Genomic DNA, 81,262 nt, shown 5'->3' on the forward strand with positions numbered 1-81,262 from the left:
GGGACGGTTGGTTTACGTTCTTCAGGATCATACTAAGCGTGCTGGGCGAAATCCCGAGCTGCTGGGCGATCTCTTTTTGGGCCAGGTTGATTTTTCTCACGTTCTTGATGTAATGAGCGATACTGTTCTTCAAAGGGTACATCGCTCCCAGGCTGAAATGCTCGTCGAGGTCTTTCTTGATCTCCTCGTACAGGGCCGGCGCTATGTGAGGATCGTCGAGATAGCGGGAAAAAAAGAAGGAAAAAGCGGCTTGGGCAATATCGTCCCGGTTCATTTGCACACCGTGGGTGCGCGAAGAAGAAGCCAGGTAATCGATCAAATTGAGAAATGTTGTAGGTAAACGAAACGTCGTTTCTTGCCATTTCTGTTCCATATCAGCACCCCATCATCACGAGTCATGTAGGATATCAGTTTTATTGTATTCTCACGGAGGAGTGGACATGCGATTTCAACTGACAAAAGAACAAGCGGAAGAAATCAGGCGTGAAGCCGATTCCGTCCAAAAAGGCAACAAATGAGAAAAATCCCTTGCTTTGCAAGGGATTTCGACTGCAGAGATGACTGTGACGGTTTATTTGGCCGAACCGTAAAATTCGGCAAACACATCCGAAAACGCCTCGGCCGCAAGCAAGCTCTCTTCCAGCGTATTGTTTACGCCACCGAATTCCATTAACAAGCTGCCCGGTGAGATGGATTGGTTGTATTCACCATTCCCCTGTTTGGCGCTTTTGGTAAGCACGCCGCGGGACAAGCCGGGATATTTCTGGTTCAGCCGTTGGTGCAGGGCCTCGGCCAATTTTTTGTTTTCGGCGTAATTCGGATGAGCGGTCCCGATGACGAATAGGATTCGCGCATACGATTTACCGTTTATCGTAACGGTTGTGTCTTTACGCGGAACATCGGCATCGCGATGAATGTCGAAAAAATAATTCAGGGAAGGATGCACTTCTATCGCTTTGCTGATGGCTTTACGAGATTCCGCGTAAGAAAGGGCGTAGCTTAGGTTCTGTTTCTTTAACATTTCGGCAAAATCGTCGTTTCCGACTAAAGTGGCGATGCCCCTCTCCTGCAAGCCCTTTCCGATCTGCTTGCCTACCAACGTAATGTTCACGGCAGGATCGTCGATAGATGTTCCTTGCTGATTGCGCGCGACATTTTTCCAGGATTCGCGGTTGTGAGTATGGTAGACGTATACTTTTTTGTCCGTTCCTTGTTCATCCATTTGATCCAGGTTCGTTGTTACGACCCAACTGGCGACGTACGCGGTATTGCCGCCCGGGAGCGATACTTGATGCCAATCTCCCTGGGTTCCGACGATTGGAAACGAGTCACCCGGCTTGGCTTTGCCGACGATGTCATGCTCAAGCCCCGGACCGCTGCGCAAATTGGTATTGTCTATGATGTTGACGGCAGGCGCGGGTATTTCGGTCTGCTCTGCTTGAACCGGCAGTTCCATTTGCTCGGCTTGAGCGGGTGTATCGGTTCGTTCGATTTGAGCGGGTGTATCGGTCTGCACGACCCAACTGGCGACATAAGCGGTGACACCGCTTGGAAGTGTGATGTTGTACCATTCTCCTTCCAAGGCGGCAATCGGAAATGAATCGCCCGGTTTGGCTTTGCCGACGATGTCATACTCAAGCCCTGGACCGCGCCGCAGATTCGTGTTGTCGACGATCTTGACAAAGGATCCGGCCAAAATCGGCCCCCTTGAATCAACCCGAACGCTTTCGCTGCCGACGTTGTTCTTCGTCATTTCAAATGCAGCAGCTCCATAAGCAGGATCGGACATTGCAATTAAAAGCATAGCGACGACGCTTCCGCCCAGGAATGTTTTACGAAGCAACAAGGTTTACTCTCTCCTTACTCTCACTCTTTGTAAATGGATATTTTTAGCAATATTCGACATCGTTTGAGAAAGTCCTCCTCTATTTTCCAAATGTTTTCTTTTTCTACAAACCAATAAGCGTATTCGAAAAATCTCGAATACGCTTATTGGTTCAAGTGACGACCCTATTATTTTTAACATCTTGCGTCGGAAGTCTCATGGTAAGATGCCTCAACTTCAACTCGCGTTAGCGAGTAAGTGGGGGAGCATTCACGACAGTACTTTATAAATGACATACCCTATCACCAAAAGTAAAATTAAAATTCCAGTTCCTTTCCATCCCAAACCGCCAACTAAATCAGCTAAATTTCCGGATTCAGCACGATTGAATCCATCACCAAACGCACCAGTAGGGTTATTTTTTATTTCTTCTTGTCTTAAACGTTCTCGTTTTTCTTCAGGTGTTTCTTTTCGAGCATCCATGTAACCACCTCCTGATAAAAACTTCACTACGTGCGACTTGTTTTCTCATATGATGAATAAATTACATTTCGACAAATATTCCCAAATACCTTGTTACGCTGCCATCATTCGCAATGGAAACAAGACGAGGCTGCCTGGCTCAGGCAGCCCCTCCCTTAGATCAACAGATTAAACAAATACGGATCCTCGGTTATCTCCACGTATTTCACACTGTACTGATTCATCCGGTCGACCAGCGGTTGGTAGTCCTCCCGTTTTTTCAGCTCGATCCCCACCAGAGCAGGGCCGTTTTCCTTGTTGTTCTTCTTGGTGTATTCGAAGCGGGTGATGTCATCGTCCGGCCCCAATACCCGTTCGATAAACTCCCGCAAGGCGCCGGCCCGCTGCGGGAAACTGATGATAAAGTAATGCTTCAAGCCTTCGTATACAAGCGATCTTTCCTTGATCTCCTGCATCCGGTCAATGTCGTTATTTCCCCCGCTGACGATGCAGACGACGTTCTTCCCGGCGATCTCGTCGCGGTAAAAATCAAGGGCGGCAAGCGGCAGCGCACCAGCCGGTTCAGCGACGATCGCATGTTCGTTGTAGAGTTCGAGAATGCTGGTGCACACTTTCCCTTCCGGCACCAGCGCCACTTCGTCCAGTACCTCTTTACATATTTCCAGGGTGAGGTGCCCCACTTGCTTGACAGCAGCGCCATCGACGAATTTTTCGATATCCCCGAGGGTCACGGTGTCATCCTTCTCCAGGGAATGGCGCATGGCAGGAGCACCGGCGGGTTCGACGCCGATGATTTTCGCCGCGGGATTGATCCCTTTTACATAAGTCCCCACGCCGGAAGCAAGCCCGCCGCCGCCTACACTGACGAAGACGTAGTCAACCGTATCCTCGATGTCATTCATGATCTCCAGGCCAACCGTTCCCTGTCCGGCAATCACCTTCGCATCGTCGAATGGGTGGATAAACGTCTTGTCCTCTTCCGTGCAGTACCTCATCGCTTCGTAGTAAGAATCGTCAAACGTATCGCCGGTGAGGATGACTTCCACAAACGAGCCGCCGAACAGCTTCACTTGGGAGACCTTCTGCCGCGGTGTCGTCGTCGGCATAAAGATCTTCCCTTCTATCCCCAGCTGCTGACAGGAATAGGCTACCCCCTGGGCATGGTTGCCGGCACTGGCGCAGACGACGCCTTTTTGCCTTTCCTCCTCCGACAGGCTCTGAATCAGGTAGTAAGCGCCTCTAATCTTAAACGACCGGACGACTTGCAGGTCCTCCCGCTTCAGGTATACATTGCAGTTGTAACGGTTCGACAGACGCTGGTTCTTCTGCAGCGGCGTCTTGTTAACGACCTCTTTTAAGGCGTGATTCGCCAGAATGATATCTTCCATCCTTACATGATTCATCTCGTTTTCCTCCGATTACAAATTGAGCCAAAAAGAAAACTCCCGCCCGGCAATCTGAGATGATTGCTGAGGCGAGAGTATCGCGGTACCACTCAACTTTCCTGCTTTCCTCGCGAAAAACAGGCTTGGTAAGTCTTGGCCAAGACTCTAGTCTGATAACGGCGACTTCTCCGTTGTTTTTTACTGGGGCGCGCGCTGCCCGTTCGAAAACAAAGCTCTAAGGTGATATTCAAAGCGGGAGTAACGGCCGTCCTTTCAGCACGCGGGACAGCTCTCTGGCGCCAGAGCCCTCTTTTACTTGTCCTTATCTTCGCTTGCAATAATTTCGAAGTGTTTTTCTCATCAAAGTTTTCGGGTTGGATAATACGATTATAGGTACCTCTTCGGATCGTTGTCAACCCCCGGTGTCCTGCCGCTCCCGCCGCACCTGATGGCCGGTCGAATCCAGCAGCCCGAGCGATACCGGTATGCCGAGGATGGCAAACCCGATCAGCATGGTAAACAGCAGGCGATAATCGACCAGCAGGCTGACCAGGACCGAGGCGATCATCCCGCCGATGTAGCGAAAGGTCAAAAAAATACCGGAAGCGCTCCCGGCCAGCTCCTTGGCGACGGCCTGCAGGGAAGCCGTTTGCATCGCGGCAGTCCCGATGCCGGAACCAACCCCGCCCAGGATGAACACGAGACACAGGTACAGGAGGGAGTGATAGGGATAGATTCCCAGGTAAGACGCGGCGGCCAAACCCGATATGACAAAGGAAAGCAGCACCGTCTTATCCTTGCCGATCCGATCGGACATATATCCCCCCAGCCAGGAACAAAGCGACATGCACAAGGAAAAGGCGAACATCAGCCAGCCAATGGTTTTGATCGGCAGGTGCAGATCCCGCTGCAGCAGGATGGGCATGACCAGAATCGTGCTGTACATGATCGCGTTTGCCAGCAGGATCGACACATTCGCACTGGTAAACATCCGCTTTTTAAATAGCGCAAACTGAATCAGCGGCTCCTTGCACCTCCCCTCCTGCAGCACAAACAGGAGAATGACCAGCAGCAGAAGACCTACCGTCCAGACGTTGGCGTACTCGGCGTGTGTCGAAAGCAGGATAAGCGTCACCAGGCCAAGCGCCAGCAAGACCGAACCGGGCACATCAACAGCGGACGCCGGACGTGACTCACTTTTGGGCAGTACGAGCCAAGAAAGGACGAACGAGAGAGAAGCGAAGGGAATGTTAATCCAGAAAATGGATGTCCATCCCCATAGACTGATTAAAAACGCGCCGATTAACGGACCGATCGCGGCGCCCAGGCCCATCGACAGGCCAAACAGGCCAAAGGTTCTCCCCATCTGCTCCTTCGGGATGGCAAAGCGCAGGATTGCACTGGCATTCGGCGAAGCCAGTGCCCCGCCCAGTGCCTGCAGCGCGCGAAATACGCTCAGCCCAAGCAGTCCGCCCGCCGCGATGCAGCCGACAGAAGCGATGAGAAACAACAGCATCCCCAGCAAAAATGTTTGCCGGTTGCCGTACAGATCCCCTAATTTGCCGGCGATCGGCTGAAAGGTGGTCATGACGATCAAGTAGATCGTCACGACCCAGGAGGTATGGATCAGATCACTATTCAAAGATTCGGCGATGCTGGGCAGCCCCACCGCGATCATCGTAGAATTGACCGGCACCAGAAACGTCCCGGTCAAAATGGCAAACAGCAGCAGCCCTTGCCTACTTTTTGCCAAAACTGACCACTCCGTCCGTCCCGTTCACTGTCACGACATCCCCGTCTTTTAGCGTAGACGTGGCGATTTTGGTGCCGACAACCGCAGGGAGCCGGTATTCTCTCGCCACTGTACCGCCGTGGGACAAGATCCCTCCCGCGTCTGTCACAACAGCGCCGACGACAGAAAACAAGACGGTCCAAGCCGGTGTGGTGGTTTTGCAGACCAAGACGTCCCCTTTTTGCACCTTTGCAAATTCCGCGGGATCGCGAACCACTTTCACTACGCCGGTATAAACTCCCTGGGAAGCGGCATAACCGGTAAATTGCCGCGTTTCCTCGTCTACTTCTGGCAGCTTTCCGCCGAATATCCGCTCAAGCAGAGGATCATCCCCTGCAGCAGCGGGAGGGGTCCCATAGTATGGCGGCACCTGCTTTTGCTTATTTTCCCAATGCTCCCGCCTGCGACGCTCCACCAAGTCTCTGACGCTTGTAGGATGCTCCAGTACGTCCAAAAGTTCATCTGCGAACAGGAAGAAAATGTCTTCTTTATGACCGATGGCGCCGGATTCGGCCAACAATTCGCCGACACGCAGCAGGACCAGGCGCGATTTGGCCGGAAGCATGGCATCGATGTAGAAGTGGTGATCTTCATCCAGTCCGGCACAATCAAGCGCCCAACTGTGCAGCTGCACGAATCTCTCTTTGGCTTCCCCCTCGGGCAATCCAGCCAACAGCCGGGTCAGTTTCTCTTCCCGCTCGCTGACGATCCGGGCAAACTCACCGGCAAAATCGTATTCTTTCTCCACGTATCTGGCAATGACGGAGAGGACATGTACCGGATTTTCGATCCAAGTCTCATCCGCAAATTCATGGGAATTGGCCGTTCGGTACCCGTACTCTTGGAGAAAGGCCTCCACCTGCAGCAGCAAATCTCTTCCGTCCTGATGCTCTGACAGCCGTGGTTCGATCTCCTCTGCCGCCGTGCCGGCAAACAGCTCCGTGAGCCAGCTCGAATGTTTCACCTGTCTCGCCAGATTCCACAGCTCTCTATCGGTTTCCAACGTCTTGTTCATCACGCCGGCCAAGTAGCCGTAGACGACCGTAGGGTCGGGGTCGCCGGTTGCCTCCGTATATGCCCGCTCCAAAGACATCGTCAGGGAAGCTCTGGGCATCACCAGCTCAAAGTGGAGCTGCCAGGCCCTTATGTAAAACTCGTACAGTTCTGTAACAATTTGTAATGCCTCGTCCAGGGTGAGCGGCTGGCTCCGATAAAAGTCCATACGGCGGTAAAAAGGGAGGAACACTGCTTCTACCGTGTCGAACAATCTCTTTTTCAAGATTGGGAAAAGCGGTCCGACCCTGGCTTGATGTTCCTGCAAACGCTGTTCCATCTTTCCCGCATAGGGAATCGTGTGTTGATAAATCCGTCCATCCGACAGCTTTACGTGAAATTGGCTGACAGGAGATTTCAGGTTCTCGAATGCCAGTTTGGTCCCTTCCGTCATCGCGGGAATCTGAAAGGAGGCAAACAAAGGGCTGACGGCATGCCCTAAATGGACGTCGTCTTGTACCCAAAAGCCCTGCCGCTTATCCTCCTCGCTCAAAAAAATCTCCTGCTGAAATCCTGTTCGGCTAATCATATCGGCTCCTCCTCAGGTTGTGATCGGTCTTGCCTGCAGGATGTAGATCCATTGGTCTTTTACGGCGAATTCAATATCAACCGGGTATTGGCAGAACGCTTCAAGCTTCTTGGCCAGCTTTGCCAAAGCAAGGATGTCGGCATCAAAGAGACAATAGCGGCTTTGCTCGGCAACGCTCGTCTCGACCTCCTCCGTCCCCTGGCATCGGGACACGATTTTCATCTCTTTTTGTCCCAATTCTTTGCGCAGGTGCAGATCCCATTTGTTTACGTAAAACGTATCTGGCGTCACCAAGCCCGAGACCACCGCTTCCCCCAAGCCGTAACTCGCGTTGATGACGATTTGCTCCCTGTCGCGATTCAGCGGATTCATGCTGAAGATGACACCGGACACGTCGGCCGGAATCATTTGCTGGACGAGGACTGCCATGGAGGGAACTTCGGTGAAGATGTTTTGATGCTGAACATACTGTATGACTTGAGGAGAGAACAGCGAGGACCAGCAGCGCTTGATGCTCTCTTCCAGCTGAGCCGTACCGCGGACGTTCAAGATGGTGTCGTATTGTCCGGCAAAGGATGACTCCGGCAGATCTTCTGCGGATGAGGAGGAGCGGACGGCAACGGGGATAGGCCGCTGGCTTGCAGACGTTTGCAGGGATTGATAGGCGGCGGCAATCTCAACTGCCACATCGGCCGGCATGGCGGCTTGCAGAATCTCTTGGCCAATCTCATCCTCCCTGGTGATCCAGGCCAAATCTTGCCCTTGCCTAAATCGCTCCAGCGCTTGGGAAGTGATGACGAATCCATCGGGGATGCGGATGCCCGCTTGCATCAATCGGCCGAGGTGCCATGCCTTTGAACCGACGAGCTGAATCGCTGACTGGCCCGCCTGTTTGAGAGGAACAGTGTACAACAATCGCACTCCTAACCTTTACAATTTTTTTACATGAAGCGAATCATAATTACACAATATGTCGCATTCACACTTTCATGCATAGAGAAAAACCAAGGACGCGCCATTCCTGACGCGTCCCTTTGTTACCCTAAATTTTACCATTTAACTCATGAGCGCTTCGCTCGTAATTTTTTTCATGTATGATCTGCGGGTGACGAAAAAGTAAGCAGACTGCATGACGATATAGATGGCGACGACCAGCAGGGCATACGGCCAAATGTTGCCGCCCAGCAGGTTGCTGAGCGATTTCATCGCGAACAGCGTATGGACGATGCCGACGACACAGGGAATAAAGAAGATCGCGGCAATTTGCGTCGAGACGATCCGGCGGATTTCGGGCAGGGACATGCCGATCCGCACCAGCGCCCGAAACTGCGCCTGGTCATCCTGCAGCTCGGTAAACAATTTAAAGAAGATGATGCTCCCGGAAGCGATGAAAAACAGAAAGCTGACGAATACGCCGATGAAGAGCGTGAGTGAATTGAATTGATTCATCTCCAGATAGTCTTCTACACGGGAACGGAAATTCATGCTTTGGTCGCGCGGGACTGCCTGCTCGATTTTCTTGACGGTCTCGCCCGTCGATTCCCAATGTTTCAACTCATACCCGTAGGCGACCACTTTCTCGCTGTCAGGCACCCTCGCCATAATCTCCCGGTACTGCTCATCGCTGAGCACCAAGAGAAACGAGGTTGCTTCCAACGGAATGACAACAGCTCCGCTCACCTCTTTGTCCACCACGAGATTCAATTCCACATTGGCAGCGGTAGTCGAGACAGGCTGATTTTTTTGGAAAAAACCTCCAGACATCTCGTGATACGGATAGACAAAAACAGCATGCCCTCTGTCTACCTGTACCTGAGTTGTCCCCTTTACGCGTCCTGCCAATTGATTGTAATCCGTTGCCGAGACGACCAGCACGTCCTGCTGCCAGTCAGTCTTCAGCATCATGCTGACGGGAACCCCAGCCAGTTTTGCCTCGTATTCAATCTCCACCCCGTCTTGCTGCAGGATCTCATTCAGTTTCTGCGGATCTATCACCTGGTGCTGATGCAGTCCCTTTTCGACAAAGCCAATCGTCTGCGGAACGTGCGCCATGATCTGGTCGCGTTGGCTCTGATTGAAGACGTACAGAGTAGCGGAAGCGGTCAGAACGACCGCGCACAGGATCGAGACCATGAAGAGAATGCGGGCATTGTCTTTGATCTTGAAGACAAGCTGCGAGATCGTGAGCAGGTTGGTTCCCCGGTAGTACAACGGTTTGTTGCGGCCAAGCGCGCGGAGGATGACGACACTGCTCTGCGTAAACAAAAAATAGGTCCCGGCGATGACGAGAAACAGAATCGGCAGCATGACCAGGATGGCATTATTCCCGTCCATTCGGACCGCCAGGTAATACCCGCCGCCGATGCATACAGCGGAAAGCAGGACCAGCCATTTAGAGGCGAGCGGCAGCGATTTCGGCTTTTTTGACTCTTTCAGCAAGTCGACAATCTCTGTACGGCCGACCTGGAACAAGGTCATCAACGTGATCGCCTGGAACAGCAGGAAAAAACCGCCCGCCGTCCACAACAACGCTTTCGGCGGAATGAAAAAGCGAATGGGACTGTCTACGTTCATCAGAACAGCAAGTGCCATAAAAAACAGCTTGCTAAACAGGATGCCAAAAACGATCCCGGTGGCAATCGACAGCAAACTGATCAGCAGATTCTCGTAGTACACCATCCGCTTGATCTGGCCGTTGGTCAGCCCGAAGAGCGCAAGCAGGCCAAACTCTTTCTTCCGCGACTTGAGAAACGCAGAGATCGAGTACAGGACGAAGAAAAACGAAAAGATGAGGATGATGTATTCGCAGGCTGTCATCCCGATACGAACCTTGTCTCCTCCGCGGATATGGCCATTGATCACATCCGGGTGAAAGATAAAGGCTGCATAGATGAAAAATAGGGTTACAGAGAAGACGCTGCTCAAAAAGAAGGCGCTGTACTGGTGCCAATTTCCTCTTATATTCTTAAGCGCGAGTTGGTGAAACTTCATCAAAGTTCCCTCCCAACACGCTCAACGCATCCAGGATTTGCTGAAAAAAAGCCTGGCGGTTCGTACCGCGGCGGATTTCCGAGAAAAACTTCCCGTCCTTGATAAAAATAATGCGCCGGCAGTAACTCGCGGCGAACGGATCGTGGGTCACCATCATGATCGTCGCATTCATCTGCTCATTGAGCTCGCGCAGCGACTCCATCACGTCTTTGGCTGCCTTCGAGTCGAGGTTCCCTGTCAGCTCATCAGCCAGCAATATGGAGGGACGGTGAATGATCGCCCTGGCGATCGCCGCCCGCTGCTTTTGACCGCCCGAGACTTCATACGTCCGCTTGTCCAGGATGTGCTCGATGCCGAGCAGCCGGGCACACTCCAATAGGCGTGACTCCATTTCCCGCACGTCCATTTTCTCCAGTACGAGCGGCAGCAGGATGTTTTCTTTGATCGACAAGGTATCGAGCAGATTGAAATCCTGAAAGATGAAGCCCAGCTCGCGCCTGCGAAACAATGCCAGTTGCTTGTTTTTCAGCTTCGTCGGATTTGTCCCGTTGATCTCGATGTGGCCTGAAGTCGGTTTGTCAATCGTGGCGAGAATATTCAGCAGGGTGGTTTTTCCGCTGCCGGACGGGCCCATGACACCGACAAATTCTCCGGGGTCGATCTCCAGATTGATATCCTCCAATGCCTTATATGAGACATTCCCCTTCGAACTGTAAATCTTGGTTACGGATTGAGCCAGCAATACGCTCATGACTGATTCCTCCCATTTTTGATGGTAGCCTCAGTATAAGTCTGGAGGAGAGTCCCGAGACATCGATCTACCTTTCAATACGGCGCCTGTACCTTACAATTTTGTCACTTGTCTTCAAGGAATGGCATTCGGTGCAGGGAATCCGCTGTGAAATGGATCGTGGCAGTCGTCCCCTCCCCCGGTACGGACTGCAGCTCAAGCCGGTGCCCGAGGCGGCTGCAGATCTGTTTGGCCAGATACAAGCCCATCCCTGTCGACTCCGGATAAAGCCGGCCGTTGTCACCGGTGAAAAATGGATCGAACACCCTTGGCTGATCTTGTTCCGCGATGCCGATCCCCTCGTCCGTCACCCGCAGCCTGCAGCCTTGGACTGTTTGCTCTACCACGATCAAAAGTTGCTTGTTTCCCGGTTTGTCCCGAGAGTATTTCAGCGCATTGGTGACCAGTTGATTGAGGACAAAGCCCAGCCACTTCTCGTCGGTTGCGACGGTCTGCTCGTCGCCGGTAACTTTTGGGTAGATGGACCAGCGGATGCAGGCCTTTTTGTACCGGTTGACGACCCGGCGCACCAGCTGGAGCAGGTCGAGCTGCTTGACGTGCAGATCAAGCTCAAACTTGTCCAGGCGGGCTGTATGCAGCATCATCTCAAGTCCGTAGGTGATTCGTTCGTTTTCCTCCCGAATGCTCTGCAGCAATTCCTGCAGCGGAGGCGCCGGCTGCAGCTCTTTCGACTGTTGAATCAGCAGATCGATGACGGACACCGGCGTTTTCATCTGGTGGACCCACTGATTGGTAAAGTCGTGATGAAAATCTTGCTGCTTTCGGTATTGCGTCAGTTTGCTCATGAAGTCCATGTGCTGATCCTGCAAAATCTGCAGCAAAACCTGCTGCTCATGCGTAATTCCCCGCTGAATGCGGGTGATCGTCTCCAGGTCCGGCTTAGGATCGGACAGCACGCTGTTCACGCTGCGGTAGAAGGCTTTTTGTCTGAAGTAGTCCCAGAAAAGCCCTGTCAAGAGCCCGGCCAGCGCAAGTATGAGCATGTACAGCAGACTGTCCCAGCCGGTATAGTAGCGATGCCGCAGCATATCGAGGAAGATGACCAGCAAGACGAGGGCAAACGATATGGAAAACGATACGAGAAACAAACTCCTGTCACGCAAAAAATGTCTGAAAGTAAACCCGTGTTTGGCGTCCGATTCCCTCATCTCGCTCCACCTTGCTCCGACCAGGTGACATTCAACCGGTACCCTTGGCCGCGGATGGTCTCGATCGCTTTTGTGATGCCGATTTCCTCCAGCTTCTTGCGAACGCGGGTCACATTGACGGTCAAGGTATTGTCATCGACAAACTGTACATCATCCCAAAGCGCCTCCAAAAGTTCCTCCCTGGAGACGATCTGCCCGACTCTCGTACACAGGATATCGATCAACAGCGATTCGTTTTTACTTAATTCCGTCTGCCTGCCATTCCACTGCAGCAAGTGCTTGGAGCGGTCAAACGTAAGGCCCATGACATCCACTTCTTCCCGAGTGGCTGCAGGTGCAGCGTACTCTCCGTACGCCCGGCGAAGGGCGCTTTTGATCTTGGCCATCAGCAGATCCAGGTTGAACGGCTTGGTCATATAATCGTCTCCGCCGTTTTCGATTGCCATCACCTGGTCCATCTCTCCTACCCTTGCCGATAAGAAAAGAATCGGGACGTTGGAAATCGTGCGAATCTGCCGACACCAGTAAAACCCGTCAAACTGGGGCAGGTTGATGTCGAGCAGCACCAGATCCGGCTTGTGGGCGGCAAATTCCTGCTTGATATCGTGGAACTGTTCAGCCCTGATCACTTGGTATCCGTATTTCCTGACGTAATTCATGAGGATGGCGGCTATTTTGTCATCATCCTCGACAATGAGAATGCGGTACATAACATTTCCTCCATATGACAAATCCTGTTCTATGATTATAGCAAATCCCTCTGCAATGAGATGACGTAAAAAAATCCTGCACCAGACATGCAGGATGGGTCGATTCGCTATTTCGCTATATAAAGAGACTTTCCATGATCGTCAAGTTCCCTGCTGTTGCATCCAAATGGGCGTATACCCCTAATGGCAGCGCGAGATTTCTTTCTCCGTGGCCGACCTGCAGATTGTAGATCGTCGGCTTTCGGAAAGGAGCGATGATATTGTGGAACAAATTGACCACAGAAAAACTGTCGGATTCCTTCGGCTCACACTCTTCCCAGGTGCCGAGGACGATGCCCTCCGCCTCCGCAAACTTTCCGGCCAGCGCAAGCTGTGTCAGCATGCGGTCGACTCGATAGGGCTCTTCGCCGACATCTTCGATGAACAGGATTTTCCCTCTTGTATCGATTTCATAAGGTGTCCCGAGTGCAGCTGTTATCAGAGAAAGGTTTCCTCCGACGATCTGCCCCTGACACGTCCCCGGCACCAGGGTAACGGTCTGTGCTTCCGGATGGACGATCTGGCCCAGCGGTGCCGCCTGGGTCAGCGCCCGCAGCCAAAACTCCCGGGAATGATCGTCCAGTTTGCAGCGGGTCATCGGTCCGTGGAGTGTGGCCAGCCCCGCTATCTTCTGAAAGGCGATATGCAGTGCCGTGATGTCGCTGTAGCCCACAAACAATTTGGGATGCTCGGCGATTACCTGATAATCGAGCAGGTCCAGGATCTGCGGCGTGCCATACCCTCCCCGCAAGCAGATTATACCGTCCACGTCCGGATCGGTAAACATCCTCATCAGTTCTCTTGCCCGGTTTTCCGGCGTTCCCGCCAAATAGCCGCCATACGTTTGATAACAGCACTCTCCCATTATTACTTTGAAGCCGTACCCCTCCAGCCGTTTTTTCGCCGCTTCAACCTTGGGAAGCTGATCGGGACTGGAAGGAGCCGGCACGCCGATCGTGTCTCCCGGTTGCAAGACTTTCCCTTTGCGCATGTTATCCCCTGCCTTTCTTCGCTCGAATCTCCCCTGCTCAATTCGCAAGATTAGGAATACAAAGACCTATTCATTATACCATCGGAACGATCCACTTGCTAAAAAAACCGATCATCCCGCCCGGGACCATCGGTTAAGCATTATTGCAGTTTATTGTCTATCGTACCTTCCTTGTACATGTCGCTCACCAGCTGATGGGTTTCGGCAAGCCCCTGTGAGACATTGCCGGAACGGGCGTGATCCGCCGGTTGATAGGTCGTATCAGCCAATTGCTCGCTTTGCTCGGCTGAAAGTGCGTGCTTGTTTTCCACTATCCTGCATCCTCCTCGCTTCTATCGTCGAGGTTATTCTGCTCTACTCCTGCCGCTGCTATGCAAAAACCACCAACGCCAGGTTGGTGGTCAAAGCATCTCGTTTAATTTCCTTTCTCTACGGCAATGCGGTCTTCGCTTACGTCCACCTTGATCTTTGCGATGTCTTCCTCTTCCATGATCAAGTCGGCGATCCCGTCTTCGACGTATTCTTGAATTACGCGGCGCAAGGGGCGGGCACCAAATGCCGGGTTGTAACCCAGTTCCGCCAATCTGCGCTTGGCCGCATCTGTTACCTGCAGCTCGATTCCCTGCTCTTTTACGCTTTGGATCACTTCGTCCAGCATCAAATCGACGATTTTCAGCAGGTCGGCCTCGGTCAAATGGTGGAACGGAATAATGCCGTCAAAGCGGTTTAGAAACTCCGGCTTGAAGTATGCGCCCAGCGACTCGCTGACCGGACGGGCTTCCGGCGCCTGGCCGTTGAAGCCGAGGGGATTTTTCTTCTCCGCCATACCGGCATTGCTGGTCATGATGATGACCGTATCCTGGAAGCTGACCGTCCGTCCCTGGCTGTCGGTCAGGCGACCGTCATCCAGGATTTGCAGAAAGATATGCTGCACATCCGGGTGGGCCTTTTCGATCTCATCGACGAGCACGATGCTGTACGGATTCCGGCGTACCCGCTCGGTCAGCTGGCCGGCTTCTTCATGGCCGACGTAGCCGGGCGGGGAGCCGATCAGTTTGGAGACAGAGTGTTTTTCCATATATTCACTCATGTCCAGCCGGATCATCGCCTCACGTGTCCCGAACAGCTCCTCTGCCAGGCATTTGGACAGCTCCGTCTTCCCGACGCCGGTCGGTCCGACGAACAGGAACGAGGCAATCGGCCGATTCTTCGGCTTCAATCCGGCACGGCTGCGGCGGATCGCTTTCGCCACTTTTTCCACCGCTTCGGGCTGTCCGATAATACGCTCAGACATGCGCTCCGGCAGATGCTTCATCTTTTGCTGTTCCGCCTGCTGCAATTTGCGCACGGGAATCCCGGTTTTGGTTTCGATGATTTCCTGGATGTCCTCTACGTGCACTTCAGGCTGGGCTGCCTCTTCGACCGCCTGCCATTGAGCCTGAAGGGCCAACTCCTCGTCCCGCCATTTTGCCGCACTTTCATAATCCTCGCGCTTCGTCGCTTTTTCCTTCTCCGCTGCCGCCTGTTCCCATTTTCTGCGGATCTCGTCTGCCTGGGAAACCTTGCTCCGTAGGTTAACCTTGGAGCCTGCTTCGTCGAGCAAATCGATTGCCTTATCCGGCAGGAAGCGGTCTGGAATATACCGGTGCGACAGTCCCACGCAGGCGCGGAGCACCTCGTCGGAATAGCGAACGTTGTGGAACGCCTCGTATTTGGAACGGATGCCCTGCAGGATCTCGAAAGCTTCTTCCAGGCTGGGCTCTTTGACGATGACGGGTTGGAAACGGCGCTCCAGGGCGGCGTCTTTTTCGATCAGCCGGTATTCCTTCAGCGTCGTTGCCCCGATCACCTGCAGCTCGCCGCGGGCGAGAGCGGGTTTTAAGATGTTGCCGGCATCGATTGAGCCTTGGGCAGAGCCCGCTCCGACAAGCAGGTGAATCTCGTCGATGAAGAGAATCACGTTTTTGCGCTCCTGCAGCTCGGCGATGACCTGCTTGATTTTTTCCTCAAACTGGCCGCGGATGCCGGTGCCGGCGACCAGGGAGGAGACGTCCAGCGAGAAGACTACCTTGTTCATCAGCTTGGCAGGTACCTTCCCTTCAGCAATTCGCAGCGCCAGGCCCTCTGCAATCGCTGTTTTCCCGACGCCTGGTTCACCGATCAGGACGGGGTTGTTTTTATTGCGGCGGTTTAAGATTTCGATGACCCTGTCTACTTCTTCGTCACGACCGATGACCGGGTCGATCAAGCCGGAGCGGGCGGCGTGACTAAGATCGCGCCCTGCCTCTTCAAGAATGCCGGCCGATTGGCGGACGCCGGACATTTCACTCTGGTCCGGCTTTCCGCTTGAGGCAAATGGAAAGTCAGGGAAGAACATGTCGCTCATGGAGGAAATGCCTCCAAGCGGGCCAAATCCAAATGGCACGCTCATGTCGGAACCAAGTTTTTGATAGCACTCTTCACAGAGATGTAGTTTTTGTTTTTGTTGGTTGATTTGCAGGTTTAGTTGTATATTCGCATTTTTCTTCTTGCACTGTTGGCATAACATGGATGCTATACCTCCTGTCGAATGTAAAGTGTTTGATCAAATTTGACTTTGACTATCTTTGATTATAATTTGACCTTCTTTGACTTTCAACAGGAAATAAATGGGTGGTGGGGAAGGACTGGGGGTTGTTCAACGTAGAATTTGGTCGACAAGCGTGTGCCGTTTTTTTCCGTTCCGACTGGGGAGGCGTTGCCAAGGCCTCGTTCGCTCCATTTTTTTCGGTTTCTCGGAGCTTCTTCTTAGATAGGATGAAAAAAACCGCGAGCTGTGTCGCGGGAGAAAAAAGATGTCTTATTCTTTCTCGGGAGAGTTGACCTTCTCGAACGCCTTGAGGAACGTTTCTACCGGGTGGGCGCCGGATAGTGCCAGTTGGTTGTCGATGACGAAGAATGGGACGCCTGAGATTTGGAGTTGGCGGGCGTATTGGAGGTCTTGCTCAATCTCTGCTTGCTTCGCGCCGCTTTGGATCAACGCTTTTAGCTCATTTCCGTCCATTCCCTGCTGCTCTGCTATTTTTGCCAACACATCCAGATCCCCGATATCGAGGCCAGCTTCAAAATACGCCTGGTAGATGGCATCGACGACTGCGCCGGTCTTCTCGTCGGGCGCAAGCTTGATCAGTTGATGTGAAGCCAGCGTATTCGGCTTCTTGTCCACGCGGTCAAAGTGGAATGTCAGCCCGGAAGCGGCACCTGCGGCCGTCACGTGCTCGAGCATCCGGTCGAGAGCCTGCGGGGTTCCAGTCAGAGCCAACATCGCCTCGCGGAAAGGATGTCCTGCCTCTGGCGTGTTCGGATCCAGCATGTACGAACGGTAGCGAATGGATGCCGGTTTCCCGTTCCACTGCTGCAGGGCGTCAAACAGGTGCTTCTTGCCGATCCGGCACCACGGACAGATGGTGTCTTGAAAGATATCGATGATCATAAAAGAATTACTCCCCTCGCCTGTTGGCAAATCTCAGTCTAGTGTACAGCAAAATCATCCAAATCGTAAGTTGATCACTTCATGTAAGTGCATCTATTTTACCAGCGCCTTGCCTATGGGTTTAAACAATTTTTCTACGACTTGTGACGGTCCAGGCATGTTCGGATACAGGACCAACAAGACGGCAAGCGCCCACCCGATGACCGTCAGGACGGCAAAAGCCTGCTTCTCCCTTTTTATCCGGTGCTTGAGCTTCGGCCACTCAATGAGAAACAGGACAAGTGCGACGGCTGTAATTCCCAGGACCGAAGCTGCCTTCACTCTTTTTTCACCTCTTTTTTCGGCATATCCGCTTGCTCGGTTACGAGTCCCGGCCGGCGTACCCACACTTTCACCCGGATGTTTACCTTGACCTTGGGGAACACCTCGTCCCAGCGATCCTTCACCTCGTCCCACTCCTTGGGATACTTTCGGTGAAAAGCCTCCCCGAAGCCGAAGATATCTGCCTTCATTTTCTTCTGAACCTGAGCAAGCACCATCTTCACGCGATTCTTGATGTCTTCCTCCATATGCTTCGCCAATAGTCTGGTAACTTTAGGGTTGCTCGTATCCAGATTGGTCGTGTTCTGCACGATGTCGTCTTCTGTTTCAAGCTTGACGGTAATGCTCCACTCGTCATCTTTTATTTTCGGAATGATTTCCGCTGTGCTTCGCAGCAGCTGCATCGAGACAAACCCCTTTGCTTCTTTTGGGGCGATCGTTATCGTGGTCGACTTGATTTCATTCCGCAGCCAGAGGACACCTCTTGTCAGCTTGTCGTCCAAAAATCCGACCAGCTTGTCTTTTTTAAAGATGGCCGAGCCTTTTTCATATGCGATCGTCTTCTTTTCATCTTCGCCCTCTTCCGGCGAAAGCATGATGATTCTCGGGGCTGCCGCCGCCCGGGTATTACCTGCCAGCATTTGGGCCAAATCCTTTATCGTCACCTTCATGCCGATCTGAAACTTCGCCAGCTCTCTCAGCACATCCGCAATGTTCTTTTCAAGCGGCGGGTTCAGACTTAAAATCTCCCTGCTAGTCTCCTTGCTGATAAACACAAAAGCCCGCTCGCGGGTTTGCGGGTGCCGCAGCAGGAAGTCGATATACGGACGAATGCCTTCCTTCGCCAGCTTCTCATCAATAATAAAGACATCGTTATGCCCCCAGAAGATCTTGCGAGGAATTTGTTCCTGCAGCTTCGCCATCGCCTCGGCGATGGTCACCCCGACAGCAGATCTGACCAATGTCTGCGGAGCCGTACCGCTTCCTCCGCCTCCCCCCATTCCGCTTGGTCCGGCCCCTGCCGCTTTGGGTATATACACTTGAACCGACAGTTCGATGGTCTTGCCCGTTTTTTTGTCTACTCCTGCAGCTGTAACGATGGCCAAATCGTTCACTTCTCTTCGATCCCAGCAACCTGTCAGCAGCAATACCATTTGGCAAAAAAGCAAGAACCGCAGGAGCTTCATCCTTGGGTTGCCTCCTTGCGCCGCCGAGTTTTCTCCCGAATCAATGCGACTGCCAGCAAAAGCAAGGGGATAGCGATTTGGAACGTCAGGGCAAGAAACGGCAGCGACGTGCTGATCAGGGATGTCAGCTGCTGCAGGGTTGGCCCCGACCAGACACTGAAAACAACCAGCAAGAAGCCGAGCGGAAGCACGAGCGGACGATAGTCCGGGAGCTCCAGCCACTGCCCGGCGGCAAGCGCAAGCACGTAATAAAACACAGTGATTTTGACAAACGCGCCTGTTACCCAAATCGCCATCACCACTGCCTCCACATGCTCAAAAAAATCGGCGAGACTGATATAGCGGGCTGCCACAATGAATGGGTAAACAAGACCCGGCGTGATATCGCCAAACAGGAAGAGTATGGCAATATTTTCGATTACCAAAAAAAGTAAAACAACGAAAACAGAAATCGTTCCCCACATGAAGCCGTTGACGCGGTCCGTCAGATAGGGAAGCATAAACGAAATGACGACGAACTCACTAAACCAGGTCAGCAGGACAACCGAACCCTTGAGAGACGGTCCGATCCCATGCTCCATGATCGGCAGCATATGAGCCGGTTTCAGGTCGGGGATGAGCAGCAGTACGATCGATATCTGCAAGATGAGCCCCAGCGGAACAAAGATCTGGCCGCACCTGCCCAGCACTTCCAAACCACCGGCAACAGCATATGCGCCTGCCAGGACAATACTGGCGGCTACTACGATCATCGGGGTTAACGTGTAAAACGTGCCGACGACAAATTCCGTGTATTCCCTGACAATAAGACCGCCCGTATACAAAAAATAGAGCACGTAGCAGAAGCCGAGGATTTTTCCCGGAATCCGCCCCAGGATCGTTTCGCTGTATTCGATCAGCGTCTGTTTCGGGTAAAGCTTGTTTAGCCGGCAGACGATATACACAGTCAAAAAGCCGATCAAGGAGCCCCACATAGGCGAAATCCACATATCTCTGCCCGCTTGCTTCGCGGACAGCGACGGCAGCAGCAGAAGCGCCGTGACCAGGATGGTCGGCAGCATCAAGAGACCCATTTGGAATGCAGAAATCCTGCCCTTTTCAATTGTCATCGTTCATCACCTTTGCCAGGTCCCGGTTTCTGTCCGGCAGACTGCCTTTGCTTGTTGAACTTTCCGGATAAGTGGGGGCGATTATCCAGCTTCCACCACGGGGCCCGTACGAATGCGTCCTTGATTTCCAAAAGTTTAAACGGTGCCAGCGGCGTCAAGTAGGGAACGCCAAAGGAACGCAGCTTGCATAGGTGAACGACGATGGCGACAACCGCCAGCATAATTCCGAGCAAACCAAGCGTTCCTGCCATCAGCATGATCGGGAAGCGCAGCATCCTCAGGGCGATCCCGGCGTTGTAGCGAGGAAGCATGAATGAAGCGACCCCTGTGAGCGCCACGACCATCACCATGGGAGAAGAAACCAGTCCGGCCGCAGTGGCTGCCTGACCGATCACGAGACCGCCGACAATGCTGACGGCGGGACCTACCTGCTTCGGCAGCCTGATCCCTGCCTCTCGCAGCGCTTCAAAAATGAATTCCATGATAAACGCCTCGACAAGCGCCGGAAACGGAATCTCTTCCCGGGACTTGGCGATGCTGAGCAGCAGGGAGGTCGGAATCATCTCCTGATGATAAGTGAGGATGGCCACGTAAACAGAAGGGGCCAGCATGGCAACGCCGAGAAAGAAGAAGCGAAGCCAGCGAATCGCCGTGCTGACGAGGTAATCCTGATAGTAATCTTCCGGCGACTGCAGCAGCGAAAAAAAGGAGACGGGAACGATCAGGGAAAAAGGCGTGCCATCTATCAAGATGGCCACACGTCCCTCCAGCAGATTGGCGGCGACAACGTCAGGCCGCTCTGTCACGATCATTTGGGGGAAGGGCGTATAGGCATTGTCCTCGATCAGCTCTTCGATATAGCGGCTTTCCAATACGCCGTCGACGTCGATCCGGTTTATCCGGGTGACAACCTCCTTCACCAGGGTCTTGTCTGCGATCCCATCCATATAGGCGATGATGATCTGGGTCTGGGTATAGCGCCCGGTTTTCTGCGATTTCATTTTCAACGCCGGCGTCCTGAGCTTTCGCCTCAGCAAAGAGGTATTCACCTCCAGCGTTTCCGTAAACCCCTCGCGCGGTCCGCGGACGACCTGCTCGGCATCCGGCGATTCTACCCCGCGTCCTTCCCACTTGGCCAATCCGAGCGAAATGGCCCGGCTTTCCTGATCAATCAGGAGGACCGGATTTCCGGCCGTAATTTGAGCAATCGCCTCGCCGATCTGCTTTATTTCTTTGCTGTTGGACACCGTGATTTTCCGCTTGATCAGCGCAAAGAGAGAACAGCCCTGCCGCTCGACTCGTTCAGGATCTAGGGTCTTAGCGGTGAGCGGAACAAGGACGTGCTGATCGATCAGTTCTGTATTGGACAATCCTTTGATATAGATCAGGCAAGCTTTTTTCTGTCCAAAAATCGTAAATTTATGAAAGATGACGTCCGCACTGTCGGAGAAAATCGAGGTTAAGTCTTGCAAATTGGCGTTTAATTGAGCGGACAGTGGTTTTTGCTGTCCGCCCGGCAGCGGCGGCTTTTGATTGGATTTTTTCTGCTGACGGGACCGTAAGAGCTGTTTGAGAGAACCTTTGAAAAAATCCATGGCTTATCCCCTTGCATCAGGATCTGGATGGGCAGTGATTGCAAAAGAAGCTTATTTATCCATTTTTGCTAAAACATTGGAGAACTATACTTGGGTCGCCACAGCTTCTCTACAGATATCCTCTTGAAGTGTATGGTGAATTGTCGTACACTTACACCATAGTGTATGGCGAGTATCCATACACCTCACACTTGAGAGGTGGGCCTATGCATGGACACTTTTTGGAATCCTGAGCATTTTCGGATTGATCCGTCACGTCCGCTCTACGAACAATTTGTGGAGCAGATTCGGGCAGATATCGCTCGCGGGTTGCTGGTGCCTGGCACACGGCTTCCCTCTGTGCGCGAATTGGCCGCCGCGATTCGCGTAAATCCCACCACGATCATGCGAACCTATCAGGAATTGGAGCGAAGCAAGCTGATCGTCACCTTTCGCGGACAAGGTACTTTTGTGACGGAAAATACAGACGTTATTGAAGCATGCAAACGAGCTTTGGCAAAAGACGCGGTGCAAAAACTGCGGGAAGTGGCCGAATCGATCGGACTCACGTTGGATGAGCTGCTCGATCTGGCCAAACGTGAGGAGGAATGAGGAGATGGACATGGGAGCGAAAGGAAAAGATCAGGCGATCGACTGCCGCCAAGTCTCCCTGCGGCGAGGTAAAAAGGAAATTTTGCGAGAGGTGACGTTCACTGTTGGCCACGGTCAAATCGCCGGGCTGCTGGGCCCTAACGGTGCCGGAAAATCCACGCTGCTGCGGATATTGACGGGGCTATTGGAACCGTCCGCGGGAGAAGTCCAATTGTTCGGCAAACCTGCCGGTATTTCCTTGCTTCGCCAGATCGCGTTTTTACCGGACAGGGAAAGCCTGCCCCACTGGCTGTCAGCTGCCGACTGGCTGTTCTTCGCGGAAGGGATCTACCCGGACTGGGACCCGCAGCAGGCCGCGTATTTGACCGATCGCCTCGCGATCAAGCTGGGTACGCGCATCTCCGACCTGTCGCGGGGAGAAGAAGCCAGACTGCAGCTGCTTACCTGCCTGGCCCGGAAGGCTCCGCTCGTCATCCTGGATGAACCCTTTACCGGTGTGGACCTGATTTCGCGGGAGCAAATCGCTTCCACGATCATTTCCGACCTGGCCGATGGAGAACGCACCTTCTTGATCGCCACCCATGACATCCGGGAAATGGAGAACCTGTTTGACCGGCTCATCCTGATCGGCGAAGGGCAAATCCAGGCCGTAGACGATGTAGAGGAACTGAGAACGGCCGGAAAATCGGTCGAATCACGATACAGGGAAGTGTTCTCATGAGGTATGTGACAAAGCTTGGATTGCTGGAATTCAGCTATTTTGACTCCTGGCTGCCCATATCGTCCGCAAGCAGGAAAAAGGTTGCCTCTGTACTGCTTCTGCTGCTTTTGGCGAGCCTGTACATGGTCCGCCGGGTGGAGGATGTGGAGAGGTACTTTGGGTCCCATGCGCCCCGAAAGACAAAGCTTGTCGTCTATCCGTTCATGATTGTCTTTGCCTTCATGGGATATAAAATGGGAACGATACCGGAACAGCTGGTGACACGCCAGATTCAGGTATTTACGGCTGTGTATTTTTTTGTCGCTACTTTTTCCTTTCGGCTCATGTATGCCGATCCACGAAAAGACTGGGGCCAGTGGTGGCTGTCCTTTCCCCGTTCGCGCCTAACTCTGCTGGGAAGCCGGTTGTTCGCTTTCTTGTCGGCCGTGCTGGCCTACTTCGCCGCAGGAATGCTGTGCCTATGGGCAGGAGTTGCCATTCGCTCCTGGTCACAGCCCATTCCGACGGGTGTGCTGCCGGGCATTCTCAGTGTAACCGCCCACGCCGCTCTGCTCACGATGACGGCAGTCGTCATCCATGTCACGATTCAGCAAATCGCAAGTATCACCAACAAGCATCCGGCGGCGTATATCATCGTTTTACCCATATTCGTCAGTCACTTGTTCGGGTTGCAACTGCTGCAAGAATGGCTGCTTCCCGGCCAAATGAGCGCTGAAATGCTGGCAAGCGGCCTTTTGCCAGACTTCTGGAGTCATTATGTCACCCTGCTGGCTGCTGGACTGCCGCTGGCTGCACTCTGTTTTTGGCTGGGCGCGAGATATCTCAACAGCCAAGCGACTTCCCGGTCTGCCAATCTGTTTTCGAACAAATAGAAAGGCTGACTTTTTTCGACCTGGCACTACCCTGGCAAAAAGAAGGCCATGCTAGGATAGGGAAACTCTTTTTTAGCGAGGGAGGATATTGACGATGTTCACCCATCTCCATTCGGTTCCGGTATTCGTGACCGATCAGGCGCGGGCTCTTAGGTTTTTCAATGAGCTGTTGGGGTTTGAAATCACGATGGATGCGGGAGACGAACGTTTTCGCTGGCTGACGGTAGCGCCAAAAAAGGACAGCGAAACCAGTCTGCAGCTCTTTCAGGTATCACCCGGCGGTAGGTATGGCAGCCCCGACTGGGCGGACCGGGTCGGGAAGCATACCGGATACGTTTTCTACTGCGAGGACATCCAGAAAACGTATGAAGAACTCTCGGAAAAAGGCGTCCGGTTCACTGTCGCACCCCAAAGGCAGGACTGGGGCGGTGTGGAAGGAACGTTTGTCGATCCGGACGGAAACGGCTTTGAACTGGTGGAACAGCCGAAAATTCGCGTCATGAAATAAGTCGGGGCGACCCCGCAAGCCTGCGCTTCGGCTTTGGGGTCGCCCTCGCTTCTCTTTTACCCTACTCGCCTTCGGGCTGGCCGTACCTGGCGGCAAAGAAATCAAGGATCGCGGCGGCAAGGTCGTGCTTGTCGGCGCGAATGCTGATCTCCTCCGCGCGAAACCAGGCGCTTCCCTCTCCGTGTTGTTGGAACGCCATGCCATTCGTTTCGTAACCGGGAAAGGGATTCTCCTTGGCATAAGCCATAACGTTAGGGGTCAACAGGGTCTGTTTCTGAAAAGTCATCGGCTCTCCGGGAAACGCCTGCTCTTCCGCCCACTCCCGGAGCGAAGGAAAATAGGTGGCAACACTGGAAATGGCGCAGCCCTGACAGCCACCGGAGGTATCGTAATAGCTCAGTGTCTGATGTTCATCGACCGGATCCTGGAGGCGGATGCCGATCGACCCGTTTGCCCCGATGGAGGCGGCAACCACCTTCCAGTCTTTCGGCCCCAGCAGCAAAATTCCATGTTCTCCGTCACCCTGATTGATCCAATATGCCGCCAGTTCTTGCTGCAAACCGGCTGGAATCTCAAACCGGACAGGCGGCAGCGGTGATTTGGGCGTGATCGAGACCGGTTCAGGCCAGTCGACAGCGTAGTCTGCCGCGATGCCGTACAGGGGGAGTTTTACCACTGGCTCCCCTTCCTTCATCTGGAATGAGACAGTTCCCTGTTGGACCTGCCGAGCATTATCCTGGGCTTCTAATGCTTTTTTCGAATAGTGCCAGCTGCGGCCTCCATCTTCGGTAAAGTAAGGCAGATACAAGGAGCTCCCTTCTTTTACAAACTCCAGCATGACCACGCCTTCAGCCTTGTCCTGACCGAAAAAAACGGGCGGATAAACGTTGCTGTAGTGATCCTGCAGGATAGGCGGGACATCAAGCATCTGCTGCTTCCATGTCTTGCCGCCATCCGCAGTATGGAACAAAAGGGTTCCGTCTTGTCCGTGATACACGGAAGATATCCAGCCCTCAGAGACAGTTCTGAATGTCATGCCGGTCGGATAACTCTCTACTTGACTCGTGATATCCCCGATTCGGTGCCAGCTTTTCCCTCCGTCTGTCGTCTGGTACAATTCCTTCACCATTTGCCCCAGCCCGGGGGAAGAGGTTAACAGAATATAGCCATTGTTTTTATCGACAAAATGAACGAATTGTCTGCCATCGGTTGCCGTCGCTTTAGGTAAAACGCTCTTCTTCCAATTTTTCCCTCCCTCATCAGTATAAAACACGGCTACTTCCTGATTTTGTCCATGTCCTGTACCTGCCGAAATCCAGACTGGCACGGGAGTCTCCGCAGCCTTGCTTTTCCCGTCGGTGTCCCCGGGAGCAGATTGGGCGACGGTGGTGATTTCCGACGGCAGCGAAATCCAGAACACCTCTTCCCTTTGGCACAGCAGGTTCATTTGTTCTGCCGTCAGCTTGGCCATAAACGTGCGGGTAGTCACAAACGTGATGTCGCTCACTGCTACAATCGACTGTTTGGCCGCGAACTCCTGAAGATTGTACGGATCTGAAATGCCTACCAGCACTTCCAGCGGAGTACTGGGCCCCACCTCATGTACTTTTTCTGCGACATATCTCGATATCTTTTGCTGGGACGCCTCTTCCCCCCCAGCGATTGGACGATCGCCCGCGCTCTGCTTGCCGCCGGCAGCCAGGGTCAGTCCGTCAGTCCCTCCTTTGCCTGCATTTCCCTCAGCATAGGCCGGCCAAACCGCAAGCGAAGCTGCCATCAGGCATGCGGATAACGCTGGGGCAAAACCACTGCGTCTCTTCATCTTCTCCCCTGCCTTTTCACCTAATATCAGTCATTATTTTCCATATCATTAGACGGAGGACTGAGCGTTATCGTTTCAAAAAGCCTGTATTTAATCGGTACGCGATAGATCCATGTCCGTTTGTTCCGATATAGCCGGTCTGGAAATGGAGTAGGCCGCACACGCAAAGGCCAAACCTGCGATGGCGGCACCGAGCCAGGCGTTGTACACTGCCCCGTGCGTTTCTATGACCAACCCGCCAATGCTCGATCCGAGCGCAATGCCGATATGGCTGGTAGAGGAATTCAGGCCGAGTTGGATGTCTGAAGTCTTTGGCGCGGTCCTGATCAAATACTGCTGCTGCGCCGGAGTGACGGCCCAGCTTAACAAACTCCACAAGGCGAGCAGCGCCATGAATGCCGCTGGCAAAAACGTGGCGAAAGGCAGGAGAAATAAAGCGCAGGCAAATACACCGGTGATCACGAGGATGAAGTTGGGCGACGGCCATTTGTCTGTCACCCAGCCGCCTATCCCCCCTCCCATTACAGCCGCAATGCCAAATACAAAGTAAACCAGGCTGATACCGGTGGACCCAAGGTGAAGGGCGGTCTGCAGGAAGGGAGCGAGGTAAGCGTACAAGGTCAAATGTCCAGCCAGCACCAAGACGGTCACCATATGCGCGCTGATGATTTTCGCATATTTCAGCGAACGGAGCTGCTCTCGGATCGACAGCACCTGCTCTGGCGCCACCCTCGGCAATCGTGTGCAGACGCCGATGAGCGTGAGCGCAGCCAAGGCGGAAACGAGGTGAAAAATCGCTCTCCAGCCAAGGTATTGACTGACGACGATTCCGATGGGCACTCCCAAAACCAAGGAACCGCTGATCCCCATGGAGATGAGGCCAATCGCCCTCCCCCGAAACGGCTTTGCGACCAGCTTGGCCGCAATCGTCACCGAAAGCACCGTCATCAGCGAACCGCTCGCTGCCAGTACAATTCGTGACAAGAGCAATACGGCGTAGTTGGGACTGAGCGCGGACGTGAGACAGCCCGCTAGAAACACCAAAAGCGACCCTATGTACAGCCTTTTCCGTTCGATCCGGGCCGTGAACGAAAGCAGCAGCGGAGCAGCAAGGGCATACACCAGGGAATACACAGATATCAGCTGTCCGGTTTGACTTACGGATACCTGCAAATCTGCCGCGATGTAGATCAACACCCCGCCGATGATCAACTCGACAGTCCCGACCACAAACGACGCTGCTGCCAAAAGATAGACACTTGGATTCAATCCATCACCTTCTTCACAGGCTTTGCGAGGCAGCTCGATTTATTGGGATGCAGTCTATCTCTATGCACGCCCCCGCTCGCGCATACCGGTGATACGGACGCGTTGCATAGAGTGCAAAGTCATCTTCGCCTAACAAAAAATTCGAATCGTATTGACATCGTAAATTTTACCACATAGAATACTCTTAATGTTTCCCAAGGGCAAATTTGTTTTATGAAGTTCAATATATTTGTCCAAGGAAAAATAGTGAGCTATGGCAAAAAAGAAACATTGGAGGGTATGGCAATGAACCGCAAAAGACTGTTCGCGACACTGCTTCTCATCGCATTGACCATTGTCGCAGCCGCATGCGGGGCGTCAAAGGACGCCTTTGAGAACAGCGAAGGAAAGATCAAAATTACGACCACGATCGGAATGATAACGGATATCGCCCAGCAGGTCGGCAAAGAGCATGTAGAAGTCGTTGGACTGATGAAATCAGGCGTAGATCCCCATTTGTACAAAGCGTCGCAAGGCGATATCGCCAAGCTCGACCAGGCAGACATCATCTTCTACAACGGCCTTCACCTCGAAGGAAAAATGGTGGAAATCTTTGAACGAATGACAAAACAGAAACCGACCGTCGCCGTATCGTCAGGGATTGATCCGGCCAATTTGAGGCTGGGCGATGAAGCGATGGGGACAGAGTACGATCCGCACATCTGGTTTGACGTCAGGCACTGGATCAGCGCCACGATGACCATTCGCGACGCACTCATCGCGTTCGACAGCGCCCACGCCGAAGACTACCGGTTGAATGCGGAGGCGTACATAAAGCAGCTGGAGGAGCTCCACCAGGAGGTTGCCGAAAAAATCAAGTCGATCCCAGAACAAAGCCGGGTGCTTGTAACGGCCCACGACGCGTTCGGCTATTTCGGAGATGCGTACGGGATCAAAGTAATGGGGCTGCAGGGGATCAGCACGGCCTCCGAGGCAGGAACAAAAGACGTAACCGATCTGCGGGACTACCTGGTGGACAACAAGATCAAGGCTGTTTTCATCGAGTCCAGCGTCCCGCGCAAAGCGATCGACGCCGTCATCCAGGGTGCGAAAGAAAAAGGTCACGAGATTCAGATCGGAGGCGAGCTGTTCTCCGATGCCATGGGCGAAGCAGGGACGCCGGAAGGCACGTATATCGGGATGGTCCGCCATAACGTAGATACGATCGTCAATGCCCTGCGGTAATCTGCGGAATGCCGAAATAAATCATCAGGAGGGAAAAAAGTGAGTCAGATTCCATTGGAAGTAAGTGACATGTCCGTCGCCTATCAGAAAAAACCGGTGCTGCGAAACGTGTCTTTTCAAGTCCCGGAAGGCAAGTTAATCGGCATCATCGGGCCGAATGGCGCTGGAAAGTCGACTTTGATCAAGGCAGTGCTGGGCCTGATCCCCCGCCTTGGAGGTCATGTAGAAATCTACGGCCGTCCCTATAAGGAACAGCGGTCCATGGTTGGGTACGTTCCGCAGCGGGAATCGGTTGACTGGGACTTTCCGACTAGCGCGCTGGATGTCGTAATGATGGGGCGTTACGGTCATTTAGGCTGGTTCAAGCGGCCCGGCAGCGCGGAAAAGAAAGCCGCCCTGGACTGCTTGGCCAAAGTGGGCATGGCCGACTACGCCGACAGGCAAATCAGTCAGCTCTCCGGCGGACAGCAGCAGCGGATTTTCCTCGCTCGCGCACTGGCTCAAGACGCAAGCTTGTACTTTATGGATGAGCCCTTCGTCGGTGTGGATGCCGCCACGGAAAAAGCGATCATCACCTTGTTGAACGAACTGAAAATGTCAGGCAAGACGGTTCTGGTCGTCCATCACGATCTCGCCACAGTCAAAGAATACTTCGACTGGGTGCTGCTTTTGAATGTCCAGTTGATTGACTTTGGACCCGTCGAGGACGTATTTACCAAAGAAAAATTGCAGCGGACGTACGGCGGCAGATTGGCGCTGCTCGATACGGGAGATCAGGCTCCGCTGATCGTCGATGCGAGGTGATGACATGCAAACCTGGTTGTTGATGATTCAGGATCCGAATACACAGTGGATCCTTCTGGGAAGTATTTTGCTTGGCCTGTCCAGCGGCGTGATCGGCAGTTTCGCCTATTTGCGCAAGCAGTCGTTAATGGGAGATGCATTGTCACACGCAGCGCTGCCCGGAGTTTGTATCGCGTTCATGCTGACCGGCGCCAAATCGATCCTGTTCTTTTTGGTCGGGGCAGCCGCAGCCGGCATTCTTGCTACATTCGGCATCGGCTACATTACACGGCATTCCCGGATTAAGCAGGATACCGCATTGGCGATTATTTTAACGGTTTTCTTTGGCTTTGGCATTGTTTTGTTGACTCAGATTCAGCACAGCGGGGCCGGCAACCAAAGCGGGATCGACAAGTTTTTGTTCGGCCAGGCCGCATCGATGGTATACGCAGATGTCGTCATCATGATGGCCATCTGCGCCCTGCTCTTGGGTGTGTGCACCCTTTTGTTTAAAGAGTTCAAACTGCTCAGCTTCGATCCTGGGTTTGCCCGGGGCATGGGGTATCCCGTCGCCTTTTTGGAACAGCTGATCATGTTCCTGATCGTGGTCGCAGTGGTTGTCGGCATTCAGGCGGTCGGCGTCGTGCTGATGGCCGCCCTGCTGATCACCCCTGCCGTCTCGGCGAGGTACTGGACAGAAAAACTGGGCGTGATGGTCATCCTGGCTGGTGCCTTCGGAGCGCTCAGCGGCTTGATCGGAACGTTCGTCAGCGCCAGCGGAAACAACCTGCCGACAGGGCCGCTCAGCGTGCTTTCCGCGACCGCCCTGTTCGTCCTGTCCGTCGTCTTCGCTCCGCGCCGCGGGGCCCTTTCCAAAATGCTGATCCGCATGGCGGCCAAGAAACAGGTCAGCCGGGAAGAAACGGCCTCACAGTTGAAGCAGAAGGAGGAAGTCGCATGAGCACTTTTTGGATCGTGCTGACAGGGGCGCTGGTCGCGAGCTCCTGCAGCCTGGTGGGCTGCTTCCTGGTCCTGCGCAAAATGGCCATGATCGGCGACGCGATCAGCCACTCCGTGCTGCCCGGTATTGTGATCGCCTTTCTGCTCAGCGGCTCCAGGGATTCCCTGGTCATGCTTCTGGGAGCGGCAGTCGTCGGGCTTATCACCGTACTCCTCATCCAACTCTTTCATCAAAGCGGCGTACAGTCGGACGCTTCCATTGGAGTCGTTTTTACGGCCCTGTTTGCCATCGGCATTGTGCTGATCAGCCTGTACACGAGAAATATCGATCTCGATCTGGACTGTGTCCTCTATGGGGAAATCGCCTACGTCCCCTGGAACACAATCGAATTTGCCGGTATGAACATAGGGCCAAAAGCGGTCTGGGGCGTCGGATTGGCCCTGCTGCTCAACATCGCCCTCATCTGTGGATTTTACAAACAATTTAAAATCTGTTCATTCGATCCGATGATGGCGGCAGCTGTGGGCATCCCGGTCGCTCTCTTTCACTATTTGCTCATGGGGCTTGTTTCGGTCACGACAGTCGCCTCCTTTGAGAGTGTGGGAGCGATCCTGGTGGTCGGAATGCTGGTTGTGCCGCCGGCTACGGCATATCTGCTCACAGAGCGTTTGAGCCGGATGCTGTTGTACAGTGTCGTGATCGGCAGTCTCTGTTCGATACTGGGGTATTACACGGCCCATCTGCTGGATGCCTCGATCGCGGGATGCATGATCAGTGTCGCAGGATGCTTCTTTGTCGCTGCCTTCCTCTTCTCTCCCACGCACGGGATATTCTGGAGAAGGTGGAAGCAGCGGCGAATGATCCGGGAGACCGCAGCAGACAATTAAACCAACGACAAAAAGAGCTGGCCGCCCGTCAGCTCTTTTGCATGTCAATCGTTGATGTGGATAAACAAAAATTTGGTTGACTTGCCCCATCCCAAATCCCAGGGAACGAGATTTCGATCGCCGGTATGCGAATTGACCAGCGGGTAACCGTAGCGGTCATACCCGACGACCACGGAGAAATGATCGACATCTCCGTTAAATTCATAGGCGATCAGATCGCCGGGCTGAAGCACGCTGATCGCCCCTTTGGGATAGCGGTCAGTGGGCCTTACGACGTCGGCAAAATGCCCGCGGGCAATCAGCCGGCCGTACCCGCTGTTCAAGAGAAAATTTTTAAAGGAATCCGTCTGCACCCAGCTCCGTGTGCCGCCTGAATTGTACCAGTATCGCCACCCCATCGTCATCGGCAGACCCCCGCCCTCTTTCGGATCCCCAATCACTTGCGAGACAAAATTCGTACAATCTCCGCCAAGGTACGTATAATCCCGATAATTTTTGTTGTATCGATTGTTATTCCCCGCCCCCCATGCAGCTCATGCGTATTTTTGTGCGTACGCTACCGCACGGTCCCGGTGGTATCGCTTCTTTTTCCCCGTCGTTTGTCTCTCCAAACTGCGGAAGGCTTCCACTTGTTTTTTCTCCTTTTTACTGTTCGCTGGGGAATAGAGCGAATCTGCTGGCGCATCTGCAGGGATGATGTCGATATCCTCTTCTATCGGATCCGTGTACCACTCACTGAGCACCTTCCATTCTCCGCTGACCTTCTTCAGCGTAAGGGCGTGGCGGGTACCGATGCCAAAATGGTGAGGCAGGAACGGTTGACCCTCGTATATGTAGGTCAGTTTCAACGTTTGAATCAGATAGGCTTTTGCCCGCTCCCCCTCAGTACGAATGCGAATGAATCGAAGGGAGGTCTCGGCATTCGTGAAATCAAGGCCTCGTTTCTTGGCCCAGGCGTTGATGTATTGACTTCTTTTTTGCTCATGTATCTTCGCATAGCGGCTGGTGTTTGCTTCCAAATAGTACTTCTCTATTGATTTGGGCCGCTCGTTGATTAAAAATTGGGAGCGATCTTCATACAACTTCGTCAAAAATTGCCTCACTTCTGTTTCTGGCTCCCCAATTGGCTCAGCTAGGGATGGAGCCTGATAGAGCAAGGAAATACAGACAGCGGCGAGGAGAGACTTATACCATTTCACCGGGAATACACGTCCCGCTTGCTTGTCGTTTCGCTTTATGATCAAGGCTATCTCCCCTTTTCTCGGCCCTGATTCGATAGTAGGCCCCAGTTTTATTGTGGACCCGATCGGATTTTTTATGCCAAGCGGCGGGGGGGCGTAATCATACGCTTGAGACAACATTAGTGAAGGCTCTTCTTGTAGAATCCCATAAACCGAACCAAAAAATAGAGCATCATCAAGCCTAACGAGAGCGCCAATCTGGTAATCATGCGCACGTACTCCGACCATGGGAGCAGATCGACCAGGAAATTCACCCCAAGAAAACTGCAGCCGACAATGCCGAACAGTACGACTGTTTCCTGGAAGATCGATCCGAGCGGAAAAAAACCCTTTACCTTCCACTTCAACGCTCCGAGATTCCAGGCGGTGGCGACAAATTCCAGCGTCAACAGTCCGATCGCAGCGGCCCGATGTCCCATCCCCGGGATCGCACACAGCACGTAGCTGATCACAATCGTACATATTTCACCTACGGCCAAACCGATGACAGGGGCCTTCCGCATCTCCGTCACCCAGATTACCGTATTGGACAGCTCAAACAGGCCGACCAGCATCGGAGCCATAGAGGTATACTTAATCGGATTCGTTAGCGATTCATCACCCATGATCAGAACCGACAAGTCATTGGCGTAAAAATAGAGAAATCCAGATGACGCCGCTCCCCATAGCCATCCGAATTCAAATGCCTTTGAAATGCGCCAGCGGAAGCGATCTATCCGCCCTCCTGCCCAGTCGGCAGTGATTTTTGCGACCAGTGTATGGGAGAGGGCTGCGGTGATAATGGTCGGAAGATACGTAATGGTAGCTGCCATTCCAGAAATCTCTCCGTAAATCGCCGTCGCCTGATGGATCGTCAGTCCAGAATCGACCAAGCGGTGGGGCACGATCAAGGTATCAATAAAATCTGCCATCGGGATAAACAGCCGTGTAGCGAGTACGGAGACGGATGTGTAAAAAAAAACCATAATTCCCGTATCCTTTCTTTTGGCCAAGGGAAGTGGAAGTTTGCTGACGGCATCCCGCTTTTTGATACGAGACATCAGGATGGCGAACAGGAACACAAAGGCGACGAACGCTCCAGTCGATGCACCGAACGTCGCACCTCCGACAGCCCGTCCGATGCCGTAACTTGTCCACATGGTCACACATAACAAGATGGTTGCGACACGAACCAGTTGCTCGATCACTTCCGACACGGCTATCGTCCCGTACGACTCAATTCCCTGCAGAAATCCCCTCGTGATGCCGAGCAAGGGGACGATCATCATGGCCGGAGCCAGCAGCCTAAGAGGCCAGACGAGATTCGGGTTGCCAAACATCGCGGCGATCTGCGGTGCGTAATGATAGGAAGCCAGACCGCACAATCCGCCTGCCAACGCCAAGAGCAAAAAGACAATCCAATAAATCCCGTATCCGCGCCGTCTGTCTTTGGCAGTGGTCAGCGCCAATGCAGAAGGAAAGCCCCCCGAGACGATCGACAGTACGAATCCGTAAAAAGCGTATGCCATTTCATACAGGCCAATCCCTTCCGGACCAAGCATGCGAAACATCGGAATGCGGACTAGAGCACCGATGACTTTGACGAGAAAAATGGCACCGGTGCGAAGAACCATCTGCTTGAAGATGACTGGTAGCCTCATCCTTTTTCCTCCGAACTAGTGTATCACCTTTGTCCAATGTATGAAGCGAATGGGACAGGTATGTCTTTGGAGAGGGAAATTTTGCTCTTACCTGTATGGCTCATTCGCACAATTCGAGGTAAAGAATGACCAACCATATACGGCCGAATAAGATAATGAAGCCAGTCAAATCATCTGAAAGGGGGATACTTTTTGGTCACGCTGGAAAAGCATCTCATCATGGAGGCCTTTGGATGCCCGTCTGGCAAATTGAATGATTTGGAAACCGTGAAAACAGCCCTGACCCAAGCGGTCACTCTTTTAGGGGAAAAAGTACTGTACACCCACTTTCGCAGGCAGCCGCACGGGATCATGGGAACGATTATCGGCTCCGTTTCCTGTACGTTTGTCCTTGTTTCGGCGAAGCAGCAATACCTTACGCTCGACTTCCTTTCAAGCAAAATCGGTATAAAACATCCTGAACGGTTTTTGGAAGAACTCCTACCTGTTCAGATCTTTGTCTACGACCTTACCAGTGGCCAGCCGCATCATCACGCTGCCTTGGACGAGGAAACAGCCGGGGCCATCCGGACGGACGGAAACGATGGCCAACCCTCCCGCCGCAAAGAAGGCAGAGGAACGGCAAAAGATCTTGCTGAGCTGATGGATTTGTCGTCAAAAGAGCACCGGGTTGTATTCGACGGAAGCAGTGCGTTCCAAGACATTTTTCTCTGTGAAATAACTGATCTTCGGCTGTACTTGAATCAACAGCTGCAGTTTAGCTCCGTAGACGAAAGAATCTACCACGAGGCGCTCGTCCACCCGGTAATGGAACTGGCCGGTTCGCGGGACAGGGTCTTGATTCTTGGAGGCGGGGACGGCCTTGCCCTGCGGGAGGTGCTCAAATATCCGGACGTCAGCCTTGTCGATCTGGTTGATATCGATCCGGTGATGATCGAACTGGCCCGGACGCTGCCCGAATTCGTCTGTCTGAATCAAGGGGCGCTTACCGACCGCCGTACCCGCGTTCACCTGCAGGATGCACAGGAATTTATCGCGAAAGCAGGCCAGTACAATATCATCATGATCGATCTTCCCGATCCCGCTGACGAGGTGATCGGCCGCCTCTACACCAGGGAGTTTTATCAGGTCCTGGCCCAGCGGCTGCTCCCAGGAGGGTTGATCGTCTGTCAAGCGCAATCGCCGGAAGAAGCCCCCTTGGTCTACTGGTCGATCGCCAGAACCTTCGAGAGCGCAGGGCTTGCGACACGCAGCTATCACGTCCGGATTCCTTCCTTTGGGGATTGGGGCTTTCACCTGGCTGCGCCGGCGCTGGAGCTGCCCGCTGTCCTGACGCCGGCAGTAGAAAACCGGACACTGCCGAAAGACCTCACGTCCCTGTTTCAGTACGAGGAGCAGACCATGTCCAAGCGGTTGCAGGCCCAAGTTAATTCGCTCGGCAGCCTGACGCTTCACAAGCTTTTTGCCGAAGAAGTAGGGCCGGAAAGGTAAAAAAAGGCCATTCCCGACATTAGGAATGGCCTTCTGTTCGATTTAACAACTTGCGTCAGAAGTCTCCTTCCTCAGCGAAGCAGGTGGGAGATGAATGACGCCGTTCCCGAACCTCTTCGCTGGAGATAGGCAGGGAAGCATGTATTTGTTCTCGTCATTTTGATGCGGAAATATTCCCCAAACAGGAACGTATGTGTTGCATAATAGGATGTAGAACAAACGTTCTTGATAAGGGGGGTTTCCTTGATTCGTGCTCAAATTGTACGGTTTCATGCCTCAAAACGAGATATCGAGCGCCTTTATGCCTGTAATCGCGAATCTGCCCAGGTTTGGAATACGTGCTTGAAGCTCGCAAAGAACTACTATTTGGAGCATCGGAAATGGATTTCGAAGTCAGCGCTTCAGAAGCAAACCAAACGTAAATTCCATATGCACAGTAAAACCATTCATGCCTTTAGTCATAAAAACTTGTTCGCACGAGACGCGGCCCGCCAAGCGATACGAAAGGGAATCAAATCAACGAAATATCCCTATAAGATCAAGAAGCATTACAATACGAAATGGGTCAATTCGCGTTAGCGAGTAAGTGGGGGAGGTTCACTTCTTGGCCTGCAGTTCGACGGCTATTTTAGCCGCCACTTCAGCATTGTGCTTCACCAGGGAGATATTGGTTTGCAGACTTTTCCCCGCGGTCAGCTGTTTGACCCTGTCAAGCAGAAACGGCGTCACATGCTTGCCGGTGATGCCCTTCTCCTTGGCTTCTTTGAGGGCTTGTCCGATGACGGCTTCGATCTCTTCGTGCGGCAGGGCGTCGGCTTCCGGCACCGGGTTGGCGATGACCAGACCGCCGTTCAGTCCCAGTTTCCACTTTGTATCCATCACGGCAGCTACCGCTTCCGGTGAGTCCAGCCGGAAGTCGACCTGGTAGCCGCTTTCACGAGAGTAGAACGATGGGAAGTCGCTGCACTGATACCCGACGACAGGCACCCCTTGCGTCTCCAGGTATTCCAAAGTCCTGCCGATGTCGAGGATGGATTTGGCCCCGGCACAAACTACGGCCACATTGGTCCGGGCCAATTCTGTCAAGTCGGCCGAGACATCCCATGTCACCTCCCCTTCGCGGTGGACGCCGCCGATGCCGCCCGTGGCGAACACTTTGATTCCGGCAAGCCCTGCGGCGATCATCGTCGCCGCAACCGTGGTGGCGCCGATCTTGCCGGTAGCGAGGATGTACGGAAAATCGCGGCGGCTCACTTTCTCTACTTCCTGATTAGTGGCAAACTCTTCCAACTCCCGTTCATCCAGGCCGATCTTGATCTTTCCGTTCATGATCCCGATGGTCGCAGGGATCGCGCCGTTATCGCGGATAATCTGTTCCACTTGCTTCGCCATCTCGATGTTTTGCGGGTAAGGCATGCCGTGGGAGATGATCGTCGTCTCCAGCGCCACGATTGGCAGGTTGTTTTCCAGGGCGTGCTGAACCTCTTTTGTAAACGTCATGTATGCTTTCATTTTCCTCTCTCCTCTGCTAGTAAATTGATTTGTTCCGGCCGCAGCTGCGGGGAAACCGAATGTTCCGTTTGCAGTGTCAGACTGGACGCCGCCAGTCCCAACAAGCAAGCCCGGGGCAGCTCTTCACCGTGTATGATTCCGTACAAAAAGCCTGCGTCAAATGCGTCCCCCGCCCCTGTGACATCGGCCACGTCAGTGGGAAAAGGCGGGAGATGCCCGGAGCCGACAGGCGTCAAGTAGAAGATGCCCGACTCTCCCAGCGTCACGATGACGTTTTTTACGCCCCGCTCCCTGATTTTCTCACAAGCCATACGGCAGTCGGCCAGTGATGCGATCTCCATCCCTGCCAGCAGTTCAGCCTGTTCCCTGTTCGGCAGGATCGTATCCACGCCTTCGAGCCGCGGCGGAAGTTTTTTTGCTTTGGCGGAAGAGATCGGATCGACGTACAGGGGAATGTTTTCGTCCCGGCAGCGGTTGATCAGGTAAGCCAAGCTTTCTTCCGGAAAGTTCGTATCGAGAAAGACGGCCCGAGAAGCCGCAATATGCGACCACTTCTCCGCAATCATGTCAGGTGCGACCTGATCGTAGATGTCCATATTTGCCAGGGCGACCGTCATCTCCCCGTCCAAATCGAGCAGGGCGGTATAGGTTCCTGTCCGTTCGGCTGGCAGTACCCAGACCTGACTCACATCAATCCCGTGCTTCTTCGACTCCTGCAGAATCCAGCCTCCCTCTTTATCATCGCCAAGGCTGGTGATCAACGACACCGTACAGCCGAGCCGGCTCAGGTTTTCAGCCACATTGCGGGCCACTCCTCCGCATGATTCGGATATCGTGACCGGGTTGGAAGAATGCATTTGCACCTTCTGCTTGCTGTGTGCTTTGCGATCCAGATTTGCGCCGCCGATGCAGGTGACCAAGGCGTCTTCGCGGAGGATGTAAGCGCGCCCCTTGATTTCGCCGCGCTTTGTCAATGCCGCGATATAGCCTGCCACCGCCGAGCGGGAAATGCCGATCTTGCCTGCCAGTTCCTGCTGAGTGATAAAAGGATTGAGGCGGATATACTGAAGAATTTGTTGCTCCTTGTCCAAGCGTTTCCCTCCCTTTGCGAAAGCCCCGCCTTCTAAACATTAGTTTACCAGATAGACAAAAGTTTATCCAGTCCTTGACCTCCCCGTTTCGCAGCTGAACGAAAAAATAAGCCTGCAGGCGCGTTTCTATACGAACGCCTGCAGGCTGAACTACTGTTTGCTGTCAGTCCAGACTTTTAATCCGTATCCGCGGGGATTGACACGTGGGTATGCGCCAGCGTGCTTGGCAAGCGCATCATCAGAATCACGCCAATAATCCACCAGTACATCCCCTACCTTTGATCAGTGTCGTTTCGCCTGAACAATTATTATAATTTTAACAATATTCATTTATCAGACAATATTATACACGTTCCATCGGAAAAAGAGAAAAATCGCAAAGGGGGCGATTTACGATACGGCAACGAAAAAAAGGAGGCAGCAAGTGCCTCCTTAAAAGCTGAAATTGTCAGGGTCTGGTCCAACGCGTTTATTCTCGTTCAGGGAGTCTAAAGCAGCCATGTCATCGGCGGACAGAACAAAGTCAAAGATCCCGGCGTTTTCGGCGATTCGCTCTTCACTGCTCGACTTGGGTATCGTCACGACGCCGTTTTGCAGATCCCAGCGAAGGACGATCTGGGCCGGGGTCTTCTGATGTTTGCCTGCAATCGTCAGAACCGTCGAATCGTTCAAGATCTGTCCTCTGGCCAGCGGGCTCCACGCTTCCATCTGGATGCCCTGTGCCTGACAAAAACGGCGAAGCTCCTGCTGGGACAGCAGCGGATGGTATTCCACCTGATTGACCATTGGCTTGATCTCACAATCGGCAAGCAGGTCCTCCAGATGATGGGCATGGAAATTGCTGACTCCGATCGCCCTGACCCAGCCTTCTTTATACAGCTTCTCGAGAGCTTTCCAGGTCTCTTTGTACTTTCCTTTGACCGGCCAGTGGATCAGGTACAGATCGATCATATCCATCGCCAGTTTTTTCCGGCTTGTTTCAAATGCGGCTAGGGTGGATTCGTACCCCTGGTCTGTGTTCCACACTTTTGTCGTGATGAACAAATCTTCACGCCGCAAACCTGATTCTTTAACAGCCTGGCCTACTCCAGCTTCGTTTTCGTAAAGCGCAGCCGTGTCAATGCTGCGATACCCGTGTTCAAGGGCGTATCGAACGGCCCCCCGAACTTCTTCGCCATCCGGTATCTTGTATACGCCAAGGCCGAGCCAGGGCATTTTCACTTGATTGTGAAGAACGGTGCAGTCGCTTATGTGCTTCATCAGATCTCGCTCCTTTTCGCTTATAGGCTGTCCTCTTAAAGGTATCACGAGATCCTGCCAGAATCTACCGGCAAATACAAAGAACCAACCTTATAGCGGATATGGAGCTACGGAATGGCCCCGGCGGAAGGAGGCTGTGGGGTTTTATCCAGTTCGAGCTGGCTTTTCAGTTCTGCTTGTACCCGCTTATGTTCAGCCTGGTCCACGATATAATAGTAGATTCCATCGATGATACTGCCTTCCCCGGCCAATTCGATCGAATTCACCTGTTCGAAGGCGGAACGGTAGTCCTGCAGCATGTCCTTCCATTCGGAAAAGGTCACATTGGTCTTGACGTTTTGGCCCAATTGGTCAAGCACGCCTTTGGCTTTTGTCACGATATCCGGCCGTACAACCTGTTTCAGCATGCTTTTCACAATTTGCCGCTGCCGGCTGTTTCTGCCCAAATCCCCCCGGGGATCGTCATAGCGCATCCTGGCATAGGCCAGGGCAGCGCTGCCGTCCAGATGCAGCTTCCCTTGTGGAAACGTGTGGTCTTCATACGAAAAACTCATCTTGTTCTCCACATCGACTCCGCCCAAGGCGTCAATAATCTGCTCAAACCCTTCCATATTGACAGAGATGTAATAGTCGATCGGAACCTGTAAAAATTGCTCTACCGTTTTCGCTGCCATGTCAACACCGCCAAAAGCGTAGGCGTGATTCATTTTATCAACAGTCCCGTGTTCCGCGATCTGTGTCCGCGTATCGCGCGGAATGTTAACCAGCGTGGTTTGTCCTCCTGCAGGGTTTACGACAGCGATCATGATCGTGTCGGAGCGGCCGCGGTCGTTCTCCCGCTCGTCGACGCCTAATAGCAGGACAGAGATGGGCTGCTTTTTTTCTACGGAGGCTTTCTCCGTCCTCAACTTTGACTTTGCCGCTTGAAGCGGCTGATACATTTGGGCAGCTGTCTTCTCCACAGCATGGTACAAGTAGTAGATGTACCCTACTGCTCCTGCTGCGAGCACTGCAGCTGTGCAGATTGCGATTTTCACTCGTGTTCTCATAGGTCTGCCCCTCTGCGGCTACACATTTGTGACAATCTCCACTTTCGCATGGTGGGAACTGTTTTGAACTCGCATCACTTTCTTTTGTTGTTCGGCTGAGAACGGCTCCTGCACGTACCGATAATTGGGAACGATCTTCCGCAGCAGCTGCTTCATCTCCTGGTCGAATCGCTCTTCCTCTTCATTCTCAATCAGTTGTTCCAATTGATCGACATCTCGCGAAAATTCATGCCAGGCAATCTGAAGCTGTTTTCCCACAAAAATCCTGCCATGCCTGGTGGCTGCGATCCCCTCTTCATTGGTCAAAAGCTCCTCGTACAGTTTTTCACCTGGGCGAATCCCGGTGTAAATGACTTTAATGTCAACTTCCGGCTCAAATCCGGACAGCCGAATCAGATCCCGGGCCAATTTGTCGATCTTGATCGGCTTGCCCATGTCGAGGATAAAAATTTCGCTCCCGGACGCCAGCGCACCAGCCTGGATGATCAGTTGCACCGCTTCCGGGATCGTCATAAAGTAGCGAACCATCTCGGGATGCGTGACCGTCACCGGACCGCCTTGCTGGATCTGCCGTTTAAAAATCGGGATGACACTCCCGCTGCTGCCCAGGACGTTGCCGAAGCGCACGGCGACAAATTTGGTCTGACTCCTTTGGCCCAAACCGAGGACGAACATCTCCGCAACCCGTTTGCTCACACCCATGACGCTGACAGGATTGACTGCTTTATCCGTAGAGACCAGGACGAAGCGGGAAACGCCGAAGTGGTGTGACAGCTCTGCTACATTCTTCGTTCCGATAATATTGGTTTTGATTGCCTCGACCGGGTTTCGCTCCATCAGCGGAACGTGTTTATGTGCCGCCGCATGAAAGACGACTCCCGGCAGATAAGCGGCAAATACCGCCTTCATCCTCCTCCGGTCCCGGACGTCGGCGATGACGGATTCAATCTGCAAGTGGGGATGCTGTTTTCGCAGATCCAACTCGATCTCAAAGATGCTGTTTTCGCTATGGCCGAGCAGAAGCAGCTTCCACGGTTGATACCGGGCGATCTGCCGGGATAACTCCGAGCCGATGGAACCGCCTGCTCCTGTCACCAGGATGGTCTCGCCGCCGATGTAATTGGACACCTCGGTCAGATCGACCGCCACCGGATCCCTGCCAAGCAAATCCTCAATTTTTACATCCCGAATCATTTTGATAGAAATTTTACCGCTAAGCAGTTCGGATACCTTTGGCAAAATCTTGATGCTTACCTTCATTCGGTTGCAAATCTCCACGATCTCCGCTACCTCTTTTTTAGTCGCGGAGGGAATCGCGATAATGATGTCTTGAATCTCGTACTGCCGAATCACTTCTGGAATTCTTTCGCGGCCCCCCAGGACCGGCAAGCCTAAAATCTGCAAATTTCTCTTTGCCTTGTCATCGTCGATAAAGGCGACGGGATATTGTTCAGAGTCGGGGGAATGGGTTAATTCCTTGGCCACCAGAACACCTGCGCTGCCCGCGCCGACAATCATAGTTCTGCGCAGATTGGGGCGCGATTTGGCCGAAGTAGCGGTGATGATTTTAAACGTCATCCTGGCACCGCCAAGTCCAATAATGATAAATGCCCATGAGATCGGATAAATGGAACGGGGAACGGCAAATGCGGGGACGACATACTGCAGCCCGCTTTGCAAGAGAAAGCAGCCAAGCTCAAGCAAGGTCGCAAGTTTAATAATCGCGATCAGCTCTGCAACGCTGGCGAACATCAACACGGGGCGATACATGCGGGTGATGTACAAACCGGCCAACCCGAGGGCGACATGAGTGATGGCAGCATAAAGCAAAGCAGAGGTATTGTGGGCTCCAATGTCAAAATCAAATCTGACTTGGTATGCCAGTACAACCGCTAGACAAATAATGCAAGCATCTAAAAGTCCCATAAAGACCAAGCGGTTTTTGTAACTCATAACCACACCCCATATGACTCAATTTTGTCGGCACCTGTTTTAAATCATGGGATATTTGTATGAACATGGTCGTAGGTTTATGTACCTACGAAACAGGTTGGAAGAAAAGACTCATACGATCATGATCTGGTCGTACTTCAGCATGACACTCCCCTCCGGTTGGCCTGCCAGGCAGCTGTCATTCGCTCGTCCCTGCAAATTCCGCAGGAGATAGCGGACAAAATTATATCCGCACTCGTGCGCATGCGGGTAGCCCCCGCCAAAACGGGGATTCATCTCCGAGACGACGAAGCCCTGAGGGGTGTAAAAACAATCGACATCAATCGGCCCAACCGGTTTTACGGCTCTCAACGTCTTCAGAACCAGTTCTGTCAAGCGCTCATCTCTCACCGCCAGAGATTTGTCCGTCTCTCCGGCCCGCATCCGCAGCTTTTTTTTGTTGAAGATGGCGACCGGTTCGGCTGAAATCAGGTCCACATAAGCGTCCACACCGAATTCATCCCCGCTGACATAAGGCTGAATCACGACTTCGCCGATTTGCGAGCAGGCTGTTTGCAGATCCGAATAACTGTCTGCCCGGCGTATCCCCTGACTGGCGCTTCCACTCCTTGGCTTTATCAGCAAGGGAAAGGAAAGGGTCCCGGTCGATAATGCCTCCGTTGCCGTAGTCAAATGATTGTATGTAGGTATGCAGGGAATGCCGCACTCCTGCAAGCATTGATACATCGTCCACTTGTCCAGACACATCTCCGTAATGGTCGAATCGGATACGACGACCTGCACCTTTTCACTAAGAAAAGCCTCCTTGTTGCGAGACAGCACCACCAGCTCCGGATCGATCAGGGAGAGGACTACCGTGATCTCATGCCGTTTGCATATCTCCAGCAGCGCATCGATGTAGCCGGGAGAGTCAATCCTCGGCACGATCTCAAAGCGGTCCGCAACGTACAAGGCGGGAGCCGCTTCATCACAATCCACGGCAACCACTTGCCCCAAGCCAGCCCATTCGGCCTTAAAATACTGCAGCAGCTTTACCCGTCTGCCCACGCTGGCAAGCAAAATATTCATCGTACCCCTCCCGGTCAGCGAATTTTTGAAACAGACAGCGGCTCAAAGCGGTAGAGCTGGTCACTGAAGAATTGGGCCAATGTCTCCCGTCCTCTCAGTTCAAGCCATTCGTTCTCATATCGCTGGACGATCGGAGGCCTGCCCTTGATAAACGGCGGATTGAACACCATCGTGTAGGCACCGGTATTTTCAAAGATGAAGTAATCTCCTGCCTTGGGAAGCTTTCCCGTTACCTGATGCAGCAGGTAGTCCTTCTCCATGCAGGTGTACCCGACTACGTGAAATACCCCTGCACCCCCGCCATCCTGTCGTCTGACAATTCGATGCGGCAGGTTGTGACGGTGCATGGTGGGCTTGACATTGTGGACGCTTCCGTCCACCAGGACAAACGTTTGTCCTCTCACCTCTTTGACGTCGATCACTTTGCTGACGAAGGAAAAGGCGTTGGCAGCCATCGCGATCCCCGGCTCTAGGATCAGCTGCGGGTCAAGTCCATAAGCTGCCATTTCGGTCTGCATCACGCGGCAAACGGCCTCGGCGTAATCGTCGAACGTCGGCGTATTCGGAATCGGAAAAGCAGGCGGCAGTTCTCCGTAGATGCCGCCGCCGACATCGATGTATTCGACCGTTTCCGGCAAGCAGGCGCGGGCAAGCCGGCATAGTTTTCTGGCGATCTTTTCGTAAACCGCCACGCTGCGGTCACTGGAAAAATGGCCGTGCAAACCGCTGATCCTGAGGCTGGGAATGCGGGAAAGCTCCTCCACAGCGCGTTGAAAAGCCCCGTTTTCCACACAAAACCCGAACCGGCTCGCTTCGAAGCCGTCCTGCAGCGGATTAACCCCGTTTTCTTTCAGGTCAAAATTGACCCGCAGACCTACGCTTACCTTCCGCTCGGGATAAGCTTCACAATACCTTTTTACCAGTTCGATCTCGTAAAAGGAGTCCAGGTTGAGCAGGCTTTTGCCGTGCAAGGCTGCCTCGATGTCAGCTGCCTCCTTCACGGGGCCGTTGTAGATGATACGGTTCGGGTCGACGCCGATTTTGCGAGCCAGATCGTACTCCAGCCGGGATACCACTTCGGCATATCCGCCCAGTTCATCGATAAGGGCACAGAGCTGGGGCAGGTAATTCGTCTTGTACGAGTAGCCGATCAAAAAACGCGGGTAGCGGCTGGCAAATGCCTGATGGATTTTGCGGTAATTCTCCTTCAGTTTTCCGCTGTCAAAAATGTAATAGGCGGATCCGAATAAACGATCCGCGCACGCTAATTGCTCGTAGGTGTACATGTGCCCCATCTACCACCTTTGTCGTATTCAAGAAATGCTCCCTTGGCGCCGGGCCCGTTTTGCAGCGTCCGTCTCACACAGTCAATCACCCGCTCTTGCTCCTCTTCGGACAGATTGGAACCGGATGGCAGACAGATTCCGTACTGAAACAGCTGTTCCGAAACCGATTCGCTTTCGGAGTGGGGATAGTAGCGGCAGCCTTGGAACAACGGCTGCAAATGCAGGGGCTTCCACACCGGGCGAGCCTCAATGTTCTCCGCTTCCAACGCTTCCACCAGTTGACCGGCCGTGACTCCGCATCGCATAGGGTGAAGCAGCAAGGCGGTCAACCAGCGGGTGGATCTGCCGAACGGCGCTTCCGGCATAAACTCGACCCCTTCTATTTCATGAAGCGCTTGATGGTATCTTGCGAAGACCCGTCTCCTGGCAGCAATTCTCTCTTCAATGACCTGCAGCTGCCCGCGTCCGACGGCCGCCAGCAGGTTGCTTAGCCGATAGTTGTACCCCGGCTCGCTGTGCTGGTAGTGGCGGGCCGGGTCCCTCGCCTGTGCCGCCCAAAACTTCGCTTTCTCCAGCGCTTGCTGATCATGCGACACCAGCATGCCACCGCCTGACGTCGTGATCAACTTGTTTCCATTAAAGGAGTAGATCCCAAACTGTCCGATTGTACCGCTTGCTTTTCCGCGGTACGTGGCTCCCAGTGACTCAGCGGCATCTTCGATCAATGGGACTTTGTAGCGGCGGCAAAGATCGGAGATCGGACCGAGGTCGGCGCTTTGGCCGTACAGATTCACCACGATCGCCGCTTTGGGCAGCCGCCCCGCCTCTACGGCATCGTAAAAGGCCCGCTCCAAGGCGTCTTTGGACATGTTCCATGTTGTCGGCTCCGAATCGATGAACACAGGTGTCGCCCCTAGGTAGAGGATGGGGTTGGCGCTCGCGACAAAGGTCAACGACGAGCAGAATACCGTATCCTGGGCTGCTGTTCCTGAAAGGCGCAGGGCTAAATGGATGGCTGCCGTTCCCGAGTTTACCGAGACGGCCCCTTTTGCCCCGACGTAATCAGCCACTTCCCGCTCAAATGCATCCACCTGCGGTCCCAACGGCGCAATCCAATTGGAGGCAAACGCGTCCCTGACAAACTGCTCTTCCCGGCCGCTCAAATGCGGCGGCGACAGATAAATTCTTTCCTTCCCAACCATGCCGATCGTCCCCCTGCAGACTCTTTTACTTTTCGCTGACCAGCTGCAGCTTTTCCAGCCTGCTGATCAACAATCGAACCACATCATCCCGCATATCCTGCCGCTGCAGGGCAAAGTCGATCGTCGCTTCAATGAAGCCTAGTTTGGTGCCGACGTCGTAGCGCTTTCCCGTGCACTCAAACGCCATCAGCGCTTGCTGCTTCGAGAGCGTCCGCAAGGCATCTGTCAGCTGGATTTCTCCGCCTGCCCCGGTCTCCTGCTGCTCCAAAACGGAAAATATCTCTGGACGCAGAATGTAGCGGCCCATGATCGCCAGACGTGACGGTGCATCTTTAGGGGACGGCTTCTCGATGAGATCGTTGATGTAGTAGATGCCTGGGCTGCCGAACAGGAGAGTGGCGGCGACAATTCCGTATTTTTCCACTTCAGCTTCTTCTACTTGCTGCACTCCGACGATCGTCGTGTGAAAGCGTTCATACATGTCCATGAGAGACTGCAAGCACGGCTTTTCTGATACGACTACATCATCGCCGAGCAGGACGGCAAACGGTTCGTCCCCGATGAACTTCCGTGCGCACCAGATTGCATGTCCCAGACCCTTGGCCTCTTTTTGCCGGATGTAGTGAATCTCGACCATGTTGGTGATGCGTTCGATTTCCTCCAGCTGTGCCCCCCTGTTTTTCGCCTGCAGGCTGGCCTCCAGTTCATACGACTTGTCGAAATGATCTTCGATCGCCCGCTTCCCCCTGCCGGTTACGATGATGATATCCTCGATCCCCGAGGAAACGGCTTCTTCCACGATGTACTGAATCGTCGGTTTATCGACTATGGGCAGCATTTCCTTGGGCTGCGCCTTCGTGGCCGGAAGAAACCGCGTTCCCAGCCCTGCCGCCGGAACAATCGCCTTTCGCACCTTCATCCGGTTGCCACCCTCCTTTGCCTTGTTCGCTTGCCGCGAGCAGTACCGCTTCCACTTGCCTGGCCAATTTGATTCGTTCGTACTTTTCTTCGGCTAGCCGGCGGGCACGTCTGCCCATCTCCGCAAGATCCCACATACCGTTTTGCAAACGGATTAACAGGTCGGCCAAATCGCCGGGATCGTCCGGATTGACGTAAAACCCAACCTGATACTCCTCGACGAGCTGCTTGGTCCAGCCGGCTGAATTTACGATCACAGGCTTCCCGGCTGCGAGCGAATCAAAAAATTTATTGGGTGAATTCGTAGCGAGAATGGGAAGGTTTTGAAAAGAGGTGATGGTGATGTCTGCAGCAGCGAACAACTCAGGCATCTTCTTTCGCGGAAGCGCCCCGGTAAAGATGACATTGTCCAACCGGTGCTGTTCGCACATCGCTTCCAGCAGCGGTCTTGTCTTTCCGTCTCCTGCCAGTATGAACACGATGTCGTCTCTGTTTTGCTCCCGCAGCTTGACCGCGGCGCCTATGAGGTAATCCAGCCCATTGGCGATCCCCATGGAACCGCCGTGCAGGACGACCAGTTTGCCATGCAGCTGGTACTGTTCCCGCAGCTCCGCCCGGCAGACGTCTTCCTGCCCGAACAGGTCCAGGTCGCAGCAGTTGGGTATCATCGTCACCTTGCGGGAAGAGATTCCCTCTTCAAGGACGCCTTGCAGCATCCCGGGCGACAAGGCGATAATGTGCTCGGCTTGTTGGTACGTCTTCCGCTCCAACCCCTTTAACAGGCTGATCAGCAAACGGGAGCGGATGGCCCCGATCTGCCTGGGAGCCTCCGGCCATAAATCCCTGACCTCAAAGATAAATGGTACTTTATTCCAATATTTGATCAACAAAGCCGGTATGGCTACTGTCAACGGTGTGGAGGTAGCCAGTACGACATCGTACCCCTTCAAGGTGAGGCCTTTGAGGCTCGAAAAGAAGACGAACTGCAAAAACGACAGGATCCTGCGGAAATACCCCATGTAATTGGAATAGTGATTTTTCACGGCGATGACGTCGATTCCGTCAATGGAGTAGAAGCTGTAAAATCGGCTTTGCCGATCCGGAGGGATCGATGCGAGCGAAGAATCCCCTGTGATCATCGTCACCTGATGGCCCTGCCCGACCAGGTATTTGGCGAACTCATACGACCTGGTGCCCAGTGAACCCTCCCTCGTAGTAAAGTACTGATGGATGTACAACACCTTCATTTGTACACGGCTCCTAACCATTCCCTTCCCCCGCCCGTATCGCTTCTGCCGACGCTGCAAACGGTGAAGCCGGCATCTGTCAGCATCTTTTGATCCAGCACGTTCCGTCCGTCGACCAGCAGCTTTTCCCGCATCCGCTCTCCCAGCTCGGCGTACGGCAGGTGAAGAAACTCTTCCCACTCAGTGACAAGCACGACCGCATCACATCCCTCGAACAGACTTTCTGCCGTCGGGCAGCACTCCACATCAAGCGTCGAATGTTCACAGGCTAATCTTTCCATTGCAGCCGGATCGTACACCTTGACACGGGCGCCACCGCCAACCAGTTGGCGAATGATATCAAGCGAAGGGGCGTCCCGCAGATCATCGGTGCCAGGTTTGAAGGCCAAGCCCAAAAGCCCGATCGTCCTGCCGGCAAGCGAATTCAGTTTGGCTTGCAATTTTTTCGCCACCAGCTCCCGCTGCGTTTGATTCACTTCAAGAGCGGCCCGAACGATCGGCAATTCCGACTGATGACGTTTTCCGGCATGAAGGATCGCTCGCATATCCTTTCCGAAGCAGCTCCCGCCCCAGCCGATACCAGCCTGCAAAAATTGGGGACCGATCCTTTGGTCAAGGCCAATCCCACGCGCCACGGCGGTGATGTCTGCCCCAACGCTTTCCGCCAGGTTGGCAAATTCGTTAATAAACGATATTTTCACCGCTAAGAAAGCATTGGCCGCATATTTGATCAGCTCTGCGCTGGTCAGGTCGGTGGCGAACAAAGCAGGCAGGCGATCATTGCCCGGGCGGGGTATCCCATGCGGCGGTATAAAATCCTGCAGCAAGACAGGCTGGTAGAGCGCAGTCAGAAATGCTTCTTCCTCATGAGAGTCAATCCCTGCGACAATCCGATCCGGGTAAAACGAGTCAAACAGGGCTTGGCCTTCCCGCAAAAATTCCGGGTTGGAGATGAGCGTTACCTTGCTCTTCATCCCCCGCTCCGCCAACTTCTGCTGCAGCAGTGCTCTCATCTCTCTGCCGGTGCCGGGAGGGACGGTTGATTTCAGGAGGATAACCGGCAAGTTGCCGTTCACCCGGGCCCCGATCTCTTTGACTGCCGCCCTCACATAGGTGAGGTCCACCCCTCCCCCCTCTCCGATGGGAGTGCCGACGGCGATGACGACAGCGTCAGCGTTTGTATCAAAGCTATCCCAATCATCGGTAAAGCTGATTCTTCCCGCCGACGCCCGCAATACCTCCTGCAATCCGTGTTCATAAATCGGCAGTTCTCCTGCCCGCAGTTTCGCTATTTTTTCCTCATCGCGGTCGATCAGGGTTACCTCGTGGCCGATATAAGCCAGAACAATGCCAGTTGACAACCCGACGTAACCGCAGCCAATGATGATGACCTTCAAGCTGCCACCCCCCGCTTACATCATTTCCTGATGATTCCGTGATCCGGTAAAATCCTGAACAGTGGCGCATCCGTCTTCGCTGATCCCGCGCGGATCAAATACTTTTACAAGCGTCAGGCAGAGGATTTTTACATCGAGGCAAAAGGACTGATGATCGACGTACCAAACGTCTAACTCAAATTTCTCTTCCCAGGTGATCGCGTTCCTGCCGTTTATCTGCGCCCAGCCGGTGATCCCCGGCCTCACCTCATGTCTGCGGGCCTGGCGGGGAGTGTAGAGCGGCATGTACTCCATCAGCAGCGGACGAGGTCCGACGAGGCTCAACTCCCCCTTCAGCACATTAAACAACTGGGGAAGCTCATCGATGCTGAACCGCCTTAGCCATTGACCAAACGGGGTGAGCCGCTGTTCATCGGTCAGCAGCCTGCCATCGGCGTCCGTCTGGCTTGTCATCGTCCGGAATTTATAGATCGTAAAAGGCTTGCCGTGCAATCCCGGGCGCTGCTGCTTGAACAAAACCGGCCATCCCAGTTTCCAGCGGATCAAGAGGGCTACCGCAAGCAAGACCGGCAGGGTGAGCAACAACAACAGCCCTGCAAAGACGAGATCAAAACACCGTTTCAAACTCCTCCCTCCGCCATTCCGTGATCATATTGGCGATCTTCCAGGCGGCCTCACCCCGCCCATACGGCTGTGCCGACTTGCCGGACAGCTCCAAGGCTGCCAGGATATCTCGGCAGACCGTCTGGCTGTCCTCCATCGAGACCAGACGGTTCCAGCCCAAATCCAGCAGCTCCGTCCATTCCGTTTCCGATCGAAGGGTTGCACAGGGGACTTTGTAGAAAAAGGCTTCCTTTTGAACTCCGCCCGAATCGGATGCAATCAATGAAGCGTATTTTTCCAACATCACCATATCCAGGTAACCGACTGGCTCGATCACTTTGAGCTGCTGCTTGACGTACTCGAACATGCCTATTTGCTGCAAGGCCGCCGCCGTGCGCGGATGGATCGGAAGCACGACTGGCAGTGCTTCCGCCGCCAGACACAGCCCCTGAAAAATCGTCTGCAGCCGCTCCGGCTCATCCGTATTGCCTGCCCGGTGGATCGTCGCCAGCATGTAGTGTTTGGGCTCGAGATCCAATTGCTCGAGAATCCGGCTGTGCCGTTCCGCCTTTTCCCCGAAATACAGCGCGGCATCGTACATGACGTCTCCCACCAGGTGAATCTTCGCCTCCGGTACGCCTTCCTGCCGCAAGTTCTCGGCGGCTGTCTGCGTCGGCGCAAACAGCAGTTCCGCGCAGTGATCCGTCATGATGCGGTTGATCTCTTCCGGCATCAGGCGATTGTAGGAACGCAGACCGGCTTCGACGTGCAAGACCGGAATGTGCAGCTTTGCGGCTGCGAGAGCTCCAGCCAGCGTCGTGTTGGTGTCCCCATAGACGATGACTGCCTCAGGTTGTTCCGCGATCAGCACGCGCTCGACCGATTCCAGCATCCTCCCTGTCTGCATGCCGTGAGACCCGGAATGAATACCGAGGTAATGATCCGGACGGGGCAGTTCCAATTCAGAAAAGAAGACATCAGACATCCTCTCGTCAAAATGCTGACCCGTATGAATGAAGATTTCCTGAATGCCCGGGACAGCGCGCAAGGCGCGGGAGACCATCGCAGCTTTGACAAACTGCGGGCGGGCACCGACGATCGTGGCCATTTTTACCATCCACTTGACCTCCTGTGATCAGGGTCGCCATCGCTTCCAATGAGTCAGCAACGGATCGTGAAACAAGTAGTCCAAGGCGCTCAAGCCTCCTGTAAACTCGCCGAATCGCTGCGGGTACTCGGCGATTTCGAATTGGTGGTACTCCAGTTTTACGCCTTTTTCCCGAAATACGCTTTCGTCGAGATAAGCTCTGCCGCTTGGGCCGGACAGATATGTCGTCCCCCCTGCCGCCAATACCAACTCGCATAAAAGGTGCGAACGGCTCCCCGCCGCCGGCATTTCGGAAGCGGACAGCAGCGGAGTTTCGATCCCAAGACGCTTTCTGATCAGCTCAATGCCAGGAATGTTCATGTCTACAAGCCTTTGACAATCCCTTTCGTAGAGCTGCTCTACTTGCGGCATAAGCTCTGAGAATCCAGGAGTCCCGCGGTAGATTGTCTCAAAGGTCTTGAGGTGTTCTTTTTTCCATGGGTGTTCCCTATCAATCTCGACATCGAGGGTCAATTGCTCGTAGCGGCCTTTGGATTTTACGGGTACGGTCAACCATTGGACTCCATTGGGCCCTTTGAGCTTTACGCGGTTTTGGTAACCGCGCTTGGTAAACTGTACCTGGTCCAGAAAAATAAACAGATCGGCACAGGCCATCTTGTCAAAAAAGCCAAGCCAGGGAAACAGATTGGGTTGATGGATCGCGATGTTCATAGGATGACCCTGACCACTTCAAATGCTTCTGCCCAGTCTGTTTTGATCTGCGTTCCGCGCAGCCGGGCCAGCCCCTGGATAAAATCCTCTGAAAAATAGGGACGCTTCAGCTCGATCTGGGAGCGGTACGCTTGGAGAGCCTGCCATTTTTTTTGGACGTGGCCCGGCTTGAGGTCGACAAATGCCTGGGTACGGAAGGAAAGGTGATTCCAGGGAAGCTCATACCCGAAGACTGTCAGATCTTTAAAAGCCCTGACCCCTTCGTTGTGCAGCACCTGGTGGTCTTGATGAACGTCCTGACCTGACGGCAGCAGAATGAGGTCTGGCTCGATCGTCCGCCTCAATTTGCGCAAGTCTTCCAGAATATCCTGGCGGTGATCAGAAAACCGGCGGACCGGGTAATCGCAGACAAACAGGCGGTCAGGCGGTACTTCGAGGATCGCCATAGCACGGTAAAACTCGCGCAGGATGGTATCGTGCGGCGAACCCTCCGGAACCGATTCCCTTGCGGTTGAAAAGGCTGCGACGAAGACGCTTGTTTTCTCTTCAACCAGCCGGGCCATAAAGCCGCCGCAGCCCAGTTCGGCATCGTCCGTATGCGGCGCCAAAACCAATACTCGTTGAAATCTCACAACATCACCTCGCGTGTACCATTTCTTTTTGCCCTTTAAACAGCAGGTTTTCGTAGAAGCCACGAAGTTTTTCCGCTTCAACATCCCAGTTGTACTTCTCGCAGACAGCCATCCAACCTCGCGTTCCCATCCCCTCCGCCGCTTCCGGAAACTGGATGATCTGCTCGATCTTCTCCGCGATCGCTTTCGGATCGTGCGGATTAACCAGCAGCCCGCACGCTCTCTCTCCGATGATTTCCTGCCAGAGGGGAAAATCGGAAGCAATCACCGGGATGCCGGCGGACATGTATTCAAATAATTTGTTCGGCTGAGAATGGATCGAGTTCGGGACAGGGTGAAAAGTAACCAGGCCAGCCCGGACTTTGGCCAACAGCTCCTTGACACCCTCCCGGGACTGCCAGCCGACATAGTCGACCCGCTTCCAGCCCGGCATCTGGCGAAACTCCGCCTCCAGCTCCGGAGGGCTGAAGCTGCCCGCCAACAGCAAGCGGACGTCCGACGTTTCAGGAAGCAGCGCCAAGGCTTCCATGACCTCCCTGACACCCCGGATCAGACTGATCACCCCGACGTAGGCTACAGCGTTTTGCCGTTGGCGGTACGACTGCGCCCGGTGATCGAGCAGCTCATTAGCGATGGGGAAATTTTGCACGACAACCGTTTTCCTGTTGGGAAACCTTTTCGCAATTGCCGGGGTAGCCGCGATGATCCCGTCGAAGAAGCAGGCGCCAATCGACTCGGCGGCCGCTGCTCCTTTGGCGACGGCGGCTCGCAGCCAGCGGGGAATCCAGTCTTTTTTCATGATCTGTCCGGGCACATCCTCATGGACATCGTAGACGACCAGCTTCCCCCGCAGTTTAAGCAAACACCCGACCGGGATCAGCTCGGGATCGTGAAAATGGTACACATCAGCCTGCTCCTGCCAAGCAGCCCGCCAGACCGACCAGATCGTTTTGGTCATCCGGATCAATCGGTTGGCTGGCTTTGGGACCGCTCTGATCCTGACTTTGTCCACCTGTTCATCCCGATCGTGGGGGACCACGAACACGACCTCATTTCCCGCCTGTGCCAATGTTTGGCATTCTTTGAGCAGGATGCGGGTGTCGTGCGGCATATGGACGGAACTGAAATGAACGATTTTGTGCAGCTTCAAGCGTTTTCACCTCCATACCCTAGTGTCAAAGCGAGAGTGGCAAAGAGTATTTTGTTATCGTTGATATCCCCGCTGACCATCGCATTGGCGAAGAAAAAGAATAACAGCACAAACAACGTCCGCGCTTCATACGAGGAGCGAAGAATGCCCTGCCGATACATCCGGATGAACGCATACAACACCAAGCCGCACAGGAAAAAACCTTGCAGCCAGCCGCCTTCCAGCAAGATTTCAAGTATGAGATTGTGCGGGTATTGGCGGGAAGCTCCAAACCAAAGATTGATTCGGGAGGTGAATCCGCCCCAGCCAATGCCTGCAGGCGTTTCTTTGATCACATCCCAGGACAATTGGTAAGCCTGCAGCCGCATCGCCTCCGAGTTGTCTATTTTTCCTTGAAGCAGCTGCTGCACCCTTTCTGTCGCTGTGGCCGGAGCGACCGTCACACTGTAGGCTCCAACCGCCGCAAGCACCAATAAAACGCCGGCAAATCGAAGCAATAACGTGCCGCGTTTCCAATAAAACAGCAGCGCGAGCAGTCCCAATCCCGCCGCAGCAGCCAGAATCGGCCCTCTTGAGCCCGAACCGATCAGCACGACCAGCGAAAAGCACAGGAAGCCAAGTGTCTTGATTGGCCCCAGCCGTCCTTCCAACCCCAGTATGGCGATCCACAACAACGCCGTTCCCACTGCCCTTCCCAAGCCAATGGTGTTCGCTCCGAAGGCGGTCATCCCGGTCGCATGTTCGCTCGTGATTCGCAATTCCCCGTCCGCAAAGGAGGACAAGATTGCGTCCAGGCCAAGCATCAGACCAAACGCAGTCAACATGTGAAACAGCGTGCGGATTTCCGCTTTTTCCTTGAAAAGAAAAAAAGGCGCGACCGACGCCAACAGGGTAAAGGTGAACAACTTAAGCACTTTTTCCCCGGCATCATCAGACCCATCCAACCCGAATAGCGGGAGTGCGAACAACAAGTACAACGCAAGCATCCAAAACAGCTGTCTGGGAATCCGGCAGTTGTTTTTTACAAAAGCCGCCGCCGTGCAAGCTGCCGTTAGCAGGGCAAACAGCAATGTCAAATCGACCGGCAGCCAGGAGAGCCGCGGGTCGGCCTTAAAATTTCCGGCGAGCAAAAATCCGGCAAAAATCAGCGCTTTTCCGTCCCACCACTTCCCCAAGTTGCCCGCTGCTCGTATGGGCGACACCTCCTCCAAAAATCACATCCCGGCCTTGGGCAACTCCCTACATGCTGTCTAGTGCGACCCTCAAACCTTGCACGACCCGAAGCTGCACCTGTTCGGTCATCTGCGGCCAGATCGGCAGGGAGAGTACTTCCCTTGCCGCAGCCTCTGCTTGCGGCAGCTCGTATCCCAACTCTTGATACATCGGCAGCAGATGAAGGGGTATGGGGTAGTAGATCATCGTCTCGATCCCCGCCCGCCGCATCCGCTCCTGCACTTCGTCGCGTCTGCCCTGCAAGATTCGGACAGTAAACTGATGGTAGACATGCCGATGATCGCCTGTATTCTTTTCGTCCAGGCACACGACTCCGCTTTGTCCCCGCAGCAGCTTGCGGTACGTCTCGGCGACGCCAATCCGGCCTTGATTCCACTCCTCGATGTGCCGCAGTTTTACCCGAAGAACAGCCGCCTGAAGTTCATCCAGGCGAGAGTTGTAACCGACCGCCTCGTTGAAGTACTTCTTCCGGGACCCGTGTTGACGAAGGAATCGGCAATATTCCGCGATGTCATCGTCATTCGTCACGATCATCCCCCCGTCGCCAAATGCACCGAGGTTCTTTGAAGGAAAGAACGAGTAGCAGCCCACATCGCCCAACGCCCCCGCTTTCTTTCCTTGATACTCGCTGCCAAAGGCCTGTGCCGCATCTTCGATTACCTTGAGATCGTATGTCCTGGCAAGGGACAAGATTGGATCCATCTCCGCCGGGCGGCCGTACAGATGTACAGGAAGAATCGCCTTGGTTCGCGAAGAGATCTTCATCTCGATCTGCCGGGGATCGAGCTGCAGACTATCGGGTTCGATGTCGACGAAAACAGGAGTAGCCCCTACTCGCTCAATCGCTTCCGCTGTGGCAAAAAAAGTAAAGGGAGTCGTAATCACTTCGTCACCAGGCCCTACCCCCAATGCTTGCAGACCGATGATGAGCGCATCTGTCCCGGAGTTGACCCCGATTGCGTGCCTGACGCCAAGGTAACGGGCCGCCTCCTGTTCGAATGATTCAGCGTTTGGACCTAAAATAAAGCGGCCCGAGCGAAGCACGTCATGGATGGTCTCTGTCAACTCCCCCCATAACAATTCGATTTCCGGTTTCAGATCAAAAATGGGAATTTTCTGCATAAAAGGCCCCCTTCACCTATGACCCGGCCGATTGCCGTCTTCCCCGCCTATCGCATAGGACCGCATCGGCAGCCGCTGTTTCGTCCAAAAGAGCAGCCTTCCTCCTTTGCTGACCACCCCGGTAAGCAGGTTGGCACAGTCGGCTGCAAATGGTTTTACATCTGTCAAGTCAAACACGGCAAAAGCTGTCTTATCGGAGGAAAACAAATTGCGCCAGAGCGTTTTGAAAGGGATCGCTCCCCGAAAAAGTCCCAACAGTTCGTATTGCAAGTAAACAAAGTGAATCTGCTTGCTCTGATCCTGCTCTTGCCTGATGTTTTCCTCGCCAATCGCGTCCCGATACTGCGTGTAGAGGATGTCGACCCCGGACAGATGTCCCACCCTGTTCCACATCGTGGAGCGGAGACTCACTTCCATCAGCTTGTAGGTGCCGTCCCGGGCATCATACTTAAACTCTGGTTCGCATATCCCGTGGAGGTCCATGGATTCCAGCAGCTTTCTTCCCAACTGAACAACTTCGGCAGGCGCTTGATTAGTAGCGCAGGAGAAAACGCCAAAATTGTCTGGGTACGAGGAGAGCTTTCTGCCTGTCCATTCATTTAAAATCGTCCCGTGCCGATTCCGGTAGCCGATATAGGAATAGATCTGGGAAGCGTCACCCGGGATGATTTCCGATGCGATGAAGGGAATCCCGCGGGCCAGAAAGCTGCGAACCAACTCTTCATGCCGCTCAAAATCACGGTGCGAATGGAAGATGAGACTGCGAAATACTTCCGGTCCGGCATGATCCCGTTTGGCCGGCTTGACCACTACGGGAAAGGGAATGTCGAGAATCTGATGATACCGCTCTTCCGTCTCGATATAACGTGAATTGGGGTAAGGTATTTCCGCCTTTTCACAGTGTTTGTACTGCTCAATTTTGTTGATGTACTGCTGCAGATTATCGTGATTGTACGGCAGAAAGCAGTACCCGCTTATCTGCTCGTACTGTTCATCAAGCATCTCCAACTGTATTTCGTCCGTCGGGTAGACGATGATTTTTTCATACTTTTGATGGAGGTTTTCCAGCGCTTGATGCAGCGATTCGGCTGCAGGTTCGATCCTGACAAAACTGACAATTTTGTTGCTGTAGGCCGCCAGCCTTTTCTGCGTATCAAACAAAACAATGTCACGAATGCCTTTTTCGTACAGTTCTCTGATAATCGAGTACCCGTTGATATACCCGCCCAATACCAAACAGCAGCAGTTTTTCATTTTCTTCTCCATTTTGTTTCCCCGGCTTACGTGAAAGAGGATAAACAGCAGCAAAACATAATGAGCAAACAGAACCCAGGTCATCAGCGACAAAAAGTGCCCAGCGTCAAGCACCGCCCGCTTTGCGATGATGGACACCGTCGCCACCAGACCTAAAAAGCCGAGCTGCCAAAGCAAAGAAATCCTCTGTTTCTCGAATAGATTGAGCAGATCCATGACGGGTACAGTGATAAAGCGGATAAAGAAGAGCGGAATGAGAATTTGCCCGTAGACCCCCGCAACTTTCCAATTTTGTCCAAAGACAAGCACGACGACATCCTCGATGAAAAAGTAGATCAGCAAAAATACCGGCAGCGAAATCGCCGTCAAGCGCCATAGAGTCGACCTGAGAATGTTCGTTGCCGAGCCGCTGCGTTCGATTTCGTCGCGCGCTTCACGGGTGAACACTTGTCCCATCGACTCCCCGATAACGGATGTGGGCAGCCCCAGCATGCGGTTGACCAATGTGTAGAAGCCTAACGCAGCCGTCGAATACAATGCCGAAAAGACGATGTTGACCAGATTTTGGGCAAGGGAGTTGGCCAATCTCGCCCAAACGGAAAACAATGGGAAGCCCTTGTACTTTTTCCCTAACCGAATCAGTTCTGTCAGCTTGACCGAAGAAAACAGTTCTTTATTCAAACAGACCTGTTTCAACAGCGTATAGTTCCCCGCAGCATAAGACAGAAATTGTCCACTGACCAAACCTGCCTCCCCCGTTTTGAAACATCCGACGACGATTTGGACCAAAGCTTGGGTGAAAGAGCGGGACACATTGGAGTGGGCGATATTTTTGTAGTTTTTATAGCGCAGGTTAAAGTGGATCAATACGCTGTTTACTCCAATTAGTACCACACTGGCCGGGAACAGATACAGCCAGATTCCCAGTCTGTCGTCGTTCAGGTATGAGACGATCGAATCGTGGAAGAAAAGTGTGACAGCGAGCAGCAAAATACCCAGAATGACTGCAACGACGGCCCCAACTGCGGCTACATGCGCGGCTTCTTCATCCTTGTCTGGCAAAATGACAGCCAGCTCGTACCGGCCATTGGCGATAACCCCAAACGTGCTCGTCAACGCCATAAAAACAGCCAAGGTGCCAAAATCCTCAGGTGAGTACATCCTGGTTAAGACAGGCGAGATCAGAATCGGGATGAGTTGGGCAATCGCCGTTCCAGAGACAAGAATCAGAGTATTGCGAACAAAACTGGTCTGGGACGTTCTCTTCAACATCCGGCGGAGGAAGGTCTGCATGGCTGTTACCGGTTTATTTCGGCTTCAGCACATGTGTCAGGCGATAGATCCGCTTCCAGCACAACCGCCTGGTACAGTTTTGCGTCAAGCGGATGAATCAGTGAGTGGTTATGCCACAACAAGGTAAAGTCCCCCCCAAACTGTCTGCACCTGTTCCTCAGTTTGTCAATCTCGCGTTTCGCTTGCTTTCGCGAAAGATGGAGATAGTGCTCGTCAAGCAGCGTGCCCTCCATGACGATCAGCGGCCGCTCCAAAAGCTTCAGTGCTCGCCTTGTCTTGACATTGTACACGCTGTACTCATAGCAAGTGCCGCAGCGAAATCCCGCACGGTCAGCAAAGCTCAGCGTGCTGTCGTAGAAGAGGCCAGCCTCGTCCCAGATCTGCCACGTGGTCGGAGCTTCCCAGCGCAAGAAATGCTGCCGCCCGCCTACCTTCTCCTGGCCTATCCCCGCACGATCCATCGCCTCACGCAGTTTGTTGTATTCGCGCTGAAGTTGGTTGGGGTCACGGAAGGTGTGATAGCTGGGGTGCAGCCCGATTTGATGCCCGCGGTCGTGGATTTGTTTCATCAGGGTTTGGATCCACGGATCATCCACAGAGTAGGCACCGTCGATCTCGCCCCCGGTATGGTCAGTAATAAAGAAAAAAGAACTGGCCAGTCCGCGTTTTTCACTCAACGTCATCATCCAGTCAAATGTGTTGCACAGATCGGCCCCCAGCCTCCCCCGCCTCACCTCTATCAGCGATTGGATCCGGCGGGCGGCAAGCAGCCAACTGCTGCGTTTGAGGACGTCGCCAGCCGTCGCCCGCAGCACCTGTGGCAGCGAGCTGGGCGCAATCCCCAGCGGCCAATCCACGTCATGGCTGAGGAGAAACCGGTACTCCCTGCGCTTTCGCCGCAGGTTCGGCCAAAGCTGCCGCAGCGACCACCAGAGAACCTCCAGATACTCGTTGACGATCGGCCGGTCGAGAAAGCCTTCCTGGAATGCCAGCGACGCCCCGGCGGGAAAACGCTCCCGCTGATCCCGATCGGGCCGCACAGCTTCTTCATAACGGGCCAGCATGTAAAAGGCGCTCCCGAAGATGTCAATACCCAGGCGTACGCTCTCCTGTCCTGATTCGATAAAGCTGCCGTTTGCCAATCGCTTGCCATAGATGACTGGCAGATTAGCCGAGACCAGCGATCCGCTGCAGGGATGACATATGGCATCCCAGGTCATAAGCGGCTGTCTGGGCAGGGAAGCGGGCTGCAGCCAATCCTGTTCAGGCTGTTGAAAAAAAACGTCAGCGACGGTCAGTTCTTTTTCCGACGAGTCGTCTGCCAGCATGATCCGAACATCGCTGCGAGGTTCCGCTTCTGATATGTACTCGATCCCCAGAAACTGGCTGAACAGCACGTCAAAAATGTATCCCCGCTCGTTTAGAAAGGTTGGCGGACAGGAAATGCGGAACAAACGTATCACCTCCTTTCACCGGAGTGGATGTTGTCGGATCGCTGTACCCCTGAGGAGGCAAACATCGGCCGCACGCCGCTCTCCCCCTGTTTGTACTGGCGGCCGCAGCTGCCGCATCCGGCGTAAGGACCGGTAAACCTCAATCCTTCCCCGCATTGGCAGACCCAGCCGATTCGCCTGGCAGGCACACCGGCCATTTTGGCATACGGCTGGACGTCTTTGGTCACGACAGCGCCGGCAGCGATCAGCGCCCATTCGCCAATCGTAACGCCGCAGAGAACGGTCGCATTGGCGCCGATCGACGTCCCGCGCTTTACCAAGGTCATCTTATAATCCGCGCTGGTGTTGCGAGGAAAGGCAGAGCGGGGTGTCAACACATTGGTAAAGACCATGCTGGGGCCGCAAAAGACGTCATCTTCCAGGATCACGCCTTCGTAAACGGATACGTTGTTCTGAATCTTGACGTTATTGCCGATGACGACGTTGTTTGCGACAAATACGTTTTGTCCAAGAGAACAGGCTGAACCGATGACCGCACCGCTCATGACATGGCAAAAGTGCCAGATCTTTGTCATCTCCCCAATGACTGCTCCCGGATCGACACACGCCGATTCGTGTAAGAAGTAGCTGCTGTCTTTCATACCGGTGTACCTTCCTTCAACAATCGCATGCACTCTTCCATCACTTGAACGACAGCTACCGCATGATCTGCCCCGGAAATCGGTGTCTGCCGGTTGGAGATACAATCCAAAAAATGAAGACATTCTGCTGTAAGCGGTTTCGCACTGCCGCGGAAGACAACCTCACTTCCCTCGTCCCAGCAGGTGAGGTCCTGGCAAACCCCTTTGCGGTGCAGTGTAACGGTCTGCTCCTGTTCCTGATGGACGAGCATGCCTTTCGAGCCGATGACGACTAAACGCCGCTCCTGCTCAGGCCAAAGCCAGGAGATGTGCAAATGGGCCTGTACTCCCCCCCGAAATGAGAGGTGCAGATACATATCATCTTCCAGCTTCGTTTGCAGAATTCGCTGACCGTTCACGGAAATACGCTGGGGCAGTTCTTCTCCTGCCAGATGGAGCAGTACCGCTATGTCGTGAACCCCCAGGCTCCACAGCACATTTTCAACGGATCTCACCCGTCCAAGTTTGGACCGCTGCTGGTGCAGACTGTATACTTTGCCTAACTCTCCGCTCGCCAAGTACTGTTTGATCCACCGAATCGTCGGCTGATAGAGAAGCAAATGCCCGACCATCAATATCCGTCCATTTTCTCGCGCCAAGCAGCGCAAATCTTCCGCCTCATGCAGCGATAGGGTGATTGGCTTCTCGACAAAAACATCTTTCCCCGCGAGCAATGCCTGCCGAGCGATCCTGTAATGTGTTGCTGCCGGTGTGGCAATCGCCACAGCCGGGATATCGCTGGCGAATACGGGCTCGAAGGATTCGTAAACAGGCATGCCGGGATACATCGTCCGCAGCCGATTCCGCACGTCCCCGCTGACCTCTGCGACAGCCGCCAATTCGCCTAATTCATAAATGGCGTTGACAACATTCAGCCCCCAATTTCCCGCTCCAATGACCGCAACCTGTTTCACAGCAATGTGATCCTTTCCCGATTTTCGGAGACGTTGCGGGTGGCGTTTCGTGTATCCAGTACATGCCCTGCCTTGCTGACCAGGAGGTTGTAATCGATTGAGCTGTGATCGGTGGCGATCACCACCAAGTCGCTTGACATGATCAACTCGTCTGTCAAGGGCTGCGATGACAGCGAAAGCCCTCCCGCTTCAAAAGATTCCACGTACGGATCGTGATAGATGACGGACGCGCCCGCTTCTTTCAACAGTTGGATGATTTCGACAGCAGGCGACTCTCGGTGATCCCCTAGATCTTTTTTGTAAGCGACCCCGACCAGCAGAATCTTCGTTTGGGAGACTGCCTTGCCCATCCCGTTGAGCAGCCGGGTCACCTTGTCCCTGACAAACCAAGGCATTCGGCGGTTGATCTCCCCCGCAAGGGAAATAAAATGGGTCGTAAAGTTAAGCTCCTTTGCTTTCCACTCCAGGTAATGCGGGTCGATCGGGATACAGTGTCCGCCGACACCGGGGCCGGGAAAAAAGGGCATGATGCCAAACGGCTTGGTAAAGGCTGCTTCCAAAACCTCCCAAACATTCAAATTCATGCGGTCGCACAGCAAGGTCAATTCGTTCACCAGGGCAATGTTGACTGCGCGGAAGGTATTTTCAAATACCTTTACCAGTTCAGCCGCCTTGGCGCTGTTCACTGTGATGACATGTTCCACTGTCTGCTTGTAAAACGTTTCCGCCACCTGCTGCGACTCGGGTCCTACGCCGCCGACCACCTTGTTGGTGTTTTTGGTTGTATACCGCATGTTACCCGGATCGACACGCTCCGGGGAATGGGCGAGGTAGAAGTCCTCCTCCACCCGAAATCCCGAAGCCTCCAGGATCGGAAGGATGATTTCCTCCGTCGTCCCAGGATAAGTCGTAGATTCCAGGCAGATTAATTGCCCCGGTCGCATGCGCTTGGCGATTTCCTGTGTGACGCTCTCCACGTATTGCAGATCAGGGGTCAGATTCTTGGTCAGAGGGGTAGGGACACAGATGATGATGGCATCGAGCAGGGGGACATGGCGAAAATTGCTGACAGCCTGGATCAAGCCCTGGTCGACAAGCTTCCTCAGCTCCTCACTTTTGACATCGGAAATATAGCTCTCCCCGCTGTTAATCTGTTTGGCGCGAAGCGGGTTTTGCTCAATCCCGATGACGCGAAATCCCACTTTGGCCTTTTCAACCGCGAAGGGCAAACCGACATATCCTAAACCCACGACGCCAACGGTCGCTGTGCGATTGAGCAATTTGTCCAGGAGAACCTGTTTATTTGATACGTTGGTTAACAAGAAACTCACCGTGTGTCAGCTCCCCTCGTCTCGCTATCAGAACCAGTAAAATCTCCTTCGTCTCGCCCCGGCAAGCGGCTCTTGGACCATGCACAGCCCTCCTTGCAAAATGGCCGCAGCGTTTGCCTGAAACAAGGCAGCCGTCTCGATCGAAGTCAGCTTCTGCAAAGCCCGGTACGCTTCACTGATTACCGGCGGCCTCGTATCTGCGTTGTGGCTGTCAGTTGCCAGTACGTGAACCAAGTGATTTTGCACGAAATATTCAGCGCATTTTTGCGCCAGCTTTCCCAGTCGGCCCAGCAGACTGCCAGCCGTGAGCTGGGCGATTACCCCCTGTCTGATCCACAAGGCAAGCCGCTCCGGATTCTTCCGGAGAACGATGTTCCGTTCGGGATGGGCGATGACAGGAGTAATTCCAGCCGCGGTCACCTCCTGGAGCAGGTGATCAGTAAATGCAGGTATCTGCAAGGCAGGGAGTTCGATCAGCACGTACCGGGAAAGATTGCCGAAGGTCATCACCTTGCCGGTTTTTAGATTGTCGAGCAGGGACAAGTGCAGGTGAACCTCTGCCCCGGCGTGTACTTTCATGGCAAGTCCTTGCTGGACAAGAGCGGTTTGAAACAGCTCCACTGCTTTGAGGATATCATCCCCCCGGTTCACGTACTGGCCGTTTTCCGTATGCGGGGTAGCTACGATGTCTGTAATGCCGTCTGCTGCGGCAAGCTTAGCCATTTCAACAGCTTCTGATAGATCACGCGCTCCATCGTCGAGATTCGGCAAAATATGGGAATGAAGATCGATCATGTATAGTAGTAACCGCGATTTGGGATTTTTTTCCTATTCAAGACTGTACCGATGATATGACCTCCTACATGTTCGATCAGATTTTTTGCCTTTGCAACCTGCTCGCCCAGGACATTGCCGCTGCTGATCACAAGCAGCACCCCGTCCATCAAGCTGGAGAGAACTTGGGCATCGGTCACGAGCAAAATCGGCGGAGAATCGAACAGAATCATGTCAAAGCGGTCCCTCACCTCTTCGAGAAGCTGATTCATCCGCTGGGATTCGAGCAATTCCGCCGGGTTAGGAGGGACATGTCCGGCCGTGATCAAATGCAAACCAGCTTGGCCGATCTCTTGGATGACATCTTCTATTCCCACCTGACCGATTAAGAGATTGGACAGGCCAACCTGGTTTTGTACCGGGAAGGGAAAATGCAAGGTCGGCTTTCGCATGTCTGCATCGACTAACAGGACCCTCTGCCCCGATTGCGCCATGACAACTGCCAAATTGAGAATCGTCGTGGTCTTTCCTTCATTTGGTTCAGCGCTTGTTATCAACAGTGTCTTTACTTTCTTATTTGCACTGGCGAACTGAATGTTCGTCCGCAGGGTTCGATACGCTTCGGTGATCGGAGATTTTGGATCTTCCAAACTGATCAAATGTTTAATCCGGTCATTAGCCCTCATTGGTCCCCCCCTTCCTTACCGTCAGCAGTTTTTGCGTGTCAACCTTTGATGTCCGGGATGATTCCCAGTACGGGCAATGCCAGTGTTTCTTCAACCTCTTCCTCCGTTTTCAGGGTCTTATCCAAATACTCGATCAGTATGGAGAGTCCTACTCCGACCAGAGCTGAGATGACAAATGACAGCAGCATATTGAGATACGGCCTGGGCGAGACAGGAATCGGCGCTTCTTCCAGCTTGGCTTCATCGAGAATGGATACATTGTCCATTTCCATCACGGCGTTCCACTTTTGCATCGAGGCAACCACCAGTTCGTTTACGATCTCGACTGCCTTAGCCGGATCCTGCTGCCTGACGGTAATAGAGGTGATCAAAGATTCGTTATCCGCCTTTACACGCAGCAGCTTCTGCAATTGTTCAGCAGTGAGGGGAAGCTGCTGCCTCGCGATGACCTCCTCCAATACCCCACGGCTCTGAATTATTTGCGAAAATGTTTTCACTAGCTTTTCACTGGTAATGAGATCGTCATATCCAATCGGAGTACCTGAATTCTGTTTTTTCACAAGCAGTGTGGCTGTCGCTTCATAGACCGGTGTCAGCACGAAAAAACTGACCATCCCCGCACCCAGCACCGCAATCGCAACGATACACACAATCAAACGCAGGCGCCGCCCGATGATCCGACGTATTTCCGCAATCTCCAATTCCGCTGACATGAGAATCCCCCTTCAATTTTCGTCCGGTCTTTTGGTTCGCGGACCTGCCAAAATACCCGAACGAAATCAGGAATACGGCGCATCTTATCCGTCTGGCTTCCATCTAGCTTCCCGGTAGCCGTCAGGCCTCCACCGAGTTTGTGCTATTCAAGCTGGTGAGCACTATCGCCGCTCCGCCTTTGTGCGTCCAACACCGAACAGGAACTTTGGCCTGGGTCCTGGAGACTAATATGGGGCCGCCATCAGGTAACTTACTTTAATCTATGTCCCCTCCGACTAGATTTGACTTTATTTTTTGGGCATTTTGTCATTCACTTACAGCTTGTTTTTTCGCATTTTGTTATTTTGGTTAAATAGGAATAAAAAAACAGGCCTCCAATTAGGAAGCCTGTCATGGGTAAATGGAGCGGAAGTCTATGTTTCTGAAACAAAGATCTCGATATCCTGCTCAATCAAATGCAGCGATGAGCGCCAAAAATCTGTCGAATGGACATCGATCCCCATGATTTTGGCTACGTCGGCAATGTTCATTTTGCCTGTGACGGAAAGAAGCTGATCGTATTGCTCCACAAAGGATGGGCCGCGATTCAGGTATTCGGCGTAAAGCCCTTTGGCGAAGAGCAGGCCGAACGCGTACGGGTAGTTGTAAAAATTGGAGTCGGCGTAGTAGTAGTGAGGCTTGCAGATCCACATTTCGGAATGCAGATACTCGTGGTCAAGGCCGTCACCATACGCTTCTTTTTGCGCCCAGAGGAACAGCTCTTTCAATTCTTTGACGGAGAGTGAACCTTTCTCCCGGCGTTTAAACAGTTCAGACTCAAACAGGAAGCGGTTGTAGATATCGACGATCACCTGCCCGGCATTGGACAGATCGTGTTCCAGAATGGCAACCGTCTCTGCTTTCGATGCCTTTTTCAGCGCCGCATTGGTGATGATGGTCTCGCAGAAGATCGAGGCTGTCTCCGCGATCGGCATCGGGTAGTCGCTGTTCAAGATGGACTCGTCTGCCAGACATTCCCCGTGGTAGCCGTGGCCCAATTCGTGGGCCAGCGTGCTGACGTCGTTGAAGCTGCCCGTAAAGTTGGCCAGGATTCTGCTCTGGCCGATGACGTGGAGATTGTGGCAGAATGCGCCCCCGCGCTTTCCTTCGCGCGGCTCGGCATCGATCCATTGGTCGCGAAACGCCTTGTCGGCGTACCGGGCCAGCTTCTCGCTGAAGCTGCCAAACTGATCGACGATGAACTGCCTGGCCTCGTCATAGCTGAACTTCATGTCTGCCTCGCCGAGCGGGGCAAACAGGTCGTAGAACGGCAGCCCGTTTTGATGGCCGAGCATCTCAGCCTTTTTGCGGAAGTACTTGCGGAAGGCGGGCAGGCTTTCACGGATCGCCGCGAGCATCGCATCGAGGGAGGCCTGATCCATCCGCGACTCGATCAAGGTGCGCTCGAGGGGAGAAGCATAGCCGCGCAGCTTGGTGGTCGTGATGACTTCCCCTTTTATCCCGTTCAAACAGGCGGCCGAGGACTCGGCGATTTTCTCGTACGCCTTTCGCTCCGCCTCGTAGGCTGTTTTTCTTACCTGCGGATCTTTGTCGTAAGCCATGTTCCTCACGATGGGCAGCGGCAGCTGCTTGGCCTCGCCGGCGATGGTGATGTCCACGAGCAGGTTGGAGGTCAGCGTCTCCTGCAGCTTCGACCAGGCGTTGGAACCGGTGTTGCGCATTTTGGCGATCAACACTTCTTCCTTTTCGTTGAGCAGATATTTGTTACGTTTCGCGGTTTCTGTCAGGAAATAGCGGTGCTCTTCCAGGCGGGGCGAGGAAGCGATGATCGCGTCAAGGTTCGCCAAAGCCCCCAGCCACTTCTGAAATTTGACCGCCGGCTCCACGAGCTCGACGCTTTTCTCCTCCAGCGCTTCGATGGTTTGCCGGGCCTTTTCGTTTTTGGCGTCGGTGCTGAAAGTCAGCTCGGCGAAAGCCATCAGCCGGGAATACAGCTGTTCGTACTTCGTCAACTTGGCAAGGTACGCTTCGATCTTCTCTGCCGGTTTATGACCGTCTTCCCCGAGCCGTTCTGTAAAGCCGCGCAGATCGCCAATCACTACTGGTACTTTGCCCATATCTGTTTGAAATTCGGGTGATTCAAATGACGGATACAGGGCATCTAAATTCCAGCGCATCTGACTCATGCGATTCCTCCCGTTCTATGTTTTTGTCCATCAATTTTCATCGAGAATTTTTACCCGTTCAAATACCTTTTCGTTGTTGGGATAGACCACTCGTTCGTTGCGGGGATTCTTGCAGTACACGACGATCCAATCTTGATCCACAAACTCGATGACGCCGCGTTTTTTGACGTTATTCACGACGATTTGCACTTTCCTGCCGATCAGTTCGTCCATTCTCCTCCCCCTCCTTTGCCTGTGACGCTTCCTCAATTGTGCGAGACAGGAAATGCTCTGTCTTGCCACTACTGCGCCCCGCAGGCGGGATCCAGACAAAACCAGGCTGTTTGATTCGCCGATGATAGGCGAAGGTGCCTCTGACCCCCTGCAGGTAAAAATAACCCCAAATCACCAGGGAGGGAACGACGCTGAGCACTGCCCTCCCGTCAGCCAAGAGCATGACGAGTTTGGAGCTGACGAAAAACAGGAACAGGACAACGGCGCAAATTCTGCTCCTCCGGTAGACGCCATACGCCAGCCCAAGGATCAGCAGGATGTCAAGGAAGACGGTTGGATCCACAGCCATAAAGGTGAAGCCGCCTGCAGTCCCAAGCAATATGCCGATGACGGTGATGCCTACGGAGACGAGCGCCGCGCCCCACCCCACATTCATCATATGCTGGATTTTTGCCGACTCTTCCCGGTTAGACCGCGTGGTTTTCCGGCTTACCTCAGTCTGATCAGACATTCTCCTGCCACCTGCTCGTCCCAGATGAGCGAAAGCTCGTCTCCGTCTGCCACCGGTCCTACTCCGGCCGGCGTCCCGGTGTAGATGATATCCCCGGCACCCAGTCCGAAATGCTGCCCGGCAAATTGGATGATCGTCGGCAAGTCAAACAGCATATCCCTCATCTTGCCGTGCTGCACCTGCTGGCCGTTCTTCAGCAGGGAAAAGCTTGTCTCAAGACTGGCTTCCAGCCCTGGAAACTCCCACGACTGGGTGATCGCGGCCGAATTGGGAAATCCCTTTGCCAAAAGCCAAGGATGGCCTTTTTTCTTCAATTCGGATTGCACATCGCGCAGCGTGAAGTCGATCCCCAGCGCCATCCGGTCGACGACATCGGCTACGTTCATGCCCGGTTCATAGGGGCGGGCGATATGTACGACGACTTCTACTTCATGATGAATTTCGCCCCGGCCCGCCGGCAGGACGATCTCCCGTCCATCCGCAAGCACCAGTGCATGTGTCGGCTTGGAGAAGAGAAAAGGCGAGGTCGGCACCTCATTTCCCAACTCCTCGGCGTGCAGACGGTAATTTCTTCCTACGCAAAAAATATTCCGACAGTTTTCCATTTCATTTCCCTCTTTCAGGTGTTTATTTTGCCGCATATGTACAGAAACATTATCGCAAAAAACGGCTCTTTTTGGTAGATGGGCGTCGTGAAAGCAGAAACAAGCCTGCTTGCCCACTCGCGGGATCAGGCTTGTTTCGACTGCGCTTTACCTTTACTTTTGCGTGTAGTAATGAATAAGGTCCATTTTTGTATCCCAGACCTTTTGACTTAAATCAACGGGATAGCGCTCAGGATTTAACTTCCGCAGGTACTCCTCCCAAAAGAGGGAATACTGAGAGCGATGGTAGCTGCGAATTTCATCCAGATTTGGCAATTCATAGACCTGCTTGCCGTCGACAAACACCGGTTCCAGCAGGTTGATCGCATCGTAATCGACCACGAATTTGTGCATGTAGGTATGGATCGGATCGAACAGCTTCAGCTTCGGCAGGTCCTCCACCTGCTCATCCACCATGGCGATGTAATCCCCTTCGCTCTTGCCCGTATTGCGGTTGACAATCCGGTAGACGCTCTTATAGCCGGGGGTGGTGATCTTCTCCGGGTTGCCGGAGATTTTGATGGTCGGCTGATACTCGCCATTCTCCTCTTTTGCGACGACCTTGTACACACCGCCGAGCGCCGGATCGTCTGCAGCGGTGATCAGCTTGGTGCCTACGCCCCAGGTGTCGATCTTCGCCCCTTGTGCTTTGAGGTTGAGGATCACGTTTTCGTCGAGGTCGTGCGAGCTGATGATTTTTACGTCTTTCAGCCCCGCCTTGTCCAGCATCTCGCGGGCCTTGATCGAGAGGTAGGCCAAATCGCCGCTGTCAATCCGAATGCCCTGCAGCTTTTTACCTGCTGTCTGCAATTTTTTCCCGATCTTGATCGCATTCGGAATGCCGCTTTTCAAGGTGTCGTAGGTATCGACCAAAAGCGTCACTTCATCGGGCAGCGCTTCGGCAAACCGCTCAAATGCCTCCAACTCGGTGGCGTGATCCTGTACCCAGGAATGGGCGTGCGTCCCCTTCGTCGGAATCCCGAACATCATCCCGGCAAGCATGTTGGACGTCGCATCAAAACCGGCTATGTAGGCCGCCCTCGCTCCCCAGATCGCCGCATCTGCCTCCTGTGCCCGGCGGGAGCCGAACTCAAGCAGAATTTCACTGGGGGCCACCAGCCTGATGCGGGCCGCCTTGGTGGCGATCAGGGTCTGGTAATTCATAAAATTGAGCAGCGCGGTCTCCAGCAGCTGGGCTTCAAAGACCCTTGCTTCCACCTGAATCAGCGGCTCATTGGGAAAGACCAGCGTCCCTTCCTTGACGGAACGCAGGTTGCCGGTAAACCGGAACTCTCTCAATTCCTCCAGAAAACCGGGATCGTAGTTCTCCTCCTGCTGCTTTAAGTAAGCGATTTCCCGGTCGGTAAAGCGCAGTTGGTTGATGTAGTGGACGATCCGCTCCAGACCGGCGAAGACGGCAAAACCGTTGCCGAATGGAAGCTTGCGAAAATACGCTTCAAATACTCGTCTTTTGTTGTGTGTGCCGTTTTTCCAATGCGCGTACATCATGTTAATTTGGTATTTATCGGTATGAAGCGTCAAATTATCATAACACACGGATGTTTACATCTCCTTTTGGATAAAGAACACTTGTTGTCAGTCGACGACCTCGGCTCCCAGCGCCGAGGCAAAGTGACCCAGCGCCCATTCATGGCCGGCTTGATTGAAGCTCTGTACGGCCCCGCGGTAGATGACAAGCGCAAACCCTTTGTTGTAGGCGTCGACCGCAGTATGCAGGACGCAGATGTCCGTGCAGACACCAGCCAGATGGAGCTCGGTAATCCCGCGGGAGCGCAGACGAATTTCTAGGTCGGTGCCGGCAAACGCGCTGTACCTGGTTTTGTCCATCCAATAGACCCGCTCTTTGTTGTATTGATAGATATCATTCAGCTTGCCGTACAGGTCGCGGCCGCTCGTCTGGTAAATGTTGTGCGGCGGATATAGCCTCGACTCCGGATGATAAGGGTCGCCGGGTTCATGGCCGTCGACCGCCATCACGACGAAATCTCCGTTGCGGATAAACTCTTCCGTCAGTGCCGTGATACGGTCTTCAATGGCCTGGCCGGGTTTCCCGCAGGTAAGCTTGCCATCATCTGCTACGAAATCATAGGTGTAGTCGATAACAATCAGACATTTTCCCACTTCATAGCCCCCATTATTTCACCGTTTCCCTAAATTGTACACGAACAAACACTTTCCGTTAAGGCTTTTTCTTCAATTATGCAGAAAAGCCGTTCCTTCCCAAAAAAGAACGGCTTTTTGCATGGCTGTATTCAATTCGTTCCAGACGAGCCAAATCCGCCGGCACCACGTACCGTTTCATCCAACTCGAGTGCGAGTTCAAAGCTGGCCTGCGTCACCTCGGCAATGACACCTTGCGCGATCCGATCCCCTTTGCGGATCAGGTAGGAGCCGCTCGCGCAGGCAGTGTCGACCGCTTCTGGCTGATTTTGCAGCGAGGTCGCTTCCCGTGTCTGCACGATCTGCAGCTTGCCCTCTTCAAGACTGTACTGCGGTACGGCGATATTGTCGATCAGGACGCATATCTCTCCGCGGTAGCCGCTGTCGACCGTCCCCGGCGCATTGCTGACGCGCAGCTTCGTCTTCAAGCTGATCCCGGAACGGGGCCGCACCTGAAGCTCGTACCCGGGAGGGATCGCGACAGCGAGGCCTGTCCGCACCATTTTCGTCTCACCCGGCTGGATGATTGTATCCTCTACTGCCACCAGGTCAAACCCGGCGTCCCCTGGACGGGCGTAGGCAGGAACCGCCGCATCCGGGTGCAGTTTCTTGACTTTTACTGGTATCTGTTTCATCTCTCTCCTCCGTGTCTGTCCATCATGCTGCTGCTATGGAGGCAACCCCGATTAGCGGATCGGGCAAGCCCCTGCTTCACAGGCTTCAGCCAAATCCAGATCGGACTCCTCGCCCTTTTCGTACTTCTCCAGGATCGCCGGATCAAACGGCTTCATTGACGCTTTCAATGCCTCGTACTCTTCTTTGCTGCAAGCCTCATACGGCGCCAGCTGGTAGGTCCCGCCGTCCAGCTGCAGGAAGGATACGCCGACGAAATTGTCCCAACCGTCCCAGACGATCTGTTCCACTTCTCCCCATTCCTCGGGGCGAACGGTAATGGTATTGGACGAGTTGTGCTCCGTATAATGCGACTGGAACCGGAAATACGTCTCAAACTGGCGGGCAGCGCTCACTTCGTTTTTCGTTTCCGTAGCACCGCTCGCTACCGGGAAGTCAATGACCAGCGTTCGGGCATTGGCCATCCGCTCTTCATGGGTATCCCCCGGCGTTCCCACTTCAGGGTGAACAGTCCAGCCGAGATCCTGTACTGCTTTTGCGAGCGGGTCGGCGCCGTTGATGCGAATCCGGCGAATGTAGTACGGCGAGTGCGACCAGTGCAGGCCGCTGGATACCCCGCCCGCTACCTGTGACAGCGTCCCTTCCGGTTTTACCGTCGTCACCAGAAGCGGCGAGGTCACCCGCATTTTATGGGCGTATTTATCTGCCTCTTCCCGCGCCGCGCGGCCGAGCTGGCTGAGTAGTTCGCGTTCCTGTTCCTCGTCATAGCCGACTGCCGCAAGCGCGTCTTTCACGCCGGTAAGCGACGTGCCCAACAGCCTGTCCCGCTGCTGGACTTCGTTCCAGTGGGGAATCTCCAGCGTCACCAGCGTCATCCGCAGGCCGGCCCGCGCCGATCTGCGCTGGGCATCGAGCAGCCCTTCCACATCCAGGTACTTCGTGCCGTCCGCTTGTTCTTTGACAAACTGAACCAGATTGACCGTCGTCAGGTTGCAGACGCCGTAGGAATCCAGCAGGATTTCCGCACATGGATTCAATCCTTCGGCATTGGGGCGTCTCCGGTTTGCTTCTTCCAGGTTGATGAAGCCCGGCTCGCCTTCCAGCTGCATGATCGTGAAGACCAGATTGAGAAATTCGCGGGACGGCTTTGAGGTAAAGGCCATCGAGTTGTTCGACATCCGGCGGTGATCCAGGCCCCAACGCCCGTCGCCCACTTTCGCAATCGTGTCAAACCAGGCGGGTTTGCGGCTGCCCAGCAGTTCGCCAACGCGGCGGTGGTGGGCCAGCTGCTCCTCGGTCCAAATGCCGTTGATGCCGTACTTGGCAAACATGCACTCGTAATCTTCCGGGTCGAACAGGAAGATCTCTGCCGTACGCCGTACGCCGCCGACGACGACGTTGGCACCGACCAGGTTGCCGATATCCAGGATGTGGATCGGGCGGACGCGGCCATACCCGCGCTCGTCGATTTGAATCGGTTCCAAATACGGATCGACCTGGTTTTTCAACACGCGGTCAATGCCTTCAAACATCTCCCGCAGCGGTTCGTGGCCGCTGGCTGTGCCGCCGAAAGTCAGCAGCCGCTCGCCCTTTGGCCGGACGCTGTTGTAGTTGATCTTGACCGTATGAATTTGTTCGTACTTGGAATCGGTCAAGATGCGCAGGTAAATCCGCAGTGCCTCTACCCAGCCTTCCTTGCTGTCGCCAACGTAGATTTTCGCATAGCCGTTGTCCAAAATGGTCAGCTGCGAATTTTCCAGGCGCTGAGATCGCGGCAGCGGCCGATAGCTGGAGGAGAGCAGCGTCGTATTGGTCCGAATCGGCGCCAGGTTGGCTGCCATCTCCCGGGTGCACTTGAAGCCTACGCCGGTTCCTACCAGCAGGAGGTAGAAGAGATCTCCCAAATCATCCCACGAACGGATGTTGAGGAAGGAGCAGTTGAAGTTGGCGAGCGGATACTTGTCCGCTACCCCGTTTTCCGCTCCGCCTACCCAAAGCGTCCGGCCGGAGAGGAATTGACGCAGGTGAAACATGTTGTCGAACAGCTTTTCCGCTTCTTCGCGAAACTCGTCTACGTTCGGGGTGTACCCGACCTTTTTTACATGCCGGTACGCCAGGCGGACGTTGTACTCCACAGAGCGGCGGCAGGTCTCCTTCCACGTTTCGCGGCGGTTCTTGTCCGGCATGAAGCGTGAGTAGGTCCGATAAAAGACAAACTGCCCAAGCGGGTTCATCTCCGCTGGAAAGTCGGGATATGTAGAAATGAATTGATCAGTCAGCAGTTGCACATCGTCAACTGGTACAGCAGGGATACTCATACATAATTCGCTCCTTTTTCTAAACGATCGGTCCACACCCAAACAAGTTGCTAGAAGGATAATGATATCGTAATATTAAAGTCTGGGTAAACAGACCGCTTCTCGGCTGCCCTCGCAAGGTTGATAGATTTAAGATACCACATAATCAACATATAGTTAAGAAATAAATTTTTCGACAAAAACAACACAATATATTGACAGGGACGTTCTTCCTATTTTTTTCAGTTTTGCTTTACTTGATCGGGGAAATAGAGTAAAGTATAAGACTTGATTAGATACCGTTCCCTACATTTTTCTTAATTGAGGCGAAACTATGCGATACTTCTTTCTCGTACTCCTCGGAGCTTGCTCCTACGGAATCCTGTCCACCTTCATTAAATTCGCTTACGCGGAGGGCTTTACAGTAGATGAAGTAAACGGCTGCCAGGTTTTCCTCGGGTCCCTCTTTATCTGGATTCCGACGCTGCTGTTCAAGCGGGAGCGCGTACCGCTGAAGCAAGTGCTGGTGCTGCTCGTAGCGGGAATACCGACGGGGTTGACCGGCTTGTTCTACTATACATCCCTGCAGTACACGCCCGCGTCGCTTTCGATCGTCCTGCTGTTTCAGTTCACGTGGATCGGCATTCTGCTCGACTCTCTGCTCCGCCGTTCGCGGCCGTCCAAGGACAAGCTGTTTTCGCTGGCCCTGCTGCTCGTCGGAACGGCAATGGCCGGAGGCGTCGGGGGGAGGGACTCGGATTAAAGCAGCTGACGACAGAGGATTAGTGTTTGGGCTTCTGTCGGCAATGACGTATGCGCTGTTCATTCTCGGCAGCGGCAGGGCGGCGCTTAGCGTAAATCCGCTGATGCGCAGCTCGATTATGAGTACCGGCTCCATGCTGACCGTCTTTGCGATCTATCCGCCGAAGTTTTTCACAGATGGCACGATGTTTGAGGGACTGCTTGTCTGGGGGTTTTTACTTGCCTTCTTCGGCGTGCTGATACCGATCCTGTTCTTCAGCATCGGCATCCCGAAAATTGGCGCTGCGATGGGTTCCATCCTCGGTGCCGTAGAACTGCCGATGGCAGTCTTCATGTCCACCGTGGTCCTGGGCGAATACGTCACACCTGTTCAGTGGACCGGAGTCGCTGTCATTCTGATCGGGATCGCGCTGCCGGAGCTCAGCCGGAAACGCTTGGCGGCAAGAGCGGCTAACGCAAAATAAACCACCCCTCAGGGGGTTTTTCTTTTTGCCCTCCTCCCTGGCAGCACGAGCATCATCTGGCTCAAAATGGACATACTCCATAAAAGCAAGATGTTTTCCACCGCCTACTAGCGGCATACCTAAGGAGGAGAATCAGATGGACCAATCTTACCCGTATTCATCTTATCAGCCAGGTTACAGCGGACAACAGGGGCAGTCTCCATACACGCAGCAAGGGTTCGGACAGGGTTACCAGACTGCCCATCAAGGCTTCGTCTCGCAGGCGGCACTGGCCTACCGCGGACACGTCCCCCATCCGGACGAATACTTCATGCAGCAACAGCACAGGGCCCCTGAAGCCGGATTTGCGGCCTATGCCAACCCGGCCGCTGGCCACGCCCACCAGATGAACGCATCCCCTGCCTACGCCCTGACGGAGCAATATCCCTACGGGCCCAAACAGACAGCATACGCAAACAATGTCTCCCCGGTCGCCCTTGTCTACCAGGGATCGGTCACTCCAGAGGCGATGCAGTCGCTGTATGAGTTCCATAATCCATATACCACCCAACCGGGTTTTCCAAACAGAAATCTCTCCTCACACGCCGCCCACGCCACGGAAAACCAGGCGGCGCTGCAGTTCCACGCCAGGCCCTATCAATAAGAAGGGAGAAGGTCACTTGCTGGTTGATTACAGCATGGCGGCCTTCTCCTTTTGTTCGCTTTAAGATTACATAATAAATTTTATGTTAAATAACTAAAAGACCAATTGTACCAATTATTGAAGACTTCAGCTCATGGACACTGTCAAACATGGGACAATAAACATCGTCAATTTGTGGTCAGTTATTCTCAATATTTCAAGTTTGATGTTTTTCATGCCGAATCGACCGAACCAACCGAATCATTTCCATGCTTCCCCTCAGTGCCAAAAGTACAGTCATCATCTTCAGCCAAAGGATTACGTCCGGTTGAAAGATTGTTGCAAGATGCCATACCGGCATAACTTGAGTCATACTCAACAACAGAATCATAAACAGCCCTGCAAAATCCAGAACAATTCTTGATAGTACTGTGATAGATATTTTCGCATGGCCAGAATGGTCAGGACTCCACGGCCCAAGGCAGCGCTTCGCAGTTCGAGCGGTCGTGTATAACAACCATGCGGTGAGTATGAATATGAATCCATTTACAAGCCAGTATTTCTGCGAAATGCTTAGACCAGATCCTCCAATCGGTTGTTTATTCAGTATGTTTATAACCCCGGAGGCGATGTGAGTAGTCGTAATGACATGCGTATCGGGCCAAGCGGCATCGATCGCGTCAAGTACGTTAGCGAACACGATAACTCCCAGTTGTTGTTCCGGAACCATAAAAGTTTGGGCTTGGAAGCCTAATGAGCCACCCGGCGAACCGATAACCCGCAAACCGTTCATGTAATCTGAACTCCAACCCATGCCGTACGTTCCCGGAACAGGTTCGGTCTGCATGAGTCGTATGCTTTCCGAAGAGAGTACGGAATCATCTTCAAATCGGCCGCCGTTCATTTGGGCGATTAAGTAATGACTCATGTCCTCCGCACTCGTATAGAGGTAGCCCGCTGGCGCATCCCCTGGAATATAAACATAGGGGCCTTCGTAGGCAACGTTGAATCCAAATATCCGACGGTAGGGCGTGGCCAGCCCGTGTACAGCTGCTTCATCAAGCGTAACGAAGCTGTTATGCATAGACAGAGGGCTGAAAATATGTTCCTTCACATAGTCGCCATAGGACTGGCCGGATACTTTTTGCACAATATAGCCGAGCAGTACATAATTTGCGTTCGAATACCTGTAGGGATGTTCGGTTTGCTTCGTATCCTTTAAAAACTTTTCCGCATAAGACATGGCGTTTTTCTCCAAAGCATCTTGATCTGGATCGTTGATACTTGACAGCGTGTTGCTAAAAGTTGAGATTTGGGAGAACCCGCTTGTTTGGTTAAGTAACTGACGTACAGTAATGTACGCTGCACCGTTATACTTGGCGGGGATATAGCGCTGTATCGGCGCATCCAAGTCAATTTTTCCTGTTTCGTCAAGTTGCAGAACGGCCGTAGCCGTAATCGACTTGCCAATCGAACCTAATCCGAAAGGTGTTTCAGGTGTTACAGGACGACCTGATGAATCGGCTCGACCGTATCCTTTAAGATAAAGAATGCGATCCCCCTGTACAATCCCGAGAGCCAGCCCCGGAAGGCGTTGTCGCTTCATTTCACGGGCAATATACGCATCCACTTCGGAGAAGACTGAGGTTCCAGATCGCTCTACTTGCATGCTTCCAACACTTTGCGCTGAACTGAATAGGGGGAAGATGAACAGGCTGCACAAGATTATTGCTGTAATTCTCATTCTCATTTTCATTCCACCCCATCCGCAGCTGTTATCACTTGAACAGTGAGAAGATCGATTGGCATCGTGGTCAAAACGGCAAAATCGGGTGCGGGATGTGCTTCGTCCGCAAGCATAACTGTGATCAGCCGATGCGGCGGGAGCGGGCCAGAGTTATCCCGGCGAGGACCATGCTGGTCAGCCCCATCACTATGGCAATGATGGCCCCGGCTCGCCCGTCTCCGGTGCCAAAATCACCCGTATATATGGATAGATGCAGCATAGCGTAGGCTATGACGATCAGCCCCGCCACCGCGGCCACTTTGCCCCCGCGTCTCCCGCTGCCGATGCCGAAACGACCAGCGGAGCGAGCCAGAGACAGCCCCGCGAGGATCGCGCTGATCAGCCCCACCGCCGCGTCTATCGTGGCCCAGAGTCGCCCGGGGGTTAATCCGTAAACGACATTACCATTGGTTACTTCAGCAGAGACAATAGTTGGAACTAGTAGAAATGCACAGAGTATAACGAATGAAACTAGCTTCATTTTCAATTGTTGATCACTCCTCTTTGTTGTTTTTGCAAACGAAATAGATATGGAATTCTATGTTTTCAGTTTGCTTGGAGGCTCGAAGAGTTCGATAGGATTACCTGCTGGATCATCTAGTAAGATCTGTTTACCACCAAAACCTGTGACAATATCATTGCGGAAGCGTAGGCCTGCTTTACGCAGGGTCTCGACTAAGCCGTCCAGGTCATCGACCTCGATTTGAATCCGATTCCAGCCGCCGGGTTCAGGTTTTCGCCCATCCGGCATGGCTTGAGCGGCTCCACCTTGACCATTTTTGGCATTCACAAGAAGATTCACGTCACCTCGCTGCAAAACGGCAAAATCGGGTGCAGGATGTACTTTGACAATGAAGTCAAGATACTGTGTGTAGAATGCGATTGTCGCATCTACATCGTCGACAATGTAACGAACTCTGATAGCGGCCATACTTTCTCCTCCTAGATTCTCTTTTTGGCGCAGACATTGGAGATTGTGATCAAAACTCAATTCAACCGCTTTGCTCCGCAGATCCTTGCTTATTTGCTTTTATGAGGTCATCGGTCTTCCGTGCGAGGGACACAGTTCCAAAAAACATCATCAGAGCGAGTACCGGATGAAGAGCAGATACATATCCAATTCCGGACGGTAATTTGGCGCTGACCGCTAACAAAATGATAATGCCGAACAAACCCGCACTACGTATTCGAAGAGAAAGCGGCAGCCGAGCGATGAAAGAAATCACGAGTATCAGGATCGAAAAAATGATCAGCAATCTGGAAAAGCCTGTATGGCTGGCCCATTGGGCCGAATTCCAAAACAGTGCGAGACCGGCTAGAAACACCTGGATCATAATGCAAATCGCAAATATCCTTACCATTGCCTTAAACACGAACCGCGCTCGAACCACGAGCGGTGAAAGATTGGTTATTTCTACCGTGCGATCCCCTTCCTCAGTTTCACCGCGGTTTACGGTTAGGTTGCTCATCTTTCATCCTCGCTTTCGTTAAAATAAGATCGACATTGCACACAATTCAACTCATTTCTTGATTTCCCGCTTATCCGGATCCTGGTCAATGACTTTGTTTAATCGACTCCGAAGGTTAAAGGCCACATCGTAATTGACTCCGGCATTTGTGAAAGTGAGCGGACGCCCCGCAAACCTGCGACGAAGCATTTCTACGTAATCGACACTACCTTGCCCACGGGTAATACTGCATCCGGCACAGACCACTCGTTTCATTTGTGCATTTCCTGGAATTCCCACCCCGCTTCACCCTGCCTTCTCTTTTGCATATCCTCCCATTCACTTATCCTTTCTTGTTCTTCGCGGCTATATCTCCCGTTTCACAGTCAGTTTAAACAATAAATGTCGAGAACTTATGCAGATCTTCCGCTTTTTGTGTGAATTTCTTCAAGAACATAGTAAATCTCAGTATAATTTGGGGTAAGTGATGTACTCTCGCACTGGAAGCAGACTAAAGGAAAGATGTGATTGGAATGGAACCGAAATTGTTGCTTGTGGAGGACGAACCGGGCATGCTTGAGGAGATGCATACCTATCTGCAACGTGAAGGGTTTCGGGTATTGACCGCCCGTACCGGCAAGGAAGCGCTCACGATTGCCCGGTCTGAACGGCCTGATCTCGTCGTGCTTGATTGGATGCTTCCCGAGAAAAGCGGCATCGACGTATGCCGCGAAATCAGGCAAACCTCGAATTGCGGTATTATTATGGTCACAGCCCGATCGGATGAATCGGATAAAATCGTCGGTCTGGAAATCGGCGCGGACGATTATTTGACGAAGCCGTTCAGCTTGCGCGAACTCTCTTCGCGCATCCGAGCTTTACTTCGCCGCTTACGCGGTCCTGAAGACCAGTTGATGTTGTTGGAAAGAGACAACCTGGTCATTTCCGAGGCCAAATGTCAGGTATTCAAGGACGGCCAGGAGATCCAACTGACCCCGACGGAATTTAAAATTTTGTACACGTTGGCTGCGCGTCCCGGAATGGTATTCAGCCGCCTGCAATTATTAAAAGCGGCAGTCGAAGACGATTATATGGGATACGAAAGAACGATGGATTCCCATATCCGGAATCTTCGCCGCAAGCTGGGAGACGATCCGGCCAATCCCCGGTATATTCAAACGGTATACGGTTTCGGTTACCGATTCGGTGAACAATCATGAAGTTGACGGTACGCCAAAAAATATTTGTCTCCATGGGACTGCTCGTTCTTATTATCGGCGGCGCTCATGCCGTAACCAAACAGGTTTACTTGGAGTCTGTGTTCGATCAATTTCGTGAGGAAGAAATCAGTGCATCTTATTTGAACGCACCGCCCAGGGAACAAATCGAGATCTTGAAGACGTACGTTTCAGGGAAGATGCAGAAATTTGCGCTTGGAAATTGGGTATTTTTCATCGCAACCGGGCTGTTCTTCAGTTTATGGATTTCGGGGGTGCTGACGATCCCGCTTAGAAAGCTCGTTGCCGCCATCGAACGCGTTGCGCAGGGGGATCTGGACGTGAACGTTCCTGTACAATCAAAAGACGAATACGGTAAAGTAATCCAGACATTCAACGATATGACGCTTCGCCTCCGCGAAGCTGAGGACGCCCGCAGGCGGTTGGTAGCTGATGTCGCTCATGAGCTTCGAACCCCGCTGTCTATCATGCAGCTAAAATTAGAAAATGCCGGGCAGACCGGTCAATACGTCCCTCCGGAAATGCTGCTTAGACTCCATGACGAAGTGATCCGCTTAGGCCTGCTTGTGGAAGATCTTCATGTCTTGTCGTTAGCTGAGGCGGGCCGGTTGGCATTGGACCTGCAACCGCTCGATTTGTCGGCAAGGCTTGAACAAGTCGTTGAAGATGTGAAAATGGAGGCGGAGGAGAACGGACTGGAAATGCGCTTCTATTCGAACACGAGGCCGGTAATGGTGATGGCCGACGCGAGACGGATCACGCAAGTGTTCATCAACTTGTTGACGAATGCAATCCGCTACACGCCGGAAGGCGGAAAGATCTCGGTTGTCATGAAAGACAAGGTCCTGGATCACAATGCCGTCTATGCATGTGTCTCAGTGATAGACACCGGCATCGGTATTCCAGCCGAAGAGCTGGCCCACCTATTCGATCGTTTTTATCGCGTGGAAAAGGCCCGTTCGCGGCATACAGGCGGAACGGGCCTCGGATTATCGATCGCTCATCATTTTATCAAAGCCCACGGCGGGTTCATCCGCGTCGAGAGTGAGCCTGATCAAGGTACGACATTTACCGTTTATTTGCCTTCGGGAAAATGAAAGGTGAACTACCTACCACTTAAAACCTAACGGTTTCTGAAGTGGGGGCTTCTCGACTTATCGTTGCTTTTAGTAGCCAACGAAAAC

Annotated in this window: 76 protein-coding genes and 1 pseudogene (1 of these 77 cut by a window edge); 14 read left to right on the forward strand and 63 right to left on the reverse strand. The window is 53.4% G+C overall.

Annotated elements, in window-relative coordinates:
* The 19 genes from ACI7RC_RS07260 to ACI7RC_RS07350 all read right to left on the reverse strand — a co-directional run.
* Positions 1–373, reverse strand: the 5' portion of a protein-coding gene (locus tag ACI7RC_RS07260; RefSeq protein WP_408107570.1) for a helix-turn-helix domain-containing protein. It extends 89 nt beyond the left edge of the window; 373 of the gene's 462 nt are visible here — the first part of the coding sequence; the start codon lies at positions 371–373; its stop codon lies beyond the left edge, outside the window.
* Between the two features lie 198 nt (positions 374–571).
* On the reverse strand, positions 572–1,846 hold the full coding sequence (gene spoIIP, locus ACI7RC_RS07265; protein ID WP_408107571.1) for a stage II sporulation protein P: 1,275 nt from the start codon (positions 1,844–1,846) through the stop codon (positions 572–574).
* Between the two features lie 249 nt (positions 1,847–2,095).
* Positions 2,096–2,308 (reverse strand): DUF6366 family protein, encoded by a 213-nt coding sequence (locus ACI7RC_RS07270; protein WP_408107572.1) that lies wholly within the window; start codon positions 2,306–2,308, stop codon positions 2,096–2,098.
* A 155-nt stretch (positions 2,309–2,463) separates the two neighbouring features.
* The gene (gene ilvA / locus ACI7RC_RS07275) at positions 2,464–3,711 is read right to left on the reverse strand and encodes a threonine ammonia-lyase IlvA (protein ID WP_408107573.1); all 1,248 of its coding nucleotides are present in this window, start codon (positions 3,709–3,711) and stop codon (positions 2,464–2,466) included.
* A 394-nt stretch (positions 3,712–4,105) separates the two neighbouring features.
* Positions 4,106–5,446: an MFS transporter gene (locus ACI7RC_RS07280; RefSeq protein ID WP_408107574.1), complete on the reverse strand. Its 1,341-nt coding sequence runs from the start codon at positions 5,444–5,446 to the stop codon at positions 4,106–4,108.
* Positions 5,433–7,067, reverse strand: a complete 1,635-nt coding sequence (locus ACI7RC_RS07285; RefSeq protein ID WP_408107575.1) for a PEP-utilizing enzyme — start codon at positions 7,065–7,067, stop codon at positions 5,433–5,435. The genes ACI7RC_RS07280 and ACI7RC_RS07285 overlap by 14 nt, the downstream gene beginning before the upstream one ends.
* A gap of 12 nt (positions 7,068–7,079) precedes the next feature.
* Positions 7,080–7,979: a PEP/pyruvate-binding domain-containing protein gene (locus ACI7RC_RS07290; protein WP_408107576.1), complete on the reverse strand. Its 900-nt coding sequence runs from the start codon at positions 7,977–7,979 to the stop codon at positions 7,080–7,082.
* 144 nt (positions 7,980–8,123) lie between these two features.
* Entirely contained in the window at positions 8,124–10,058 is a 1,935-nt protein-coding gene (locus ACI7RC_RS07295; protein WP_408107577.1) for an ABC transporter permease, read from the reverse strand.
* Positions 10,033–10,809, reverse strand: a complete 777-nt coding sequence (locus ACI7RC_RS07300; RefSeq protein WP_408107578.1) for an ABC transporter ATP-binding protein — start codon at positions 10,807–10,809, stop codon at positions 10,033–10,035. The genes ACI7RC_RS07295 and ACI7RC_RS07300 overlap by 26 nt, the downstream gene beginning before the upstream one ends.
* A gap of 104 nt (positions 10,810–10,913) precedes the next feature.
* The gene (locus tag ACI7RC_RS07305; RefSeq protein ID WP_408107579.1) at positions 10,914–12,017 is read right to left on the reverse strand and encodes a sensor histidine kinase; all 1,104 of its coding nucleotides are present in this window, start codon (positions 12,015–12,017) and stop codon (positions 10,914–10,916) included.
* A complete protein-coding gene (locus ACI7RC_RS07310) occupies positions 12,014–12,727 on the reverse strand; it encodes a response regulator transcription factor (protein ID WP_408107580.1) in 714 nt (237 codons plus the stop codon). The genes ACI7RC_RS07305 and ACI7RC_RS07310 overlap by 4 nt, the downstream gene beginning before the upstream one ends.
* Positions 12,728–12,842: 115 nt before the next feature.
* Positions 12,843–13,757 (reverse strand): S66 peptidase family protein, encoded by a 915-nt coding sequence (locus ACI7RC_RS07315; protein ID WP_408107581.1) that lies wholly within the window; start codon positions 13,755–13,757, stop codon positions 12,843–12,845.
* A gap of 140 nt (positions 13,758–13,897) precedes the next feature.
* Positions 13,898–14,068, reverse strand: coding sequence for a YozQ family protein (locus tag ACI7RC_RS07320; RefSeq protein ID WP_408107582.1), 171 nt, complete (start codon positions 14,066–14,068; stop codon positions 13,898–13,900).
* Between the two features lie 104 nt (positions 14,069–14,172).
* On the reverse strand, positions 14,173–16,305 hold the full coding sequence (locus ACI7RC_RS07325; protein WP_408107583.1) for an ATP-dependent Clp protease ATP-binding subunit: 2,133 nt from the start codon (positions 16,303–16,305) through the stop codon (positions 14,173–14,175).
* Positions 16,306–16,596: 291 nt separating this feature from the next.
* Entirely contained in the window at positions 16,597–17,229 is a 633-nt protein-coding gene (locus ACI7RC_RS07330) for a DsbA family oxidoreductase (RefSeq protein ID WP_408107584.1), read from the reverse strand.
* A gap of 93 nt (positions 17,230–17,322) precedes the next feature.
* On the reverse strand, positions 17,323–17,550 hold the full coding sequence (locus ACI7RC_RS07335) for a hypothetical protein (RefSeq protein WP_408107585.1): 228 nt from the start codon (positions 17,548–17,550) through the stop codon (positions 17,323–17,325).
* On the reverse strand, positions 17,547–18,737 hold the full coding sequence (locus ACI7RC_RS07340) for a Ger(x)C family spore germination protein (protein WP_408107586.1): 1,191 nt from the start codon (positions 18,735–18,737) through the stop codon (positions 17,547–17,549). The genes ACI7RC_RS07335 and ACI7RC_RS07340 overlap by 4 nt, the downstream gene beginning before the upstream one ends.
* Entirely contained in the window at positions 18,734–19,846 is a 1,113-nt protein-coding gene (locus ACI7RC_RS07345; protein WP_408107587.1) for a GerAB/ArcD/ProY family transporter, read from the reverse strand. Before ACI7RC_RS07345 ends, ACI7RC_RS07340 begins: the two co-directional genes overlap by 4 nt.
* Complete coding sequence (locus tag ACI7RC_RS07350; RefSeq protein WP_408107588.1) at positions 19,843–21,441, reverse strand: spore germination protein; 1,599 nt, start codon at positions 21,439–21,441, stop codon at positions 19,843–19,845. Before ACI7RC_RS07350 ends, ACI7RC_RS07345 begins: the two co-directional genes overlap by 4 nt.
* 210 nt (positions 21,442–21,651) lie before the next feature.
* Here ACI7RC_RS07350 and ACI7RC_RS07355 point away from each other — a divergent pair, with 210 nt between their 5' ends.
* The 4 genes from ACI7RC_RS07355 to ACI7RC_RS07370 all read left to right on the forward strand — a co-directional run bounded on the left by ACI7RC_RS07355 (position 21,652) and on the right by ACI7RC_RS07370 (position 24,133).
* Positions 21,652–22,032, forward strand: coding sequence for a GntR family transcriptional regulator (locus tag ACI7RC_RS07355; protein ID WP_408107589.1), 381 nt, complete (start codon positions 21,652–21,654; stop codon positions 22,030–22,032).
* A 4-nt stretch (positions 22,033–22,036) separates the two neighbouring features.
* The gene (locus tag ACI7RC_RS07360; RefSeq protein WP_408107590.1) at positions 22,037–22,753 is read left to right on the forward strand and encodes an ABC transporter ATP-binding protein; all 717 of its coding nucleotides are present in this window, start codon (positions 22,037–22,039) and stop codon (positions 22,751–22,753) included.
* A complete protein-coding gene (locus tag ACI7RC_RS07365; protein WP_408107591.1) occupies positions 22,750–23,625 on the forward strand; it encodes a hypothetical protein in 876 nt (291 codons plus the stop codon). Before ACI7RC_RS07360 ends, ACI7RC_RS07365 begins: the two co-directional genes overlap by 4 nt.
* Positions 23,626–23,719: 94 nt before the next feature.
* Complete coding sequence (locus tag ACI7RC_RS07370) at positions 23,720–24,133, forward strand: VOC family protein (RefSeq protein ID WP_408107592.1); 414 nt, start codon at positions 23,720–23,722, stop codon at positions 24,131–24,133.
* A gap of 61 nt (positions 24,134–24,194) precedes the next feature.
* Here ACI7RC_RS07370 and ACI7RC_RS07375 read toward each other — a convergent pair whose 3' ends face one another.
* Together ACI7RC_RS07375 and ACI7RC_RS07380 are read right to left on the reverse strand one after the other, a co-directional pair.
* Positions 24,195–25,955, reverse strand: coding sequence for a DUF4850 domain-containing protein (locus ACI7RC_RS07375; protein WP_408107593.1), 1,761 nt, complete (start codon positions 25,953–25,955; stop codon positions 24,195–24,197).
* A 90-nt stretch (positions 25,956–26,045) separates the two neighbouring features.
* On the reverse strand, positions 26,046–27,224 hold the full coding sequence (locus ACI7RC_RS07380) for an MFS transporter (RefSeq protein WP_408107594.1): 1,179 nt from the start codon (positions 27,222–27,224) through the stop codon (positions 26,046–26,048).
* Positions 27,225–27,503: 279 nt separating this feature from the next.
* On the opposite strand from ACI7RC_RS07380, the gene ACI7RC_RS07385 reads away from it, so the two are divergent.
* From ACI7RC_RS07385 to ACI7RC_RS07400, 4 genes are all read left to right on the forward strand, one after another.
* The gene (locus ACI7RC_RS07385) at positions 27,504–28,448 is read left to right on the forward strand and encodes a metal ABC transporter solute-binding protein, Zn/Mn family (RefSeq protein ID WP_408107595.1); all 945 of its coding nucleotides are present in this window, start codon (positions 27,504–27,506) and stop codon (positions 28,446–28,448) included.
* A 69-nt stretch (positions 28,449–28,517) separates the two neighbouring features.
* Positions 28,518–29,252, forward strand: coding sequence for a metal ABC transporter ATP-binding protein (locus ACI7RC_RS07390; RefSeq protein ID WP_408107646.1), 735 nt, complete (start codon positions 28,518–28,520; stop codon positions 29,250–29,252).
* A gap of 4 nt (positions 29,253–29,256) precedes the next feature.
* Entirely contained in the window at positions 29,257–30,192 is a 936-nt protein-coding gene (locus tag ACI7RC_RS07395; RefSeq protein WP_408107596.1) for a metal ABC transporter permease, read from the forward strand.
* The gene (locus ACI7RC_RS07400; RefSeq protein WP_408107597.1) at positions 30,189–31,079 is read left to right on the forward strand and encodes a metal ABC transporter permease; all 891 of its coding nucleotides are present in this window, start codon (positions 30,189–30,191) and stop codon (positions 31,077–31,079) included. Before ACI7RC_RS07395 ends, ACI7RC_RS07400 begins: the two co-directional genes overlap by 4 nt.
* 44 nt (positions 31,080–31,123) lie before the next feature.
* Here ACI7RC_RS07400 and ACI7RC_RS07405 read toward each other — a convergent pair.
* From ACI7RC_RS07405 to ACI7RC_RS07415, 3 genes and pseudogenes are all read right to left on the reverse strand, one after another.
* Positions 31,124–31,579 (reverse strand): annotated as a pseudogene (locus ACI7RC_RS07405) (amidase domain-containing protein); the annotation flags it as partial.
* Between the two features lie 33 nt (positions 31,580–31,612).
* Entirely contained in the window at positions 31,613–32,170 is a 558-nt protein-coding gene (locus tag ACI7RC_RS07410; RefSeq protein ID WP_408107598.1) for a hypothetical protein, read from the reverse strand.
* Between the two features lie 269 nt (positions 32,171–32,439).
* Complete coding sequence (locus ACI7RC_RS07415) at positions 32,440–33,960, reverse strand: oligosaccharide flippase family protein (protein ID WP_408107599.1); 1,521 nt, start codon at positions 33,958–33,960, stop codon at positions 32,440–32,442.
* Positions 33,961–34,152: 192 nt separating this feature from the next.
* On the opposite strand from ACI7RC_RS07415, the gene ACI7RC_RS07420 reads away from it, so the two are divergent.
* Positions 34,153–35,451 (forward strand): spermine/spermidine synthase domain-containing protein, encoded by a 1,299-nt coding sequence (locus tag ACI7RC_RS07420; protein ID WP_408107600.1) that lies wholly within the window; start codon positions 34,153–34,155, stop codon positions 35,449–35,451.
* 597 nt (positions 35,452–36,048) lie between these two features.
* On the opposite strand, the gene ACI7RC_RS07425 is transcribed toward ACI7RC_RS07420, so the two are convergent.
* From ACI7RC_RS07425 to nrdJ, 34 genes are all read right to left on the reverse strand, one after another.
* The gene (locus ACI7RC_RS07425; RefSeq protein ID WP_408107601.1) at positions 36,049–36,963 is read right to left on the reverse strand and encodes a pseudouridine-5'-phosphate glycosidase; all 915 of its coding nucleotides are present in this window, start codon (positions 36,961–36,963) and stop codon (positions 36,049–36,051) included.
* A complete protein-coding gene (locus ACI7RC_RS07430; protein ID WP_408107602.1) occupies positions 36,960–38,054 on the reverse strand; it encodes a carbohydrate kinase in 1,095 nt (364 codons plus the stop codon). The genes ACI7RC_RS07425 and ACI7RC_RS07430 overlap by 4 nt, the downstream gene beginning before the upstream one ends.
* 432 nt (positions 38,055–38,486) lie before the next feature.
* Positions 38,487–39,314: an aldo/keto reductase gene (locus ACI7RC_RS07435; protein WP_408107603.1), complete on the reverse strand. Its 828-nt coding sequence runs from the start codon at positions 39,312–39,314 to the stop codon at positions 38,487–38,489.
* A gap of 107 nt (positions 39,315–39,421) precedes the next feature.
* Positions 39,422–40,363 (reverse strand): LCP family glycopolymer transferase, encoded by a 942-nt coding sequence (locus ACI7RC_RS07440; RefSeq protein ID WP_408107604.1) that lies wholly within the window; start codon positions 40,361–40,363, stop codon positions 39,422–39,424.
* Between the two features lie 18 nt (positions 40,364–40,381).
* Positions 40,382–42,316 (reverse strand): polysaccharide biosynthesis protein, encoded by a 1,935-nt coding sequence (locus tag ACI7RC_RS07445; protein WP_408107605.1) that lies wholly within the window; start codon positions 42,314–42,316, stop codon positions 40,382–40,384.
* Between the two features lie 111 nt (positions 42,317–42,427).
* On the reverse strand, positions 42,428–43,384 hold the full coding sequence (locus tag ACI7RC_RS07450; protein ID WP_408107606.1) for an ATP-grasp domain-containing protein: 957 nt from the start codon (positions 43,382–43,384) through the stop codon (positions 42,428–42,430).
* Positions 43,385–43,398: 14 nt separating this feature from the next.
* Entirely contained in the window at positions 43,399–44,670 is a 1,272-nt protein-coding gene (locus ACI7RC_RS07455) for a type III PLP-dependent enzyme domain-containing protein (RefSeq protein WP_408107607.1), read from the reverse strand.
* Positions 44,649–45,872, reverse strand: coding sequence for a DegT/DnrJ/EryC1/StrS family aminotransferase (locus ACI7RC_RS07460; protein WP_408107608.1), 1,224 nt, complete (start codon positions 45,870–45,872; stop codon positions 44,649–44,651). The genes ACI7RC_RS07455 and ACI7RC_RS07460 overlap by 22 nt, the downstream gene beginning before the upstream one ends.
* Positions 45,873–45,897: 25 nt before the next feature.
* Positions 45,898–46,791, reverse strand: a complete 894-nt coding sequence (galU, locus tag ACI7RC_RS07465; RefSeq protein WP_408107609.1) for a UTP--glucose-1-phosphate uridylyltransferase GalU — start codon at positions 46,789–46,791, stop codon at positions 45,898–45,900.
* A complete protein-coding gene (locus ACI7RC_RS07470) occupies positions 46,691–48,037 on the reverse strand; it encodes a glycosyltransferase family 4 protein (protein WP_408107610.1) in 1,347 nt (448 codons plus the stop codon). The genes galU and ACI7RC_RS07470 overlap by 101 nt, the downstream gene beginning before the upstream one ends.
* Positions 48,034–49,434 carry a UDP-glucose dehydrogenase family protein gene (locus ACI7RC_RS07475; protein WP_408107611.1) on the reverse strand — a complete coding sequence of 467 codons (1,401 nt, stop codon included), beginning with the start codon at positions 49,432–49,434 and terminating at the stop codon, positions 48,034–48,036. Before ACI7RC_RS07475 ends, ACI7RC_RS07470 begins: the two co-directional genes overlap by 4 nt.
* 15 nt (positions 49,435–49,449) lie before the next feature.
* A complete protein-coding gene (locus tag ACI7RC_RS07480) occupies positions 49,450–50,058 on the reverse strand; it encodes a sugar transferase (RefSeq protein ID WP_408107612.1) in 609 nt (202 codons plus the stop codon).
* A complete protein-coding gene (wecB, locus tag ACI7RC_RS07485; RefSeq protein WP_408107613.1) occupies positions 50,042–51,154 on the reverse strand; it encodes a non-hydrolyzing UDP-N-acetylglucosamine 2-epimerase in 1,113 nt (370 codons plus the stop codon). Before wecB ends, ACI7RC_RS07480 begins: the two co-directional genes overlap by 17 nt.
* A gap of 18 nt (positions 51,155–51,172) precedes the next feature.
* Positions 51,173–51,856, reverse strand: coding sequence for a WbqC family protein (locus ACI7RC_RS07490; protein WP_408107614.1), 684 nt, complete (start codon positions 51,854–51,856; stop codon positions 51,173–51,175).
* Positions 51,853–52,488 carry a PIG-L deacetylase family protein gene (locus tag ACI7RC_RS07495; protein WP_408107615.1) on the reverse strand — a complete coding sequence of 212 codons (636 nt, stop codon included), beginning with the start codon at positions 52,486–52,488 and terminating at the stop codon, positions 51,853–51,855. The genes ACI7RC_RS07490 and ACI7RC_RS07495 overlap by 4 nt, the downstream gene beginning before the upstream one ends.
* Before the next feature lie 4 nt (positions 52,489–52,492).
* A complete protein-coding gene (locus ACI7RC_RS07500; RefSeq protein WP_408107616.1) occupies positions 52,493–53,638 on the reverse strand; it encodes a glycosyltransferase family 4 protein in 1,146 nt (381 codons plus the stop codon).
* Positions 53,635–54,813, reverse strand: a complete 1,179-nt coding sequence (locus ACI7RC_RS07505; RefSeq protein ID WP_408107617.1) for an O-antigen ligase family protein — start codon at positions 54,811–54,813, stop codon at positions 53,635–53,637. Before ACI7RC_RS07505 ends, ACI7RC_RS07500 begins: the two co-directional genes overlap by 4 nt.
* A 64-nt stretch (positions 54,814–54,877) precedes the next feature.
* Entirely contained in the window at positions 54,878–55,993 is a 1,116-nt protein-coding gene (locus ACI7RC_RS07510) for a DegT/DnrJ/EryC1/StrS family aminotransferase (RefSeq protein ID WP_408107618.1), read from the reverse strand.
* Between the two features lie 12 nt (positions 55,994–56,005).
* The gene (locus ACI7RC_RS07515; RefSeq protein ID WP_408107619.1) at positions 56,006–58,519 is read right to left on the reverse strand and encodes an oligosaccharide flippase family protein; all 2,514 of its coding nucleotides are present in this window, start codon (positions 58,517–58,519) and stop codon (positions 56,006–56,008) included.
* Positions 58,520–58,545: 26 nt separating this feature from the next.
* Complete coding sequence (locus ACI7RC_RS07520) at positions 58,546–59,994, reverse strand: polysaccharide deacetylase family protein (RefSeq protein ID WP_408107620.1); 1,449 nt, start codon at positions 59,992–59,994, stop codon at positions 58,546–58,548.
* A gap of 5 nt (positions 59,995–59,999) precedes the next feature.
* Positions 60,000–60,635 (reverse strand): acyltransferase, encoded by a 636-nt coding sequence (locus ACI7RC_RS07525; RefSeq protein ID WP_408107621.1) that lies wholly within the window; start codon positions 60,633–60,635, stop codon positions 60,000–60,002.
* Positions 60,632–61,588, reverse strand: coding sequence for a Gfo/Idh/MocA family protein (locus tag ACI7RC_RS07530; protein ID WP_408107622.1), 957 nt, complete (start codon positions 61,586–61,588; stop codon positions 60,632–60,634). The genes ACI7RC_RS07525 and ACI7RC_RS07530 overlap by 4 nt, the downstream gene beginning before the upstream one ends.
* Entirely contained in the window at positions 61,585–62,919 is a 1,335-nt protein-coding gene (locus tag ACI7RC_RS07535; protein ID WP_408107623.1) for a nucleotide sugar dehydrogenase, read from the reverse strand. The genes ACI7RC_RS07530 and ACI7RC_RS07535 overlap by 4 nt, the downstream gene beginning before the upstream one ends.
* 27 nt (positions 62,920–62,946) lie before the next feature.
* Positions 62,947–63,714 (reverse strand): tyrosine-protein phosphatase, encoded by a 768-nt coding sequence (locus tag ACI7RC_RS07540; RefSeq protein WP_408107624.1) that lies wholly within the window; start codon positions 63,712–63,714, stop codon positions 62,947–62,949.
* Positions 63,711–64,379, reverse strand: coding sequence for a CpsD/CapB family tyrosine-protein kinase (locus tag ACI7RC_RS07545; RefSeq protein WP_408107625.1), 669 nt, complete (start codon positions 64,377–64,379; stop codon positions 63,711–63,713). Before ACI7RC_RS07545 ends, ACI7RC_RS07540 begins: the two co-directional genes overlap by 4 nt.
* Before the next feature lie 38 nt (positions 64,380–64,417).
* A complete protein-coding gene (locus ACI7RC_RS07550) occupies positions 64,418–65,092 on the reverse strand; it encodes a YveK family protein (RefSeq protein WP_408107626.1) in 675 nt (224 codons plus the stop codon).
* Between the two features lie 414 nt (positions 65,093–65,506).
* Positions 65,507–67,279 carry a M3 family oligoendopeptidase gene (locus ACI7RC_RS07555; RefSeq protein ID WP_408107627.1) on the reverse strand — a complete coding sequence of 591 codons (1,773 nt, stop codon included), beginning with the start codon at positions 67,277–67,279 and terminating at the stop codon, positions 65,507–65,509.
* A gap of 30 nt (positions 67,280–67,309) precedes the next feature.
* Positions 67,310–67,492 carry a hypothetical protein gene (locus ACI7RC_RS07560; protein WP_408107628.1) on the reverse strand — a complete coding sequence of 61 codons (183 nt, stop codon included), beginning with the start codon at positions 67,490–67,492 and terminating at the stop codon, positions 67,310–67,312.
* The gene (locus tag ACI7RC_RS07565; RefSeq protein ID WP_408107629.1) at positions 67,449–68,003 is read right to left on the reverse strand and encodes a hypothetical protein; all 555 of its coding nucleotides are present in this window, start codon (positions 68,001–68,003) and stop codon (positions 67,449–67,451) included. The genes ACI7RC_RS07560 and ACI7RC_RS07565 overlap by 44 nt, the downstream gene beginning before the upstream one ends.
* On the reverse strand, positions 67,982–68,608 hold the full coding sequence (locus ACI7RC_RS07570) for a fumarylacetoacetate hydrolase family protein (RefSeq protein ID WP_408107630.1): 627 nt from the start codon (positions 68,606–68,608) through the stop codon (positions 67,982–67,984). The genes ACI7RC_RS07565 and ACI7RC_RS07570 overlap by 22 nt, the downstream gene beginning before the upstream one ends.
* A 153-nt stretch (positions 68,609–68,761) precedes the next feature.
* A complete protein-coding gene (locus ACI7RC_RS07575; protein WP_408107631.1) occupies positions 68,762–70,204 on the reverse strand; it encodes a nicotinate phosphoribosyltransferase in 1,443 nt (480 codons plus the stop codon).
* 39 nt (positions 70,205–70,243) lie between these two features.
* Entirely contained in the window at positions 70,244–70,789 is a 546-nt protein-coding gene (locus ACI7RC_RS07580) for a cysteine hydrolase family protein (protein WP_408107632.1), read from the reverse strand.
* 131 nt (positions 70,790–70,920) lie between these two features.
* The gene (dut, locus tag ACI7RC_RS07585; RefSeq protein WP_408107633.1) at positions 70,921–71,463 is read right to left on the reverse strand and encodes a dUTP diphosphatase; all 543 of its coding nucleotides are present in this window, start codon (positions 71,461–71,463) and stop codon (positions 70,921–70,923) included.
* Positions 71,464–71,514: 51 nt separating this feature from the next.
* Positions 71,515–73,779 (reverse strand): ribonucleoside-triphosphate reductase, adenosylcobalamin-dependent, encoded by a 2,265-nt coding sequence (gene nrdJ, locus ACI7RC_RS07590; protein ID WP_408107634.1) that lies wholly within the window; start codon positions 73,777–73,779, stop codon positions 71,515–71,517.
* Positions 73,780–74,092: 313 nt separating this feature from the next.
* On the opposite strand from nrdJ, the gene ACI7RC_RS07595 reads away from it, so the two are divergent.
* The 3 genes from ACI7RC_RS07595 to ACI7RC_RS07605 all read left to right on the forward strand — a co-directional run bounded on the left by ACI7RC_RS07595 (position 74,093) and on the right by ACI7RC_RS07605 (position 75,627).
* The gene (locus ACI7RC_RS07595; RefSeq protein ID WP_408107635.1) at positions 74,093–74,521 is read left to right on the forward strand and encodes an EamA family transporter; all 429 of its coding nucleotides are present in this window, start codon (positions 74,093–74,095) and stop codon (positions 74,519–74,521) included.
* Between the two features lie 22 nt (positions 74,522–74,543).
* Positions 74,544–74,984, forward strand: a complete 441-nt coding sequence (locus ACI7RC_RS07600) for an EamA family transporter (protein WP_408107636.1) — start codon at positions 74,544–74,546, stop codon at positions 74,982–74,984.
* Positions 74,985–75,120: 136 nt separating this feature from the next.
* Entirely contained in the window at positions 75,121–75,627 is a 507-nt protein-coding gene (locus ACI7RC_RS07605; protein ID WP_408107637.1) for a hypothetical protein, read from the forward strand.
* Positions 75,628–75,823: 196 nt separating this feature from the next.
* Here ACI7RC_RS07605 and ACI7RC_RS07610 read toward each other — a convergent pair whose 3' ends face one another.
* The 5 genes from ACI7RC_RS07610 to ACI7RC_RS07630 all read right to left on the reverse strand — a co-directional run bounded on the left by ACI7RC_RS07610 (position 75,824) and on the right by ACI7RC_RS07630 (position 79,116).
* On the reverse strand, positions 75,824–77,356 hold the full coding sequence (locus ACI7RC_RS07610; RefSeq protein WP_408107638.1) for a serine hydrolase domain-containing protein: 1,533 nt from the start codon (positions 77,354–77,356) through the stop codon (positions 75,824–75,826).
* 118 nt (positions 77,357–77,474) lie between these two features.
* The gene (locus tag ACI7RC_RS07615) at positions 77,475–77,873 is read right to left on the reverse strand and encodes a DUF6223 family protein (protein ID WP_408107647.1); all 399 of its coding nucleotides are present in this window, start codon (positions 77,871–77,873) and stop codon (positions 77,475–77,477) included.
* Positions 77,874–77,930: 57 nt separating this feature from the next.
* Positions 77,931–78,323, reverse strand: coding sequence for a VOC family protein (locus ACI7RC_RS07620; protein WP_408107639.1), 393 nt, complete (start codon positions 78,321–78,323; stop codon positions 77,931–77,933).
* 61 nt (positions 78,324–78,384) lie between these two features.
* A complete protein-coding gene (locus tag ACI7RC_RS07625) occupies positions 78,385–78,861 on the reverse strand; it encodes a DUF6220 domain-containing protein (RefSeq protein ID WP_408107640.1) in 477 nt (158 codons plus the stop codon).
* A gap of 51 nt (positions 78,862–78,912) precedes the next feature.
* Positions 78,913–79,116 (reverse strand): SGNH/GDSL hydrolase family protein, encoded by a 204-nt coding sequence (locus ACI7RC_RS07630; protein WP_408107641.1) that lies wholly within the window; start codon positions 79,114–79,116, stop codon positions 78,913–78,915.
* 257 nt (positions 79,117–79,373) lie between these two features.
* Here ACI7RC_RS07630 and ACI7RC_RS07635 point away from each other — a divergent pair, with 257 nt between their 5' ends.
* Both ACI7RC_RS07635 and ACI7RC_RS07640 read left to right on the forward strand, forming a co-directional pair.
* Positions 79,374–80,060 (forward strand): response regulator transcription factor, encoded by a 687-nt coding sequence (locus ACI7RC_RS07635; protein ID WP_408107642.1) that lies wholly within the window; start codon positions 79,374–79,376, stop codon positions 80,058–80,060.
* Entirely contained in the window at positions 80,057–81,175 is a 1,119-nt protein-coding gene (locus ACI7RC_RS07640) for a sensor histidine kinase (RefSeq protein ID WP_408107643.1), read from the forward strand. Before ACI7RC_RS07635 ends, ACI7RC_RS07640 begins: the two co-directional genes overlap by 4 nt.
* The last annotated feature ends 87 nt before the right edge of the window (positions 81,176–81,262 follow it).

This window comes from Brevibacillus sp. B_LB10_24, assembly GCF_046036945.1.
Classification (GTDB): Bacteria; Bacillota; Bacilli; order Brevibacillales; family Brevibacillaceae; genus Brevibacillus_C.

Excerpts from the sequence above, each read along its gene's own strand:
- ACI7RC_RS07565 (WP_408107629.1), bottom strand. The coding sequence starts at position 68,003 with ATGTCTGATCAGACTGAGGTAAGCCGGAAAACCACGCGGTCTAACCGG.
- ACI7RC_RS07295 (WP_408107577.1), bottom strand. The coding sequence starts at position 10,058 with ATGAAGTTTCACCAACTCGCGCTTAAGAATATAAGAGGAAATTGGCAC.
- ACI7RC_RS07310 (WP_408107580.1), bottom strand. The coding sequence starts at position 12,727 with ATGTACCGCATTCTCATTGTCGAGGATGATGACAAAATAGCCGCCATC.
- ACI7RC_RS07470 (WP_408107610.1), bottom strand. The coding sequence starts at position 48,037 with ATGAAGGTGTTGTACATCCATCAGTACTTTACTACGAGGGAGGGTTCA.
- ACI7RC_RS07305 (WP_408107579.1), bottom strand. The coding sequence starts at position 12,017 with ATGAGGGAATCGGACGCCAAACACGGGTTTACTTTCAGACATTTTTTG.
- ACI7RC_RS07370 (WP_408107592.1), top strand. The coding sequence starts at position 23,720 with ATGTTCACCCATCTCCATTCGGTTCCGGTATTCGTGACCGATCAGGCG.
- ACI7RC_RS07525 (WP_408107621.1), bottom strand. The coding sequence starts at position 60,635 with ATGAAAGACAGCAGCTACTTCTTACACGAATCGGCGTGTGTCGATCCG.
- ACI7RC_RS07445 (WP_408107605.1), bottom strand. The coding sequence starts at position 42,316 with ATGAGTTACAAAAACCGCTTGGTCTTTATGGGACTTTTAGATGCTTGC.
- ACI7RC_RS07390 (WP_408107646.1), top strand. The coding sequence starts at position 28,518 with ATGTCCGTCGCCTATCAGAAAAAACCGGTGCTGCGAAACGTGTCTTTT.
- ACI7RC_RS07555 (WP_408107627.1), bottom strand. The coding sequence starts at position 67,279 with ATGAGTCAGATGCGCTGGAATTTAGATGCCCTGTATCCGTCATTTGAA.
- ACI7RC_RS07300 (WP_408107578.1), bottom strand. The coding sequence starts at position 10,809 with ATGAGCGTATTGCTGGCTCAATCCGTAACCAAGATTTACAGTTCGAAG.
- ACI7RC_RS07595 (WP_408107635.1), top strand. The coding sequence starts at position 74,093 with ATGCGATACTTCTTTCTCGTACTCCTCGGAGCTTGCTCCTACGGAATC.
- ACI7RC_RS07510 (WP_408107618.1), bottom strand. The coding sequence starts at position 55,993 with ATGCAGAAAATTCCCATTTTTGATCTGAAACCGGAAATCGAATTGTTA.
- ACI7RC_RS07450 (WP_408107606.1), bottom strand. The coding sequence starts at position 43,384 with ATGAATATTTTGCTTGCCAGCGTGGGCAGACGGGTAAAGCTGCTGCAG.
- ACI7RC_RS07625 (WP_408107640.1), bottom strand. The coding sequence starts at position 78,861 with ATGAGCAACCTAACCGTAAACCGCGGTGAAACTGAGGAAGGGGATCGC.
- ACI7RC_RS07375 (WP_408107593.1), bottom strand. The coding sequence starts at position 25,955 with ATGAAGAGACGCAGTGGTTTTGCCCCAGCGTTATCCGCATGCCTGATG.
- ACI7RC_RS07315 (WP_408107581.1), bottom strand. The coding sequence starts at position 13,757 with ATGCGCAAAGGGAAAGTCTTGCAACCGGGAGACACGATCGGCGTGCCG.
- ACI7RC_RS07615 (WP_408107647.1), bottom strand. The coding sequence starts at position 77,873 with ATGAAGCTAGTTTCATTCGTTATACTCTGTGCATTTCTACTAGTTCCA.
- ACI7RC_RS07550 (WP_408107626.1), bottom strand. The coding sequence starts at position 65,092 with ATGTCAGCGGAATTGGAGATTGCGGAAATACGTCGGATCATCGGGCGG.
- wecB (WP_408107613.1), bottom strand. The coding sequence starts at position 51,154 with ATGGTAAAAATGGCCACGATCGTCGGTGCCCGCCCGCAGTTTGTCAAA.
- ACI7RC_RS07425 (WP_408107601.1), bottom strand. The coding sequence starts at position 36,963 with ATGAAAGCATACATGACGTTTACAAAAGAGGTTCAGCACGCCCTGGAA.
- ACI7RC_RS07460 (WP_408107608.1), bottom strand. The coding sequence starts at position 45,872 with ATGGTTGGGAAGGAAAGAATTTATCTGTCGCCGCCGCATTTGAGCGGC.
- galU (WP_408107609.1), bottom strand. The coding sequence starts at position 46,791 with ATGAAGGTGCGAAAGGCGATTGTTCCGGCGGCAGGGCTGGGAACGCGG.
- ACI7RC_RS07570 (WP_408107630.1), bottom strand. The coding sequence starts at position 68,608 with ATGGAAAACTGTCGGAATATTTTTTGCGTAGGAAGAAATTACCGTCTG.
- ACI7RC_RS07455 (WP_408107607.1), bottom strand. The coding sequence starts at position 44,670 with ATGTACACCTACGAGCAATTAGCGTGCGCGGATCGTTTATTCGGATCC.
- ACI7RC_RS07330 (WP_408107584.1), bottom strand. The coding sequence starts at position 17,229 with ATGATCATCGATATCTTTCAAGACACCATCTGTCCGTGGTGCCGGATC.
- ACI7RC_RS07285 (WP_408107575.1), bottom strand. The coding sequence starts at position 7,067 with ATGATTAGCCGAACAGGATTTCAGCAGGAGATTTTTTTGAGCGAGGAG.
- nrdJ (WP_408107634.1), bottom strand. The coding sequence starts at position 73,779 with ATGAGTATCCCTGCTGTACCAGTTGACGATGTGCAACTGCTGACTGAT.
- ACI7RC_RS07515 (WP_408107619.1), bottom strand. The coding sequence starts at position 58,519 with ATGTTGAAGAGAACGTCCCAGACCAGTTTTGTTCGCAATACTCTGATT.
- ACI7RC_RS07440 (WP_408107604.1), bottom strand. The coding sequence starts at position 40,363 with ATGAGAACACGAGTGAAAATCGCAATCTGCACAGCTGCAGTGCTCGCA.
- ACI7RC_RS07385 (WP_408107595.1), top strand. The coding sequence starts at position 27,504 with ATGGCAATGAACCGCAAAAGACTGTTCGCGACACTGCTTCTCATCGCA.
- ACI7RC_RS07610 (WP_408107638.1), bottom strand. The coding sequence starts at position 77,356 with ATGAGAATGAGAATTACAGCAATAATCTTGTGCAGCCTGTTCATCTTC.
- ACI7RC_RS07355 (WP_408107589.1), top strand. The coding sequence starts at position 21,652 with ATGGACACTTTTTGGAATCCTGAGCATTTTCGGATTGATCCGTCACGT.
- ACI7RC_RS07270 (WP_408107572.1), bottom strand. The coding sequence starts at position 2,308 with ATGGATGCTCGAAAAGAAACACCTGAAGAAAAACGAGAACGTTTAAGA.
- ACI7RC_RS07490 (WP_408107614.1), bottom strand. The coding sequence starts at position 51,856 with ATGAACATCGCGATCCATCAACCCAATCTGTTTCCCTGGCTTGGCTTT.
- ACI7RC_RS07395 (WP_408107596.1), top strand. The coding sequence starts at position 29,257 with ATGCAAACCTGGTTGTTGATGATTCAGGATCCGAATACACAGTGGATC.
- dut (WP_408107633.1), bottom strand. The coding sequence starts at position 71,463 with ATGAAACAGATACCAGTAAAAGTCAAGAAACTGCACCCGGATGCGGCG.
- ACI7RC_RS07400 (WP_408107597.1), top strand. The coding sequence starts at position 30,189 with ATGAGCACTTTTTGGATCGTGCTGACAGGGGCGCTGGTCGCGAGCTCC.
- ACI7RC_RS07365 (WP_408107591.1), top strand. The coding sequence starts at position 22,750 with ATGAGGTATGTGACAAAGCTTGGATTGCTGGAATTCAGCTATTTTGAC.
- ACI7RC_RS07415 (WP_408107599.1), bottom strand. The coding sequence starts at position 33,960 with ATGAGGCTACCAGTCATCTTCAAGCAGATGGTTCTTCGCACCGGTGCC.
- ACI7RC_RS07435 (WP_408107603.1), bottom strand. The coding sequence starts at position 39,314 with ATGAAGCACATAAGCGACTGCACCGTTCTTCACAATCAAGTGAAAATG.
- ACI7RC_RS07630 (WP_408107641.1), bottom strand. The coding sequence starts at position 79,116 with ATGAAACGAGTGGTCTGTGCCGGATGCAGTATTACCCGTGGGCAAGGT.
- ACI7RC_RS07640 (WP_408107643.1), top strand. The coding sequence starts at position 80,057 with ATGAAGTTGACGGTACGCCAAAAAATATTTGTCTCCATGGGACTGCTC.
- ilvA (WP_408107573.1), bottom strand. The coding sequence starts at position 3,711 with ATGAATCATGTAAGGATGGAAGATATCATTCTGGCGAATCACGCCTTA.
- ACI7RC_RS07620 (WP_408107639.1), bottom strand. The coding sequence starts at position 78,323 with ATGGCCGCTATCAGAGTTCGTTACATTGTCGACGATGTAGATGCGACA.
- ACI7RC_RS07340 (WP_408107586.1), bottom strand. The coding sequence starts at position 18,737 with ATGAAGCTCCTGCGGTTCTTGCTTTTTTGCCAAATGGTATTGCTGCTG.
- ACI7RC_RS07360 (WP_408107590.1), top strand. The coding sequence starts at position 22,037 with ATGGACATGGGAGCGAAAGGAAAAGATCAGGCGATCGACTGCCGCCAA.
- ACI7RC_RS07350 (WP_408107588.1), bottom strand. The coding sequence starts at position 21,441 with ATGGATTTTTTCAAAGGTTCTCTCAAACAGCTCTTACGGTCCCGTCAG.
- ACI7RC_RS07635 (WP_408107642.1), top strand. The coding sequence starts at position 79,374 with ATGGAACCGAAATTGTTGCTTGTGGAGGACGAACCGGGCATGCTTGAG.
- ACI7RC_RS07540 (WP_408107624.1), bottom strand. The coding sequence starts at position 63,714 with ATGATCGATCTTCATTCCCATATTTTGCCGAATCTCGACGATGGAGCG.
- ACI7RC_RS07605 (WP_408107637.1), top strand. The coding sequence starts at position 75,121 with ATGGACCAATCTTACCCGTATTCATCTTATCAGCCAGGTTACAGCGGA.
- ACI7RC_RS07345 (WP_408107587.1), bottom strand. The coding sequence starts at position 19,846 with ATGACAATTGAAAAGGGCAGGATTTCTGCATTCCAAATGGGTCTCTTG.
- ACI7RC_RS07545 (WP_408107625.1), bottom strand. The coding sequence starts at position 64,379 with ATGAGGGCTAATGACCGGATTAAACATTTGATCAGTTTGGAAGATCCA.
- ACI7RC_RS07560 (WP_408107628.1), bottom strand. The coding sequence starts at position 67,492 with ATGGACGAACTGATCGGCAGGAAAGTGCAAATCGTCGTGAATAACGTC.
- ACI7RC_RS07325 (WP_408107583.1), bottom strand. The coding sequence starts at position 16,305 with ATGTTATGCCAACAGTGCAAGAAGAAAAATGCGAATATACAACTAAAC.